This window comes from Halobacillus sp. ABA4_118 (assembly GCF_056160205.1).
In genome coordinates, this window is the sequence record NZ_JBSWWS010000001.1 from 3528534 (window position 1) to 3643876 (window position 115343).

At 46.0% G+C, this 115343-nt stretch carries 125 protein-coding genes and 3 pseudogenes (2 of these 128 cut by a window edge); 18 read left to right on the forward strand and 110 right to left on the reverse strand.

Features of this window, described 5'->3' with window-relative positions; all coding sequences use genetic code 11:
- The 14 genes from asnS to ACXAGL_RS18120 all read right to left on the reverse strand — a co-directional run.
- Positions 1-1085, reverse strand: partial view of an asparagine--tRNA ligase gene (asnS, locus tag ACXAGL_RS18055; RefSeq protein ID WP_474968668.1) — the 5' portion only. Its footprint begins 208 nt before the window's first position; 1085 of the gene's 1293 nt are visible here — the first part of the coding sequence; it begins with the start codon at positions 1083-1085; the stop codon falls past the left edge of the window.
- A gap of 21 nt (positions 1086-1106) precedes the next feature.
- A complete protein-coding gene (locus ACXAGL_RS18060) occupies positions 1107-2291 on the reverse strand; it encodes a pyridoxal phosphate-dependent aminotransferase (protein WP_474971389.1) in 1185 nt (394 codons plus the stop codon).
- A gap of 12 nt (positions 2292-2303) precedes the next feature.
- Entirely contained in the window at positions 2304-2831 is a 528-nt protein-coding gene (locus ACXAGL_RS18065) for a cell wall elongation regulator TseB-like domain-containing protein (RefSeq protein WP_474971388.1), read from the reverse strand.
- A complete protein-coding gene (locus ACXAGL_RS18070; protein WP_084163023.1) occupies positions 2794-2964 on the reverse strand; it encodes a YpmA family protein in 171 nt (56 codons plus the stop codon). Before ACXAGL_RS18070 ends, ACXAGL_RS18065 begins: the two co-directional genes overlap by 38 nt.
- A gap of 72 nt (positions 2965-3036) precedes the next feature.
- Positions 3037-5844 carry an ATP-dependent DNA helicase DinG gene (gene dinG, locus ACXAGL_RS18075; RefSeq protein ID WP_474992015.1) on the reverse strand — a complete coding sequence of 936 codons (2808 nt, stop codon included), beginning with the start codon at positions 5842-5844 and terminating at the stop codon, positions 3037-3039.
- Positions 5845-5924: 80 nt separating this feature from the next.
- Positions 5925-6317: an aspartate 1-decarboxylase gene (gene panD / locus ACXAGL_RS18080; protein WP_474968672.1), complete on the reverse strand. Its 393-nt coding sequence runs from the start codon at positions 6315-6317 to the stop codon at positions 5925-5927.
- A 19-nt stretch (positions 6318-6336) separates the two neighbouring features.
- Positions 6337-7203, reverse strand: a complete 867-nt coding sequence (gene panC / locus ACXAGL_RS18085; protein ID WP_474992399.1) for a pantoate--beta-alanine ligase — start codon at positions 7201-7203, stop codon at positions 6337-6339.
- A gap of 10 nt (positions 7204-7213) precedes the next feature.
- Positions 7214-8035, reverse strand: coding sequence for a 3-methyl-2-oxobutanoate hydroxymethyltransferase (gene panB, locus ACXAGL_RS18090; RefSeq protein ID WP_474992017.1), 822 nt, complete (start codon positions 8033-8035; stop codon positions 7214-7216).
- Positions 8028-9020, reverse strand: coding sequence for a biotin--[acetyl-CoA-carboxylase] ligase (locus tag ACXAGL_RS18095; RefSeq protein ID WP_474968675.1), 993 nt, complete (start codon positions 9018-9020; stop codon positions 8028-8030). The genes panB and ACXAGL_RS18095 overlap by 8 nt, the downstream gene beginning before the upstream one ends.
- Positions 8996-10195 carry a CCA tRNA nucleotidyltransferase gene (locus ACXAGL_RS18100; protein ID WP_474968676.1) on the reverse strand — a complete coding sequence of 400 codons (1200 nt, stop codon included), beginning with the start codon at positions 10193-10195 and terminating at the stop codon, positions 8996-8998. Before ACXAGL_RS18100 ends, ACXAGL_RS18095 begins: the two co-directional genes overlap by 25 nt.
- A complete protein-coding gene (bshA, locus tag ACXAGL_RS18105) occupies positions 10185-11315 on the reverse strand; it encodes an N-acetyl-alpha-D-glucosaminyl L-malate synthase BshA (RefSeq protein WP_474992019.1) in 1131 nt (376 codons plus the stop codon). Before bshA ends, ACXAGL_RS18100 begins: the two co-directional genes overlap by 11 nt.
- Before the next feature lie 7 nt (positions 11316-11322).
- The gene (gene mgsA, locus ACXAGL_RS18110; protein ID WP_474968678.1) at positions 11323-11736 is read right to left on the reverse strand and encodes a methylglyoxal synthase; all 414 of its coding nucleotides are present in this window, start codon (positions 11734-11736) and stop codon (positions 11323-11325) included.
- 15 nt (positions 11737-11751) lie between these two features.
- Positions 11752-12552, reverse strand: a complete 801-nt coding sequence (gene dapB / locus ACXAGL_RS18115) for a 4-hydroxy-tetrahydrodipicolinate reductase (protein ID WP_474968679.1) — start codon at positions 12550-12552, stop codon at positions 11752-11754.
- Positions 12552-12881, reverse strand: a complete 330-nt coding sequence (locus tag ACXAGL_RS18120) for a nucleotide pyrophosphohydrolase (RefSeq protein ID WP_035531332.1) — start codon at positions 12879-12881, stop codon at positions 12552-12554. Before ACXAGL_RS18120 ends, dapB begins: the two co-directional genes overlap by 1 nt.
- 164 nt (positions 12882-13045) lie before the next feature.
- On the opposite strand from ACXAGL_RS18120, the gene ACXAGL_RS18125 reads away from it, so the two are divergent.
- Positions 13046-13918, forward strand: a complete 873-nt coding sequence (locus ACXAGL_RS18125) for a YitT family protein (RefSeq protein WP_474968680.1) — start codon at positions 13046-13048, stop codon at positions 13916-13918.
- Between the two features lie 57 nt (positions 13919-13975).
- Here ACXAGL_RS18125 and ACXAGL_RS18130 read toward each other — a convergent pair whose 3' ends face one another.
- From ACXAGL_RS18130 to prsW, 39 genes and pseudogenes are all read right to left on the reverse strand, one after another.
- Positions 13976-14650, reverse strand: coding sequence for a zinc metallopeptidase (locus ACXAGL_RS18130; RefSeq protein ID WP_474968681.1), 675 nt, complete (start codon positions 14648-14650; stop codon positions 13976-13978).
- Positions 14651-14709: 59 nt separating this feature from the next.
- Complete coding sequence (locus ACXAGL_RS18135) at positions 14710-15393, reverse strand: hypothetical protein (protein WP_474992020.1); 684 nt, start codon at positions 15391-15393, stop codon at positions 14710-14712.
- 58 nt (positions 15394-15451) lie between these two features.
- A complete protein-coding gene (lhaT, locus tag ACXAGL_RS18140; protein ID WP_474972311.1) occupies positions 15452-16024 on the reverse strand; it encodes a lipoprotein heptaprenylglyceryl N-acetyltransferase LhaT in 573 nt (190 codons plus the stop codon).
- 326 nt (positions 16025-16350) lie between these two features.
- Positions 16351-17109 (reverse strand): annotated as a pseudogene (locus tag ACXAGL_RS18145) (c-type cytochrome); the annotation flags it as partial.
- A 25-nt stretch (positions 17110-17134) separates the two neighbouring features.
- Complete coding sequence (qcrB, locus tag ACXAGL_RS18150; RefSeq protein WP_027954406.1) at positions 17135-17809, reverse strand: menaquinol-cytochrome c reductase cytochrome b subunit; 675 nt, start codon at positions 17807-17809, stop codon at positions 17135-17137.
- A gap of 3 nt (positions 17810-17812) precedes the next feature.
- Complete coding sequence (locus ACXAGL_RS18155; protein WP_027954407.1) at positions 17813-18319, reverse strand: QcrA and Rieske domain-containing protein; 507 nt, start codon at positions 18317-18319, stop codon at positions 17813-17815.
- Positions 18320-18453: 134 nt separating this feature from the next.
- Positions 18454-18909 (reverse strand): DUF2487 family protein, encoded by a 456-nt coding sequence (locus ACXAGL_RS18160; RefSeq protein ID WP_474992022.1) that lies wholly within the window; start codon positions 18907-18909, stop codon positions 18454-18456.
- A gap of 101 nt (positions 18910-19010) precedes the next feature.
- Entirely contained in the window at positions 19011-19571 is a 561-nt protein-coding gene (locus tag ACXAGL_RS18165; RefSeq protein WP_027954409.1) for a ReoY family proteolytic degradation factor, read from the reverse strand.
- Positions 19572-19601: 30 nt separating this feature from the next.
- A complete protein-coding gene (locus ACXAGL_RS18170) occupies positions 19602-20855 on the reverse strand; it encodes a tetratricopeptide repeat protein (protein WP_474968684.1) in 1254 nt (417 codons plus the stop codon).
- A gap of 644 nt (positions 20856-21499) precedes the next feature.
- Positions 21500-22789, reverse strand: a complete 1290-nt coding sequence (gene aroA, locus ACXAGL_RS18175; protein WP_474992024.1) for a 3-phosphoshikimate 1-carboxyvinyltransferase — start codon at positions 22787-22789, stop codon at positions 21500-21502.
- Between the two features lie 17 nt (positions 22790-22806).
- Positions 22807-23907: a prephenate dehydrogenase gene (locus tag ACXAGL_RS18180; protein ID WP_474992025.1), complete on the reverse strand. Its 1101-nt coding sequence runs from the start codon at positions 23905-23907 to the stop codon at positions 22807-22809.
- Positions 23904-25001 carry a histidinol-phosphate transaminase gene (gene hisC / locus ACXAGL_RS18185; RefSeq protein ID WP_474992027.1) on the reverse strand — a complete coding sequence of 366 codons (1098 nt, stop codon included), beginning with the start codon at positions 24999-25001 and terminating at the stop codon, positions 23904-23906. Before hisC ends, ACXAGL_RS18180 begins: the two co-directional genes overlap by 4 nt.
- Before the next feature lie 13 nt (positions 25002-25014).
- Positions 25015-25377, reverse strand: a complete 363-nt coding sequence (aroH, locus tag ACXAGL_RS18190; protein WP_474992400.1) for a chorismate mutase — start codon at positions 25375-25377, stop codon at positions 25015-25017.
- The gene (gene aroB / locus ACXAGL_RS18195; protein ID WP_474992028.1) at positions 25377-26456 is read right to left on the reverse strand and encodes a 3-dehydroquinate synthase; all 1080 of its coding nucleotides are present in this window, start codon (positions 26454-26456) and stop codon (positions 25377-25379) included. Before aroB ends, aroH begins: the two co-directional genes overlap by 1 nt.
- On the reverse strand, positions 26456-27625 hold the full coding sequence (gene aroC, locus ACXAGL_RS18200; RefSeq protein WP_474992030.1) for a chorismate synthase: 1170 nt from the start codon (positions 27623-27625) through the stop codon (positions 26456-26458). The genes aroB and aroC overlap by 1 nt, the downstream gene beginning before the upstream one ends.
- A 119-nt stretch (positions 27626-27744) precedes the next feature.
- Positions 27745-28557 carry a CheR family methyltransferase gene (locus ACXAGL_RS18205; protein ID WP_474992031.1) on the reverse strand — a complete coding sequence of 271 codons (813 nt, stop codon included), beginning with the start codon at positions 28555-28557 and terminating at the stop codon, positions 27745-27747.
- Between the two features lie 109 nt (positions 28558-28666).
- Entirely contained in the window at positions 28667-29116 is a 450-nt protein-coding gene (gene ndk, locus ACXAGL_RS18210) for a nucleoside-diphosphate kinase (protein WP_474971379.1), read from the reverse strand.
- Between the two features lie 90 nt (positions 29117-29206).
- Positions 29207-30178 carry a heptaprenyl diphosphate synthase component II gene (gene hepT, locus ACXAGL_RS18215; RefSeq protein WP_474971378.1) on the reverse strand — a complete coding sequence of 324 codons (972 nt, stop codon included), beginning with the start codon at positions 30176-30178 and terminating at the stop codon, positions 29207-29209.
- 16 nt (positions 30179-30194) lie between these two features.
- Entirely contained in the window at positions 30195-30902 is a 708-nt protein-coding gene (locus ACXAGL_RS18220) for a demethylmenaquinone methyltransferase (protein ID WP_474968692.1), read from the reverse strand.
- Between the two features lie 3 nt (positions 30903-30905).
- Positions 30906-31703, reverse strand: coding sequence for a heptaprenyl diphosphate synthase component 1 (locus tag ACXAGL_RS18225; RefSeq protein WP_474992401.1), 798 nt, complete (start codon positions 31701-31703; stop codon positions 30906-30908).
- Between the two features lie 93 nt (positions 31704-31796).
- Positions 31797-32021 carry a trp RNA-binding attenuation protein MtrB gene (mtrB, locus tag ACXAGL_RS18230; protein WP_027954422.1) on the reverse strand — a complete coding sequence of 75 codons (225 nt, stop codon included), beginning with the start codon at positions 32019-32021 and terminating at the stop codon, positions 31797-31799.
- A gap of 184 nt (positions 32022-32205) precedes the next feature.
- A complete protein-coding gene (locus ACXAGL_RS18235; RefSeq protein ID WP_008638574.1) occupies positions 32206-32478 on the reverse strand; it encodes an HU family DNA-binding protein in 273 nt (90 codons plus the stop codon).
- Between the two features lie 552 nt (positions 32479-33030).
- Positions 33031-34509: a stage IV sporulation protein A gene (spoIVA, locus tag ACXAGL_RS18240; protein ID WP_474968693.1), complete on the reverse strand. Its 1479-nt coding sequence runs from the start codon at positions 34507-34509 to the stop codon at positions 33031-33033.
- 180 nt (positions 34510-34689) lie between these two features.
- Positions 34690-35418 (reverse strand): hypothetical protein, encoded by a 729-nt coding sequence (locus tag ACXAGL_RS18245; protein ID WP_474992034.1) that lies wholly within the window; start codon positions 35416-35418, stop codon positions 34690-34692.
- Positions 35419-35434: 16 nt separating this feature from the next.
- Positions 35435-35632, reverse strand: a complete 198-nt coding sequence (locus ACXAGL_RS18250; RefSeq protein ID WP_027954426.1) for a DUF2768 domain-containing protein — start codon at positions 35630-35632, stop codon at positions 35435-35437.
- A 199-nt stretch (positions 35633-35831) separates the two neighbouring features.
- Positions 35832-36089 (reverse strand): stage VI sporulation protein F, encoded by a 258-nt coding sequence (locus ACXAGL_RS18255; protein ID WP_027954427.1) that lies wholly within the window; start codon positions 36087-36089, stop codon positions 35832-35834.
- A 61-nt stretch (positions 36090-36150) separates the two neighbouring features.
- Positions 36151-37191 (reverse strand): NAD(P)H-dependent glycerol-3-phosphate dehydrogenase, encoded by a 1041-nt coding sequence (locus ACXAGL_RS18260; RefSeq protein WP_474992036.1) that lies wholly within the window; start codon positions 37189-37191, stop codon positions 36151-36153.
- A 23-nt stretch (positions 37192-37214) separates the two neighbouring features.
- Positions 37215-38525, reverse strand: coding sequence for a ribosome biogenesis GTPase Der (gene der / locus ACXAGL_RS18265; protein WP_474968696.1), 1311 nt, complete (start codon positions 38523-38525; stop codon positions 37215-37217).
- 183 nt (positions 38526-38708) lie between these two features.
- Positions 38709-38894: a capping complex subunit for YIEGIA gene (locus ACXAGL_RS18270; RefSeq protein ID WP_027954430.1), complete on the reverse strand. Its 186-nt coding sequence runs from the start codon at positions 38892-38894 to the stop codon at positions 38709-38711.
- Positions 38895-38900: 6 nt separating this feature from the next.
- Positions 38901-39773 (reverse strand): YIEGIA family protein, encoded by an 873-nt coding sequence (locus ACXAGL_RS18275; protein WP_474968697.1) that lies wholly within the window; start codon positions 39771-39773, stop codon positions 38901-38903.
- On the reverse strand, positions 39770-40354 hold the full coding sequence (locus tag ACXAGL_RS18280; RefSeq protein ID WP_474992038.1) for a YphA family membrane protein: 585 nt from the start codon (positions 40352-40354) through the stop codon (positions 39770-39772). The genes ACXAGL_RS18275 and ACXAGL_RS18280 overlap by 4 nt, the downstream gene beginning before the upstream one ends.
- Positions 40355-40644: 290 nt before the next feature.
- On the reverse strand, positions 40645-41679 hold the full coding sequence (fni, locus tag ACXAGL_RS18285; RefSeq protein WP_474992039.1) for a type 2 isopentenyl-diphosphate Delta-isomerase: 1035 nt from the start codon (positions 41677-41679) through the stop codon (positions 40645-40647).
- Positions 41680-41698: 19 nt separating this feature from the next.
- Complete coding sequence (gene rpsA, locus ACXAGL_RS18290) at positions 41699-42841, reverse strand: 30S ribosomal protein S1 (RefSeq protein WP_027954434.1); 1143 nt, start codon at positions 42839-42841, stop codon at positions 41699-41701.
- 103 nt (positions 42842-42944) lie between these two features.
- Complete coding sequence (locus ACXAGL_RS18295) at positions 42945-43526, reverse strand: lysophospholipid acyltransferase family protein (protein ID WP_474968700.1); 582 nt, start codon at positions 43524-43526, stop codon at positions 42945-42947.
- Between the two features lie 2 nt (positions 43527-43528).
- A complete protein-coding gene (gene cmk, locus ACXAGL_RS18300; RefSeq protein ID WP_474968701.1) occupies positions 43529-44212 on the reverse strand; it encodes a (d)CMP kinase in 684 nt (227 codons plus the stop codon).
- Between the two features lie 119 nt (positions 44213-44331).
- On the reverse strand, positions 44332-44997 hold the full coding sequence (locus tag ACXAGL_RS18305; RefSeq protein WP_474992041.1) for a flagellar brake protein: 666 nt from the start codon (positions 44995-44997) through the stop codon (positions 44332-44334).
- Between the two features lie 126 nt (positions 44998-45123).
- Positions 45124-46464: a germination protein YpeB gene (ypeB, locus tag ACXAGL_RS18310; protein ID WP_474968703.1), complete on the reverse strand. Its 1341-nt coding sequence runs from the start codon at positions 46462-46464 to the stop codon at positions 45124-45126.
- 11 nt (positions 46465-46475) lie between these two features.
- Entirely contained in the window at positions 46476-47336 is an 861-nt protein-coding gene (gene sleB, locus ACXAGL_RS18315) for a spore cortex-lytic enzyme (protein ID WP_474968704.1), read from the reverse strand.
- A 171-nt stretch (positions 47337-47507) separates the two neighbouring features.
- Positions 47508-48182, reverse strand: coding sequence for a glutamic-type intramembrane protease PrsW (prsW, locus tag ACXAGL_RS18320; RefSeq protein ID WP_474971371.1), 675 nt, complete (start codon positions 48180-48182; stop codon positions 47508-47510).
- A 96-nt stretch (positions 48183-48278) separates the two neighbouring features.
- Between prsW and ACXAGL_RS18325 the strand changes: the two genes are divergently transcribed.
- On the forward strand, positions 48279-49247 hold the full coding sequence (locus tag ACXAGL_RS18325; protein ID WP_474968706.1) for an asparaginase: 969 nt from the start codon (positions 48279-48281) through the stop codon (positions 49245-49247).
- Positions 49248-49282: 35 nt separating this feature from the next.
- Here the strand turns inward: ACXAGL_RS18325 and ACXAGL_RS18330 are convergent, their stop codons facing one another.
- From ACXAGL_RS18330 to ACXAGL_RS18360, 7 genes are all read right to left on the reverse strand, one after another.
- Complete coding sequence (locus ACXAGL_RS18330) at positions 49283-50221, reverse strand: YpdA family putative bacillithiol disulfide reductase (RefSeq protein ID WP_474992402.1); 939 nt, start codon at positions 50219-50221, stop codon at positions 49283-49285.
- Between the two features lie 146 nt (positions 50222-50367).
- The gene (locus tag ACXAGL_RS18335) at positions 50368-51648 is read right to left on the reverse strand and encodes a Glu/Leu/Phe/Val family dehydrogenase (protein WP_027954443.1); all 1281 of its coding nucleotides are present in this window, start codon (positions 51646-51648) and stop codon (positions 50368-50370) included.
- A 128-nt stretch (positions 51649-51776) separates the two neighbouring features.
- On the reverse strand, positions 51777-52721 hold the full coding sequence (locus tag ACXAGL_RS18340) for a D-alanine--D-alanine ligase (RefSeq protein ID WP_474968707.1): 945 nt from the start codon (positions 52719-52721) through the stop codon (positions 51777-51779).
- Between the two features lie 124 nt (positions 52722-52845).
- On the reverse strand, positions 52846-53430 hold the full coding sequence (locus ACXAGL_RS18345) for a genetic competence negative regulator (RefSeq protein ID WP_474968708.1): 585 nt from the start codon (positions 53428-53430) through the stop codon (positions 52846-52848).
- Between the two features lie 122 nt (positions 53431-53552).
- Positions 53553-54452 carry a MerR family transcriptional regulator gene (locus tag ACXAGL_RS18350; protein WP_474968709.1) on the reverse strand — a complete coding sequence of 300 codons (900 nt, stop codon included), beginning with the start codon at positions 54450-54452 and terminating at the stop codon, positions 53553-53555.
- Between the two features lie 74 nt (positions 54453-54526).
- On the reverse strand, positions 54527-55312 hold the full coding sequence (locus ACXAGL_RS18355) for a metallophosphoesterase (protein WP_474992403.1): 786 nt from the start codon (positions 55310-55312) through the stop codon (positions 54527-54529).
- 96 nt (positions 55313-55408) lie between these two features.
- Positions 55409-56047, reverse strand: a complete 639-nt coding sequence (locus ACXAGL_RS18360) for a CBS domain-containing protein (protein WP_474992043.1) — start codon at positions 56045-56047, stop codon at positions 55409-55411.
- A gap of 125 nt (positions 56048-56172) precedes the next feature.
- On the opposite strand from ACXAGL_RS18360, the gene ACXAGL_RS18365 reads away from it, so the two are divergent.
- Genes ACXAGL_RS18365 through ACXAGL_RS18375 form a run of 3 tightly spaced genes read left to right on the forward strand, consistent with a single transcriptional unit; the run spans position 56173 to position 57256 of the window.
- On the forward strand, positions 56173-56394 hold the full coding sequence (locus tag ACXAGL_RS18365; protein ID WP_027954449.1) for a spore coat associated protein CotJA: 222 nt from the start codon (positions 56173-56175) through the stop codon (positions 56392-56394).
- On the forward strand, positions 56391-56660 hold the full coding sequence (locus ACXAGL_RS18370; protein ID WP_474968711.1) for a spore coat protein CotJB: 270 nt from the start codon (positions 56391-56393) through the stop codon (positions 56658-56660). Before ACXAGL_RS18365 ends, ACXAGL_RS18370 begins: the two co-directional genes overlap by 4 nt.
- Before the next feature lie 26 nt (positions 56661-56686).
- Positions 56687-57256 carry a manganese catalase family protein gene (locus tag ACXAGL_RS18375; RefSeq protein WP_027954451.1) on the forward strand — a complete coding sequence of 190 codons (570 nt, stop codon included), beginning with the start codon at positions 56687-56689 and terminating at the stop codon, positions 57254-57256.
- Positions 57257-57260: 4 nt separating this feature from the next.
- Here ACXAGL_RS18375 and ACXAGL_RS18380 read toward each other — a convergent pair whose 3' ends face one another.
- Genes ACXAGL_RS18380 through ACXAGL_RS18395 form a run of 4 tightly spaced genes read right to left on the reverse strand, consistent with a single transcriptional unit; the run spans position 57261 to position 60687 of the window.
- A complete protein-coding gene (locus ACXAGL_RS18380; RefSeq protein ID WP_474992044.1) occupies positions 57261-57545 on the reverse strand; it encodes a hypothetical protein in 285 nt (94 codons plus the stop codon).
- Complete coding sequence (locus tag ACXAGL_RS18385) at positions 57529-58131, reverse strand: lysostaphin resistance A-like protein (RefSeq protein ID WP_474992046.1); 603 nt, start codon at positions 58129-58131, stop codon at positions 57529-57531. The genes ACXAGL_RS18380 and ACXAGL_RS18385 overlap by 17 nt, the downstream gene beginning before the upstream one ends.
- Complete coding sequence (locus ACXAGL_RS18390; RefSeq protein WP_474992048.1) at positions 58124-59638, reverse strand: RecQ family ATP-dependent DNA helicase; 1515 nt, start codon at positions 59636-59638, stop codon at positions 58124-58126. The genes ACXAGL_RS18385 and ACXAGL_RS18390 overlap by 8 nt, the downstream gene beginning before the upstream one ends.
- Entirely contained in the window at positions 59635-60687 is a 1053-nt protein-coding gene (locus tag ACXAGL_RS18395) for a YpbB family protein (protein ID WP_474992050.1), read from the reverse strand. The genes ACXAGL_RS18390 and ACXAGL_RS18395 overlap by 4 nt, the downstream gene beginning before the upstream one ends.
- 175 nt (positions 60688-60862) lie before the next feature.
- Between ACXAGL_RS18395 and ACXAGL_RS18400 the strand changes: the two genes are divergently transcribed.
- Positions 60863-61111: a ferredoxin gene (locus ACXAGL_RS18400; RefSeq protein ID WP_027954456.1), complete on the forward strand. Its 249-nt coding sequence runs from the start codon at positions 60863-60865 to the stop codon at positions 61109-61111.
- A 32-nt stretch (positions 61112-61143) separates the two neighbouring features.
- Here ACXAGL_RS18400 and ACXAGL_RS18405 read toward each other — a convergent pair whose 3' ends face one another.
- The 14 genes from ACXAGL_RS18405 to ACXAGL_RS18470 all read right to left on the reverse strand — a co-directional run bounded on the left by ACXAGL_RS18405 (position 61144) and on the right by ACXAGL_RS18470 (position 74007).
- A complete protein-coding gene (locus ACXAGL_RS18405) occupies positions 61144-61596 on the reverse strand; it encodes a helix-turn-helix transcriptional regulator (protein WP_474971365.1) in 453 nt (150 codons plus the stop codon).
- Positions 61597-61690: 94 nt separating this feature from the next.
- Positions 61691-62791, reverse strand: a complete 1101-nt coding sequence (locus ACXAGL_RS18410; protein ID WP_474992052.1) for a hypothetical protein — start codon at positions 62789-62791, stop codon at positions 61691-61693.
- Positions 62778-63320: an RNA polymerase sigma factor SigX gene (gene sigX, locus ACXAGL_RS18415; RefSeq protein ID WP_474968718.1), complete on the reverse strand. Its 543-nt coding sequence runs from the start codon at positions 63318-63320 to the stop codon at positions 62778-62780. Before sigX ends, ACXAGL_RS18410 begins: the two co-directional genes overlap by 14 nt.
- A gap of 148 nt (positions 63321-63468) precedes the next feature.
- A complete protein-coding gene (locus tag ACXAGL_RS18420) occupies positions 63469-65235 on the reverse strand; it encodes an ATP-binding protein (RefSeq protein ID WP_474992405.1) in 1767 nt (588 codons plus the stop codon).
- Positions 65235-65951, reverse strand: coding sequence for a response regulator transcription factor (locus ACXAGL_RS18425; protein WP_474968720.1), 717 nt, complete (start codon positions 65949-65951; stop codon positions 65235-65237). Before ACXAGL_RS18425 ends, ACXAGL_RS18420 begins: the two co-directional genes overlap by 1 nt.
- Before the next feature lie 79 nt (positions 65952-66030).
- Positions 66031-67218, reverse strand: a complete 1188-nt coding sequence (gene ccsB / locus ACXAGL_RS18430) for a c-type cytochrome biogenesis protein CcsB (RefSeq protein WP_474968721.1) — start codon at positions 67216-67218, stop codon at positions 66031-66033.
- Positions 67219-67234: 16 nt separating this feature from the next.
- A complete protein-coding gene (resB, locus tag ACXAGL_RS18435) occupies positions 67235-68869 on the reverse strand; it encodes a cytochrome c biogenesis protein ResB (RefSeq protein WP_474992054.1) in 1635 nt (544 codons plus the stop codon).
- Between the two features lie 29 nt (positions 68870-68898).
- Positions 68899-69450 (reverse strand): thiol-disulfide oxidoreductase ResA, encoded by a 552-nt coding sequence (gene resA / locus ACXAGL_RS18440; protein WP_474992056.1) that lies wholly within the window; start codon positions 69448-69450, stop codon positions 68899-68901.
- Positions 69451-69503: 53 nt separating this feature from the next.
- Entirely contained in the window at positions 69504-70241 is a 738-nt protein-coding gene (locus tag ACXAGL_RS18445; RefSeq protein ID WP_474992058.1) for a pseudouridine synthase, read from the reverse strand.
- 126 nt (positions 70242-70367) lie between these two features.
- Entirely contained in the window at positions 70368-70883 is a 516-nt protein-coding gene (locus ACXAGL_RS18450; protein ID WP_474968726.1) for a spore maturation protein, read from the reverse strand.
- A complete protein-coding gene (locus ACXAGL_RS18455) occupies positions 70880-71470 on the reverse strand; it encodes a nucleoside recognition domain-containing protein (RefSeq protein WP_027954467.1) in 591 nt (196 codons plus the stop codon). Before ACXAGL_RS18455 ends, ACXAGL_RS18450 begins: the two co-directional genes overlap by 4 nt.
- Positions 71458-72528: a D-alanyl-D-alanine carboxypeptidase family protein gene (locus ACXAGL_RS18460; protein ID WP_474992407.1), complete on the reverse strand. Its 1071-nt coding sequence runs from the start codon at positions 72526-72528 to the stop codon at positions 71458-71460. Before ACXAGL_RS18460 ends, ACXAGL_RS18455 begins: the two co-directional genes overlap by 13 nt.
- Positions 72529-72667: 139 nt before the next feature.
- Complete coding sequence (scpB, locus tag ACXAGL_RS18465) at positions 72668-73261, reverse strand: SMC-Scp complex subunit ScpB (protein ID WP_474992060.1); 594 nt, start codon at positions 73259-73261, stop codon at positions 72668-72670.
- A complete protein-coding gene (locus ACXAGL_RS18470; protein ID WP_474992062.1) occupies positions 73252-74007 on the reverse strand; it encodes a segregation/condensation protein A in 756 nt (251 codons plus the stop codon). The genes scpB and ACXAGL_RS18470 overlap by 10 nt, the downstream gene beginning before the upstream one ends.
- A gap of 187 nt (positions 74008-74194) precedes the next feature.
- On the opposite strand from ACXAGL_RS18470, the gene ACXAGL_RS18475 reads away from it, so the two are divergent.
- Entirely contained in the window at positions 74195-74659 is a 465-nt protein-coding gene (locus ACXAGL_RS18475; protein ID WP_474971362.1) for a DUF309 domain-containing protein, read from the forward strand.
- Positions 74660-74704: 45 nt separating this feature from the next.
- On the opposite strand, the gene ACXAGL_RS18480 is transcribed toward ACXAGL_RS18475, so the two are convergent.
- From ACXAGL_RS18480 to ACXAGL_RS18615, 28 genes and pseudogenes are all read right to left on the reverse strand, one after another.
- Positions 74705-75070, reverse strand: coding sequence for a GNAT family N-acetyltransferase (locus ACXAGL_RS18480; RefSeq protein WP_474968731.1), 366 nt, complete (start codon positions 75068-75070; stop codon positions 74705-74707).
- A 505-nt stretch (positions 75071-75575) separates the two neighbouring features.
- Positions 75576-76010 carry a peptidylprolyl isomerase gene (locus ACXAGL_RS18485; protein WP_027954473.1) on the reverse strand — a complete coding sequence of 145 codons (435 nt, stop codon included), beginning with the start codon at positions 76008-76010 and terminating at the stop codon, positions 75576-75578.
- On the reverse strand, positions 76007-77320 hold the full coding sequence (lysA, locus tag ACXAGL_RS18490; protein ID WP_474992063.1) for a diaminopimelate decarboxylase: 1314 nt from the start codon (positions 77318-77320) through the stop codon (positions 76007-76009). The genes ACXAGL_RS18485 and lysA overlap by 4 nt, the downstream gene beginning before the upstream one ends.
- 123 nt (positions 77321-77443) lie before the next feature.
- Complete coding sequence (locus ACXAGL_RS18495) at positions 77444-78910, reverse strand: spore germination protein (RefSeq protein WP_474992065.1); 1467 nt, start codon at positions 78908-78910, stop codon at positions 77444-77446.
- A gap of 23 nt (positions 78911-78933) precedes the next feature.
- Positions 78934-79284, reverse strand: coding sequence for a stage V sporulation protein AE (gene spoVAE / locus ACXAGL_RS18500; protein WP_027954476.1), 351 nt, complete (start codon positions 79282-79284; stop codon positions 78934-78936).
- Positions 79281-80297 carry a stage V sporulation protein AD gene (spoVAD, locus tag ACXAGL_RS18505; protein WP_474992067.1) on the reverse strand — a complete coding sequence of 339 codons (1017 nt, stop codon included), beginning with the start codon at positions 80295-80297 and terminating at the stop codon, positions 79281-79283. The genes spoVAE and spoVAD overlap by 4 nt, the downstream gene beginning before the upstream one ends.
- Positions 80298-80309: 12 nt before the next feature.
- Complete coding sequence (spoVAC, locus tag ACXAGL_RS18510; RefSeq protein WP_474968737.1) at positions 80310-80768, reverse strand: stage V sporulation protein AC; 459 nt, start codon at positions 80766-80768, stop codon at positions 80310-80312.
- Between the two features lie 22 nt (positions 80769-80790).
- Positions 80791-81201, reverse strand: coding sequence for a stage V sporulation protein AB (locus ACXAGL_RS18515; RefSeq protein WP_474992069.1), 411 nt, complete (start codon positions 81199-81201; stop codon positions 80791-80793).
- A complete protein-coding gene (locus ACXAGL_RS18520; protein WP_474992071.1) occupies positions 81188-81805 on the reverse strand; it encodes a stage V sporulation protein AA in 618 nt (205 codons plus the stop codon). Before ACXAGL_RS18520 ends, ACXAGL_RS18515 begins: the two co-directional genes overlap by 14 nt.
- 126 nt (positions 81806-81931) lie before the next feature.
- Entirely contained in the window at positions 81932-82678 is a 747-nt protein-coding gene (gene sigF, locus ACXAGL_RS18525) for an RNA polymerase sporulation sigma factor SigF (protein ID WP_474968739.1), read from the reverse strand.
- Positions 82679-82688: 10 nt separating this feature from the next.
- Complete coding sequence (gene spoIIAB / locus ACXAGL_RS18530; protein ID WP_474992073.1) at positions 82689-83129, reverse strand: anti-sigma F factor; 441 nt, start codon at positions 83127-83129, stop codon at positions 82689-82691.
- Entirely contained in the window at positions 83114-83479 is a 366-nt protein-coding gene (gene spoIIAA, locus ACXAGL_RS18535) for an anti-sigma F factor antagonist (protein WP_474968741.1), read from the reverse strand. Before spoIIAA ends, spoIIAB begins: the two co-directional genes overlap by 16 nt.
- A 92-nt stretch (positions 83480-83571) precedes the next feature.
- Complete coding sequence (locus tag ACXAGL_RS18540) at positions 83572-84744, reverse strand: D-alanyl-D-alanine carboxypeptidase family protein (RefSeq protein WP_474992074.1); 1173 nt, start codon at positions 84742-84744, stop codon at positions 83572-83574.
- Positions 84745-84881: 137 nt separating this feature from the next.
- Positions 84882-85928: pseudogene (locus ACXAGL_RS18545) on the reverse strand (thymidine phosphorylase); the annotation flags it as partial.
- 39 nt (positions 85929-85967) lie between these two features.
- Positions 85968-87842, reverse strand: coding sequence for a DUF3732 domain-containing protein (locus ACXAGL_RS18550; protein WP_474992076.1), 1875 nt, complete (start codon positions 87840-87842; stop codon positions 85968-85970).
- A complete protein-coding gene (locus ACXAGL_RS18555; protein WP_474992078.1) occupies positions 87839-88300 on the reverse strand; it encodes a three component ABC system middle component in 462 nt (153 codons plus the stop codon). Before ACXAGL_RS18555 ends, ACXAGL_RS18550 begins: the two co-directional genes overlap by 4 nt.
- A complete protein-coding gene (locus tag ACXAGL_RS18560; RefSeq protein WP_474992079.1) occupies positions 88297-89520 on the reverse strand; it encodes a hypothetical protein in 1224 nt (407 codons plus the stop codon). Before ACXAGL_RS18560 ends, ACXAGL_RS18555 begins: the two co-directional genes overlap by 4 nt.
- Before the next feature lie 154 nt (positions 89521-89674).
- Positions 89675-90976 (reverse strand): pyrimidine-nucleoside phosphorylase, encoded by a 1302-nt coding sequence (locus ACXAGL_RS18565; protein WP_474992081.1) that lies wholly within the window; start codon positions 90974-90976, stop codon positions 89675-89677.
- A 5-nt stretch (positions 90977-90981) separates the two neighbouring features.
- Positions 90982-91392: a hypothetical protein gene (locus ACXAGL_RS18570; protein ID WP_474992083.1), complete on the reverse strand. Its 411-nt coding sequence runs from the start codon at positions 91390-91392 to the stop codon at positions 90982-90984.
- 422 nt (positions 91393-91814) lie between these two features.
- A pseudogene (deoA, locus tag ACXAGL_RS18575) lies at positions 91815-92086 on the reverse strand (pyrimidine-nucleoside phosphorylase); the annotation flags it as partial.
- Between the two features lie 81 nt (positions 92087-92167).
- A complete protein-coding gene (locus ACXAGL_RS18580; protein WP_474992085.1) occupies positions 92168-92989 on the reverse strand; it encodes a purine-nucleoside phosphorylase in 822 nt (273 codons plus the stop codon).
- Positions 92990-93003: 14 nt separating this feature from the next.
- Positions 93004-94182, reverse strand: a complete 1179-nt coding sequence (gene deoB, locus ACXAGL_RS18585) for a phosphopentomutase (RefSeq protein ID WP_474968745.1) — start codon at positions 94180-94182, stop codon at positions 93004-93006.
- Between the two features lie 96 nt (positions 94183-94278).
- Positions 94279-95166 carry a site-specific tyrosine recombinase XerD gene (xerD, locus tag ACXAGL_RS18590; protein ID WP_474968746.1) on the reverse strand — a complete coding sequence of 296 codons (888 nt, stop codon included), beginning with the start codon at positions 95164-95166 and terminating at the stop codon, positions 94279-94281.
- A 7-nt stretch (positions 95167-95173) separates the two neighbouring features.
- Complete coding sequence (locus tag ACXAGL_RS18595; RefSeq protein ID WP_084163029.1) at positions 95174-95392, reverse strand: DUF4227 family protein; 219 nt, start codon at positions 95390-95392, stop codon at positions 95174-95176.
- 220 nt (positions 95393-95612) lie between these two features.
- Positions 95613-96089, reverse strand: a complete 477-nt coding sequence (gene fur, locus ACXAGL_RS18600) for a ferric iron uptake transcriptional regulator (protein ID WP_027954489.1) — start codon at positions 96087-96089, stop codon at positions 95613-95615.
- Positions 96090-96206: 117 nt separating this feature from the next.
- Entirely contained in the window at positions 96207-96845 is a 639-nt protein-coding gene (gene spoIIM, locus ACXAGL_RS18605; protein WP_474968747.1) for a stage II sporulation protein M, read from the reverse strand.
- Positions 96846-96918: 73 nt separating this feature from the next.
- A complete protein-coding gene (locus ACXAGL_RS18610; RefSeq protein ID WP_474992087.1) occupies positions 96919-98079 on the reverse strand; it encodes an endonuclease Q family protein in 1161 nt (386 codons plus the stop codon).
- Complete coding sequence (locus tag ACXAGL_RS18615; RefSeq protein WP_474992089.1) at positions 98076-98618, reverse strand: NUDIX hydrolase; 543 nt, start codon at positions 98616-98618, stop codon at positions 98076-98078. The genes ACXAGL_RS18610 and ACXAGL_RS18615 overlap by 4 nt, the downstream gene beginning before the upstream one ends.
- Before the next feature lie 95 nt (positions 98619-98713).
- Here ACXAGL_RS18615 and ACXAGL_RS18620 point away from each other — a divergent pair, with 95 nt between their 5' ends.
- On the forward strand, positions 98714-99634 hold the full coding sequence (locus ACXAGL_RS18620; protein WP_474992408.1) for an aldo/keto reductase: 921 nt from the start codon (positions 98714-98716) through the stop codon (positions 99632-99634).
- A 34-nt stretch (positions 99635-99668) separates the two neighbouring features.
- On the opposite strand, the gene ACXAGL_RS18625 is transcribed toward ACXAGL_RS18620, so the two are convergent.
- Together ACXAGL_RS18625 and ACXAGL_RS18630 are read right to left on the reverse strand one after the other, a co-directional pair.
- The gene (locus ACXAGL_RS18625) at positions 99669-100715 is read right to left on the reverse strand and encodes a dipeptidase (protein WP_474992090.1); all 1047 of its coding nucleotides are present in this window, start codon (positions 100713-100715) and stop codon (positions 99669-99671) included.
- Positions 100716-100730: 15 nt separating this feature from the next.
- Complete coding sequence (locus tag ACXAGL_RS18630) at positions 100731-101252, reverse strand: DinB family protein (RefSeq protein WP_474992409.1); 522 nt, start codon at positions 101250-101252, stop codon at positions 100731-100733.
- A 576-nt stretch (positions 101253-101828) separates the two neighbouring features.
- Here ACXAGL_RS18630 and ACXAGL_RS18635 point away from each other — a divergent pair.
- The 3 genes from ACXAGL_RS18635 (at position 101829) to ACXAGL_RS18645 (ending at position 105896) form a co-directional block, all read left to right on the forward strand.
- The gene (locus ACXAGL_RS18635) at positions 101829-102971 is read left to right on the forward strand and encodes a glycosyltransferase family 4 protein (RefSeq protein ID WP_474992092.1); all 1143 of its coding nucleotides are present in this window, start codon (positions 101829-101831) and stop codon (positions 102969-102971) included.
- 15 nt (positions 102972-102986) lie between these two features.
- Positions 102987-104288, forward strand: a complete 1302-nt coding sequence (locus ACXAGL_RS18640; protein ID WP_474992094.1) for a UDP-glucose dehydrogenase family protein — start codon at positions 102987-102989, stop codon at positions 104286-104288.
- A 153-nt stretch (positions 104289-104441) separates the two neighbouring features.
- A complete protein-coding gene (locus tag ACXAGL_RS18645; protein ID WP_474992096.1) occupies positions 104442-105896 on the forward strand; it encodes an MDR family MFS transporter in 1455 nt (484 codons plus the stop codon).
- A gap of 119 nt (positions 105897-106015) precedes the next feature.
- On the opposite strand, the gene ACXAGL_RS18650 is transcribed toward ACXAGL_RS18645, so the two are convergent.
- The gene (locus ACXAGL_RS18650) at positions 106016-107128 is read right to left on the reverse strand and encodes an NAD(P)/FAD-dependent oxidoreductase (RefSeq protein ID WP_474992098.1); all 1113 of its coding nucleotides are present in this window, start codon (positions 107126-107128) and stop codon (positions 106016-106018) included.
- A gap of 174 nt (positions 107129-107302) precedes the next feature.
- On the opposite strand from ACXAGL_RS18650, the gene ACXAGL_RS18655 reads away from it, so the two are divergent.
- Positions 107303-107524, forward strand: a complete 222-nt coding sequence (locus tag ACXAGL_RS18655; RefSeq protein ID WP_474992099.1) for a hypothetical protein — start codon at positions 107303-107305, stop codon at positions 107522-107524.
- Between the two features lie 41 nt (positions 107525-107565).
- On the opposite strand, the gene ACXAGL_RS18660 is transcribed toward ACXAGL_RS18655, so the two are convergent.
- Positions 107566-109038, reverse strand: a complete 1473-nt coding sequence (locus tag ACXAGL_RS18660) for a UDP-N-acetylmuramoyl-L-alanyl-D-glutamate--2,6-diaminopimelate ligase (protein ID WP_474992101.1) — start codon at positions 109036-109038, stop codon at positions 107566-107568.
- 226 nt (positions 109039-109264) lie between these two features.
- Here ACXAGL_RS18660 and sppA point away from each other — a divergent pair, with 226 nt between their 5' ends.
- From sppA to ACXAGL_RS18690, 6 genes are all read left to right on the forward strand, one after another.
- Positions 109265-110266, forward strand: coding sequence for a signal peptide peptidase SppA (sppA, locus tag ACXAGL_RS18665; protein ID WP_474968757.1), 1002 nt, complete (start codon positions 109265-109267; stop codon positions 110264-110266).
- 12 nt (positions 110267-110278) lie between these two features.
- Positions 110279-110815 (forward strand): RDD family protein, encoded by a 537-nt coding sequence (locus ACXAGL_RS18670; protein WP_474992103.1) that lies wholly within the window; start codon positions 110279-110281, stop codon positions 110813-110815.
- 291 nt (positions 110816-111106) lie between these two features.
- Complete coding sequence (locus ACXAGL_RS18675) at positions 111107-112477, forward strand: spore germination protein (protein ID WP_474992104.1); 1371 nt, start codon at positions 111107-111109, stop codon at positions 112475-112477.
- The gene (locus ACXAGL_RS18680; RefSeq protein ID WP_474992106.1) at positions 112470-113564 is read left to right on the forward strand and encodes a GerAB/ArcD/ProY family transporter; all 1095 of its coding nucleotides are present in this window, start codon (positions 112470-112472) and stop codon (positions 113562-113564) included. The genes ACXAGL_RS18675 and ACXAGL_RS18680 overlap by 8 nt, the downstream gene beginning before the upstream one ends.
- A complete protein-coding gene (locus tag ACXAGL_RS18685; protein ID WP_474992108.1) occupies positions 113554-114699 on the forward strand; it encodes a Ger(x)C family spore germination protein in 1146 nt (381 codons plus the stop codon). Before ACXAGL_RS18680 ends, ACXAGL_RS18685 begins: the two co-directional genes overlap by 11 nt.
- Before the next feature lie 66 nt (positions 114700-114765).
- A protein-coding gene (locus ACXAGL_RS18690) for a 3-ketoacyl-ACP reductase (protein WP_474992411.1) crosses the window boundary here: on the forward strand, positions 114766-115343 show its 5' portion. Its footprint extends 145 nt past the window's final position; the window shows 578 of its 723 coding nt (coding positions 1-578); the start codon lies at positions 114766-114768; the stop codon falls past the right edge of the window.

Consider the following 115343-nt stretch of genomic DNA (forward strand, 5'->3'; position numbering starts at 1 on the left):
TCAATACGCTGGGATCCACCGATGATTTCGCCATACCCTTCAGGAGCGATCATGTCTGCGCATAATACTACTTCCGGACGTTCCGGATCCGGCTTCATGTAAAATGCTTTGATTTCTGCCGGGTAATTGGTGATGAACACCGGTTTGTCATAAGCTTCGGCAATAGCCGTTTCATGCGGTGCACCGAAGTCTTCTCCCCACTCAATGTCATCAAATCCTTTTTCCTTCAACAGCGTCACGGCATCATCGTAGCTGATTCTAGGGAACGGTGCCTTGATTTTTTCCAGTTTTTCTGTGTCACGGCCGAGTGTATCGAGCTCGATTCTGCAGTTGTCCAATACTGACTGGACCACATGGCTGACATACTGTTCCTGAACTTCCAGGCTGTCCTCGTGATCCATAAAGGCCATCTCCGGCTCAATCATCCAAAACTCAATCAAGTGACGACGTGTTTTAGATTTTTCCGCACGGAACGTTGGTCCAAAACTGAAAACGCGTCCGAATGCCATCGCTGCCGCTTCCATATAAAGCTGTCCACTTTGAGAGAGATAGGCATCCTCTTCGAAATACTTCGTATGGAACAGTTCCGTGGAGCCTTCTGCTGAGGAGCCGGTCAGGATTGGTGGATCAATTTTTGCATAGCCGTTTGTATTGAAAAATTCATACGTTGCACGGATAATTTCGTTCCGCACTTTCATAACCGCATGCTGACGTTTGGAACGGAGCCACAGGTGGCGGTGATCCATAAGAAATTCTGTTCCGTGTTCCTTTGGCGTAATCGGGTAGTCGACGGCTTCCTGAATTACTTCAAACCCTGTCACCTGCATTTCATAGCCGAGGGGGGACCTTGTATCCTCTGCAATGACACCGGTCACATAAAGAGAGGTTTCCTGGGTAAGTCCTTTGGCCTCCTGGAACTTTTCTTCGCCGATGTCCGCTTTAACGACGATCCCCTGCATGAATCCTGTACCGTCACGGAGCTGCAGGAACGCGATCTTTCCGCTGGAACGCTTATTACTTAACCAGCCACCAATGGTGACTTCTTTTCCAATTTGTTTTGCTGCTTCTGAAATCGTTGTTTTCACACGAATACCTCCAACACTGCTTTATGATTGATGTTTCTCGACGAACCGCTTGATCCGTCCGGCTGCTTCCTCCAGCTGCTCCAGGGAGGTTGCATAAGAAAGCCTTACGTTCTCAGGACTTCCAAAACCGGATCCTGGAACCAGAGCGATTTTTTCTTCATCCAATAGTGCTTTCACCATGTCGTCAACAGATGAAAATCCGCATAGGGAAGCGGTCTCCTGAACGTTCGGGAACAAGTAGAAGGCACCGGAAGGTTTGGCACATTTCACTCCAGGAATCTCCAGAAGGAGCTCATGAAGAACGTCCAGCCTTTCCTTGAATGCTTTTTTCATTTCCACTACTTTTTCTTCTGAGCCTTTATAGGCGGCAAGTGCCGCATACTGGGCAATAGAAGTTGGATTTGATGTGGAATGGGAAGCCATATTGGTCATTCCTTTTATAATCTCTTTTGGACCCGCTGCGAATCCGATTCTCCATCCTGTCATAGAATGGGATTTGGATACCCCATTGATGATCACTGTCTGATTGTATAACTCATCAGATAGCTGCGCAATGGAAACATGCTTTTCTTCGGTATAAATCAATTTTTCATAAATTTCATCCGACACGATTAACAACCCGTGTTCAAGACAGATTTCTCCAAGAGCTTTCAGTTCCTCTTCAGAATACATCATACCTGTCGGATTGCTCGGTGAATTGATAATCACCGCTTTGGTTTGATCGGTAATGGACGCTCTCAACTGCTCTGGAGTCAATTTAAAGTGATTGGCTTCTTCAGCCGGCACAATGACCGGATTCCCCTGTGCCAGTTTGATTTGTTCCGGATAGCTCACCCAGTAAGGAGCAGGAACGATCACTTCGTCCCCTGGATTCAAAATAACCTGGAAGAGCGTAAACAGGGCGTGTTTGGCTCCTGTTGTTACAATGATTTGTTCGTTGGAATACGTCAGCGCCTGATCGCGCTTCAATTTATCGGTGATGCTTACTTTCAATTCAGGAATTCCACCCGCTGGTGTGTATTTGGTCAATCCATCATCCATGGCTTTTTTTGCAGCGTCCAGAATATAAGAAGGCGTATTGAAGTCCGGTTCTCCCGCTCCAAGTCCGATGACATCGTGTCCTTCTGCCTTCAACGCTTTCGCCTTGGCTGTAATCGCTAATGTAGTGGATGGTGTTAATGATTGTACACGTTCTGCTAACTTCATGAACCTCACTCCTTAATTGTTTTGTCGGAACGCAAACCTCTGATCAAAGGATTCTCCGCTTAATGTAAAATAATCAAGTACATATCTGCCCTGCTCATCAGTATAAACGAGCTCATAGACAGGCTGTTCCTCTTCGTATCCGTAGGAGACATCCTTGAAACGGCAGTCCGGACAATTCGAGGACCACCGGCTGATCAGTTGTTCTTCTGAGAGAACTTCAGCTTGATTCACATCGGTCAAAACCGTGTCGACTGCTTCATTGATGAAAACGAGCGAGGCTTCTCCGTCTGACGCTTCCCCTTTTACGACGAACACTTCTGTTTCCCCGTTGTACGTTTCAACCTGATCCACGGCCGTCATATTCGTTTTCTGCAAGGCAAAAGCTGCGGCCTGTTCATGCCCTGCGGTTCTGTCCTGATTAATTTGTGTATACATCCAGATGAAAAAAATAAGTAAAAGAAGAACAAGTCCAGCGAGAATTCCGCCGCCCCATTTGACCCACTTAGGTACGGTATATGGTGAAGACTGCGGTTTCAGCATCGTCATCATCCAGCGCCATTCCAAACATTAGGTTATCTTCTTTCAATGTGCGATTCAATGTGTCTACCACTTTATAGAGGTCATCTGTCTTTTTAATTTTAACTGTAGATAACGTTTCTATTTTGTTTTCCATCGTTTCTTCCTCCCTTTACCAGGCCTGTGCCCGATTGTAATTATAACAGCTCTTTCCGCACCAGGGTATCGGTTACAGCCAGTTTTCAATCCGGTCCATTAGTTTTTTTGTCGAATCATAAACGACCGGTATATCAGGAAGGGATGATAAGAAATACTTCCCATACTTCGATTCCATCAGACGCTGATCACACACGATGACAACGCCTCGGTCACTGCTGCTTCTAATCAGCCGCCCGAACCCCTGTTTAAATCGGATGATTGCCTGCGGAAGGGACTTTTCCATAAACGCGTTTTTCCCTTCCTGCTTCAGACGTTGATCGATCGACTTCTGCACAGGTTGATCCGGGGGTGCGAAAGGCAGCCGCACCATCATGAGACAAGACAAGTCATCCCCTGGAATATCCACACCTTCCCAGAAGGAACTCGTCCCGAGAAGGATGGCCTGATCGAATGCCTGGAAATTCTTTTTCAAACGGTCTCTGCTTCCGCTCGAAATCCCTTGTGCAAAAATCATAAATTCTTCAGGGTCTATGAATTCCTTTAAGAGACTGTATGTCCGGCGGAGCATATCATAAGAAGTGAAGAGCACCATCATCCGTCCGTTTGTGACATGTGCTGTTGAATAAATCGCTTCACTCAAAGCTTCAATAAATGTATCGGGATCGGTTTTAATATCAGGAAAGTCATCCGGTACCAACAGCTGCACCTGTTCGTGGAAAGGATATGGAGAAGGAATCGACGTCTCGATGACATCAGGTTCATCTCCAAGACCCAGCGATTCACGGATGTACTTGAAAGAATCTCCGGTTGTAAGCGTGGCACTGGTCAGTACGACGCTCTTCTTCTGATTGAACAACCGTTCCTTCAAAATGCCGGGAGTGTTCAATGGTTCGCTGTACAAGTAAATCGAATTGGCTGCCCCTTCCCCTTCAATTTCAATCCAGCGGACACTCTCTTCATCCTGACTATCAAAATAGTTGATCAACTGATGCCGGATATCCAGACAGACTTCCTTTTGCGTGTGGATTCTCGAAAGAAGGATAGGAATGCCATGGTCTTCTTTTAATGTAAGAAGAATCTGCAGTTCATTCTGCATGGACGTCAACTGCTCGGTTATGACAAACACCGCAGACAAAAAGCGGTTCGACATTTCCTTCGCACTCTGCATGAACGAAGCGGACCGTTCTTTTTCCAGAGTCATCTGTGTCCGCCCTACATCACTTCTGCCTCTGTTTGAATTTCTTTGCTTTTTCACATGCTGGTAAATGTACCTGGAAAACTGGCTGAGTTCTTCCTTAGCTTCATCCACGGCCTTTTGGAGTTTGTTCAGGTGACTGTAAAAGGACTGCGGGACAGGCCATCCCTTATACAGACTTTTCTGGGCAAGTTCCGTCGTCTGCGTTAAATACCTCTGGAGATCCCTGTAGTTCATCCGCAGGCCGAAATACCTTCCGGCTACGGCTTCCAGGTGATGGGCCTCATCCACAACGGCACGATCATAGGAAGGCAGGGATGTTTCTTCTTTGATGATATCCAGACAGAACAGAGCATGGTTTGTAATGATGATATCAGCCTCTTCCGCTCTTCTCAACGCCCACTGGAAAAAGGAATCATCCGTATACCCGAGCTGTTCCGTTTTAGAGGACTGCTCGGCTGAAACCTTATGCCAGAATTGACGGCCGTTCGAAGGAAGCTGAACTTCATCAATATCACCGGTTCGTGTTTTAGTGAGCCAGACGAGAAGCATAGCTTTCGTCAGAGCTGTATCATAATTATCCTGATAGCTGCGCTCAAGCTCATATTGAAAGTGAATCAAACTGATGTAATGACCTTTACCTTTGTATAAAACGGCACGGATTGGTCTTGGAAACATACGTTCAATTTTCGGAATTTCTTCTTCCAGAAGCTGTTTCTGCAGGCTGTTGGTATGTGTCGTTATTAAAATACGCTCATCATTTTTCACCGCATGATAGACCGCAGGAAGAAGGTAGGCGGCGGACTTCCCGGTACCGGCCCCTGCTTCGATCACAGCGTGACGGTTCTCTTCCAGAGCCTTGTGGACATGGGAGGTCATTTCCTGCTGTCCCTTCCGGATTTCATATTCCGGAACCATTGATTTCAGACCGTTCTCCCCTTCATATACCTCTTTGTTCCACTGCTCAAAAGGTGGAAAGATTGAGGAAGAAGCGGAACGCACCTCATCCGGGCGGCGGCTCCGGACAGCTATACCGTACAAAATTTCGATATCGGTGTCTTTTTGATTCCGATACCTCGCTTCCTCTACCGCAGACTCGAAAAAGGACCTCAGGTCACTTTTCAGTTTTGCCTCGATTTTCAGTAGCTGGGATAGTGTCCTTTCCGGAAGGGCCTGCATCTGTTTCAGCAGATACTGCAGCAAATCAGCAGTCACCTGGGCATCTGAGAGCGCTCTATGCGGGCGGTCATGGCCCATGTCCAGCTTTTCAGCCAGATGTCCGAGTTTAAAAGCAGAGGAAGTCGGAAGCATGATCCTGGCCAGTTCTACTGTATCAATGATGGGATTATGTAAGCGTGGAAATCCGCATCTCTGCAGTTCATCATTTAGGAAACCAAGATCAAATTCAATGTTATGCGCCACGATATAAGCATCTTTGAATAATGGATGAATGTCCCCAGCTATTTCTGAAAACAATGGCGCATCCATGACATCCTCTTCATCAATCCCGGTCAGAGACGTAATAAAAGGTGGAATGTCTCTTTCCGGATAGATCAAAGAAGAGAATTCACGAATCACAGAACCTGCTTCATTCATTAGAACGATTCCGATTTCAATGATCCGGTCTCCTTTAGGTGATGCGTTTCCTGTTGTTTCTAAATCTACGATTGCAAATGTTGTCATGTTACCCCTACTTTCACCACAAAAAGGAAGGACCCTGCCTTCACGGACAGGCACAGATCCTCTTCTCATGCTTTAAGCTTTCAATAAAGTGGAAGCGTTGATAAAGGCGGCTCTTCCTCTATCATTTCCACCACCTGATTCTGTTCATTCATGAGAGCAATTTTTGGACGGAATTCCCCAAGCTCTTCCTCACTGAGCATGGCATAGGCTACGATGATTACGATATCACCCGGCTGCACGAGACGGGCGGCTGCTCCGTTCAGGCAGACGACGCCACTGCCTCTTTCTCCGGCTATCACATAGGTCTCCAGCCGGGCACCATTATTATTGTTGACGACCTGGACTTTTTCGTGGGGAAGAATCCCCGCCTGATCCAGAATATCCTGATCTATCGTAATGCTTCCCACATAGTTTAAATTCGCTTCCGTAACACGGGCGCGATGAATTTTTGATTTCATCATCGTTCGAAACATCTTGTTTCCTCCCTGTGCCTCACCCTGTTGTTATCTTTCCATTCCGGTCAAAAACCACATTATCAATCAGCCGGGCCTTTTCATAGAAAACGGCAGCGGCCAGAATAACAGGCCTGTCTATGACGTCCACAGATGTCAATTCAGGATAAGATAGTAATTCAATATAGTCTATTCTACCACGAGTTCTGCTTTCGAGAAACTTTGTAACCGATTCTATGATTCGGGCGGGGCTCCTCTCCCCATCCTCCACCATCCGCCTTCCTGCCTGCAGCGATTCCTGAATCGCCGGGGCCTCATCTCTTTCCCCTGCTGTGAGGTGAACGTTACGACTGCTCTTGGCAAGGCCGTCTTCCTCACGCACTGTAGCTACAGGGACGAGTTGGATATCATAATTGAAGTCGTTGATCAGCGCATCAACGACAGCCACCTGCTGAGCATCCTTCATCCCGAAATACGCTTGATCGGGCATCACGATGTTGAATAATTTAGTCAAAACCGCGGCCACCCCGTCAAAGTGTCCGGGCCGGCTTTTTCCACACAGCACATCCGTCCTTTTCTTGACAGACAGCTGAATCGACATAGGCTCCGGATACATCATGGCTGTGGTTGGGAAAAATAAAACATCCACGCCGTGTTCTTCCGCTAGGTTTCTGTCCCGTTCTTCATCGCGGGGATATGTATCCAGATCTTCTCCAGCTCCAAACTGCAGGGGATTGACGAAAATGCTGAGGATAACTATGTCATTTTCGCTCCGGGCGGTCTCGATCAACTTCAGATGTCCTTCATGAAGGTAACCCATCGTTGGAACAAACCCCACGGTCCGGCCTTCCTTTTTCACCTGTTTTACATGCTGCTGTACATCTCTAATGTTACCAAATACTTTCATTCCCAATCACTTACTCCTTTGGAAGACCCGACATATTCATTGTAAACGTATGTTTTTCCTCAGGAAATGCCCCGCTTTTAACCTCTTGGACATAGCGGGTAATCCCGTCCCCAAAAGCTTGATTTCCATCGGTGTAGGACTTCACAAATTTAGGAAGACGCCCCACTCCATAGTTGAGAAGATCATGGTAGACCAGAACCTGCCCGTCACAGTCGGCTCCCGCTCCAATCCCGATGGTAGGGATGGCCAGCTTTTCGGTTATGAAAGAGGCCAGTTGACGAGGAACACATTCAAGAACGAGCATCATCGCCCCGGCCCTTTCGATTTCCAATGCCTCATCCAGTAAACGCGCAGCGGTTTCCTTGTCTTTTCCCTGCACTTTGTATCCACCGAGCACATTGACCGACTGCGGCGTCAGTCCGATGTGTCCGACAACCGGAATGCCGGCTTTGACAAGCTTAGCTATGGTTTCAGAGACTTCTCCGCTTCCTTCCAGTTTCAAAGCCTGTGCGTCTGTTTCCTGGTACAGCTTTTTCGCGTTGCTGAGTGTATCAGCTGTGGAAATGTGATAAGACATGAACGGCATATCTACAACTTTGAACGTTTGGCCTGCCCCGCGGCTGACCGCTTTTCCGTGATGGATCATATCCTCGACGGTCACAGGAATCGTGGATTCATAACCGAGGACGGTCATACCAAGACTGTCGCCGACTAAAATCATATCAGCTCCCGCTGCTTCCACTAGTTTCGCAGAAGGATAATCGTAGCTTGTCACCATCGTTATTTTTTCTTGATCGTGTTTCATTTGAAGGAACTGCTGTTTGTTAAGCAAGGTATCCACCTTCTCCCCAATGAATTTCCGCTGAATACAATTTCTCTTCTTCCCCTGTCTTTCTCCTGGCGCGCAGAGCTCCATCCGGTTCGATTCCGAGAAGAGTCGCTTCCCACGTCTCTTTCATCGTCGAAATCGTGACGTCCTCCCCGATCTTATATCCGTACTTCTCCCAGTCTTCTTTGACCGATTGGAAGCCATCACGGATGAACTGGTCGTAGGAGGATTCAAACAATGTAAGAAAATGCTGGATCGTTTTTTGTATGTTCCAATCAACACCGGACTCGGTTTTAAAGGAAGAGGCTTTATAACGGATATCAGAAGGGATGTCTTCCTCCTCCTGATTGACGTTCATGCCGATGCCGAGCACGATGTACTGGATCGTATCCTGTTCTGCCTGCATTTCTGTAAGAATTCCCGACACTTTTTTGTGATGGATCAACACATCGTTCGGCCACTTGATCTGTGGCTCAAGCTCGGAGCGCTCATCAATCATTTTAGCAATAACCGTAGCTGCAAGAAGGGTCAACTGCGGCGCTTCCACGGGTGGCAGATCCGGCTTCAGCAGAAAGCTCATCCATATCCCTTTGCCTTTCGGTGAGTCCCAGCTACGGGCCATGCGTCCTTTTCCTCCGACTTGTTCATCGGCGACCACAACGGTTCCATGTGGTTTCCCCTGCTTGGCCATCTGATGGACGATTTCCTGTGTGGAATCCACCTGATCATAATGATACAGCTGGTGTCCCATCCACCGGGTTTCAAGACCCCACTGTAATGTGTTTTCGCTGATCTTGTCCGGGAACCCTTGGATTTTATACCCTTTCCGTTGAACCGCTTCGATTTCATAGCCGTCTTTTTTCAATTCATTCATATGCTTCCATACAGCGGTCCTTGATATATTCAGCTGTTCAGATAACTGCTGTCCGGAAATATGACCTTCCTGCTTCGTCAATAATTCAATCAGATGTTTCCGGGTGGATTCCATGTGATGACCCACTCCTTTATTTTTTCATAATCGTTCTCCAGCACCCCTTCGACTACATTTCGCTCCACGGCCTTCATCGTTTCTGATATCCAGGGGCCTTTCGTTTTTTCCGGGTGCAGGGCAATCAAGTCCATCGACTCAAACTGAAGGTCTTTTCTATGGCCGATAGGCAGGTGATGCTTCTGATCCAACAGGCGTTCTTTTATGCCACGATCCATTCCTGCCGCTTCCGTGACACGGTCAAATGAACTGTACAATGATTCGGGAAGACAGTAGGCCAGCCATGCGGTCACATCTTCTGCGTCCGTATAAAGGGTCATGGCTTCCATCAGTTGATCCGTTTCTCTTTTTTCCTGATTCGATCGTTTCCATGTTTTAAGAAAAGCAGATGCAGGAAAAGAAGAATCCTGAAGACAGAGAAAGTTTGCTATCTCCGGCCACGATTTCAAAGGGCTGAGCGGAGGATTTTTAAAAAGCCCCGTTTCTTTAAGAAAAGGAAGCTGATGTAACAGACCGGTTTCCTCAAGAAGCCCCAGCGCATTCTTTATGCCTTGACCAGCGAAGGTTTTTCGTGTCTCTTCCGCCACTCGTTCCATCGATATGTTCGCGAGTAGTGGAGCCTGCTTTATCAGCGCCTCTTTTGTGGCCCCTGTCACTTCAAAACAAAGCTGGCTCGAAAAACGGACCGCCCTCATCATTCGTAAAGGGTCTTCCTGAAATCGGTCGCAGGGATTACCGACAGCCATTATCTGTTTATGTTTTATTGCCTTTCTCCCATCAAAAGGATCAATGATCCTGCCCTGTCTGTCCATGGCCATAGCATTCATCGTAAAATCCCGCCGGGCAAGATCTGTTCGAATATCAGAGACGAAGGTCACCTCATCGGGATGCCTGTAGTCCTCATATCCGGATTCTGTTCGGAAGGTCGTCACCTCATAGGAGATGGATCGGTGTCTGACGATGACCGTGCCGTGCTCGATACCAACAGGAATGACCTTTTCAAAGATTTCCTGGATTTTCGAAGGAGGCAGGGATGAAGCGATATCGATATCACCAACCGCTCTACCACTTACATGATCCCTTACAGCACCACCGGCTATATACGCTTCGCCACCGGCTTCCTCAATTCTCTGCATCACCTCAAAGGCTTGTTCAAAAAGAGGGTCATGCTTCATCAGCAAGCACCTGCCGATACAATTCTTCATATTCATTCAAAATGGTGGCTGTGGCAAATTTATCCTGCACGACTGTTTTCGCCCGTTTAGACATTTGGTGATGATGGTCCGTGTCAGCAAGGATTTTATTGGCAAAATATGCCGTCTGTTCAATATTCCCCAGTTCAGCTATATAACCCGTTTCACCGTGATCAATAACTTCAGGTATCCCTCCGATATTCGTGCCGATGGACGGAACACCGCAGGCCATCGCCTCAAGGAGAACCAGACCGAAGCTCTCTTTTTCGGACAAGAGAAGCTTAAGGTCAGCAATGGAAAGCAGATCACTGACATTCTCCTGCTTCCCAAGGAATAATACATCACCATCCAATCCGAGGTCCTGAACAAGCTGATAACAGGCGGAATACTCCGGACCGTCACCGACGAGAAGGAGCTTTGCAGGTCTTTCCGATCGGACTTTGGCAAAGGTCTGGATCACATCAGGCACCCGCTTAACCTTCCTGAAATTGGAAATGTGAATCAAGACAGCATCCTCATCTTTGATGCCGTAATGGTCCTTCAAGTGCTGGTTCGACTTCCGGTAATATTCACGTTCATCAACGAAGTTGTAAATCACATCAATGGAACGATCTGTATGTAGCATTTCCTGTGTCTGGTCCACAAGACTATGAGAGACAGCGGTCACACGGTCAGACTGTTCAATACCGAATTTGATCATTTCCTGAAGGCTCGTATCGATCCCCAGTACAGTAATATCCGTCCCATGAAGGGTCGTTATAATTTTCACATCACGGTTACACATCTGCTTGGCTAAAATAGCACAGACCGCATGCGGCATCGCATAGTGCACATGAAGAATATCCAGTTCTTCACGATTGATGACATCCGCCATCTTTGCTGCTAATGCCAAATCATAGGGTGGATGCTGAAAGACAGGATAGCTGCTGACCTCCACCTCGTGGTAATAAATATTCGGATACACCCGGTTCAGCCGGAAAGGTACCTGTGAGGCCACAAAATGTATTTCATGCCCATTTTCAGCGAGCAGCTTACCCAGTTCTGTTGCGATGACACCTGATCCCCCGACAGTCGGGTAGCAGGTGATTCCTATTTTAGCCATACTACGTTCACTCCTGTTTTCTGTTCTCTTCTATGATGCTGTTCCATTCAATATCGTCATGATCGAGAGCTCTTACCATAATCTCTGCGCCTGCCAGGTTCGTTGCAACTGGAATCTGGTGGACATCACAAAGGCGTAGAAGAGCGCTGATGTCCGGCTCATGAGGCTGGGCAGTGAGCGGGTCTCTGAAGAAAATGACCATCTGCATTTGTTCGTCTGCAATTCTCGCTCCGATCTGCTGATCCCCGCCGAGCGGGCCGGATTGGAAACGAGTCACGTTCAATCCAGTTTCATCCGCAATCCGCATACCTGTCGTTCCCGTTGCGAAAAGTTCATGCTTCGAAAAAACAGCGGCATGCTTTTTTGTAAACTGAATGATATCTTCTTTCTTTTTATCGTGGGCAATTAAAGCAATGTTCATGGTCAAACTCCCCTTTTAATCGAGTAGATGTTCCAATCCATAAACCAGCGTATCCAGTTCAACAGCTTTTTCAACAGCAAGCTTCACTCCACTCATGAAAGACTCCCTGTGAATGGAATCGTGCTTGATTGTGAGGGTTTCTCCAAGTCCACCGAAGACGACTTCCTGGTGAGCGACGAGCCCCGGAAGACGCATACTATGAATTCTCATTCCCTCTTCATCAGCACCACGGGCGCCCTGCAGGGTTTCTTTTTCATCCTTGTGGCCCTGATGATGAGGATTGCGGACTTCCTTAATCAACTCCGCCGTCTTCACCGCTGTACCTGATGGGGCATCAAGCTTCTGGTCATGATGTTTTTCAATGATTTCAACATCAGGAAAATGCTTGGCGGCCCATTTGGAAAACTGCATCATTAAAACGGCGCCGATAGCGAAGTTCGGTGCAATCACGGTACCCAGCTGTTTTTCTTCGGCAAGGCTGGTCAATTCCTGAAGCTGCTCCTGCGTAAACCCCGTTGTGCCGACCACCGGACGCACGCCATTGTTCAATGCAAGCTTCGTATGGATATACCCGTTATCCGGCGTCGTAAGATCAATCAGTACGTCCGCCTCCACCTCATTCAGGCAGACTTCGGCATCCGTGTAGATCAAAGCGTCCAAGTCAGGGAGTCCCTGGATATCCCTTATATTCATGCCGTCATTTTCCCTGTCAATACATGCGGCCAGGCTCAAGTGCTGCTCCCGTTGTATCATATTCAAGGCTTCACTGCCCATTTTACCACGAGGTCCTGCTACAATCACCTTAATCGTTTCCATTACTCTTCCTCCTTTTTAGTCCAACGGTCTTTATCCCGAGTTTCTATTTTGCTCATGGACTGCTCAAATGCCTCAGACAGGTCGATATCAAGAGAGTTTGCGAAACAAGTCAGCACAAAGATGACATCGCCAAGCTCCTCTTCCAATGCTTTATCCTTTTCGGTCTTTTTCTTAGGTTTCTCCCCATATCTGTGATTGACTTCCCTTGCCATTTCTCCAACTTCTTCTGTAAGCCTTGCCTGAAGGCTGAGAGGTGAGAAATACCCCTCTTTAAATTGTGATATGTAGTTATCGACACGTTTTTGGATGTCCTGTGTTGTATATTCCATTATAAGTCCCTCTTTTCCTTCACGGATTCTCTCTAAATGTTAGCCAAAAGGAGCTCATTTGACAAATTTTCCGTTTATTCCACCTTCTCCTGCCTGTTCATATTGCCGCTCATTCGACAAACAACTATAATGATAATCGTGCAGATGACCTTGGAGGTGGACATATGAAAATTTTCGGACTGCGTGTGAAAAATATAACCCTGATTATACTGGGGTCCGCTGTGTTTTCGTTCGGGATCGTTCATTTCAATATTCAGAATGAACTCGGTGAAGGCGGCTTCACAGGGATCACCCTTTTACTGCTGTATTTATTCAACTGGGATCCTGCTGTGATGAACATTGTTTTGAACATTCCCGTCCTTTTTATCGGATGGCGGATTTTGGGACGTACGACATTTTTGTACTCCTTGATTGGAATTGTCGCGGTTTCCGTATTTATAGCTCTGTCCCAGCGGTATATGATTACCATCGATCTTTCGGATGATCTTACACTGGCTTCGCTGTTTGCGGGGGTGTTTATCGGCGTCGGTTTAGGAATCATATTCCGATATGGCGGAACAACCGGTGGTGTGGACATCATCGCCAGACTCATCAACAAATACCTTGGCTGGAGTATGGGCCGGGCGATGTTCGTTTTTGATGCTCTCGTGATTTTCATTTCTGCCATTACTTATTTAGAACATGTCCGAGGAATGTATACGCTTGTCGCGGTTTTTGTCGGTGCGAAAGTGATTGATTTCATCCAGGAAGGTGCCTACGCTGCCCGTGGAACGACCATCATATCGGAAAAGAGCGAAGAGATCTCACAAAAAGTTATGCAGGAGATGGATCGAGGTGTGACCGTACTTGACGGCCGCGGATCGTTTTCCGGTTCTAAACGGGATGTTTTATATTGTGTTATAGCGAAAAACGAAATTGTGCGGCTAAAGACCATCATTGAACAGATTGATCCCCATGCGTTTGTAGCCGTCAGCCACGTCCATGATGTGATGGGTGAGGGGTTTACTTTGGATGAAAACAAAAACCCCATTGACTAGGACCATCCTGGAAAACAAAAAAAGACCTCCGCTGCCGGAGGTCTTTTTTCCTGTCCTTTACTCTTCGTTCATCCCAATGAACATGAATACAAAGCGGAGAAGTTCGGCAAGGGCAACGAGTGCACCCGCCACATATGTCATTGCCGCAGCATTGAGGACCTTCTTCGTTTTCCGTTCTTCATCATTCCGGATGACGCCGGTCGACACCAGCTGTGCCATGGCACGGTTGGAAGCATCGAATTCCACAGGCAGTGTAATCAGCTGGAACAGCACGGCTGCTGCGAAGAAGACAATCCCGACAAAGACAAGACCTGTCATCTGAAGCAGCATACCACCAATCAATAGGAAGATAGAGATATTGGAACCAAAGCTTGCTACCGGGACGAGGGCGCTTCGGAAACGAAGGAAAGCATAATCCTCCGCATCCTGTATGGCGTGCCCCACTTCGTGTGCTGCCACTGCTGCACCGGCTGTGGAGCGTCCGTGATAAATGTCTGAAGAAAGACGAATCACTTTGGAGCGCGGATCGTAATGGTCTGTCAAATGGCCGCGGACTTCTTCCACAGCTACATTAAAGAGGCCGTTGTCATTAAGAATTTTTCGTGCTACTTCAGCACCTGACATGGACGATGAAGTAGGGACTTGTGAATATTTTTTGTACGTAGACTTCACTTTAGACTGAGCCCACAAAGGGATAATAAAAATCAAAGCAAAGTAAATGATAAAACTCATTTGTCATTCCTCCATAAGAATGGTTCTTAGGTCAATTTTAGTCAAATCCCTCTGGAAAATCAACTATTATGTTCTTTTATTGTGTGTCTAATTTTTGAACGGGAAGGGTGCTTCATCACCCCTACATAAAAAAGAACCGCAAGGATAAATCCTCCCACCCCGGCAGCCGTTCCCTGCAAAGACACTCCTTCACCACTGCTGCCCTGAACCAGCGCATCGACCATTGCAGAGGCATAGGCAGCCGTTTCGGCCGTCGGTTGAAGATGATGCTGTTCAAGTGCCTGCCGGAGCTGTCTGGTATCTACAGTGTCATACACGTGCATCACGACCGGCTCAAGGTTCTCCCAGTCCAGAAGAACCTGCTCCGCCGGAGTACTATACAATGCCTCATGGAAAGCTGCTAATTTTTGTTCCACTGCTGTTTCTCTGTCTGGTGCAGTAAGCACTTCAAAGAATAGGAGAGCCGCTTCCGACGGCCGGTCTCCATTTTCGGACATGTTCAAGTTCTCCCAGACGGTTCGGTCCTCTTCAGACACCCCGCGCATATAGGTTTCCATATCCGTCCACCTGCTATGCAGGAGCCTCTCTGCTGCCTCAATTTTTCCGTCATGAAGAAGTGACCTGTACTGGCTGTAAAATCGTTCCCACTGCTCCGGGGCTCCCTCACCCCACCCATCATGCAGGCTCAGCGGCATGAGTGTGAAAATCAGGGATATGAACACAACTTTACACACCTGTCCCATTTCACTTCTCCCCTCTCATTATCCCGATTAGTTACATGTTATGAAAGGGGATCCACATTTAGACGTTCTGTATCTTTTTCATAAGGGAATAGGCTGCACCTATACAGATCAGACTCAGCCAGAAGGTGAAATAGCCAATTTCCTTCATATGCTCCATAATAGCCGGATAGACAGGCATCTGTTCAAAGACATAGTCAATGACATCATTATGAAGCGTCCATACAGCAGCAAAAAGAATATGCCTGATCCGCATTGCATAAAAGGGCGCATACAGAACCCCCTGAACAGCCATGGCACTATGAGAAAGTATAAGCATGTAACCGGTCCACGGCAGAGCGCCATACTCCATAAAGGTAAGACCGTTCATCACCACCGCCCATACCCCATATTTAAGCAGTGTAATGAGCGCGAGCGCTTCTATATATGGGACATTCCTTCCGAATAGATAAAAACCAAGAAAGATTGTAAAAAACAAACTGGCTGTGGGGCTGTCAGGAACAAACAGGAGGAAGATCGGTTCTGTTACCTCCAGCTGCGGTTCATACCATAGATACCCGTAAATCGTTCCTCCGAGATTAACAAAAAATAATACGATTAAAAAAAGCCGGTGCGTCAAAATATATGTCAACATCTGTTTCATGCGAACCTTCCTCCTGTAACAAAAGAAACCGCGCATGTCTCAGCGCGGCATCCATCGATCTATTTCGTTCATTCTTCAGAAGAACCGTTCTCTTCCTCGGAATTTTCTTCTTCAGAGCTTTCTCCCTCAGTAGATCCTTCTTCTCCAGAAGAACCTTCATCTTCGGAAGATCCCTCTTCTTCAGATGAACCTTCACCCTCAGAAGATCCTTCTTCTTCAGATGAGCCTTCACCCTCGGAAGATCCTTCTTCTTCAGAAGAACCTTCTCCTTCAGAAGAACCTTCTCCTTCAGATGAGCCTCCTTCACCACTGCCTGCCCCGACAACAAACTCAGCAAGCTGCTGGAGTTCCTCATCCGTTCCGTTAAAGATTCCAGCCGGCATGGCGCCTTTACCATTCACTGCAATGTCCTTCACTTGGTCAACCGTCAGCTCTGCATCAATTAATGATGGGTAGCTTCCCTGACCTTGAAGGGCATCGCCGTGACAGCTCAGACAGTTGGCTTCATACACGGCATAACCCGGAGCTGATTTATCAATTGTGGATTCAACCGCTTCCACGTTCACACCATATTTCTCCGCACGCATTTCGTAATCTGCATGTGTGACGGATTCATAGGTAAGCCAAAAGGTGGCTGCGAAACCAAGAAGCATCAGGCCTACAGCAATTGGACGCTTGTGAGGACGTCGTTCCGGTCCACGGTCCAGGAACGGTGCCAGCAGAAGTGCACCGAAGGCAAGACCCGGCATAACAATCGCTCCGAGAACAATGTAATCCCCGCCGGCAAATTGATATTTAAGGAATTGATACAAGAACAGGAAGTACCAGTCCGGTAGCGGAATGTAACTCGCGTTGTTTGGATCCGCCTGCTGCTCCAGCGGTGACGGATGGGCAGCGGTAAGTATTAAAAACCCGATCAGAAAGACCGATCCTACCAGCCACTCTTTCAACAGGAAGTTGGGCCAGAACGCTTCCGTGCGGCCTGGATATTCTGAATAGTCTTTTGGTAAATTGGCTTTTTGTTCGGCAGTGACCCTTGAATCACCGACGAACTTCATCCCTTTTCCCCTATGCACAGCTTTCCCTCCTTCTTTTGCTATTTTATAGTGGTCCGGAAATACCTTGTTTACGGATTAGGACAAAGTGGAAGGCCATTAATCCGAACAATGCTGCCGGAAGGAAAAATACGTGGATAGCAAAGAAACGTGTAAGCGTTTGAGCACCAACAATCGATGGGTCACCGGCAAGCAGTGTACGGATTTGATCTCCGATAAACGGTGTTGCCGCTGCAATCTCAAGACCTACCTGAGTAGCGAAATAAGCTTTGTTATCCCATGGAAGCAGATACCCTGTAAAACCAAGACCAAGCATGACAAAGAACAATAGGACCCCAATCACCCAGTTCAATTCACGCGGCTTTTTATAAGCGCCCTGGAAGAATACCCGCAGTGTATGTAAGAATAACATCACAATGACGAGACTGGCGCCCCAGTGGTGCATCCCACGTACGATTTGACCGTAAGCAACCTCTCGCTGTAAGTAATAAACCGATTTCCATGCGTTCTCAATATCTGGTACATAGTACATGGTCAGGAACATTCCGGACAGAATCTGAATGACTGTTACGAAGAATGTAAGACCACCAAAACAGTAAACAAATGCTGAAAAGTGATGTGCCGGGTTGACGTGCTCAGGAACTTCGTGATCCGCTATATCACGCCATAACGGGGTTACATCGACACGCTCGTCCACCCAGTCGTAAATTCTCTGAAGCATGTGTTATGCCCCCCCTCTGTCTTTTGCTTCACCTAAATAAAGCATACCTTCTTTGGTTTCGTGCTCAAAAACAGGTAATGGTGCGGTCGGCGGTGTGCCCGGAACGTTATCGCCGTCTTTTGTATAACGGCCCCCGTGACACGGACAGTAGAACTCATTCGGGTACTCATCATTGGAACCCCAGTCCACTGTACAGCCTAAATGGGTGCAGATCGGTGACAGGGCAACGATTTCATCATTGTCATCCTTGTATACCCAGGCTGTTTTCTGTACTTCAGATTCGTACCAGCCGTCCACCTGGTCGATGGTCCACTCGAAGCGCTGCGGCTCTTTTGTGATCTCATCGACAGAAGCAACCGATTTCAAATCGCCGCCTTCTTTGGACTTCAAAACGGGATCGATTGCGAACCGAACCATCGGAGCAAGCATACCGGCAGCCATGAAACCGCCTACACCAGTGAGCGTGTAGTTCAGAAACTGACGTCGGGACACCCTCTTTTTATCGCTCATACTTTTCCCCCCTCTATGCTGTAATCCATGCAGCATGGATCGATCACACATGGTTTAACTAGGACATTACCATGATAGCGCAATCTTATAGCCTGGTCAATAAAATATCAAACCTTGTCGGAAGTTTTATCCAGTCACCAATAGGCCTGGATCAGTTCACTGATGCCGCGGGCCTGTTCCTTCACAAATGCCTGTGTTTCTGTCGATTTCATGCTGCCGCTCGACATCCCCGGCACCCAGATTAAACGGCCGGCCAAATCATCCTCATGTTTCTTCCAGCCGCTGTCGAACGTAAATAGGAAAACGTGTTCAAACGGCTGTTCCCTGAAACGCTGAATCCACTCATTTAATCTTTCTTTCTCCTTTTCGTATCCACCCTTTAAATAGGCATAGTCAGGGGAAAGAAAGATCCTGCCTCTGTATTCTTTTTCAATCAGGTTCATAAACACCTGATTCAGCTCCCGTTGGAAAGCCTGCCCGACCATCTGCTGGTCCCCGGCGGGGTCAAAGGGTATCAGTGGAATCATTAGCGTGTCCACGTATTGTTTTTCCGGTAAGTACTGGGTCGTATCTGCTTTCGTCCATTTCATAAGTATCCCCTGCCTTTGTTATGTACGTTTTTCTATATTTTACTACATAAAAATAAAAAATAAAGTCAGCGAACATCATAGGATGCTCCTGACTTTATTTTTTAATAAAACGCACTCAGTTCCTCTTTCACTTTTTCGAGCCGGCCGCACAACTCGGTAAAAACCGTCCGTTCCCCATTGATCAGGGATTCATCAATCTGTTCTTCAATCTGCTTTCTCCGATGTTGGAGAAGGCTGATTTTCAACAGGCGGTCTGCTTCATTCTTATCACGGTCATTCAAATAATAATCTTTGGGGAGATATGGATTCTCTTCAAGAACAAGCGCATATTTGGAACACTGCTGGGCATTCTCGAAGTTCATCTGAATATAAACCGGCTCCCCCTGATTCATACGAAGATCATGAAAGGATTTTTCCGCATCGTTGGTCATGACCTGACCTTTATAAAACCGGAAAGGGGGATCAGAGACTCCCTGCGCACTAATTTCCATACCACGGGGACAAAACTTCACTTCCTGGACGAAATGAACACTGGATAAAAGAGATTCATGATTCATTAAATAGTTAAGAATCCAGACACTTTCCCTCTTTTTCAACTGAAAGTGATTCAAAAACCAGCGGACAAAATCTTTTTTCTCATCCACAGAAATTGGTGTCTGCATATGCGCCCCTCCTGCGCTTTAGTTTTCCATTTATTCCTCATTCAGACGCTTAACGAAATCCTCGATCTCAGTATCAGCAGGGTCGATGGCAAGGTATTCCTTGAAGACACGGACACCTTCTTCCATACGGCCGTCCTCAACGAGGAAGTATCCGTAGGATTTGAGGAAGTCGGTGTCTTCCTTAAGGGAAAGATAAGCCTGGCTGTATTGTTCATAGGCTTCCTTGAAACGCTCTTCCTCTTCCAGGGCATGGGCAAGCTCCCATAGATAATGGGGGTCTTCCTCACCTAAGGAAATCAGTTCTTGAATTAAGTCGATGATCTGATCATAGTCCTCATCGGATTTAAAGTTTTCAATCAGAAACAGAACAGCTTCTTTATAGCCGGGGTCCAGGGCGACCGCTTCCCGCATGAGACGGTATCCTTCTTCCTTATTCCCCTGACGGTGGGAAAGACTGCCGGCAAGGTGATAAAGTTCTTTGTTGAATTCGTCTTTAGCAAGGCCTTTTCGAGCCATATCAAGGGCTGCCTGAGGCATCCCTTCGGACTCATAAGCCTGAGCCAGGTGTGGATAAACCGATTGGAAGTAAGGATCTTTCTCAATCAGTTCCTCCCAGACGTGAATCGCGATATCATTACGGTTGGCCTGGAAAGCCACAAATCCATAACGGAAGAGAACATCCGGATTGTCCTCTTCCACCTTCTGGAAGAATTCCAACGCCTGCTCAAATTCCCCATTGGCCGCATAGGCTTCAGCCAGTCGTGTGGCCACTTCTATATCACCAATCACCGGCTGATGGTGCATGGCATTTTCATAATACGGGATACTCTTGGAGTACTCCCCATTTGAAAACGCGAGTTCACCAAGAGCAAAATCAATAATGGCTGAGTTTGGTTCCACGTTTTTAGCAGCTAGAAGTTTTTGTTCGGCTACTTCATACAGCCCCTGGGCCTGATACAAATCAGCAAGCTGTACCAGCGCCTGAAGATAGTCTTCGTCTTCAGGTCCGAATTGGTTCAGCAGTTCGATTGCTTCATCATCCTCATCAAGATCGATGTGAATTTCTGCCATCATCACTTTCAATTCCTGTTCTTTCGGATAGCGTTGAATCAGTTCGTGAAGCACCATTTTCGCTTCTTCCAGCATTCCCCACTGCATGTACAGTTCTGCAATGGTAAAACGCTCCTCTTCATCCGCCTCTGGCAGATATGTTGTCAGTGTTTTTATTGCATCTTCCGTCTTATGGGCCTCCATTTGACGAATGGCTTTTTGTATTTCCTCCATGATGACATCCTTTCCACGTTAAGCACATGCATGTGATTCTTCACTTTATTTAGATCGGATGGAGTTTTCCATCCGTCCGCTCGTATTTTTGTTTATTGGAACAGCACTATGATATCTGAAAACATCCTTCTCTTCAAACGTTCCGGCTCTCCATCGGAAAACCACGTCTTTCAGATTAATCATACCATAATGTCCATACAGTGAAGACCACATTTCTGATTAGTCGTTCGACGATATTCCATTCCGCTGACGAATTTTGTCCAAGGTTTCCATTCAGGAGCGGGTAAGATGAAAAGAAGAATAGATGTCAGGGTGCGGATGTCTGTTTATGTACAACAGACCTCTTCATGATGTGGTCATATTCCAGATATCTGCTGCGTAAGCTATTCACTAGGTGTTCAAACCGAAGAAGCAGGTCTCTCTTTTCAGTCATAAGCCGCCGTCACATAATCCCACCAGGCCGAATGCGCTTCCATTACCATAAAAATCTGTACGCCCCATCCCTTTCCTCGTGGTGACCCTCTCTGGTGGACATCCCTGAATCATCTTCTCTTTTCTTTTACGCAAAGAAGCTCTCTACGATTACCTCCACCAGGCAGGCTTTTTATATCGTATGAGAGCTTCAATGAAACTATGAAGTTATTTTAACGGAGGACTCCATTTAAATGCTCAAAAAAGGAAGGATAGGAAATATTGATGCAGTCCTTGTCCTGAATCGTGACCGGCTCAGCACTGATAAGAGAAGCGACAGCCCCCATCATCCCTATTCTGTGATCACCATAAGAGTGGACGCTGCCTCCTGTTAAAGAAGCTCCTCCATGGATGACCATACCGTCCTCAGTGGCCTCTGCTTCAGCTCCGAGCTTCGTAAGAGTAGTCACGACCGCTTCAATACGATCGGTTTCTTTGAATTTCAGTTCTTCAGCATCCTTAATGACGGTTGTTCCTTCGGCTTGTGTCGCAGCAAGGGCAATAATCGGGATTTCGTCAATAAGATTCGGGATCAGCTCACCATCCAGCTGCAGAGCCTTGAGACGGGAGCTTCTGACCCGGACGTCTCCGACCGGCTCGCGCCCGATATAGGTATGGATATCCGTTTCAATATCCGCCCCCATTCTTTTCATCGCGTGAATAATGCCGTCTCTGGTAGAATTCAACCCCACATCTTTAATCAGGAGATCACTGCCTGGAACGATGGCAGCAGCGACAATGAAAAATGCGGCTGATGAAATGTCTCCGGGAACTTTTATATCTGATGCCTGTGGCTGCTGACCACCCTCGATGGTAATGGCAGCTCCCTCTATGTTAAGATCCACGCCGAATTCAGGAAGAAGCATTTCTGTATGATTTCTTGTCTGTCCGAGTTCGATCACTTTGGTCTCCCCTTCGGCCAGCATGCCTGCAAGAAGGAGGGCTGATTTCACCTGCGCGCTTCTAACGGTAAGCTCATGTATAGTCCCTTTCAACTTACGGCCCCTGAATGCGAGAGGAAGCAGACGATTCTTATCCCTGCCGGAGATATCCGCTTCCATCTGCTTTAATGGGACGACGACACGATCCATCGGCCGCTTGGATAAGGATGCATCCCCAAAGGCCGTCGTAAATAAAGGCAGCCCTGCCAAAACCCCGCTCATCAATCTTGCGGTTGTTCCGGAGTTGCCGAAATTCAATGGAGAAGACGGCTCCTTGAGGCCTTGAATTCCTCTTCCATATACCGTCAGACGGTCATCCTGCTGATCAATTCTGACACCCATCTCACGAAAAGCTTCGACAGTCCGAAGGCAGTCCTCTCCCGTTAGGAAATTGGTAATATGTGATGTTCCCTCTGCCAATCCCGAAAATATAACAGACCGGTGGGATATTGATTTATCGCCAGGGACAGACATAGTCCCCTGCAGCTGTTTCTGTGTCGGCTGCAATTGTATCTCTGTCATTCTTCTGCCTCCCTTGATTACTGCTGCACCATAACTTCATATTTTTTCTCCTGCAGGACTTTATGACTCAGCTTCTGCTCTTCGCTTGTAGCAAAGCTTACACGCAAAACTCCTGTAATCCCTTCACGGATTTCGAGGATTTGAATGTTTTTTATGCTGATTCCATCCGCTGCCAAAAGACCAATCACATCATGGATAGCCCCCGGCTGGTCATGAATATCTACATAAATGTCATAAAAAGCGGGAATGGCTCCCCTTTCCTTCACAGGAAGACCGTCACGGTAAAGCTTGGCTTCTTTCAAGTATTCATATGTTTCCTCTTCCGCCTCCTCCTTCAGGAAGGTGCGGACTTTATCCATTTCGTTGATCCAATCCTCAAGCATTGCAATAAGGAGGTCCCTGTTTTGAAAGAAAATATCCTGCCAGAGCTTCGGGTTGCTGGAAGCGATCCGGGTGATATCCTTAAAACCGCCGGCAGCCAGATGTTCAATGTATGGGTGGGTTTCCTGCCAAACCTTCGCCTGATGCACGAGGGAGGAAGCAATTAAATGTGGAAAGTGGGAAATGACCGCAGTCATTTCATCATGTTCACTTGTCGAAAACGTCAGGAAACGAGCGTTTGTTTCGGATAGTAAATCCTTAAGCCTTTCCGCTTCCTTCTTTGTGCCATTAAGGGCGGGCGTGAGAACGTATATCGCATTTTCAAACAGATGAGGTTTCGCCGCTGTATAGCCCTGCTTGTGTGAGCCGGCCATTGGATGGCCGCCCACAAAGGAAAGCAGAGGGTGTGTCAGGCGGTCCGCTGCTTTTAAAACCTGATTTTTCACAGATGACACATCCGTAACAAGCAGCGGTTTAGTCAGCTCCACGTTTTCCAGCTGATGGAGAAAATCGATGGTGACTGAAATAGGCGTAGCCAGAATACATACATCCGCCTCCACCACTGCTTTAGAAAAGTTAAAAGTTGCCTGGTCAATGACGCCCTGCTTCAGCGCCATATTCAAAGCTGCTTCGTCTCCGTCCATACCGATGACAAAAACATCTTCTTTCTTAGATACATTCATTGCAATCGATCCGCCGATTAATCCTAAACCGACGATGAGGACCGTCTGTTTCATGACTGCTTAACCATTTCCAGCTTCTTTTTCATGGCCTGTTGAATCTGGAGCATGTCGTCTTCTCTGCCGATAGTCAATCGTATGGAATTCGGCAGTCCAAGCGCTTCGCCGGAGCGAACGATAAACCCTTGAGTAAGGAGGTATTCAAACATCTCATCCCCGCTGATAGGGAGCTGGATCATAAGGAAGTTCGCCTGGGTGTCATAATAGCCCAGACCGTTTTCATCACAGAAACGCATCAAGGCTCTTTTATTTTTATGGGTGGCTTCCACTGTTGTCGTAATAAATTCCTGATCGTCCAGAGCGAGTATCGCAGCAGCCTGGGCAACTGTAGATGTATTGAACGGTTCTCTTGCTGGTTCAAGTACCTGAATGACCTCCGCTGCGGCCAAGCCGAATCCGATACGCAGGCCGGCAAGACCATAAGCTTTTGAAAAGGTACGAAGAACCATTACGTTCGGGTATTGATTTAATGCAGAGACCGCATCAAAAGAATCTTCCGCTTCCAGGTATTCGTAGTAGGCTTCATCAAGCACGACCAGCACATGTTCAGGGACTCTGGCCAGCACGTCTTGTATCGTTTCTTCGTTGATGTGAACACCTGTTGGGTTATTCGGTGTACAGATCCATAAAACACGCGTGTTTTCATCAATTTGACGAATCATTTCCTCGAGGTCATGATGACCTTCCTTCAACGGAACTTCCCTCACTTCCGCCCCTTCTATCAAGGCATTGTGACGGTACTGGGGAAACGTCGGAGAAGCCATGACCGTATTGGCACCAGGCTCAAGGAATGTGCGGCAGATGATTTGGACAACTTCATCCGATCCATTTCCAAAAATGATCTGGTCTTCATCCACCCCAAGAAAACTGGAAACCTTCGTCCTCACACCCGCTGCATAGCCGTCCGGATAAATTTCCAGTTTGGAAACGAGCTTTGGAAGCTCTTCCTTCACCACAGGAGAAAAGCCGTATGGATTTTCGTTGGAAGCCAGTTTGACAATACGGTCAAGCCCGTACTCTTTTTTCACCTCTTCAATGCCTTTGCCGGGTTTATAAGGTTTCATCGTCTTAAGAATATCTTTTGCTTTCATGAAAAAACTCCTCTCAACTCTTTAAATCAGGGCGAAGTCGAACGGCCTGATGATGATATACATGCTGAATCTTTGCCTGCTCAATATCAGTCCGGGCCGTCACCATCACGCGGATGCATTTTTCAAGGCTGCCAGGTACGGGAATCTCCCTCATGCACATGACAGGCACATACGTCCATCCATCTATCTGCCTCAAGCTTTTCGCTGGAAAGGTATCCGTTAAATCTTCGGTAACGGTAAAGTAAACGGAAACGACATCATCCGCATCCAGCTGGTTAGCCGTGATGATCGCCTGCATCATTTCTAATGAACGGTTGACGATTTCATCCTGTTCATTGTTTTCGACGGTCGTAGCTCCTCTGATTCCTCTGATCATCATCCGTTCCCCACCTCTTCTATGACACATTTTAATTCATTTAACAGGAGACTGTCATCCATGGCCTGGACATAAGGATGTCCTATTCCATCCAGCAGAACAAAGTTAATCTGCCTGCCGATCGTTTTCTTATCCCACTTCATACGATCCACCAGTTTTTCAGCATCAAGGCCTCTCAATAGATCAAGCGGGTATTCATTTTTTCTTAACCAGTTTACATAATCATTTACTCGTAAATCTTTTCCGCTTGTTATGCTGCTCAATTTCAATGCATATAAAAGCCCGAGGGCTACAGCTTCTCCATGTGTCACTCTGCCATAACCGAGCTCGGATTCAACCGCGTGGGCAAGCGTGTGCCCAAGATTCAAGTACTGGCGGATATCCGCTTCCTTCTCGTCTTTTTCCACGATAGAGGCCTTCACTTGAATGCCTCTATATAAATCTTCCTCCAGCTGCCTGCTTGTCAAGGTATCCAGCGACACATCAAGAAGGCTGTCAAGCCAGTTTACATCACTTAGGAACGCGTGTTTAATGACTTCTCCGTAACCGGAGCGGATTTCCTTCCGGGAAAGTGTAGCGATGGTTTCAAGGTCATAAACGACTTTCTGAGGGTTGAAAAAGCTCCCGATAAGGTTTTTTCCTCTGTGATGATTGATGGCTACTTTCCCGCCGACACTGCTGTCATGAGCCAGAATTGTAGTCGGCACTTGGATATAATCGATACCTCTTAAGTACGTTGAAGCGGTAAAGCCCGCGAGGTCGCCAATCATACCGCCGCCAAGGGCGATGATCAATGAGCGGCGGTCCAGCTGATGAGTCGTGCAGGCATCGAGGAGCTGCTCATAACATTCCATACTTTTCGATGCTTCCCCACTTGGGACCACAGCAGTATAGACGTACCGGTCACTGGTAAACGACTGCTTTACATCTTCGAGGTAATAATCCGATACCTGATCATCGGTGATGATCAGGATGGACTGATAGTCTTTTTCCAACATGTCAGGAATCCTATGACGAATCCCTTCTCCAAGGACAACCTCATATTCATGTGTACTTGCCGTGATCTGTAATGTCTTCATCAAAAATCCCTGATTTCTTTTCTGTAATCATCAACCGCCCGCTTAAGACGTGGGAAATAGTCGGATGGAAATTCTTCTGTTATCACCTTGGCCAGTTCAAAAGCAACGATATGTTCCATTACAACAGACGCTGCCGGTACTGCACAGGAATCTGAACGCTCGATACTTGCATTAAATGGCTCTTTCGATTCGATATCCACACTCTGCAGAGGCTTGTATAACGTCGGAATCGGCTTCATAACGCCTTTGACCACAATCGGCATCCCTGTAGTCATCCCGCCTTCAAACCCGCCAAGACGGTTCGTCCTGCGTGTGTAACCTTCCTCTTCACTCCAAAGGATCTCATCATGGACCTGGCTTCCAGGTTTTCTTGCTGCTTCAAAACCAATTCCAAATTCCACCCCTTTGTAGGCGTTGATGCTCATCACGGCCTGGGCAATTTTAGCATCAAGCTTCCGGTCGTACTGGACATAAGAGCCAAGCCCTGCAGGCATCCCTTCTACGTAAACCTCTGTGACCCCTCCGATGGAATCTCCATCCTTCTTCGCATCATCAATGGCTTTCATCATTTTTTCAGCCGCCTGTTCGTCAAATGTACGGACAGGAGAAGCCTCGGAAATTTCACGGCGTTCGCTCAGGGTAAGATTTTCATCTACATCACTGACGATGCCCGCGATTTCTCTTACATAACCGGCAACTTCAATGCCAAGTTCTTTAAGGAGAACTTTCGCGACCGCTCCTGCACCTACCCTTGCAGCTGTTTCCCTTGCTGATGAACGTTCCAGCACATTCCGCATATCACGATGACCATATTTCATTCCGCCATTTAGATCGGCGTGACCCGGGCGGGGCTTCGTTACAGTCCGTCGAATTTTATCTGTACCTTCGGGAAGGGGATCTTCTCCCATAATATCTGTCCAATGCTTAAAGTCATCATTATGTACAACAAGCGTAATGGGTGACCCTAACGTATATCCATGTCTTACACCACTTGTAATTTCTACGAGATCTTTTTCGATCTGCATCCGTTTTCCACGACCATAGCCACCCTGGCGGCGTATGAGTGATTCATTGATCTGTTCCCTCAACAGTGGAAGATGAGAGGGGATGCCTTCCAGTATTGTTGTCAGTTGTTTTCCGTGTGATTCACCAGCGGTTAAGTAGCGCATGAATATTGTACCTCCTGTATAGGTACCCCCGGATATAACGGGGGATAAATTTTAGATACTACTATATCATAAGGAATCCCGTTTGTAACATCGAAAAATTCAATTTTTTTATTAATCTTTCATGAAAACGCTTTTACACCCGAGGCCGCCGATGCTCTATTTACTTTCTGGTAAAAAAAGGTATCAAAAACCTTGAAATGATAGTGTTCCGGTGAAAAAATCTGCTCCGTACTGCCTACAAAGAAAATGCCGTCCGCCTTCAGAGACTGGTTGAATTTAACATACAGTTCCTTTTTGGCCTCTTCCGTAAAGTAAATCATGACATTGCGGCAGACGATCAGGTCGCACTTGGAAGGGAAAGCATCGGCCAGCAGATTGTGTTCCTTAAACACGACGCGGCTCCTGATATCTTCGTGAACACGGTAAAATGGACCTTCTTTAGTAAAGTGCGCCTGCTTTATATCATCAGGAACTTCTTTGAGTGACCGCTCGTGATACACGCCTTCTTTCGCACGCGCCAGAGCTAGAGGATCGATGTCTGTAGCGATAATTTCCAACTGTTCCCGAGGGAAAAAACGCGAAAGGATCATCGCCAGGGTATAAGGCTCCTCCCCCGTAGAACATGCGGCACTCCATATGCGCAGACGCTGATTCTTTTTCGATAAATGAGGAATCACTTTCTCTTCCAGAACATCAAAACGCTGCCGGTTTCGATAAAATTCTGAAACGTTGATCGTGACTTTATTCATCAACTCTTCCAATAGTCCATGGTCCCCCTCCAAAGCTTGAAAGTAGCTTATAAAACTGGGGTACCCTCTTTTGTCACGCAGTGAGGTAAGTCGCCGTTTCATCTGCGTCTCTTTATAGAGAGAAAGGTCAATGCCTGTCTTTGCATAAATATTTTCCGTAAAGCTTAGGTAATCATTTGTCATCCCCGCGCCCCCTGCTTCTATAATCTACCCTTAAGATTACGCTACCGCCTGCTTATTGTAAATATAGAGAGGTAGAAACAAAAAAACCGCCCGCAGGCGGTTTTATCGTTCATTCATAGACCCAGGCAAGGCTGTCTTTTTGATAATCAACCAGTTCTCCTTCGTTGAAGAACAGGGAAATTTCTCTTTCTGCACTTTCTATTGAATCGGAGCCATGGATGACATTCTTCCCAACGATCATGCCAAAGTCCCCGCGGATCGTCCCAGGAGCTGCGTCTGAAGGCTTTGTAGCCCCCATCATCTGTCGTGCGGCCGCTATGACGTCCTCCCCTTCCCATACCATTGCAAATACAGGACCGGAAGTGATGAATTCGACCAATTCACCGAAGAAAGGCTTCTCTTTATGCTCGCCGTAATGTTCTTGTGCCAGTTCCTCTGGAATAGACATCAGCTTGGCACCGGCCAATTTGAAACCTTTCCGCTCGAATCTTCCTGTGATTTCTCCAATCAAATTACGCTGTACACCGTCGGGTTTTACCATTAAAAAAGTCTTTTCCATGACAAACACCTCATCTTATGTATAGTCTGAAAGCGCTTTTAATAAGTGCCATAAAAAGTCTATCAAACAATGAAAGGAAAGGCAATAGAATCATGCCCTTCTTTTTCCAATATACTTGGCGATTCCTTTCAAAGTCTGCTTGGCACGCCCTGCTGGAAGTCCATTGAGTGACTGATAGGCTTTCTGCAGATAAAGATCGCTGATTTCAAGAGATCGTTCAATCGAACCATTTGTCTGGATGGTCCGGATTAGAGGCTTCAGTTTTTCTGTCGTTTCCGCTTCTGTGCCTGTAAAAGCTTCCTGAAGCTGCTTCTTGAAAAGCGGGTCTTCCATAGAAAGAAGCACCGGCAGCGTCACATTTCCCTGCAGAAGGTCACTGCCCGCCGGTTTACCAAGCTCCTCTTCAGAAGCTGTAAAGTCCAGCACATCATCGATGATCTGATAGGACATCCCTACATTGTAGCCATATCGGTAAAGCGCTTTTTCCCTCTCCTCGGCAACATTCGCAGCAATGGCTCCCAGGCGGCAGCTGGCCGCGATAAGCAGAGCTGTTTTCCTTTTGATCCGTCGTAAGTAGGTGCGGAAATTCTGGTGGACATTGTATTTGTCCTTAATCTGTTCAATTTCACCAAGACACAATTCCACCATCGTTCCAGCAAGAATCTGATGGGCCTTCGGGTTTTCAAGAACCGACAGCGTTTCCAGAGAGCGTGCAAATATGTAATCCCCTGTATACATCGCAATGCGGTTATCCCACCTTGCTTTAATGGTTGGTTCCCCTCTTCTCAGCTCCGCTTCATCTATGACATCATCATGGACGAGAGAGGCTGTATGGATCAGCTCTAAAGAAACAGCAACGGCTTTCATCCGCTCAATATCATAATCGCCGAATTTGCCCCCGAGAAGAACGAAGACAGGGCGGATCCTCTTGCCGCCTGCCTGGAGAAGCTGACTGGACGCATCTCTTAAAACCGTATTGTTGGACTGAATGGTATCATTGACTGCATCTTCAATCACAGCCAGGTCATTTTTTAGAAAAGAGTAGATCATAGCTAATTTCATTCTAGTTCATCCTCGGTTAAAGCTTTTCACCCATATGCATAGCTGCTACGCCGCCTGTATAGGATTTGACAATGACGTTGGAAAGGCCGGCATCCTCAAACATCATTTTTAATTCTTTCTTGCCGGGAAAGTCCTTGGCTGATTCATGAAGCCAGCTGTACTCCTGATAACTCTTTGCAAACACCCTGCCGAAAAGCGGCATGATATTTCCAAAATAGAAGTAATACATCCGTTTAAAAAACGGATTTGTCGGCTGGGAGGTTTCCAAACAGACGACTTTACCGCCGGGCTTGACGACCCGGTACATTTCCCGAAGCACCTGCTGGTAATCAGGCACGTTCCTTAAACCAAATCCAATGGTTACAAAATCGAATTGATCATCCTCAAATGGAAGTGCCATCGCATTTCCATGCTGAAACTCAACCTGACGCACTCGACCGGCCAGCTTTTTCTTGATACCGACAGAGAGCATGTTCTCACTGAAATCCAGGCCGGTGACTTTTCCATTGCTGCTGACGGCTTCTGCCAAAGCCATTGTCCAGTCCCCCGTCCCACAACAGACGTCAAGGGCCGTATCGCCCGGCTGGACATTCATGCGCTTCATGACGTCCCTGCGCCAAAGCCTGTGCTGTTGGAAGGAAATAATGGAATTCATACTATCATAACGTCCGTATATTTTCTCAAACACATGGTGTACCCGTTCTTCTTTCGTCTGTGGATCCATAACTTACCCTTCTTCCGCGATCTGTCTATGATTAAATTGATGATGAATAGCTGCATGAACGTAGGATTTCAGCCAGTTGAAATGAATGGGCAGCTGGGCCACGGCTGCCTCAAGATGGTTTACATGACTCTGCAGCATCTGTTCAAGGCTTCCGATCACCTGTCCGTGATTCCCGAAAAGGCCGGGCCTTTTCACAAGGGCTTCAATCAACGGCGATACGTTCCCCTCCTGATAACTGCGTTTTTCCTCCATCAATTTCTTAGCCAGCAGCCATTCCCCTGCCATGTCATTGATGGCTGTTTTTTGAACATAAGCACCTACTCTTTGTATGAGCAGCGATTCAATTTTCTTCACACCATCCAGAAATTCCTGAAAAGACTCCACATCCTTATAGTAGAGTTCCATTTTGAGCTCATTGATTTCCTTTATGGCTCCCGCAAGGGTATGAATCATGGGAATATCATTCAACTGGGATAATAAATAATAGTAGAGTCCGCTGAAATAATCACCAGCCAGAACCGTGAGCTGGCGGCGCCTTACTGTTTCTTTATCATCTTCGTCATCAGTCAAGGTAACCAGATCATGGGTGTCCAGAGCAATTTGTACGAGCATAGTCGTAATAATATACTGCTCTTTCTTCTCCACCGGCAGTGTTGTATGGTTCATAATGGAAGATAAGATAACAAGTTTGTCGTCATCGATGTGCGGCTCAGGTATAAAACGAACCAAATAAGGATGGCGGACCTTGGCTGCGATTTTACTTTTGAGCTGCTTAATATCGTTATCTGAAGAATTCAACATGATCACCCGGTCCCTTCCTGAACACTAATAAACATTCCTAATTATAGCATATTTCGCCATTCCCTGTATGTATCGGACACCAGAGGATATCCATCACTCTGTGTCGTTGGTCATTTCCCCGTGGCTCGTCTGAATAACCGCTTTTCCGCGTACCTTCACAGCAGATGTATGCTCTGTAAACTGAGCAATCATCACTTCATTACGGTCCAGCTTTTCGGAATGGTGGAATCTTGTGTCCGTTCCTCTTGTAAGACCAATGACATTCACACCATCTTCCAGTGCTTTAATTACAAAAAAATCGTTGTTGGATGCAGACATCGCAGGAGCCCTCCTTCTTTATCTTAACTATGTCTTAATGAGCCGCCTTTGTCAAAATATCCACCCTGTTGAATGGGCCTGAGATCGCGATTCAACTACAGTATGGACGCATAACCGGCTTTTTACTATGAAAAAAAGGAAAAGGGTGCAGTGTGCACCCTTTTCCCAAGCCCTATGTAGCTGATTATTTAACCGCATCTTTAAGGGCTTTACCAGGTTTGAACGCTGGTACTTTGCTTGCAGAGATTTCAATCTCTTCACCAGTTTGTGGGTTACGGCCTTTACGTGCCGCACGCTCACGAACTTCAAAGTTACCGAATCCGATCAGCTGGACTTTGTCACCATCTTTAAGTGAATCCATGATAGATTCGAATACAGAATCTACAGCTTGAGTCGCATCTTTTTTAGAAAGATCTGCTTTTTCAGATACCGCATTGATTAGATCTGTTTTGTTCATGACATTCACCTCCTCCCGAGAAGGTTAAACTCATTCAAGCGGTGTTCACCGCTATAAATGTTTATTTAACGGTCATCATTTGATGACAAGCCTTATAATAAACGAGTTTTTCATGAAATTCAATAGACAATCCTTTAAAAATCGCGTTACAATGCGATTTCAACGCTGAATTGTGGTTCACTTTCCATTCAGACGCGGAAATGTCCAACAATTACAAAAATAACTGCAAAGCCTGTCATGACAACGTTTCTACCAGTATGAACATCTTCTCACAGGTTAATACGACGTTGTTGTAAAAAAATCCTTCATTTCAAAGTTTTTCAGTAAAAAAATTTTCAAATCCTTCGTCCAGAAAGCCTGAAAAGACGCGGTTTTCACATTTCACCCCATTTGAAAGCGCCTCCCGGATTGCAAGGAGCAATCCGGAATACCATCCTTATGTATGCCTTTTGATCAGGTACCAACGTTCTTCCAGCTGCTTTTTCTGATAAAAACCCAAGGATGCAGATCAAAAGCCATAATAAAAATAAAAACGGCTCTTAATAAGAGCCGTTACAGAATGATTGCGATCATACCGCCTGAACCTTCATTGATAATCCGTTCCAGTGTTTCCTGAAGCTTGTAGCGGGCATTTTCAGGCATTAATGCCAGTTTCGCCTGGATACCTTCTCTGACAATAGAACTCAGGGAACGCCCGAAAATGTCAGAATTCCAAATGGAAAGCGGGTCATCTTCAAAGTCCTGCATTAAATATCGGACGAGCTCTTCACTCTGTTTCTCTGTTCCGATAATCGGCGAAAATTCAGACTGCACATCCACTTTAACCATATGAATGGAAGGGGCAACCGCCTTGAGACGCACACCAAACCTCGATCCTTGTCTGATAATTTCCGGCTCATCCAGCTTCATATCTTCAAGAGAAGGAGCTGCAATCCCATAACCGGTCTGCTTTACCATTTGCAGGGCATCAGCCACTTGATCATATTCGCGTTTTGCATAGGAGAAATCCTGCATGATTTCCAACAGGTGATCCCTGCCCCGGATTTCTTCACCTACAATTTCCTTCAGGACATGATCATATAAGTGCTCCGGTGCCTGCAGGTCAATTTCAGCGATCCCTTCACCAAGATCCATGCCCGAAATATGAGCCCCTGTTATATACTCATACTGATCGAAGCTGCCTACGACATCGTCGACATCCCGGAGACGCTTGATGTCTTTGACAGTATCTTCGATCGCCGCCTGCAGGTTCGCTCTCAACCAGTGCCTGGAGTCAAGCACCATCACCCAGCTCGGCAGGTTCACATTCACCTCAAGGACCGGAAATTCAAACAGCGCTTCCCGAAGGACACTCTGAACATCCTGTTCTCTCATACTCTCTACAGAAAGAGCCAGGCACGGGATATCATATTTCTCCGCAAGGGACTCCCGGAGATGTTCGGTGTTCGGATGATGAGGCTGGGCGGAATTGATGATCATAATAAAAGGTTTTCCAACCTCTCTCAGTTCTTCAACAATTTTCTCCTCGGCCTCCACATAATCCTGCCTTGGTATTTCGCCTATCGTCCCGTCTGTCGTGACTACAATTCCAATCGTGGAGTGCTCCTGGATCACTTTCTGTGTCCCTATTTCAGCTGCTTCATGAAACGGGATGGCCTCCTCATACCACGGCGTGTGAATCATCCTCGGCCCGTGTTCATCTTCATAGCCGACAGCCCCGTTAACAGCATAACCCACACAGTCCACCATTCGGACTCTGATATCCAGATGGTCATCTATTGTAATATTAGCCGCTTGGTTAGGGACGAATTTAGGCTCGGTGGTCATAATCGTTTTTCCAGCTGCACTCTGTGGCAGTTCATCCAAAGCACGTTCCCTGTCAGATTCCTCATCCATGTTGGGCAGTACAACAAGCTCCATAAATTTCTTTATAAATGTTGACTTACCCGTGCGTACAGCACCGACAACACCTAAATAAATATCTCCATTTGTCCGTTTGGAAATATCACTGAAGATATCAACCTTTTCCAAAGGATCCCCTCCCAAATGTAATTTCACCACCATACAAGCCTAGACACTCTGATTCTATGACGTTGTCCCAGGTGAATATGCCAGAAATCTATAATCAAGCGGCACAAGCACCTCAGCCTGGGAAAGGAACGTGAAAGAGAAAGACATAAAAAAACCGCTCCCACAGGGGGAACGGTTCAATCAGGAAGATGACGGGGCGGTTAAAAATACCGGCTCTCCCTCTTCCACCGTATAGGCCGTTGAATAGGCAGGCACGATCGGGGTATAATCCGTCAGAAGAAAACGAATGTCCTCTCCTGCCTCATACGCATGGTCCTCTGATTGAAGATACGCATAGAGGTCTTTCCGGTAATCGATATAGACCTGTCCCTGCTCATCCAGGTAAACCGGAAGACGTTGATCAGAATATGGACTGTCCACCATTGGCGGCTCATCCATTCCGATCTTCTCATAATCCAGCTCGTACACCCCTTGGGACACGAAATCTCCTAAAGGAGGATAGCGGTTGTTATCCGTATAGAATTTGACTTTCACCTGGAGTGACCTGACTTCTTCTGTCGTCCGCAGGTCCAGCACTTTCACCGTCGGATCCGTTTCCGGATGAATAATGACATACTGGTAATGGCCCCCGTTCTCAAAAGATGTCCCCGGGAGTTCTCCAAGAATGTTCATTTCCTTCAGCTTGCTGAACTCAATAGGATATTTTTGAAAAAGCGGTGTATCCTGATCTTTCGTCTTAATAGGAAGAAGCCCGTCTGTTCTTTCCTGATAAGTATCGACAGCGTCCTGTACCATGTTCAGCTGCTGATCGTTGGGAACCTGGTTTTTCTGAAGTCTTTCTTGAGGATATAAGCACCCGGTTAACAGGAAAAGAAGAATGAGCAGCCCTGAGTAGTGAAAAATCTTCATGCTGTTTCCTCCTTCGTTAAGCGGTTGGGCCGCTGAGTACAATGTAAAAAATAATCAAGCCGCCCACGATCATAAACAGGTAGGCAAACACGGCGGTAACGGCTGAAAAAATGCCCTTTAACTTAAATCTGCTTAAGTAGATGAGACCAATAGCAAGGAATAAGGAGATGATTCCAGCAAAGGATATGTACATATTCAGCATGGATTCAGACATAAATGGCCCTCCTTTGGTGTACATTCGACTTTTGACATTATACCATATCCTGTTCGTAAACGGATACATAAAAAAACCGGGGTGCTCCCACCCCGGGTGACTAAACAATTCCCTGACCAGCTCATGTGTAATGATTGCTGCGTGATATCTTATGCATACGATGGAAAGACCGCCTCCTCAGGCGCCCACCAGTTCGCAATTATTTCAAGAATTTACCTAACGTATTCATATCCAGAGGCATATTCTGACTAATAACGGCTTCGACGATTTTGTCTTCCTTCTGCTTGGATATGTTTTTGCCGGCGACCGCTGACAACTGCCGGACCAGCCCCCGCACCGTTTTTTCGTCCGAAAAGTCTGCGTGCTGGACCTTATCAGCGACCTTGAATACATCCTGAGCATCGATGTTTGCTTTTTTCTTCAGGTGATCAAAAATACTCTTTTGAAAATCACTCATGAACAATTGACCTCCTCGTGCATTAGGTTCTGTGTAGTATATGCACAGAGGTCATGATGTGTCAGTCTTTCAACTGCTGGTCAAGGATATTTGTCAAATCCTCCATTTCATGCCTGCGGATCCGTGTCATTAATTGATCCACGACATCACGCGGACCCTTGTCCTCAAACAAAATCTGGTAGATTCCTGTGGTGATGGGCATGTCGACATTCTGATCGGAGGCGAGTTGATAGGCCGCCTTGGCTGTGCGAACCCCTTCCACAACCATCCCCATATCTTCAAGCACCTGTTCAAGTCCGCTGCCCTGACCAAGCTTATACCCGGCACGCCAGTTTCTACTGTGTGAACTTGTACATGTAACAATCAGGTCACCGATTCCAGTCAAGCCTGAAAACGTCAGGGGATTCGCTCCCATGGATGTACCCAGACGTGCGATTTCAGCAAGGCCTCTCGTGATAAGCGCCGCCTTGGCATTATCTCCATAACCCAGACCATCGGAAATCCCCGCTCCTAAGGCAATGATGTTCTTCAAGGCTCCACCAAGCTCCACCCCGACAAGATCCGGGGAGGTATATACACGGAAATTATGGTTGATAAAGATATCCTGCACTTTTTCGGCCACGGTTAGATCGGCAGCCGATACCGTTACCGTCGTCGGCTGCCGGCGGCTGACTTCCTCCGCATGACTCGGCCCTGACAATACAACAATATCTTCATAACTTTCTTTTGGAATTTCTTCAGCTATGATTTCAGATACCCGTTTGTAAGTTCCGGGTTCAATCCCTTTCGCTGCGTGAGTGAGGATGACTTTATCCTGTAGAAGATCCTTCAGCTGGGTGCAGACCTCCCTTATGGCTTTCGTCGGAACAGCCAATAGGATATGGCCGGCCCCTCGAACGGCTTCAGCCATTTCATGTGTGGCCTGGAGCTGTTCAGGAAGTGCTACACCTTCCAGGTATTTTTCGTTTGTATGTGTGCGGCTGATCTCTTCAGCCAGACTTTTCCGATGTGCCCACAAATGGACATCATGGCCATTATCAGCGAGAACGAGAGCCAGGGCCGTCCCCCAGCTTCCCGCACCTAAAACCGCTATCTTTTCCACAGTATCGACTCCCTTCCTACAGCTTAACTCCGTTTTCTTGCAAAGATTTTAATAGGAGTTCCTTCAAATCCAAATGCTTCCCGGATCCGATTTTCCAGGAATCGTTCGTACGTGAAGTGCATAAGTTCAGGTTCATTCACAAAAACCACAAAGCTTGGTGGTTTCACGGATACCTGGGCAGCATAGAAGATTTTCAGCTTCTGTCCTTTAATGGAAGGAGAAGGATTCATAGCCAGAGCATCCATGATGACTTCATTCAACACGTTGGTCTGCACCCGTTTGGCATGATTTTCGCTGACTTCCAGCACTCTTGGAAGCAGGGTATGAATGCGTTTTTTCGTCTTGGCAGACAGATAGACAATCGGTGCATAATCAAGGAATCGGAAGTTATCCCGGACTTTATCTTCGAATTCCTTCATCGTTTTTTCATCAGTATCCAGCGTGTCCCATTTATTCACGACAATAACGACCGCCTTACCGGCTTCATGGGCATATCCGGCAATTTTCTTATCCTGTTCCTGGATCCCGGTATCTGCATCAATCAACGTTAAAACAACGTCGGAACGCTCAATCGCTTTCAATGCACGGAGAATGCTGTATTTCTCTGTAGATTCATACACTTTTCCTCGCTTACGCATTCCCGCGGTATCGATGATGACATAGTCACGACCGTCTTTCGTAAATGGTGAATCAACCGCATCCCTTGTCGTTCCGGCTATATCGCTGACAATCACACGCTCTTGACCGAGCAGGCTGTTTACAAGCGAAGATTTTCCGACATTCGGTCGTCCAATCAAGCTGAACCGGATGGTATCATCATCGATTTCCTCCTCGATCCGTTCAGGGAAGTGTTTAACCACTTCATCAAGCAGATCCCCAAGGCCCAGGCCATGTGTGCCGGAAATCGGGAAAGGTTCACCGAATCCCAGGGAATAAAACTCGTAGATATTCTCCCTCATCTGCGGGTTATCCACTTTATTTACAGCCAGTACGACAGGCTTATTGGATTTGAAGAGCAGTTTTGCCACCTCTTCATCGGCTCCGGTAATGCCGTCACGGCCATTGACCATGAAAACGATGACATCCGCTTCATCTATAGCCACCTGTGCCTGAGCACGCATCTGCACAAGAAGAGGCTCGTCCCCGATTTCAATGCCACCTGTATCAATGACATTAAAGGTGGAGGTGAGCCATTCGGCTTCTGCATAAATCCGGTCTCTGGTTACCCCCGGCGTGTCTTCTACAATAGATATTCTTTCTCCAACCAGCCGGTTGAATATTGTTGATTTACCGACATTCGGTCGTCCTACGATTGCAATTACTGATTTTCTCATGAAAGGATCATCCTTTCTTCATTCTATTTTCATTATTTCATGTTTCAACAGCAGTGAAAAGCAAAAAAAGACTGCTCCCCTACGGCTTGATGGTTTCCGCCCATCACCCGAAGAACAGCAGCAAGCCATTAACTTTTTTATCTTAGCAGACTTTAGGAAAAGAAACAATTCTTTCTTCAACGTTCAGTGCTTGACAATAATATAGAGCTGGTCACTCAACCGGTGGGCGATTCCATCTAAGATGGCTTCCAAATTAGCGGCCACCGCCTCCATCTCCTCTTTTGTTTCACACTTGAAAACAGCCGCACTTCCCTGGACTTTATTATCCAGTGTCGTAATGGAGGCGAGGATCGCTTTTTCCATTTTCATTTGCTATCACCCACTCCGTTTCCCTGGTTTTTGTATCGCATTTTCCAGCACCGGTACATTGGCTATGACTTCTCTGGCACGGGCGGGATCCTTCTCCTGGGGGAGGATGAATACACCGATCCGTCCATCATTCAAGTCACGCTTAATGAGTGGCACAAGAGCCGGAGTCCCGGAATCACGGAAGACCCCGAGCGTTACAGACACATCATGAAGAATTGCCTGCCGCTGGCCGAGGTTGGCAATCGTAGAACGGATATTAAAAGATTTAGGCGTCAGGATAAACCCCATCCCATACCTCAGAATTTCATCCTGCCGTTCAGGGAGACCAATATTCATAATATAAATGTTATCTACGTAAAGACCAGCCCCATCGAACGTGAGCTCCCTCTGTTCAATCGTTACGATATCGCCCAGTTTAGAGCCACTCATTAAGATAGAGGACAATACAAAACAGGCCGCTGCCGCCCCGAGAGCGGCCCACATATTCACTGCAAGGTAGCAGAGCGTTACGATGAAAGATGTAAAGATCACCAGATAATTCCGGCTTTCAAAGGCTACAGCAATCCCTTCGATATACGTGTTCCCACGAGGTACGAGTTCATAGCTGTCCATTTCAGCCAGTGTATTTCTCTCCATGTTCCGCACCTCTCTGAACTGGGACGCAGCCAGCGTCAGAAAAGTAACAGCTGTGAATTCCTTTTCCATAATAGATGGAATGGCAATGGTCCCGAGAGCAGCGGCAATAAACCCCAAAGACAAATGGATGATCTTTCCATGCAGATAGGTCGGATACTGACGGTAATCCGTCCGCATCATAAACACCCTCAAAACGGTTCCTGCGATAATCCCAAACAAAATGGGATATGTATATTCATTCATGCATATGCGTCTCCCTTATGTTTACTTTTTCCTGCTCCTGCATTATTTTTCTTCAATGCACGTAAACCATGCACAAAAAGAAGAAATAACAACCCTTTCAGAACAAAAACAAGCATCGGCTGGGCCGTTACCACCCCTTCCTTCCCATAGAAACGAAGGACAACATTGGTGAGGGTCATACCTGAGCCGTTGATCAACAACCAGAGACCAGTCATTCCTCTCAAATCAGTCACAATCATCCTCAAAAGCAGGACCACGACAAACCCTATCGAAAATCCAGGCAGGTGCATCCAAACCGGATGAATGATGATAAAAAGGCTGGCGGACGCATAACCAATGCTTAAGAAAAACAACCATAAATAAACCACCAGCGGCCTTTTGTGAAAAGATATGAGATATAGACCAAATAGGATAAGAAGGGCGAGGTGGGCATAAAGGTAGGCGGATGGGGAAATGATACTCCAACTGTATGTACACATAAGGATGAAAAGAAAGAACAGCAAGGCTGTTCTTGTTCGGGTGTGTTTCATAAAAAACCAGGCACAGATGACAAGCACCCAGGCATACCAGTAAACCGCCATACTTTCCAACTCCTTCACTGTCATTATGGAAGGTTTTGGACAGCTTTAAACATGGAGCACATAAAAAAAGACCTATGACTTCACTGTCATAGGTCTTTCCCGCGGGTAAGCCCGCGGTCATCTGCTTTTTTCAAGGATGGAACAGGTTTAAGATATACGGACAAACTTCTGATACAGAAAGTATACCTTATAAAAAGCTTCTTTCAAGATAAGTCTTCGTTTCCATCACCTCTAACAAAAGAGGATTGATAAAAACACGGCTGCCGTCATATTTCCGGCAGCCCGAGAGATTACCAGCGGCCATTCGTTATCCTCTGCTCCTGCCACGCTTTTGTTTCTCCTGTCAGAACAAAAGGCTTATCTGGAAGTTCTTCAGGGCTGGAGGCGTTTAAAAGCATCATAGCCATCTTCAATTCCTGGTGGATATGATGGATTTCATCGATTAAAGCTTCCCTGCCTTCCTCTAGAAGAACTTTTAACAAAGAACCAGCCATCCCGAATCCGCAGGCTCCAAGAACCATAGCTTTCGCCCCATCCAGTCCGTGCCTGATGCCTCCTGAAGCGAATATGTGCATGTTTTGGCTGCTCCGCGCTTCAAGAATAGAGGCTGGTGTAGGTATCCCCCAGTTATTAAAGGAAGAAAAAGGCTTTTCCCTCCGGAGGTTTTCCACTCGTGAGAAGTTGGTTCCCCCCCGACCGCCGACATCTATATAACGCACGCCGATATCGTATAGCGTTTGTGCCGTTTCCATCGACATGCCGTATCCGACTTCCTTGACGACCACAGGGAGATCCATCCCGTGTGCGATTTTCTGGATGTTCGTCATCCGGGCAGTAAAGTCCCTGTCCCCTTCCGGCATGATTAATTCCTGCAGGGTATTGATGTGGATCTGCAGCGCATTCGCGTCAATCATACTGGCAGCTTCTTCCGCCTGCTGCAATGATGCCTCACTGCCCACATTGGCGAATACCACCCCATCCGGGTTCATTTCTCTTACGACTTCATAGGTTGATCGTTCTTCCGGTCTTTTGATTGCAGACATCTGGGAGCCGACAGCCATCCCTATACCGGTTTCCCTTGCTGCAATAGCAAGATCGCGATTGATTTCTCTTGTCTTTTCTCCGCCTCCACCAGTCATGGCATTAACAAAAAGAGGGGAACTTAATTTAAGTTCCCCCGCTTCTGCCGTTAACGTGATTTGATTGAAATCCAAACGGGCCAGGCTTTGATGAACGATTTTCATATCATCAAAATGGTTATAAGGCGCCCGTTCATGACCTAAAGCATGGCGGATATGATCAATTTTTCTTTTTGATCTACTCATATCCATCACCACGTACGATTTATTTTTTGTATTTATCCAGCTTGTCACCAATCATATCGCTTAGAGAAAAGCCGGAATTGTCTTCTTCTCTTTCATATTGTTCAATATCCGCACGCGTTTCATCACGCTCCAGTTCTTTCATGCTTAGAGACAGGCGTTTCGCCCCTTCATCCACATCCAGAACTTTCACTTGAACAGTCTGGCCTTCTTCGAGCACCTCATCCGGCGTCCCGATATGGCGGTTGGAAATTTGAGAGATATGCACAAGACCTTCGACTCCAGGGAAAACTTCCACAAAAGCACCGAAGCTTACAAGGCGGCGTACCGTACCTTCAAGAGTTTCTCCGGAGTTCACCTTATTCTGGATATCGTGCCAAGGTCCCGGCTGTGTAGCTTTGAGGGAAAGAGAAATTCTTTCATTGTCGCGGTCAACAGAAAGCACTTTAACCTTCACGGACTGGCCTTCTTCAACCACATCTGCCGCTTTCTCCACATGCTGGTGGGAAAGCTGGGAGATATGTACAAGACCGTCAATACCTCCGAGGTTTACAAACGCGCCAAAGTCAGTCAGGCGCTGTACTGTACCTTCGATGACCTGTCCTTCCTCAAGGGATTGAAGAACTTCCTGCTTCTTGGCTGATTCCTCTTCTTCCACGACCGCACGGTGAGAAAGAATGACACGGTTCTGCTCCCGATCAAGCTCAACCACTTTAAGAGAAAGTGTTTTCCCTTTGTAGTCTTCAAAATCTTCCACATAATACGTTTCAACGAGAGAAGCTGGAATAAATCCACGAAGACCGATATCTACAACAAGACCGCCTTTTACAACGTCCTTGACTTCTGCTTCGAAGATTTCTCCACTTTCGAATTTAGCCTCAAGATCCTGCCACGCCTTATCGGCGTCTACAGCGCGCTTGGAAAGTACGATTTCATCGTCTTCCACCTTTTTCACCTGCAGGGTCAGTTCGTCCCCTTCATTAACTGCGTCTGATGCTTTTTCAACATGAAGGCTGGATAATTCACTGATGGGTACAATCCCCTCGACTTTATATCCAACATCTACAAGGACTTGTTTTTCTTCGATTTTCACGACCTTACCAGTCACGATGTCCCCTGCAGAGAATTCTTTCATTCCTGATACTTCCTGATTCATTTCATCCATACCAAGCTACCTCCTTCAATTTCCGACACAACCTAATAATACAGAAATGCCCTTTTGTCTAACTTCTAATATTTAGAGCATTTTGTCAAGTGATTACGCCATATCATTCATGAATTTTATGCAATTGTCTGATTTCTTCCATGATCCGGTCTGTTACGACCTGGGCCGACGCTTTCTGTTCACGGTATTCCGACATGTCTATCGGTTCTCCATAAACGACCTTCAGACGCTTAAACTTTTGATAAGGTCCGATGATAGCACACGGAACGATCGCAGCTTCAGATCGAAGGGCGAAGAACCCGGCACCGGCAAGTCCCTGACCGATTTCCCCGCTCTTCTGTCTTGTCCCTTCAGGGAACAGCCCAAGGGCGTGACCTTCTTTAAGAATATCCAGACCCTTGCGGAGAGCATTTCTGTCTCTCATCCCGCGTTTAATTGGGAACGCGTGGACTTTTTTCAATATTCCCCCAATCAAAGGGTTTTTAAACAACTCTTCTTTGGCGAGGAAGTAAATATTCCGGCTGCTGGTAATTCCAACCACAGGCGGGTCTACATTCGAAATATGATTGGAACAGATAATAACCGGTCCATCTGCCGGAATATTTTCCTTCCCTACAACCTTAATCCGGTACAGGGGATAGAAAATGACACTGCAGAGCAGCTTACCAATTTTATAGAGGCTCATCGTTATTCCCCCTTTGGACTTTTCTGTTTCACGATTTCCAGGATACGGCCGACGACTTCTTCAATGTTCATCGATGTGGTATCCACTTCAACGGCGTCATCCGCTTTGAGGAGCGGGGATACAGCACGGTTGGAATCCAGCTCATCACGGCGGCGGATTTCTTCTTTTAATTCCTCAAGGTTTGAGGGATATCCTTTTTCCACATTTTCCTTATGGCGGCGCTCCGCTCTTTCGTCGACAGATGCGATCATGAAGATTTTCACTTCCGCATCCGGCAGCACATGGGTTCCGATATCACGACCGTCCATCACAACACCTTTGTCCTTAACCAATTCCTGCTGACGGCGTACCATTTCCTCCCGCACTTTCCTGTGTTTTGCTGTAATAGATACCTGGTTGGTCACTTCTGCCGTGCGGATGCGCTCAGATACATCACTCTTATCCACGAGGACACGCTGGCCCTCATCCGACTGGACAAGATTCAAATCCGTTCTGTTTAAAAGGGAAAAAAGAGCGTCCTCATCCTCAAGCGAGACATTTTCCTCGATGGCTTTCCATGTCAGAGCACGGTACATAGCTCCGGTATCCACGTAGATAAATGAAAGTTTTTCTGCGACTTTTTTTGCTACTGTACTCTTTCCGGCAGCCGCTGGACCGTCAATTGCAATCGTGATTGTGTTCATCATACGTTCTATTTCCTCCATCTGTCCTGACTACAGGGTGGAAACCGATCCTACCCTTGTAATGACTACTTTTACCATTGTTCAGAATAACACAATCCCAGGGAGAAAATCTATTTAAAAAGCTAATTCAGCGCTTTAGCCCGCCACTTCATCTGTTGTTCAAAGCAGTAGCGGATGATCTGCTGGCGGTCTCTTTCCTCTATATCCGTAAACTCTACCGATATACGGGCCGTTTGACTGGAAGTAGCCGGGACCACCCGGACAACCGAACCTGCTGCCAAGAGATAAAAATAATCTCCGGCATTCATAGGAAGCACAATGGTGAAGTCCATCCCATCCCCTTGTTGAATGTCATGATGCGGAGGCTTCGTAAACATCATCCCCCCACCACTGATGTCACTGGTTACGGTCGTGAAGGAATAATCAGAAGAGCGCGCGGCTACATCCACGGCTGCATCCACCCGCACGTAACGGCGCCGTTGAATACGCACAAGACCATTCACCCCCGGAAAAGAAAGGACAATGACTGGTATGTTTTTGATTTTCCGTGTCAACACTTCTGTTTTAAACCAGTACACGCAATCATCTTCTCCCACAAAACTCGCATGAAACAGCGTCCCTTCATAAAAGAAACCTGTTTTTCCTGTTTCCGTATGGATGGGATAATCAATGTATATCCGCTCCTGTTCAATATCCACGAGTCTGCACCTGTACTTATCGGGCACATCTTTTGAATGTCCGCCCGGAACCTCCAAGATGACGGATGTTCCTATAGGAAAAATCTCCATTTAAAACCCTCCCTTGACATGAATCAGTTAAGGGAATTATCTCATTATAAAGAAGAAAAAGGAAGAATATAGGCACAAAGTTTTAAGAAAAAAGACACCATCCTGTTGGAAAGTGTCTTTTTCCTATTAAATTTCCTGATTGAATTTCATTTCTGCTTTCTTCAACGTTTCGACCTTTTCTTCTTCTCCTGTGGATGCATTTATGAATATACGGTAGGTTGTATTTTCCATCGTAGTTAGAAATTCATAACACAGCACCTGTTCCTTCAAATCATTTTCAATCACAGACAAATGATGTTCCTGGACATCCACGTTCGGATTCACTTTGGAGCGTGCTTCTTCCAGTGTAATTTCCGGCTCATTCAAATCCTGGTCCTTATGATAATCGTAATAATCTCTGGCCGACAGCCCCAGGACCTCGCCATTATCCAAGGCAACTTTAACAACGACGGCATCCGGGAAAAAGCGGACATCGTTTTTCGTATAAAGGAAGCGGAATACACCCATTTTGTCATACTGGTTGCTTTCTACAAGTTCAAGATTGTCAATATCCAATCCGCTGACAAACTCCTTGGCCTTCTCAGAAGCCTCATACAGACTTATTTCAGGATCATTGACGTCCCGGCTGATCATCATAGTCAACGGGTGTCCACCTTTTTCAGTAAGGTCGATATACCCGTTTTTATCTCCTTCCTGGAAGGAGGCTGTATAAGTAGGAACATCTGCTCCTTTTCCTGATTTCGTCAGCGTAAGCTTCTCGGTATCCACTTTTTCAAGCCATTGGGAAGCTGTTTTCTTCGCTTCTTCCTTGGTCAGGTTTTCTCCTTGAAGATTGCGGTAATTTTTCTCAGGCCCGGAACTTCCAAACCCGACCTCTGTAACAGAGCTTTCAAAGCTGTCCATCGATTTTTCAACTGTTTTAAAACCATTGACAATCGTATTATCACCGGCTTCATCATTCGTGGCCAGCGCCAGCTCCACATCCATCCAGCGAAGGTTGTCACTCAACACTACATTCTGCACTTTCCTCAGTTCGCTTTCAATCTCCCCTGACTTTTCGTGCAGTTCTTCCAGCAGTTTAACCTCTTCATCACTCAGCGGTTTTTTCTCCAAGTCCCTCACCGCTGTGCGGTAGGCAAAATCACCAACGTCGTAGAGAAATTCTTCTGTCTTGCTAAACGGAAGCAGCGTCAGGGGCAGCTGCCCGACATCCGAATTAGCTTCAGAAGAAATTTTCCATATGTCCGCGAGCTGCGGGGAAAGACTCTGCTTGGAATTCATAGCCAGGCTGGAGCCGATCTTGTCATGAAGGAGATCGATGTTAAACGTAAGGTCATGAAAAGCGCGTTGATAACTGTTTTCCGCTTGAATAAGAACCGCATTTTTATCCTGATTCTCCTGATACCCCCATACGCCCAGACCGACAGCGGCAATACTTAAGACAACAATAAAAGACCACCTGATCATACTCGCACCTCCTATTTACAAAAGATATGTTTTCCAATCTGCTTGATTTGAGGTCTTGTCCAAATCCAGTCTGAAGTGGCGGTATTTGGATTAAAGTAGTACAACGCCTGTCCGGATGGATCCCATCCATTGATGGCATCCATGACCGCCTCCTTGGCCTGATCGTTCGGCTCGAGCCAGATCTGACCGTCTGCCACGGCTGTGAATGCCCGAGGTTCAAATATGACCCCCGATGCTGTATTCGGGAACGAAGCACTCTGAACTCTGTTCAATATGACAGCCGCAACAGCCACCTGACCTACATAAGGTTCCCCCCTAGCCTCGCCATAGACGGCATTCGCCATAAGCTGAATATCATTTTGTGAATATCCGCTCGGAACGTTGACAGCTGTCGGCTCATCCGGCTGTCCCCCGCCCTGGTCCCCTCCCTGGCTTTCCGGCTGTTTTGAAGATGGAGGAGATTGACCGGAAGGCTGCTTCGTCTGCTGGCTTTTTGGAACGCCGCCATAATGGGTGAAGTCTTTGCCTTCCTGGATCTGTTTTTTCACATATCCTTCATCGTAATTACTGGCTTTGACAAGCTTATCCTTCACTTCCTGACCGGCCAGGCCATCGATGTCCAATCCAAATTCATACTGGAAATTCCGAAGCCCCCAATAAGTCCCCCAGCCGAACACACCATCAATATCGCCATTATAAAAGCCGAGATACTGAAGCCTTGCCTGCAGTTCAATGACATCATCGCCTGTTGCCCCCTGCTGGATGACCTGACTGGAAAATCCATGAACCGGTTTGCTCCATGTGCCATCTGCTATTGGGAATATCAGCAGGACCAGACCTGCAGTAACGACCATTGTTTTCTTCCATAACATCCACCATACACCCCTGACGCAATAATTTAGTTATGGAAGTAGTTTTTTACTTACGCCCGACTTTATACATTCCCGTCATCTGTACTCGTTGAAATGGATTTTTGTAAAAACGCCTTCAGGTAATTTTTTGATTGGAAAACAGGTGAATAGCAGTAAAAAAAAACACCCTCATCAGGGTGTCTCTTGATTTCTATGATAGATGGATTCATGATGATCGTTGGCGAGTCTGATTTTTCGAATTCCGACTATCCATAAACCGACCATGAACGGGGTGATCCAATACGCCCACGTATCCGTCTGAATCGTGATGATGTAATCATAAATCGTATGTAATACAACAGGGATGATAAGCGCACAGGCCAGAGACTTTCGGATATGGACCGTTGTAAACTTCGCCTTACCCATATAATACCCCATGATGATGCCGAACAGGGCATGGGAAGAAACAGGAAAGACCGCCCGGAGCATCGCAATTTCAATCCCTTTATTAAAAAGGAAAAGAACATTTTCGATCGTCGCGAACCCGAGACTGACCGCTCCACCGTAAATGATGCCATCATAGTGGTGATCGAAATGAGAATGTCTGTAGGCGACAAATAATAGAAAAAACCATTTGAAAAATTCCTCCAGGAGACCTGCAAGGAAGAAGGATACAAATAACTGGTTTGTAATGACCTGTTCCGTCTCAAAGGCATACTGGATAAACATGATGGGAAAAACCATAATGACGCCGATAACAAACATCCGTATAATAAGAGGGAGAGGCTCAAGTTCTATACGCTTGCTTAAGTATATGAATGTCATGATGGCCACAGCAGGTGATATGGCAGCGGTCAATATGGCCAAGGTAATCAACCCTCTCTCTTTCTTTCAACTAAGATTCATCGTATCATGAAGAATAAAGAAAAGGAACTATCGATATAGAAAGTTGGTGGATGATTCATGAAGCGCATTTTAATCATACATACAGGTGGAACCATCTCAATGAAAGAAGATAAGGAAACCGGTGAAGTCAATACCTCCTCCCGCCATCCGCTGGAGGAAATCACAACAGTTCTTCAAGGACAGGTGGAAATTGAGGATGATATTCTATTCTATCTTCCTTCCCCGCACATCCGTCCCGACCATATGTTGAAACTCGGCCGCTATATCCATGAAAAAATGGCCAGACGAAATTATGATGGCGTCGTAATCACTCACGGAACAGACACATTGGAGGAGACAGCCTACTTCCTGGATTTGTTCTTACAAACAAGAAAACCCGTCGTCGTAACAGGAGCGATGCGTTCAAGTAATGAAATAGGAGCGGACGGGCTCTACAACCTGCTAAGTGCCATAAAGGTGGCGAGCTGTGATGAAGCCCAGGACAAAGGTGTGCTCGTCGTTATGAATGACGAAATCCACACAGCCAAAAATGTAACGAAGACGAGCACAAGCAATGTTGCGACTTTCCAGAGCCCTCAATACGGGCCTATCGGAATTACGACAAAATCGGATGTCTTTTTCCACCATAAGATGACCCGGCATGACTCCTATCCGATCCAAAACATAGGCAAACGTGTGTCTTTGATTAAAGCATACGCAGGGATGGACGGCGATTTAATCGATGCGGTACGCGAAAGCCGTGTGGACGGGCTGATCATTGAAGCACTCGGACAGGGCAACCTCCCTCCTGAAACGATGGAAGCACTGGAAAGGACAATTAAGGAAGGCATTCCCGTTGTCCTTGTTTCCCGCTGCTATCAGGGAATCGTCCAGGACACTTACGGCTATCCTGGAGGCGGACGACAGCTTAGAAATATGGGCATCATCTTCGCAAACGGCCTGACAGGTCCAAAAGCCCGCATCAAGTTAATGGTGGCTCTGGAGATGACGGCGAATATGACAGAACTCGAGCATATGTTCAGCTGAAAAAAAAACGTTCAGGCGGGTGCCTGAACGTTTTTTTACGCTTTTGATTCCGCTGCGATGGAAGCAGCGATTTTCCCGCCGTGGTGGCGTCCGTTTTCAATAAAGATTTCATTGTTGTTATATCCGGCAGCGATGACACCGGCAATATAAATGCCTGGAACATTCGTTTCCATTGTGTCCTCATTAAAGGATGGACGCCCGGTTTCCTCGTTTATCTCCACGCCCATTTTCGTCAGGAAGCTGTGGTCAGGTTGATAGCCCGTCATTGCAAAGACAAAGTCGTTCGCCACACTTTTTTCTTCCCCATTGCATTCATATCGGACGGCATCCTGAGTAATCTCTTTTACGTCGGCACAAAATTCCATGGTAACGATTCCTTTTCTCACAAGGGCTTCAAACTGAGGGAGAATCCATGGCTTGATACTTTTCGAATAATCTTCACCACGATACAGAACGGTTACCCGAGCACCTGATTTTTCCAGTTCCAAAGCAGCATCCGCTGCCGAGTTTTTTCCACCGATGATGACGACATTCTTGTTGTAATAGGGATGCCCCTCTTTGAAGTAGTGCATCACTTTAGGAAGCTCCTCCCCCTGGACACCCATGAAGTTCGGCTGATCATAATAGCCTGTCGCAACGATTACCTGGTTCGCTGCATACGATGATTGTTCACCCGATGATTTTTCTGTATGGATGATGAACCCGCTAGTTTCTCTTTCAACCTTTTGAACCTTTTCGTACGTATGCACCCGCAGGTTCTCTCTCTCCGCCACCGCACGGTAATAAGCAAGCGCCTCATTACGCACCGGTTTCTGCCTTTCAGAAATAAAAGGAATTTCACCAATTTCCAGTTTTTCACTGGAGCTGAAGAAAGTTTGATGGGTCGGGTAATGATAAATAGAATTTACAATATTCCCTTTTTCAATGATTAACGGTTCAATACCAGCCTTCTGAAGTTCAATAGCTGCACTCATCCCACAGGGACCGCCGCCGATGATGATGGCTTTTTCTTGTTGATGCACGTATAACACTCCTCTTTCCAACAACGTTCTTCCGTTCATTTCAAAAAAATGAATCTCCTACCATCATCATGATAGGAGATTCCATTTATAGAATCAAGTTATATCCATCCACGGAAACGGGATGCTTCTGCCATTTTTCTGACCCCGACCATATAGGCGGCCAGTCTCATATCCACGCGCCTTGTTTCTGATGTACGGTAGACATTGTCAAAACCTTTGACGATGACTTTATGAAGCTTCTCTTCCACTTCTTCTTCTGTCCAGTAATATCCCTGGTTGTTCTGTACCCACTCAAAGTAGGAAACGGTTACGCCCCCGGAAGAAGCCAGTACATCCGGCACAAGAAGGATGCCGCGCTCAGAAAGAATTCTCGTTGCTTCCAGTGTCGTTGGCCCGTTCGCTGCCTCTACGACAATGTTCGCTTTCACGTTATAGGCGTTATCTTCTGTAATCTGGTTTTCAATAGCTGCGGGAACAAGAATATCACAGTCAAGCTCCAGCAGTTCTTCATTCGTAATCGTATTGTTGAACAGGTTGGTCACTGTGCCGAAGCTGTCACGACGGTCCAGAAGATAGTCAATGTCAAGACCATCCGGATCGTGAAGCCCTCCGTAGGCATCCGATATTCCGACCACTTTAGCACCTTTATCATGCATGAATTTCGCAAGGAAGCTTCCGGCATTACCAAAGCCTTGAACGACGACTCTTGCGCCTTCGACATTGATGCCTTTTTTCTTGGCGGCTTCTTCAATGCAGATGGTTACGCCCTTCGCTGTCGCGGTTTCCCTTCCGTGGGAACCACCGAGCACCAGCGGTTTACCTGTAATGAAACCCGGGTTGTTAAATTCATCAATGCGGCTGTATTCATCCATCATCCACGCCATAATCTGTGAATTGGTAAATACATCGGGAGCGGGAATATCTTTCGTCGGGCCTACGATCTGGCTGATCGCCCGGACGTATCCGCGGCTGACTCCTTCCAGTTCACGGAAGGACATTTCCCTCGGATCACATACGATACCGCCCTTTCCTCCGCCGTACGGAAGATCGACAATACCGGCTTTTAAACTCATCCAGATGGAGAGCGCTTTGACTTCTTTTTCAGACACATTTGGATGAAAACGGACGCCGCCTTTGGTTGGACCTACAGCATCATTATGCTGGGACCTGTACCCTGTAAAGATTTTAATCTGATCGTTGTCCATTCTTACAGGAATTCTTACGGTCATCATGCGGACAGGCTCTTTCATTAATTCATATACTTCATTAGGGTATCCTAATTTATCAAGTGCTTTTTTAACCACGGTCTGCGTGGATTTCAACACGTCAAGTTTGTCATTTTTTTCGTTTGCATTGTCTGCAGGCTTATCGGCTACCATCCATTTACCTCCTATATCATCCATTCGATTAGGGCTCTTCTTTCAGTGAATAGTATACACGTTCCTCTGCCTGTTGGAAAGGTCGAAACCAGCTTTTTCATCCGTTTTCACAAAGAAGTTGTAAGCGATTACACCTTTTTCTCATATGCAGGCTGGGACAGATCTACGAACGATTGGATTAAATCATCATAACTTAAGCCGATCTCTTGAGCGGCATCAGGAAACAGACTCGTCGGCGTCATTCCCGGCAGGGTATTGACTTCAAGAATAACCGGTTCATTTTTATCATTAATAATGAAATCCACGCGTGAATAAACGTCACATCCCAGCAGCTGATGAGCACGAACGGCATCTTCCTGAAGCTTCGCCGTCATATCAGCCGGCAGTTCAGCTGGTACGATATGTTCACTTCCACCTGGTTGATATTTTGAATCAAAATCGTAATAATCATTCTTCGGAATAATTTCAATGACCGGAAGAGCCTTCTCTTCCCCTCGGCGCCCCATGACGGGTACAGTTACTTCTCTTCCTTTTACATAGTCCTCTACTAGAATCATAGAATCCGACTGTGCTGCTGTTTTAACCGCCAGGCCGGCATCTGCCTCATCCTTTACGATGGTCAGTCCCAGTGTGGACCCTTCCTGGTTCGGTTTAATGACATAGGGAACCTGAAACTGCTGCTTGATCGTATGTTCAATCGAAGACCATTGACTCTCATCTGTAACATCAAAAGCAGCGCTCTCCGCTGTGTTCAAGCCGTTCAGGGAAAAGATCTGCTTGGATTTAGCCTTATCCATCGCCAGAGCAGAAGCCAGCACCCCTGAACCAACATACGGGAGCCCCTTCATATCAAGAAGACCTTGAATCCTTCCGTCTTCGCCAAAGCGCCCGTGCAGCCCGATGAATACAAGGTCCACATCAAGCGCTGTGACCTGGTCCAGATGATCCGGGGAAAAATCGACGGCCGTAACCTCATGGCCTTTATTTTTCAATGCTTGTATAATTCCCTTCCCTGTAGACAAGGAAACTTCCCGTTCCCCTGAGGTTCCTCCATATAACACCGCAATCTTCATTTCCTACACTCCATTTCCTACCACGATATAGATTTGCCAACCTTTATAGTAACACGTTTGACAATAGGCCTTCTATCCATAAATAAAAAGAACGAGCTTTTCTTCAAGACTCGTTCCTTCATCATTAAGAGAAATGTTTAGTTATTGATTCACAGGCATCTTTGTCCATAATCGATTTCCCATATTCCATCAGCCGGTATGAGGTTACGGCTGTGGCTGAAGCGTATTCAGAAAGCAGGGCAATGACCTGATCCTGGTCCAGGTGATCTATTTCTTTATCTTCCAAAAGCATATAATAGGAATCCTCATAATGATAAATACTTCCCCCTGTCACACCAAGCTGATGCAGGTGGATCCCCGCCTGGATGACGTGTTCGAAATCAGAAAAGGAAAACATCATTTCCTTGCTCTCATCAAGGGTTACCTTCATTTCAAGGTAGTCTTCGTCATCTTCCTCAATATCAGCAGGCTCTGTTCTTGTCACAACGACAAGCATGCCTTGTGCCTGAAGCAGATAAACCTGCACGAGCAGAACTCCTGTAAGCTCTACTCCGAGCTCTATGCCTGCGTCATACATCATATCGCTGAATATCCGGTGTACGCGAGGTAGATCATTCCAGAGTTCCTCGCGGGAGAGGCCCCGGTCCATTAAATCGTCAAAAGTAAGGAAAATCTTGAATTTTTCACTCGTCATTCTCTCTACTCGCATATGATCGCCCCCCTGGTCACGATGTGTTATCTATATAGTATGATGACCGGCGCCAATATGGCACCTTTTTTCAAATTATATCCGACATTTGAAGCCGGGGGCAAATATAATTTCCCAGTCCATCAGTTCATTTGCAGCCACTGTTCCCATGCACGCTTGGAATTTCCAACGATAAATGGCTGTATCCGTTTCTTGTCCAATTCAGAAAGCCGGTCATAGGCATATCCGCCGAGACCTATCTTAAGAGAAGGAAATTCACGCTGAAGCGCCTCGGCCAGACGAATCGTGATCGGTATATTTTTCTTTAGTGTACAGGACATAAACATATAAGCGGGGTCAATTTCATTGATCACAATATCGATATCTCCTCCTGCGATGCTCTGGCCGAGATAGATGACATCATAACCTTTCCGCTTCAAAAAGAGGGCAAAAATAAGCAGGCCCAGTTCATGCCGTTCATTCGGGCCGCATACGAGCAGAGCTTTAGGAAGCATACTGTCCGAAGGAATGGAAAGAAGCATCATGCCTATACGGGAGCGGATAAACTGACTGGCAAAGTGCTCGTGGGCGCTTGTGATTTTGTTTTCCTCCCACAAATCCCCGATTTTCACGAGAATCGGACCGATAATATCAATCGCCACCGTTTCAGGCGTGAACAGACTGAATGCATGATCAAGATGCCGCTGAGCGTCATTCTCATTAAACGAAAGAAGGCTGTCCAGCAGCTGATCACCAATTTTATCAAGCTGTGTGCGGTTTTCTGAGTGCTCATTATGGGTGACGGCGTCTTCATTGCTTTCCAGGAGTGAAACCGCCTGTGATATCGTAAAACCTTTATCCACTTTTTCCATCAACCATTTTAATATCCTGATATGCTCATCTGTATAAAGCCGATGACCTGCTTCATTGCGGGAAGGACGGATCATTCTGTACCGACGTTCCCAGGCTCGGAGTGTTCCAGGCTGGATGCCCAGCATCTGTGACACCGCTTTAATATTATATTTTGCTTTAGTCGTAGCCATAAGCCTGCCTCCAAGTAAGTCTTTTACTTTAATTATATAGGAATCAAACGGATTGTGTAAAATTTGTATATTCTTTATGCAAGGTTTTTAGAAGAATCCTTTACATATCCGCTGATGTCAATGACGTGACACTCTGCTCTTGTCCCAAGTCTTAACGGCAGAAGGGATGTTCCGTACCCTTCACTCACCAGGTGAGGAACAGAAGCCCTTCTGCTCCATCCTCCGCGCTGATAGGGACCTATGCCGAACAGCCTGATCTGTCCCCCGTGAGTATGACCACTCAATACGAGATCATACTTGTTTTTTTCCTGGAGATTCATCTGACTGTATACATAGGGATCGTGTACGCATAAGATCCGGAAACAGGAAGAATCAGCCAGTTTCAGCGACCGCCTCGGCTTCAGGAAATAAGGGTCAAGACCCGTTACTATGAACGGTGTGCCTCCTATTCCTTCTCCTTCCAAATCTTCATTGGACAACGTTACAACCCGATGTCTGTCCAATACGGCCGTCAGTGGTTCTTCGATCAGTTCATGATCATTGTTGCCTGGTATAAAGTAAACCGGTACTTCCCAGTGTTTCAAACGTTTCAGGTTCGTCTCAAGTTTAGAAATGGATGTCCGTTTATCCACCAGGTCTCCACCGATAATGACGGCATCCACCTTCCCGGCTTTCTTTAATGTTTGTTCTTTAATGATGCGGTTATGTATATCAGAGATAAAGAAAATACGCAGGTGGTCTCCGTCTTTTCCAAAGGCGTTCTGCACCTTTTCCTCTCTGACATGATCTTTACCAGCCAGGTACCTCATATACAACAGCACACTGAGCCCTGCCACAGCCAATACAAGTATCCATATCACCAATTCCAGCCCACCTCCTTGTTTTCCGCAGCGAAAATATCATGATAGCATATCCAAAAAAACACCGCTATGCCTGGATAGGCACAGCGGCAGTGGTTATACATGTTTGACGCTTAAGATTCGAAAACCTGACTTTTCAAGTTTTTTCGTAAAGGCTTCTATATTATCATTTTCCTCGATTTTCAAAACGATTCTCCTTGCCAGCTTATCTGTCTCGTCAAAGGTAGCAAGAGAAATCACGTTTTCGTGATAGTTTTTGATGATGTCCCCCAGCCGTTCAATCCGGCCCTCAGACTCTTCTGACGTAAAGGCGATCCGAATGCCTTGTTTCTTTACACCAAAGGCACTCTCAAATTGTTCAATCACATCATACCGTGTCACAAGCCCTTGAAAAACACGATGGTCATCCACCACCGCGAGTACGGCAAAGCCCTTGAACATTGGTAGTGTGCGTTCAAACACTTCTTCATTGGTAATACAGAAATCTTCATATCCGGCCGCTTCCCCAGCAGGTGTTTCTTGCAGGAAAGTTCCCGTGTCTTGCAGACCGTCCTTTTTATAGCAGGATTCATAAATCATTTCCTTCGAAATCATACCTTTGAAAAGGTTCCCCTCCAGTACAGGCACAGCTTCGATGTCTTTCTGCTCCAACAATTCCAGCACGTCTTTCAAACTGGTGTTTACATCTGCTGTAAATGACTGATGAACTGGTTTCATGATCCCTTTTACAAACATACCTGTCACCTCTTTCTTTTATGGTCAGTACCTTATTCGCCTGAAGCCGGCGGTTCTCCTGCCTTAATCAGAATAGGACAACATTTGGACACATATATTTTTGGAGACAAAGGGAGTGTTGAAATATGTATACACCAGTGAAGTGCTACCACCCTTATTACGGGCCTTTTGATCCGTGTCCACCCATCAGGACCAAGTGTTACCAGACACCACCTAATTTATACCTCGGATTCCAGCCAATGAACCTGCAGCAGTATCCTCTGCAGGAAGCTTTGTACAAAGGAACCTTATGGCCCTGTCTTTATGACCCCTACCCGACGCCCGTACCTAAAGGAGGAAAAGGATGAAGCAGGGTCAATCCCACGATCAGGAGCGCTATTCCTTGATGGAAAAAATTCAAATGGTCGATTTCGCTCTGGTTGATTTAACGCTTTATTTGGACACACATCCCGAAGATACGCAGGCGGTTCAGCAGTTTAATCAGCTTGCAGTGGAAAGCCGGGATTTGAAAACCGTCTTTGAACAGAAATACGGCCCCCTCCGGCAGTATGGAGGCAGTTTTTCCGGGTATCCATGGAACTGGTCCGATGCCCCTTGGCCATGGCAGGTGTAAATCTTTGAACTTTAAGGAGGTAGAACATGTGGTTTTATGAAAAGAAACTGCAGTATCCGGTTAAAGTAACGGAATGCAACCCCAGACTGGCCAAATATCTCATCGAACAATACGGCGGAGCGGACGGGGAACTGTCGGCCGCTCTCCGTTATTTGAATCAGAGATATACCATCCCTGATAAAGTCATCGGTTTATTAACAGATATAGGAACAGAAGAATTCGCCCATCTTGAAATGATTGCAACCATGATTTATAAATTAACGAAGGATGCTACACCTGAACAAATGAAAGAGGCAGGGCTTGGTGCGCATTACGCCAACCACGATCACGCTTTGTATTATCAAAACGCAGCAGGTAGTCCTTGGACAGCTACATATATAGCAGCCAAAGGAGATCCCATTGCTGATTTGTATGAGGATATAGCTGCCGAGGAAAAAGCACGGGCCACTTATCAATGGATCATTAATATGTCCGATGATCCGTGCCTCAATGACAGCCTCAAATTTCTCAGGGAGCGGGAAGTCATCCACTCCCAGCGCTTCCGTGAAGCTGTGGAGATTTTAAAATTCGAAAAGGACCGGAAACAATTCTTTTGAACGTTCAGCGCTCCACCGTGATTTCTTCATGGTAGGGCGCTTTTTCATTCAGATTCAGCGGCTGAAAAGATATCCCCTTGAGCCATTCGCCCCATAAAGGATAAGAGAAGATAAAGCAGATGAGAACTATGAATACGATAAACCAAAAACTGATCCAGGCGGTGCTGACTTTCCACCTGATTCTTCCCGTTCTGCTCGTATGGACCTCCTGCCGCCGCGGCAGCCCCAGCACATCGAGGTCTTCCTGTTCTTTTTCTTCATGGATTTCACGTTTATCCGTCTGATGCATGCTTCTCCCCCCATTTCCCGAGTCTGATCCAGACACCGAGAACAACATCAATGATGAAATGAGCTGTCATGGTAACAGGAAGACTTCCTGTTACTTCATACATGTACCCGATAAAGAAACTGACAAATAAAACCGATAACAGCAGCACCACCCGTGTTAAGTAACGGATATGCAGAATGGCAAACAGTACACTTGCCGTTATATAACCGAATTCATGATGGAGGACGCCTCTGAACAGCATTTCCTCGCTTACGGCAACGAGCAGAGTGATGAAGATAATTCCAGGAAAAGACCGGCTCGCAAAAACCTTTTTATTGACTCCTCCATCATCATAAGCCCTCACAGGTAAAACATACAGGAGAAACAAATCAATGAGAAGGACAATAAGTCCTGGAATGACACCGTAAAGCCACCAGTGCCTCCAGTTTATGTGAAATTGCTCCTGCCATTCCGCAAGAAACGGGTCAAAAAGAAAGGCACTTGCTACGACAGCGGCAGACATAATGAGCACCTGCGTCAAAAGGAGGTGAAAGGTGATTTGTTTGTCTGACATTTCCTGGATCATTTCCTGCTGGGCCTCACGCATGGGGCGGCCCCTGATGAAAAATCATCTGCAGGCGCTCTCTCCAAGATTCTGCTGCCGGAGTTTCCAGTGACTCATGAAAGGTCAGATGATTTACAGAAAAACCACAGGCATCACAGCATGGAACATAAGGCGGCCGGATATGGTCCTGAAAAGATTGGTATAACGCTTCCCTGCGGCATCCTGTATGATGGATCCATGTCAGCATTTCCGTAAGTTTCCCCTGTTTATAGGTCCACCGTTCCCGCAGCAGCGCATGCAGCCGGCTCTCGAAATCCATCGGAAACGGCTGAACCTTTCCATGATCCAGCACGCCCCGCTCTTCTGCCTGGTATTTGATGAAATTCCACTGCGATTCAGAAAGTTGAAGCTGCTCCATGATCGATGCGTCCTCCAAAAGTCCGCGTCCTTCCTGACGTTTCAAATAACCAAGGACCACATCCAGCTGCTCCCGCTCAGGCAGCTCACTCTGGATAAGCATTTGAGGAAGGTAGTGATCTTTTTTTGTAAACAAAACGAGACTGGCAGAAGGTTTTCCGTCCCTTCCCGCACGACCGATTTCCTGAATAAACGACTCGGTCTGGGCCGGGAGGTGAAAATGAATAACCAGACGGATGTCTTTTTTATCCACGCCCATACCAAAGGCACTTGTACAGCAGATCACATCCAGCTGCCCATTCATAAACTGCTGTTGAACGAGCATACGGTCCGTCTGTTCCATGCCTCCGTGATAGAAGGCGGTCCGGTGGCTGAGCTTCTCTCTCAGCACAAAGCTTACCTTCTCCGCCCACTGGCGGCTGGAGAAATAGATCATCGTCGGTGCGTGTATATGGGAGAGGATGTTTACGATTCTTTCTGTTTTCTCATCAGGGCTTTGGACTTCCTCCACTGACAGGCTGATGTTCTGTTTATCCATAGGATAGATATGGCGGACCATCCCCGGGCGGTTTAGTTTCTCCATGATATCCCCCTGGACTTCAGGTGTAGCGGTGGCGCTCAGAGCAAGCACAGGAGGGCTCCCTATCGAATCAATGATCCGGTGCAGTTTCAGATAATCTGTACGGAATTCGTGCCCCCACTGGGAGATGCAGTGAGCTTCGTCAATGACAAAAAGTGGAACGGTCATACGTTTAAAGTCCTCCTGGAGCCGTTCATTTTGAAGCATTTCCGGTGAAATATAGACAAGATCATACTGATCAAGGTTCTGAATCACTTGTTTTTTTTCCTTTATGTCCATAAAGCTGTTCAATGCTGTGACCGATTTATATCCGGCTGCCTTCAACTGCTTCACCTGATCGACCATCAAGGATATAAGCGGGGAGACAACGATGGTTGTTCCTTGGAGAAGCCGTGCGGGCAGTTGATAGCATAAGGATTTACCCGTGCCTGTTGGAAGAATCCCCAGAACATCGTTTCCGTCCATCACATCCTGAATGACATCTTCCTGCCCTTCCCGGAACTGGTCAAAGCCGAAATATTTTTTTAATGCTGCTGCTAGCTGTGTACTCAAGATAATGGCTTCCTTTCTATGTGCGTGCTCCGCCCATGAGCCAGAGCCAGGCGGATTTCAAAGTAATCATAGACGCCTCCAAGATCCTGATGAATGTGCTTCAGCCGCTGGGTATTCAAATCAACCGCTTTTTGATTGATCTCCACGACCTGCTCCGCCGTCAAAAAGGGAGAGACGTCAAAGTCAGGAGTTACAAGGGCGGCTTCCACAATATGATCCTGTATCGTGCTTTTCTTCAAACGCCGGATAGTCACAATCTCTTCAAGGGAAAGCCCCTGGGCAATAAGCTGATAGGTTTTCCCCGCGGACGCTGTAACGAGATGGGAGGCTTGAAGACCGCGGGTGCATAAATGGAGGACAGGATAGGCATCCTGGTCCATTTTTGCCTGCTGAAATAGATAATAGTACGTATGTCTCAGCCCCAGCAGGACATCCTCCTTGGACATCCTGAATTTTTCTTTAAGCTGATCCATAGTCAGACCTATCCACCCTCCACCCGTAAGGCGGTGAGTAAACAGCTCCGCCTGGATTGGATCATGAGCAGAAAGAAGTCTGTCCAGCTCTTCATACAAGGATTGGTTGAGGCGGGCCAGCTTATTCTGGAAAGTGGCGAACACCTTTTTCACCCATAGCTGGGCTTCTGGATTGTCAACGATGGCTACATAGGACTGAATCCCCGCTTCTTTATTCGAAGACGCCTGTACGAGAAGGTTTAAACGGGAAATGAAGGCCGGGACCACTTCATGCCAGGTCATCCCCTGAAAATACGGGAACGTGTGCGGAGACGGCTGCCGGCTGTTTTCTGTTATGTGTGGGAAACTCTGCTCATTCAGAACGATTTCTCCACGATGAGACATCTGGTCGATCACGGTATCCAGTCGTCTGCGGTCCAGCTCTGGAAAAATACCGAACAGATGATCAAGCTGATATGCTTTGGCATCCTGCATGGTCTGGGAGGATCTTTTCCCTGTCAGCATATTAAAAATACCAGATACCGTCCGTTCCCCTTTAAAACGCTGGATGCAGTGAAGGACAATAGATTCAAACATCCACCCACCACCTTTCTCGTTTGATTTTTTCATCGTTCGTACAACACGCCCTGAAAAACAGCTCCATGTCAACCATTTGAAAAATACAGGGGGGAGATTTACAATAGGACGTGGACCACTTTCATAGACAATGCCTGTCAATATAGAATGGTTAGAAAAAGGAGGGGAAAACCCTTTGGCGAAATACACGATGGTCGATAAAGAAACCTGTATTGCCTGCGGGGCCTGCGGGGCTGCTGCTCCGGACATCTATGATTATGATGACGAAGGACTTGCCTTTGCAGTGATGGATGATAATGAGGGGACGGAAGCTGTACCCGATTTATATGAGGAAGATATGGAAGATGCCTTTGACGGCTGTCCAACCGATTCTATTAAAATTGCGGAAGCTCCTTTTCATGGAGATCCGTTGAAATTCGAATAATATACACCGGCCCCTTCTAAAAGGGGCCTTTCTTATATGTCACGTGCTATCTTCTCCAAATGGAGTTCTGCCTCCACACGATTCCATGTTGAAAAAAGCCTCGTTCCCGCTCTACTGATGCGGAAATGTCCGCTCCTTTCATTTCGTTCGAGCTTAAAACTGCTTTTTTCAGTGATGACCGTCCACGTCACCGGCAGGGTGGATGGGACTTCCTCCCCGGCGTTTATATGAAGATGGGCAGCCGTTTCCAATATTTCCAGAGGCGCATCGCCCAAGACTCTCCTGATGATCTCACTTTCTCTGAAGAGCGCACAGACCGCTGTGACCGTCGTCCACCCAGCCGTCGTTCGCTGCTTTTCGATTTGAACAAGGGTCTTTTTGGACAGACCGATGATTTCAGCCATCCGGTTCTGTGTGTATCCATATTCTACCCGGATAAGCTTCATTTTTCGAGAAATTAATTGCTGTATCTCCATTTGATCCATCTGCATGTCTCCTTTTTCAGACGGTTCTATTTTAACATGCATCAGCCGGAACGTCCCAAAAAAACTCCCCTGAACATGGGGAGTTTGGTAAGGATCATGATTCTACATTAAAGGGACCGGGCAGATCGACAGGTTTTGTTAAATCATACCCTCCTACTTCCTCCACTCCCATTCCACCAAAGGTGACCCGGGACATCCCGAAATGGCGGGCCGTAGCTGAAACAGCCTCAATCATCAGAATGAGTTCCTGTTCGCTCTTCCACTCCTGATGAGTAATGTCCAGCTGTACATGCCCTTCTTCAACCTTATCGACGGCAAATTCCACATGGTCTGGTACAGAGGGTCTGATATACGTTCCTCCACCTTTCTCCTTCATCAAGTTCAACACGTCTTCCAGCGATGATGTCCCTTCCGTAGGAACCGGAGCCAGATAAGAGGGGGACTGGGCGTTATACTGGTACAGCTTAAACATATACTCCCCTTCCGAAATCGGGTCCAGGCTGTTCAGTTCCCCGTAATTCCCCATCGGGACCGAATCATAGGAAGGACGATTCAACGCAATGGTGCGCACTCCTTTTCCTTCCAGCTCCCAGCGGATACTTTCCATGAGCATTTGCACATACGCAGTTCCTGCCGGCTCAAATTCATCCGGAAAAGTAACCTCCGCCTTTTTCGTCTCTTCATCAATATCAATCTCGACGTTCTGTAGAAGCCTGTCTGACAGCCCTTTCTCCTCCGCTTTTTCCTTTGTATAAGGAAGAGCATCGTGAGTGGAAACCGGAATAACAACTTCCGCATTCCTTCCCGGATAAGCGAATGTAAACCACTCATCCTCCTTGATAGAGAACGATCCATCGGGCGCCTCAGAAGACTCCCCCTCTTCCTTCGCAGCGGATCCTGCAGAACTTTCTTTTTCAGGGCTCTCCAGAGACGGGGAAGCTTCATCACTGGTCTGTGTGGAAGGCTGGGTATTCAATTGTTGATTCTGTGCCATAAAGACAGGGATAAAGACGGCGAGCAGTACGAGCACGGCACAGACGGCAAATCCAGGCCCCAGCCACGAAGGGATACGTTTTTCCTTCCGGTGTAACTTTTGGTTGACTGCCTTGTAGAGAACATCTCTGGATTGATGATCTTTTATGGAAGGAAGCCTGGATAACTGCTTTTCCACGTTCTGTCTATTAGATTTTTTCATATTCTCCTCCCCCTCCTTCCACTGAATCTGTATATTCTTTCACGGTTTTCAGCGCTCGATGCTGTGTCGTTTTCACTTTACTTTCTGTCCAGCCCGTAACCTCGGAAGTTTCCTTAATCGAAAGCCCCTGGATATAACGGAGGATCAAAACGGTCCGCTGATCGACAGAGCAATGGTTCATCGCCAGGTAGACATGCCGCACATCCTCACTCTGGATAATGATTTCTTCAGGGAGTGGAGCGCGGTCAGGAAGCTGGGCGCCCTTATCGCCCCAGTCAAAAAATTCAGCCACACGATCCCGCGTCCTTTTCTGACGGCGGAAGTGATCGATGGTTACGTGACGAGCAATGGAAAACAACCACGTTTTTTCCGAGCTTTTCCCATGAAAAGATTGATAGGATTTCAACACTTTCACGTAAACGTCCTGGACAAGATCCTCCGCCAGGTTACGGTCTTTTACCATATAAAAAATGAACTGAAACAGGTCCTGGTGGTAATGATCATAAAGTTCATCAAAGAACGCTCTCAATGGCTGTACCTCCTGCGATACTTATTTAGACGCTCCTATGTATCAAACGTTACACTTTCATCTTAAAGTCTTCGTTTAGAAAAGAAAACCAGATCTTTCAAACGTCCAAAAAAAACGTAGAAGCAGCCTGCAGCAGGCAGCTTCTACGTTACGGATGGTAAGGGATCTTGAAGGTGAAGGTTGTCCCTTCTTTCAGCCGGCTGTGAACACTGATTGAACCTTCATGAGCCTCTACAATGTTCTTCGTGATGGCAAGACCAAGGCCGGTCCCTTTCTTGTAATTCTTATTTTCACGCTTTCTTGATTTATCTGCTTTATAAAAACGCTCGAATACAAACGGCAGATCCTCTTCAGGAATGCCGAGGCCGGAGTCACTGACCGCCCCCACCCATGCCCCGGTTCCGGCTTCCACACGAATCATGACTTCGCCGCCTGTTTCTGTATGACGGATGGCATTATCAATCAGGTTGGTAAACACCTGCTCGATCCGGTCGGGATCAAAAGAGGCCGTTTCCACTTGAGGATCTATAGCTGAATGAAGGATCACGCCCTTTTCATTCGCAACCCCCTGGAACTTCCTGATGATCTTATGCATGTAGGATTCCATATCCAACGTATCCATGGACAACTGGATATGCCCCGCCTCCATACGGGCCAGATCGAGCAGTTCATTGACGAGCCTGCCGATCCGAAGCGATTCATCATGGATAATCTGAGCCAGTTCATTCTTTTCCTCTTTGCTTTCCGCGATGTCGTCCACAATAGCTTCACTGTAGCCCTGGAGCATCGAAATAGGCGTGCGAAGCTCATGGGATACATTGGCAATGAAATCTTTCCTTAGTTTATCCAGACGCCTCTCATCTGTCATATCCCTTAGAACAGCCACCGCACCACGGATTTTCTGACGATCGTATAGAGGCGTCATTAAAATCACCCATGAACGCCCCTGCAGAGTTGCTTCTGTCATCAGCTCCTGTTCTTCGATAATGACGCGCTGCAGCAGTTCCTGTAATGGTTCAGGAAGATCTACGTGTCCATCTGCCCCTTGATTTTCAAACTCATATGCCTCCAAGTACTGTTCAGCAGGCGGATTGGATACAAGAACATCCCCTTGACGGTTCACGGTAATAACCCCATCCGCCATGGACCGAAGAATCCCGGACAGCTGTTCTTTCTCATGATTCAGGGCATTAATATGAAATTTCAGCTCCCGACCCATCCGATTAAAAGCCATAGCAAGCTCGCCGATTTCATCATGAGTACGGATCGGGATTTTCGTATTGAAGCGGCCTTTAGCAAGTTCAAGGGCGCTTTCCCTCATTTTTATCAAAGGCGAAGTAATTCTCGTCGACAAGAAGAAAGCAAAGATGGTAGTTAAAACAATGGCAATCCCTGCACCAAGGAAGATGATTTTAGTCGTTTGTTCAGAAGTCTCTTCAATCGTATCCAGCGACTGATAGACAAACACCGCCCCCTGACCCTCGGTGAGGGGTGTACCTACAACCATAATGCCGGTTTCTCCGGCACTCAGATCAGCTACCTTTTTCACGTCCATGCCTTCTTCCATAACCGTGGATAAATCAGGGTCGCTTCTAAACCAATCATAATTGATGACAGGAAGATTCTCAGAGGAGCTTTCCGCCGCAATCTGACGGTCCGGGCCCCACGTAATGACAGCCCGGCTCGCAGGATCTTTGACGAGTTCTGTCGTAGACAAAAGAAGATCCTCATCCGACTCATACCTCTCCACCACTTCCGATATTTTATCAGCGGTCTGGAGAAGATGCCGTTCCGCCTCAAGAATGTGGTAATTCTGAAAAAACTCCAATAAAAGGATGGTTAAAATAAACAGAACAAAACATACGAGAAAGAGGATGGTAAACCACAATTTACCTACGACACTACGCCAGAACATCAATCGCCGGAGACCTCAAATTTATAGCCGATGCCCCATACCGTTACAATCATTCCGGCAGCTTCTGCGGACACTTTACTGAGTTTTTCACGCAGTCGTTTCACATGGGTATCGACCGTTCTCAAATCCCCGAAAAATTCGTACTGCCATACCTCTTTCAAAAGCCTTTCCCTATCAAAAACCTTATCCGGGGCCTGCGCCATAAAATGCAGCAGTTCATACTCTTTCGGTGTCAAAGATACTTCATTCCCATCAGCGGTTACACGGTGGGCATCATTATCAATCGTCATATGAGGAAAAACAAGGACGTTGCGGGCAGAGGTTTCCGTTTCCAAAAACTTCGTCGAGGAAGACCTGCGCAGCAGGGCCTTCACCCGCAGAACCACTTCCCTCGGACTGAAAGGCTTCACAATATAATCGTCAGCCCCTGCTTCAAAGCCCTGGACACGATTCGCTTCTTCTCCTTTGGCCGTCAGCATAATCACCGGTGTCGCTTTCTTCTCACGCAGTTCACGGCAGACGTCAATGCCGTCTTTCCCCGGAAGCATCAAATCCAACAAGATCACATCATAATCTTCCTGGACCGCTTTTTGGAAGGCTTCTTCGCCATCCTCTGCCTCCTCAATCACGTAATCTTCTCTTTCAAGATACATACGGATCAACCGGCGGATACGTTCCTCATCGTCCACGACCAGTATTTTAGCTTCTCGTTCCATAATATCTTCCTCCATTACCATTTAAATCGATTGAATGTACAGCAAGGGCAGCACGATTCAAAACCGTCTGCCCTTGATCTTATGCATAAGAATGCAAACCTGAAATGATTAAGTTAACGGCGATCAAATTAAACATAATGATACCGAAACCACCAACAGCCAGCCAGGCAGACTTCATCCCCTGCCATCCGCGGGAAAGGCGGAGGTGCAGATAAGCGGCATAAAAGAAGAAGGTGATCAAAGCCCAGACCTCTTTCGGGTCCCAGCCCCAGAACCTGTCCCATGCCTGCTGGGCCCAAATCATAGCGAAGATCAGTGCCCCGAGCGTAAAGACCGGAAACCCGATGGCTACCGCCCGGTAAGACACTTCATCAACAAGCTCAGGATTAACCTTTTTCAACAGCGGCTGAATGACAGCCGCAATACGTCTGCGGAAAACGAGGCGTAAGCCCCAGTAAAGAACAAGTCCGCCAGCGACAGCCCAGAGGAATGTATTGAATTTCTTCGCTGCATCTTCGCCACGCATCCATTCAGGAGCATCAAACAAAGGAGATACCGCATCTTCAGTCAGTAATTCCCCTCCAGCAGGGCCTGCAATGGCGGGCATCTCATAGGTGATGGTCATCGGCTGTCCTTCGACTGGTGCTTCAAAATCCGCCTGGTAATTAAGAGCACTGAAGGTTGAGGAAAGTACGATAAACGCAACTGTAGCGGCAATGATATAGATGACAAACTCAAGCCACATCGTATGCTTGGATCGTTTCGTCTGATCCACCTGCCGGATAAGAAAGATTAAACCGGCGACAAAGCTTACGGACAGGATTCCTTGACCGAGAGAAGCTGTCGTTACATGAATATAAAGCCAGTGCGACTGCAGGGACGGGACGAGAGGTGAAATCTCTGTCGGAAACATGCTCGCAAATGCAATGAGAAGCAGAGCAATCGGCAGGGCAAACAGACCCAGCAGATCCACACGGTAAATAAAGTAAAGGACAATAAAAGCAAAAACGAGCATCATCCCAAAGAATGTCGTGTATTCAAACAAATTACTGACTGGGGCATGACCACTTGCTCCCCACCTTGTAAAGAAATATCCAAGCTGCGTAAGAAATCCTATGATGGTAATCGTAATACCGATATTTCCAGCCACTCTGCTGCTGCCTTTCTTCTTATCTCTTATTGTTCCCCCGAAGAAAAAGGTAGCCGTCAAGTAGATGAAAAATGCCGCATAAAGCAGGTTACTGCTTATGGTCGTTAAATCTCCCATGTTCATCCTCCTGACTCTATGATTTCATTTCGTGCTGATCGACGGGAGCTTCTATTCCTGTTCCCTCAATCGCTTTATCAATCTCCATCCTTAATGCATACCAGTTTTTATTCGTATGCCCTGCAATCCAGACACCATCACTTCTAGGCTGAAGCCAGATTCTGCGGTGGTTCCAGTACATGCCCTGGGCAACACCGATCATAAAGACAGCGCCTCCAAAAGCAATCAGCCAGAGCGTTTCATCCTTTTTCACGGTCAGACCGGTCACATCCCTGACATCAAATTCAGTCAGACCGAGCTTGTACTCATTTTCACCACCAGCATCAACATTGGCTCCTATACCGAGAAAACTGGTTTCAGGTTCAGACTCCCCTGGAGGAAATAATTGAAAAACAAAGGCCGGGTTCCTTGGATACTTCGACACGGAAACCGGTTCCCCATCTTCCAGTTCATAATCAGGAAAATAGTTGGCGATTTCCACCCTGTAGCCTCCGTCCAGTTCATATGTAGATTGAGGATCTGTCAGATCGACGGTGAATTCTCCATAGTTGGTCGATTCGTCATCCTTGTCATGAATCTTAAAGGACATTTCTTTGAATTCATTCAGCTGATAACTGGCTTGATAAAGGGCATAATCACCGAATTTCAAAGGATTGTTCATCGTGGATGCCCCTTCTTTGACCTGCTCCAGCTCCGGTTCAGCTCCCGGGACATCCGAATTGGTGCGCTCATAGATCACAGCATCCGTCCGGAAGGTTTTAGGAATGGCTCCATTCTGATTTTCAATCGCTTCTTTAAACCGGGCATCATCAGGATTATCCTTGTCATACGTTTCCAGTGTAAAAGCTTTATTTTCAATATAATACTGCCCATCCGTTCCGGAAATTAAAATGGTTTCCCCTTCCCGGACCCAGATGAATTCATCGACATAAAAAGCCGGGACGAATCGGAGAAGAGCCCCGATCAGAAAAATGATCAGGCCGATGTGGTTGACATACGGTCCCCACCGGGCAAACCGGTTTTTCTCCGCCAGCAGATGACCATCCTGTTCAAACACACGAAAACGCCGTTTCTTCAGGTTGGTTTTGAAACGCTCCACATCCACTTTCTGAGTTTCTGTCGTTCCGAACACCCGCTGTTTCTTCATAAACAACTCATGCCGTTTCGGCTTCTGGTTTTTCAAGGTTTTGTATAGAGGAAAAAATCGGTCGATGCTGGCAATAACGATGGAAATACCGATCATGGCAATCAGCAGCATATACCACCAGGAACTGAATAAATCATGAAAACCAAGCTGATAATAAATCTGACCTGCGATTCCGTATTGATCCCGGTAGTGGGTGGCCGGATCAGCATTCCCAGGTATAAACACTTCCTGTGGAAAAATCGTTCCTACTGCTGAAGCTATGACAGTAATAAAAATGAGCCAAACGCCCACTTTAACAGAGGAAAAGAAATTCCATATTTTATCAACCATCGTCCGGTTATACGTCTGGGACCTGCGGGCACTGCCATCATAGCGCATGTTCAGCAATTCCTTCTGATCATTGCCGTCAATATGCTGATTCCCCTCGATCGGTTTTCCGCAGGACTCACATAAAACGGTACCTTCGGGGTTTACGTGTCCACACTCACAGGTAATCTCATTCATAATAAAACCTCACAATATATAAGTAGACTCTATTCCTCTGGTGAAATCTCCTGCAGGTACCCCTCCAGTTTTTCCAATGTCAGCGGGCCGATCACCTGCTCTTCAATATCACCTTCCGGATTGATGAATAAGGTCGAAGGGATCGGACCGATGTTATACAGATCCATCACCTGTCCTTTTTTATCCTGAAGAATCGGGAAGGAGAGGTTATATTCATTCACAAAGTTTTCTACAACCAATTCTGTTGAATCCAGGTTGACGGCAAGGATCTCCACACCTTTTTCCTTATACTCGGCGTATAACTCTTCCATATAAGGCATCTCATCCTTGCACGGACCACAATAGGTGGCCCAGAAGTTCAGCATGACTCCCTGCCCTTCCAAATCACTCAATTGAACCGTTTCTTCCGTACCGAATTTCTTCAATTGAAAATCAGGCGCCTCTTCCCCTTTGGCAACAGCCACCTGATCTTCTTTTCCATTTGCCACGAGAGCAAAAACGACAAGGCCAATCATAACCGTCAGCATGGCAGCCCGGAAGATCAGCCTTTTTTTCTTTTTCCGGATGGTTTTCTCTTTCATAGCCGTCACTCCCAGATCATTATATCATCGATTGGAAAGTCAAAATATGAACGTTATTCAACATTTTCTTCAGCGAGCTGGCGCAGCTGTTTCACTTCAAAAGGCTTCAGAGGACGATAATCTCCGGCATTCAGCCCTTTAAGGTCCAGCGTTCCGTATCGTTCACGTTTCAGTTTATCTACCGGGAAACCGAGGGTATCGAACATACGGCGCACCTGACGGTTTTTCCCTTCATGCAGAATAACCTGAACGATTGCTGTATTTTTTCTGGAATCCGTAGAGTTGATTTTTGCATGGACAGCTTTTAAATACTCCCCGTCCACCGTGATCCCTTTTTTCAACTGCTTCAACTGTTCAGGCGTCGGAATCCCTTTCGTTTTTGCGATATATACTTTGTTGACTTCATGGCTGGGATGCATAAGCATATTAGCGAAGTCCCCGTCATTAGTGAGCAGGATCAAGCCGGATGTATCATAATCCAGGCGTCCGATCGGGAAAATCCTCTCTTTCACTTCAGGAAGAAAGTCCGTTACGACTTTCCGGCCTTTGTCATCGCTTACACTGGAAATCACACCTCTTGGTTTATAGAGCATGAAATAGACAGGTTCCTCTTTATCGATCGGGACACCCTCCACTTCAACATCGTCGTTTTTTCCAACCTTTGTTCCAAGTTCCGTGGTAATTTCACCATTCACTCTCACTTTTCCATCCAAAATCATCTGTTCTGCTTTTCTTCGTGATGCAACACCGGCATGGGCGATCACCTTTTGTAGTCGTTCCTTCTCTGCCATACGACCGTCACCAACTTTCTTCTGTTTCTAAAATCTCTCATGTCCCCTGCAGCTTTCCTTAAGCAAGTGAACATACCATTTACATTATACACATTCTATATAGGTTTGAACAAAAAAATCATCCTATCATTGGAATAGGATGATCACAATTATGATTGATGCCAGTATACCAACTAAATCTGCAAGGAGTCCAACCTTCAATGCATCGCCCATCCGCTTGATTCCTACAGCACCGAAATAGACGGTGATGATGTAAAGCGTAGTATCTGTGCTTCCCTGCATGACGGATGCCAGATAGCCGATGAAAGAATCAGGGCCGAACGTGCGGATCAGTTCTGTTGTCATACTCAATGCGGCCGTTCCCGAGATGGGCCGGATAAAAGCCAGCGGCAGAATTTCCTCCGGTGCGCCGAAAGCATTCATAACGGGTTCGAACAATACGAGCACCGCTCCCATAGCTCCTGAGGCCTGAAAGACGGCGATGGATACCATCATGCCTAGAAGGAAGGGCAGCAGGGACACAGCAATCTGCAGCCCTTCCTTACTCCCTTCTACGAAAACCTCATAAGAGGGAATCTTTTTTATGGTAGCCGTGACCAGTACGAGGCAGATGATTCCCGGAATCAGCCATATACTGATCATAATCCAAGCCTCCGCTTTCTCCTGTAATAAAAATAGCGGTCGATGCAGAGGGCGGCGCAGGTGGAAATGATTGTGGCCAGTATGGTAGCCCCGATGATCGATGTAGGGTCAGAGGATCCATATTTCATCCTGACCGCTATAACGGTTGTAGGAATCAACGTTAACGAGGATGTGTTGAGGGCAAGCAGGGTAATCATGGAACGGCTGGCATGGTCCGAACCGGATAGATCCTTCAATTCCTTCATCGCCTTCAGCCCCATCGGCGTCGCTGCATTCCCCAGCCCGAACATATTGGCCGTCATGTTCGATAAAATGTATCCAAGTGCAGGATGGTTGTCCGGGATATCTGGAAAGATCCGGCGGACTACAGGTTTAAATAACACAGCAAGTCCTCTTAACAATCCAGCTTCTTCCGCGATCTTCATCAGCCCAAGCCAGAACACCAGCACCCCCGCGAGACTGATCGTAATCATAACAGCCTCATCCAGCGTCTGAAATATCGCCTGGTTGACCTCTTTCATTGTGCCGTTGAATGCCGCATAAACAATACCGATGATTGCAAGAAGCGCCCAGATCAGGTTGACCATGGCGCCACCCCCATCATCCGGTGAAGAAAATCACCGACTTCCCGCAGAAAAGACTGCGACGGCCGTTCTTTCCAAACGGCTGCTTCTACGATTGGGACGCGGCCCGACTTGTAATAAGTAACCCCTGCCATGATTTCCGCCCCTTCTTCTACAGGGTAAAACACGGCCTCCAACTGCTCTTTTTCAGATGGAAGTAATGGATAAGCTAAATCTCTCGGTACATAATAGGTTTCTCCCCCCACGTTCACCGTGCCTTTCTTCTGCAGAAGGACGGTTTCAAAATGGGCGAATCCCCACTCGAACATGTTTCTATGATCATTCCAATCGTCCGGTGCATTCAAAGTGACCGCAATCAATTCCATTCCCTCTTTAGCAGCAGAGGTGACCAGCGTCCGTCCTGCTGCCTTGGTGAAACCTGTCTTTCCACCATTTGTCGGATCATAATACTGAGTGAGCATTTTGTTCTTGTTCATCCACGCATAGTCCCTGTTTTCTGAAAGGTAGGACTCGCTTCCCGTAATTTCACGAAACGTTTCATCTTTCATTGCATAAGCCATCAGCAGGCCTAAGTCGTAGGCGCTCGAAAGATGGGATTCCCCGTCCAGGCCGTGGGGGTTTTCAAACCGGCTGTCATTCATACCGAGCCATGCGGCCTTATCATTCATCATCTGGACAAAGCCTTCAACACTTCCTCCCACATGTTCAGCTATAGCAACCGCCGCATCATTCCCACTCCGGAGCATGAGACCATAAACAAGATCCTTTAAGCGGATACTTTCTTTTTCTGTTAGATAAATGGAAGATCCCTCTGTATACACGGCTCTCTTACTTACGGAAACCTTCTCATCCATTTTGCCTGATTCAACGGCAATCAACGCCGTCATGATTTTGGTTGTACTGGCAATCAAAGCTGGTTCGTAGGCATCTTTTTCATACAGGACCCGTCCGGATGCTGCATCCATCAAAACCGCATGCTCGGCTGATACAGACAGCGCTCCTTCAGCTTGAACCGGGTGTAAACTAAACCATTGGAAAGCGAGCAGGGCGGTCAAAATCATATATAAACACCTTTTCAAGAGGAGCTCCTCCCATTCTAGTCGTTTGCTACACCTTATGCCTGAATGTACAGGCATATGAATCATGAAGTTCCCGCCCAGTCGTAAAAAAATGCTGCCCCTGGATCAGGAGCAGCAAGTGTCAGTCTTCATCATTTAATGGATCTTTCTCAAATGTTTCAAAGAAAAGATCGGCATCTCCTGCCATATCCTCAGGGTGTTGCAGGTCCTCAAGAGGTGGAAGGTCGTCGATCGATGTCAAACCAAAGTAAATCAAAAAGTCCTTCGTCGTTCCGTAAAGAATTGGACGACCAATAGCGTCCTTGCGTCCTTTTTCTTCAATCAGACCTCTATTGACAAGGGTTTGTATAGAGCGGTCACTTTTCACCCCGCGCAGATCGTCCACTTCAATTCTCGTTATCGGCTGCTGATATGCGATGATCGCCAGCGCTTCCAGAGACGCCTGCGAAAGTCTGGTTGCGCTCGGGGAATCCAACAGACGTTTGTAGTAGGACGCATGCTCGGGTTTCGTTGTGAGATGCAGGGTCCCCTGGGACTCCATAATCATCAGCCCCCGGGATGGATGCATATAAGCTTCCTGCATACTCTCAATCAAATCATCTACAGAAGATTTGTCCATTCCCAACAAATCCATCAACTTCTTTTTCGGCACTCCTTCTTCACCGGAGGCAAACAGCACCCCTTCTATGATTGCTCTGTATTCCTCTAATTCCATGGGGCATCCTCCATCTTAAACACAATTAACTCTTCAAAATGCTTCTGCTGCACGCAGGTAATATCATTGCTTTTCATTAACTCAAGAAGGGCAATGAACGTAACGACAATATGGGGCCTCGTCCGTTTTTCGAACAACTGGTAAAACGGAGTCCCTTCTGGCGAACGCTGCATTTGATGTAATATTTCGTCCATACGCATCTGGATGGGAATTTCATCGCGCCGGACCCTGGCTTCATCGGGCTGCTTTTCTTTACTACGTTTCATCAGCCTGCCCATGGCCTGGATCATATCATAAACCGATGCTTCTCCCGGACGGACTTCCACCTTTTCCTCTTCCTGGTCCTCTACACTTAAAGGTGGACGCGTATAGATCCGATTGGCATCCAGCTCTTTCTGCTTCAATTCATCCGCGGCCTGCTTGTATTTACGGTATTCGATCAAGCGCCGCATCAATTCTTCCCGTGGGTCTTCTTCGAGTTCCATATCTTCCATATCTTCTTCCATTTGAGGCTGAGGAAGCAGCATCTGTGACTTTATAGCCAGCAGTGTTGCAGCCATCACCAAATATTCACTGGCAAGATCAAGTTCTAATTCCTGCATCGTGTGAATGTAATGCATGTATTGATCCGTTATCTGTGAAACAGGAATATCATAGATATCAATTTCGTATCGATTGATAAGATGTAAAAGAAGATCCAGAGGCCCTTCGAAGCCTTCCACTTTCACTTGGTAGCTTTTTGTCATGTTATTCTTCCTTTACCACTGATTCTTCTCTTTTATCATATCAGAAATGTTCTTATGCCAACAGGTGGTCTAAACGGTGCCCCTTGTAGATGAATGGGTGTATCCTATAAACTATAGAAAGCGGGCACGCCGGTTTCGAAAAAATGACGCGGACCAACAGGCTTCCGCTTGAAATGGAGTAATTGCAATGTACCCATCTCTTTACTTGGAATTTCTGGCCCATTTTCATGGGACAAGGGATTACTTTGAATGCCACGAAGTGCTCGAGGAGCACTGGAAAAATACAGACCCCGGCAACCGGCAGTCTGTATGGGTTCTGCTTATACAAACAGCTGTGGCTATGTACCATGACCGGCGGGGCAACCAAAACGGCGCTGTCACTCTTTTAAAAAGGTGCGTCCATCATATGCCTGCACAGCGGGAATCCCTTGTACATCTGGGGATTGATCCAGTCCACATGGAACAAAAGCTTTCCTCAGAACTCTGTCGTGTACGCAGCGGTGAACCTTATGTAAGCTGGAACTTTTCCATTACGGACCCACAGCTTTTACAGGATGTTGATGAAATCTGTCAAAGTTGGGGAGTGGCATTCGGGTCACCCAGCAGGATGGAAGATGAAAGACTGATTCATAAGCATAAGCGCAGAAGATAAATTTTCCCATGAGAAAAGAGGTGCCGCAGAGGCACCTCTTTCATCTTACAACTGGGAAGAAGCACTTTCCTCATCACATTTTTCAATGAACGTTTCTGTAGCTGTGTCAGCACAGATTTCACATTGATCTTTAAAGTGAAGACGGATGCTTTGAATCATCCTGCGTCCAATCCCCTGATTACGGTGGGATGGATTAACGGAGACGTGCTGTACGACGGCTCTGCCGTCCTCCAGACGGACGCCCACCGCCCCCAGAATATCTTCTTCTTTCCATAAAAACAGATACCAGTCAGGATCTGCATCATACCGCCGGATGACATCCTGCAGATTGCGGACGTCTGTAACTTCCGGCATAAAGGAAAGCAGACCCATAGCTATCTTTTCAAAAGATTTTTTATATCGAATCAGCATATTAACCCCTCAATTATGAAATAACTAATCGTATTGGTTATCCACATACATTTAAGTCATATCATTCTATTCAAGTAATTGTCCACTTGTCTGTCAGGCCGGACACCACGATTTTACATAACAATGCCAAACCAGTAAAACAGGCCCCAGCCAATGCTGAATAAAGCGAGAATGGTAAACAGTGTCCAGTTTTTCCATTTCATCTTGTATCCCCCGGTCGAACGAATTTCTTATCCCCGTTCAATAAGAATATAGCAACAGGATGAAATATTCAACCCTCTCTCCACAAGCGCAACAGACTACTTACGAGTAATGATACGCATGGCGCCTGTGACGGGAATCAGGCGGACACCCGGTCACCTCACGTCTCCCTCTCTCAATGAATGACTCACCGTTCATTTCATAAGCAGATGTAACCGCTCTTTTCCTCCCCGCCGGACAGAAAAAGAGGAGCCGCTGATCCAACAATGGGTCATTGTCTTTTCAAGCCGGCTCATCCAATACCTTATTTATCTTCTACTCTTACCTTCTGCATAACGTCACCGACACGTACACGGTCAACGATATCCACACCTTCAATGACTTTTCCAAATACCGTATGACGGCCATCAAGGTGAGGCTGCGGAGAATGACAGACAAAGAACTGACTTCCTCCTGTGTCCTTGCCGGCATGGGCCATAGACAAGGATCCGCGCTCGTGCTTATGCGGGTTTCCTTCTGTTTCACATTTAATTGTATATCCAGGACCACCAGTACCTGTTCCGTTCGGGCAGCCTCCCTGAATGACAAAGTCAGGAATAACACGGTGGAAAGTCAGGCCGTCATAAAACTCATCGTTGGCCAGTTTCTCGAAATTGGCTACCGTATTCGGCGCAGCTTCCTCATAAAGCTCAGCCACCATTTTCTCACCGTTTTCAAATTGAATCGTTGCTTGTTTCATTTCTCTTTCCCCTTTCCATTCTCGTATGACAAATCCAGTCTGGTCATATCCTGATAACTTTCTCTTTGGACGACCAGCTGATGTTCCCCGTTTTCCACAAACACAACTGCCGGTTTTTGAAAGCGGTTATAATTACTTGCCATAGCATAACCATACGCTCCTGTACTGAAAACTGCAAGTGTATCTCCATGCTCAACAGCAGGAAGCGCCACATCCCATATTAGCATATCTCCGGATTCACAGCACTTCCCGGCAATTGAATAGGTATTTTCTTTAGGCTCATTCATTTTTTCCGTAAGGGCGGCTTCATATTTTGCATTATATAAAGCAGGCCGGATGTTATCCGTCATTCCCCCATCAACTGATAGATAAGTCCGCACGTCCGGAATGTTTTTCACAGAACCTACTGTATAAAGGGTCGTACCCGCTTCTCCCACAATCGCCCGACCGGGTTCAATCCAGATCTCAGGCATCGGGTAGTCGAACTGACGGGATAAGGCTTTCACCTCTTTAATAAGAGCGTGTGCGTACTGATCCAGTTCAAGCGGCTGATCCTCTTCCGTATACTGAATCCCGAATCCTCCACCAAGATTGACGACAGAAGCTTCATAGTGATAGGTGTCCTTCCACTCGTGAAGGGTGCGGAATAGGCGCTGGGCAGCCATTTGAAAACCATCCGTTTCAAATATCTGGGAACCGATGTGGCAGTGAAGTCCCTTCATGTGTATATTCGGGTCCTCCTGGACTTTCTGAAACGCCTCCTCGGCCTGGCCGCTGCTCAAGTCAAACCCGAACTTGGAATCTTCCTGACCTGTGAGAATATAGTCATGGGTATGCGCTTCTATCCCTGGTGTAACACGAAGAAGCACATCCATCGTTTTATTTTGTTTTTTCAATACAGCGCTCAGCAGTTCAATTTCGAAGAAGTTATCGACAACAATGCATCCAATGCCGCAGCGCACAGCCATCTCAATTTCCTGGATGTTCTTATTGTTTCCATGCATATGGATTTTTTCTACTGGAAAACCTGCTTCGAGAGCAGTGTGAAGCTCTCCCTGGGAAACGACGTCAAGGCTAAGCCCTTCCTGATGGGCGACTTGAAGGATCGCTGTGGAAGAAAAAGCTTTACTGGCATAAGCGACCTGGGCAGGAACGTTATATTCTTCGAATGTACGTACAAACGCCTGCGCATTCGCACGGATTCGGTCGACATCATAGACAAATAACGGCGTGCCGTAGTGGTGGGCGAGCTCATTTGCCGGCACTCCGGCAATCATAAGCTGCCCTTGTTCATTTACTTCGTGATTCATACCATCCCGCCTTTTTTGTTCAAACGTATGTACTTGGAATAAAAAGAAAATGCCCTTTATTGGTAAAGGACATTTTTTTAATTGTCTATAATTTATCACATTGCTGAAAGACCGGCAATATGATTATTTCTGCCGCTGGTTATTTTGAGGGTGGACCACACTCGGCCGCACCTTGAGTGACGGCATACTGAGCCGCAGTATAATCTGCAGCGCTGCTTTGGCATTGAAAGGCAGGAAAGGCCAGAGATAAGGCGTGTTCAGCGATTTTGTATGAGCCAGTAGTAGAACGAAGCCAAGGAAACCGATCATTAAACCTTTGATACCAAAAGCGGCTACTAAAATGACAAACAGCACACGGGCCATCTTATTGGCCACGGACAATTCATAACTGGGAGTGGAATAGGACCCGATTGCGGCAACGGCTACATAGAGGATAACCTCCGGGACAAACATCCCCACGTCAATAGCAATCTGCCCGATCAGCACGGCCGCAATCAGACCCATAGCTGTCGATAACGGTGTCGGGGTATGAATGGCGGCAATCCTGAGCATTTCGAGACCAAGATCCGCAAGTAGAATTTGAATAATGATCGGTATGGCCGTCTCTTCATTCGGGCCGATAAAGGCCAGCGCCTGAGGGAGCAGATCCGGCTGCATTACGAAAAGCATCCAGAGCGGCAGTACAAATATGGATGAAAAGATTCCAAAAAAGCGCACCCAGCGGACAAATGTACCTACGGCCGGTGCCTGCCTGAATTCCTCCGCATGTTGAACATGATGGAAGTAGGTCGTCGGCGTAATAATCACACTCGGGGAGGTGTCCACCATAATGACGACGTGCCCTTCAAACAAGTGGGACGATGCCACATCCGGTCTCTCCGTATAGCGGACAAGCGGAAACGGGTTCCTCCCCTGCTTGACGAGGAATTCTTCAACCGTCTTATCTGCCATGGAAAGTCCATCGATATCGATGTTTTTAATTTCACTCTTAATCAAATCGACAAGCCCGGGATCTGCGACATCCTTGATATAAGAAATGCAGATATCGGTCTTTGACCTTTCTCCTACTTGGAGAATTTCATGACGAAGACGTTCATCACGAATTCTCCGCCTTGTTAAAGCAGTATTTTCAATAATATTCTCGGTAAATCCATCTCTGGAGCCGCGGATCACTTTTTCTGTATCCGGCTCTTCCGGTGTACGGCCCGGGTAGGTACGGACATCCACGATGAACGCTTCTGTCTCCCCTTCTACAAAAATGACGATCAGCCCGGATAACAACTGGGTAATGCACTGGTTCATATCTGAAGAGGATTCCACCTGCTGGTGTGGAATATCGTTCTTGATCCGCGAGCGGATGGAATCCTCTTTTTCCGAACCTTCATTCAATTCGAACAACTGTCTCATAATTTCTACTATGATGGGCGTTTCTACAAGACCTGTCACATAATACACATTGACTTCTGTTCCAAGAATATGAACGGTGCGGAATCCAAGATCAAAGGATTGTTCAACCCCTATCCTCTCGTTCATTGCTTTTCTATTCTGTTCCAGTTTCATAACGATGGGTGCTTCTTTTTGATCCTGCATTCCTTTCACTCCTTGAGGCATCATTATCCTTTCGGTTTAAAAAACACAGCAACGATAAAGCCAAACAAAATGGCAGAGGCAATTCCTGCAGACGTTAGTTCGAAAATGCCGACAGCTATTCCGATGAACCCATGCTTTTCCGACTGTTCCATCGCTCCGTGCAGAAGGGAATGTCCAAAGCTGGTAATCGGCACCGTAGCCCCCGCCCCTGCAAACTCAATGAGTTTATCATATATGTCGAAAGCATCGAGAACCGCCCCCGCCACAACAAAGGAGGACATCACGTGGGCAGGTGTCAGTTTGAATACATCAAGCAGGATCTGGCCGATGACACAGATTCCTCCCCCTACGATAAAAGCCCATAAAAAGGTCATGAGGCTCCCTCCCCACGCTTTAATACAACCGCATGCGCTATACCTGGAATCGATTCCTTCTGCTGAATCATCATCGGACTCATCAAAGCTCCGGTGGCTGCAACGAGCACCTTGTTATATTTTCCGTTTATCAAATCCTGTATCAGTTTTCCATACGTAACCACAGCGGAACAAGCACAGCCGCTCCCCCCGGCAAATACAGGCTGATCGCTGTGATAGACAAGCATGCCGCAGTCTTTATGGACTTCACTAAGGTCATACCCATCCTGCTTCATCATATCTCTGAAAATCGGCGAACCTACAGATGATAAATCCCCCGTAGCTATCACATCATAATCCGAAGGCATCCTCCCCATATCCTCCAGGTGGGTTTTAATCGTATCCCATGCCGCCGGAGCCATAGCGGATCCCATATCGAAAGGATCCTTGATGTTATAATCCACCACCCTTCCGATTGTTGCCGCTTCAACTTGAACAGGGGAAGGAGTCCTGGAAAGAAGAGCTGCACCGCTTCCGGTTACCGTATACGTCGCTGTTTTCGGCTTCTGTCCTCCATATTCCGTCGGGTAACGAAATTGGCGTTCGGCTGTACAATTATGGGAACTGACCGCTACTAAAGCCTGATCTGCAAACCCGCTGTCGACAAGAGCCGCGCCTGACGCCAGGGTCTCCATGCTTGTCGAGCAGGCACCGAACATGCCGAGAACGGGAATACCAAGCTGGCGGGCCACGTAATTTCCAGTCACGTTTTGATTGAGAAGATCACCCGCAAGGAACAAATCGATGGCGGACTGATCGACTCCTGCTTTTTGGAGACACGCGTATACCGCATCGAACATCAGCTTCCTTTCCGCCAGTTCCCAGTTGGATTCTCCACAATGGAGTTCCTCATGGATCACATCGTACGTCGACCCGAGAGGTCCTTCCCCTTCCATCGGTCCGACAGCTGTACCTGAAGCCTGTATATAAACTTGATTGGAAAATGTCCATGTGTGCTTTCCAGCTTTACCCATTCCTGTTTCCTCCTAGAATATAAGTGACCAAAGGTATCGGAAAATCCCTAAAACATAAGCAGCCACGACACCGAAGACAATGACCGAACCCGCAAGTTTAAACAGGTTGGTCGCCACCCCGAGAACAAGGCCTTCCGATTTATGTTCAAGGGCTGCACTCGTAATCGAGTTGGCGAAACCAGTCACCGGTACAGCCGATCCAGCCCCCGCAAACTGCCCCAGCTTGTCGTAAACACCAAAACCTGTCGCGAGCGCTGCTAAGAGAATAAGGGTGGCCACGGTAGGATTCATTGCATTTTCTTCATTATAGTCAAACCAATGTATATACATTTGTGATAACAATTCTCCAAACACACAGATGAGGCCGCCTACAATGAATGCTTTTATGCAGTTCATTACATAAGGCGGCTTCGGTTGATAGGATTTGACGGCATGTTCAAAATTCTGCTCATTCAAAGGCTGCTTATCCATACATATCCCTCCAATTTGCGGATTATCTGACAAAAATGATCCATTGAAACAGCGAACCTGCGATTTTCCCAAGCACCAGCGCCATTAATAACGTAAAAAGATAACCATCGACTCCTATCCTTTTAAAAAGCAGCGGAAAAACGTTCAACACTTCTGTGAGAGCCGCTGCAAGCATACCGATGAAGATCCCATGAAACAGCCCCCACACGCCGAGCCCCCACCATGTCATCTGAAGAGGAAAGCTGCCAAATGATAAATAAATCCCGAAAAACACACCGCTGATGACCGCCCATTCGTAATGCCTCAATTTTGATTCCGAATGGCTCAACTGCATGAGACGCGGTACAATACCGAGGACAGTCAGGAATGCTACAAATCCTGTGCCGACGGCAATCCCTGAAGCCAGTCCGATTAAGATTTCAACGATCCACATCCTTTTTTTCCACCTTATTTTCTTTAATGGCTACATAATGATCCAGATCCTCCTGGTAGTTAAAGATCTCCACTTCCATGGGACTCGGTTCTTCATTGAACCTTTTCTGGAACCAATGGTTAAAAAATAAGATCATACCGATTCCCAGTCCGATCGAATAAGGAATTTGTATCCATAATGGATATTCGGCTTCCCGTCCTGTCAGCATCAAGTGCAGCTTCTGCTGCACGGACTGCATGCTGACATCGAAATGGAAATTCATAATGGCCATGGCGGCTCCGATAAATAATAAGATCCAAATAGCACTGATCAACATGGGATTTGGTTCCTTCCCGTGTTTCTCTACATGCACGACGCAGCAGGATGGGCCGATCAATTGGACTTCTGTACCAGGCTGTTGATGAAGGATCTGCTCCACAATCATGAACGCATCAATGACGACAATGTTCTGGTCCTCGGGTGTCACGGCATGCAGAACGATTTCCTTCAAAGGGGCGATCTGCTGTTCAGCCCCTGTGATTCCAGCCGTATCCTTAAGACGAATTTCTGCCTGAGGATGAACGTAAATGGACTGCTTCAGACGAATATAGACAGGTGCTGCCATCTTTTCCGCCCCCTGTAATGGTTAGATACGTTTATTATGCGTGGTGCAGCGAAAATCATACGCCACCCTCTCCTCGCTGCAGCAGGTGTCCAATAAAAAAACTGCACCTTCAGCAGGCGCAGTCCTTTAACTCGTATCATTCATGGTAGCTTTCATATCCGCCAGAATCTTTTTCTCCAGCCGGGACACCTGGACCTGAGATATGCCAAGCCTCTCAGCAACTTCTGTTTGTGTTTGGTCTTTATAATACCTGAGATAAATGATGAGACGCTCCCGTTTATCCAGCCGGCTCATGACATCCTGCAGTGTAAGCTGATCAAACCAGCTGTCATCCTCCTCAGCGATTTGGTCGACAAGGGTAATGGGGTCTCCTTCATTTTCATAAACGGTTTCATAAATGGACTGAGGTGCCCGGCCGACATCCTCTGCCTGGACAATTTCCTCCTTGGACATACCGAGAGCTCCGGCCAGTTCATTGACGGTTGGCGACCGGCCATATTCCTTTAAAAGCTCTTCTTTTTTTGCCCGGACTTTATGATTCAGTTCCTTCAGGCTGCGGCTCACCTTGACACTGCCGTCATCCCTGATAAACCGTTGAATTTCACCAATAATCATGGGAACGGCGTACGTAGAAAAACGCACATCATAACTAAGATCAAATTTATCAATGGACTTTAAAAGACCGATGCAGCCGATTTGATAAAGATCATCCTGATCATACCCCCGGCGCAGATAACGCTGCACCACCGACCAAACAAGCCTGGTATTCTTTTCAACAAGAAAATCCCTGGCCTCTTGATCTCCTGCCTGACTTTTCTTAATCAATGCCTTTACATCTTTATCCGACAGACGTTCTTTAGTGGCATCTCCCATAGGCGCAGCCTCAATTACAGAGCGCACGGGTGGACGTCAGCTGCTTGGTCATACGGATGGTCGTCCCGACCCCGGGCTCAGATGTGATATCCACTTGATCCATAAAGTTCTCCATAATTGTAAATCCCATACCGGAACGCTCCCATTCCGGTTTGGAGGTATATAAGGGTTCCTTGGCAAGATCGATATTATCAATACCGCTCCCATGGTCCTTGATAATCAATTCAATTTCTTCTCCATCCATGGCACAGGTAAGAACAATTTTTTCGTCATTCTTTTCTTCATAGCCATGAATAATCGCATTGGTAACCGCTTCGGATACAACGGTTTTAATATCTGTCAGCTCCTCCATCGTCGGGTTGAGCTGACTGATGAAGGAAGCGACGGAAACCCTGGCCAGAGATTCATTGGCGCTGATACTTAGAAACTCAAGCGTCATTTCATTCCGCATGATGCCACCCCCAGACTTTCCAGTGCAGCGGCTTCATTATCCATCAGCTGTATTATTTTGAATAGACCGGACATATCAAACAAGCGTGTAACTTCAGGGGATACAGAACAAACGACCATGACATTCCCTTTAGCCTGTACTTCTTTATAACGACCAAGCATCACACCAAGGCCGGAACTGTCCATAAAGGATAGTTTTTCCAAATTGACGATCACATGTTCTACCGCTTCATTTTCCAGATGTTTCTGCCAGGCTTCCCTCAAGTATCCTGTTTCATGATGATCGAGCTCTCCATTTAAACGAACGATTAAAACATTTTCCCTGACAGCGAATTGACTTTGAAGACTCAAGTGAATTCCTCCTCTGACATTTAAGAGTCCCTAAGTCTTTTCGTCCTTTTCTGAGTCATTTCCTGCTCTGGTACAATACTAGTGGGAAAGTGCTAAAACCTCTGAAAGCTCGTCAAATTCCTCCAGGACCGTTCCCATAACTGGAAAAATCCTGCTTCTTCCACTGATTCTGAAGTTTCCAGACGTACTTTGGCGACTTCCTCACCACCATTTTTTACAACAACCCATCCCATGTGCGCCCCTTTTTCATAGGGAAGACTTCGACTGTCGTCTACCTTCAACTCTGTTTCATAATCTGTCTTTTTGTCATTTTTCTTCTTCAGAACAACAACATCTTTCTCCGGTTTCAACACCGCTTGACGAGGCTCTCCCCTTGTCAGGTTCAGCGTTGTCATCGCATCATCCTTGGAATAAAGCTTAACACCTTCAAACTGGGAAAACCCATAGTCCAGCAGACTCGAAACATCAGCATTGCGCTCTTTCGGGGTGGCCGCCCCCATAACGACTGCAATCATATGCATATCATTCCGCTGGGCGGATGCAGTCAGGCAGTATTTCGCTTCGGAGGTGTAGCCTGTTTTCAAACCATCCATTCCGGGATAGGTTTTGATGAGCTTGTTCGTATTCACCAGCCAAAATTCATTATCCTGTCCTTTACGCAGATAATCATCATAAATCTTTGTATAGGTGGTTACTTCATCGTGGAGAAGTAATTCACGGGCCATAACAGCCATATCACGGGCGGTACTCAGGTGGTTTTCAGCCGGTAGTCCCGTCGGATTTTCAAAATGGGTGTTTTTTAAACCGAGCGCCTCTGCTTTTTTGTTCATCATCGCTACAAATTCTTTTTCACTACCGGCAATTCGTTCAGCCATTGCTACGCTGGCATCATTACCGGAAGCTACGGCGATTCCTTTGAGAAGGTCTTCCACTGTCATCTCCTCCCCAGCTTCAAGGAAAATCTGCGACCCTCCCATGGATGCGGCATGTTCACTGACGCGGACCATTTCCTCCAGAGTGATTCCGCCCTTTTCCAGTTCCTCCATGATCAATAAAAGCGTCATGACCTTTGTCATGCTTGCTGGAGGCAGCTTCTTATCTGCATCCTTATCAAAAAGTGTCCGCCCGCTGTTTTTTTCCATCAGCACAGCCGATTTGGCTGAGTTCACAATATCCAATGACGCCTTTTCCTCCGCTGATATGCCCGCCGGAAGGACAGCGGCGGATAAACACATAGTCAGGATGACACCTATTAATTTTCTCATTCCCTAAACCTCCCATATAGCTGTAAGTGCCCCTAGCTTTCCCTTTCCATGATCTTCTATACAAACCTCTTTGCCGCATGTTTTTTATGATCATCCCCATAAAAAAAGACGGAGCCACTGGGACTCCGTCTTCCGGTTTATTTAATGATGTTGTGGATCAACGTAGGTTTTTCCACCTGTTCGTTCGAAATCGTATACGCCTGCTGGACCTTTTGGATCGAGTCTTCCGGCTGTTCATCATCACTTAGAAGAACGACGAGAGGTTCTCCCGCTTTTACCGAATCACCAATCTTTTTCTTCATCGTAATTCCGACGCCATGGTTGATTTCATCATCCTTTGTCGCACGACCTGCACCGAGGTACATAGCGGCAACACCAATGGATTCCGCGTCAATAGCTGAAACGAATCCATCTTTGTCGGCTTTTACTTCTACTTGATACTTCGCCTGCGGAAGTTTGGAGAGATCGTCGATCATGGATACATCTCCCCCTTGTGCTTCAATAAGGTTGCGCAGGGATAGAAATGCCTTGCCGTTTTCAATATTGGCTTCCAGCGCTTCATATGCATCCTCGTAACTAGGGAACTTATCAGCCAGTACAGCCATATGGGAAGCGATTTCCAAGGATAGTGTACGAAGGTCTTCCACAGGGCTTCCCTGTAGTATTTCCGCCGCTTCCTTAATCTCGTTCGCATTTCCAACTTCATAACCGAGCGGCTGGTTCATGTCACTGATCACTGCTACGGTTTTTCTTCCCAGGTTATTACCAATATTAACCATTTCACGCGCAAGAGCTTCGGAATCCTCCAGTGTCTTCATGAAGGCACCCGTTCCTGTTTTTACATCCAAAACGATGCTGTCTGCCCCGGATGCAATCTTCTTACTCATGATTGAACCGGCGATGAGAGGCAGGGAGTTGACTGTTCCAGTTACGTCCCTCAGTGCATAAAGCTTCTTATCAGCTGGTGCCAGATTGCCTGTCTGTCCTGCAACCGCGAGCTTGAATTTGTTGACATTCTCGATGAACTTCTCTTTGCTCATCTCAATTTCAAGGCCTTTGACAGATTCCAGCTTGTCCAGTGTCCCGCCTGTATGACCGAGGCCGCGCCCGGACATTTTCGCAACGGGAATACCAATGGATACAACAAGAGGCCCTACAATAAAGGTCACTTTGTCGCCTACACCTATATCCTAACTAAAAACAGTCATTGTGTTTATTTATACTTAATGCGACTTATTTACGTCTCTAATTAATTTATTTCCGCCTCTAAATTCCTCTACTAGATGAACATTTTCTAAGCCTTGGTCTTCCCAAATTTCCTTAGGTATATGTTCTACAATAATCATTTGGAATTTATCCCCTCTTGCTTTCACTTTTTTCATAAAGAAGTTTAATACATCGAATGCGATTGATATTTTTTGTTTATCTGTTCCTTGTAAAGGTTCATTTAATTCTGGCTTGCTGTCATAGTAGGGTCTACTAGGTTGATCAAAGAACAAGAATTGTGGAACAAAGGGTGATTTTTTTAGTAATAACAAGTCATGAATCCCTAAGAAAAGTGCTATGTGAAGAAATAAATCATTAGAGCTACTTCCTACTGTATTAATAATATTTGTAGTGTTAGGTTCTCTTAATTTTAACGCTTTTCTTTTATAGTCGAATACAGCTTTATACCCTGAATAGTTATCTAAAGCTAACTTACTTCTGTCAAGATATTCTTGAATCAATTCTTGTAGTAAAGAAAGAATTGTCTGCTTAACTTCATCTCTTGAGTTAATTTGGAGGTTTAATAATTTGAGTTCTTCTTCTATATCATCCATCTTACCATCGTAATCATCAACTAACTCAGGAGTATCATACAATGACAATTTAGTTTTTATTTCACCCAACACCATATACCTGTTAACGTAATCATCATGCTGTTCAGTTCTCTCGTTATTAAACATATCAATTTGAGTTTGGATTTTTTCCAATTCTTCTCTATACTCTTTAATCTTATTATCAGTTTGTATAGTTATTGGAGACTTCTCCTTAATCATAATTTTTATATCCTTTAATTGTCGCTCTAATTGGTTTATGAAATCTTCAGAGTTGCTATTTTGAATTAATTCAGTTTCGTTATTCTTAATGTATTCAATAGGTAGAAGACTTTCGTAATTCTTGTTTAGAATTGACTTATATTCTTTATACTCACTAATGAACTTATTCAAGCTTCTAATCTTCCGCTTAAAGAGCCCTTGTTTGTATAATAAAGACTCTAATTCAGTATTGTCATTAGTCATCTTATCGTTTAATTTCGATCTATCATCTACAATTTCTCTTAACTTATCTAGGGCTTCATTATAATCAACTATATTCTCATCAATTAGAGTATGTTTTTTTGCTTTTCTAATTAACTCTGATAGTTCTTGATAAAACACTTCTTGTTGCTTTTCGAAAGCAACTTTTTTTCTTTCTAGTTTGGTTAATTCTTTATGTAATTCGTTAACTTTTTCCCTAATTAAAGTTCCTTCAATAGTATCAATTGTTAAAGCCAAATCAAAAATTCTTTCTAATGCTTCGGAGTACTTAGTATTACTTTGTTTATCAAAAAAAACATTGTCATCAATAATTACATTTTGGGTCTGTGTATTAAACAGCAGAAAGTACCTAAAAGAAACCTTGCTACCCTTTCTAATAGCCTTACCTCCGTAAGGTACTCTAACATCGTTATTTATAGAAAATTCAGTCTCTAAAATTCTCCTTATATTTTGCTCTTTAATATTATCAATTGGGACTTCTGGAATCTTTCCTTCCCCTGAAAAATAATATACTGAGGCAGGCTTTTGTTCTGCTAGGAAAGAATTTCTTGCAATAGTGTAAATTTGATTGTTGAGCTTTACTCTAATACCATACCAAATAACATTTTCGCCAATTGTCTTTTCAGGAATGTTAATTTTGTCTGAATTTAACAAACAATAATCTATTATTGACCAAATAGCTGTTTTGCCCGTCCCACTCTCTCCAGTAATTACATTAATTTTATCTTCTTCGAATTTAAGCTTTCTAAGAGTACCATTTTCACACCACAATAAAATATTTAATATAGAAAAATTCATAGTTCCACCCTTAATTGAAGATATAGAAATTCTGTTTCGGCTTCTAAGACATTTCTTACATTCATTGCTGATTTAACTACATTATTACCTCTTTTTCCAAGTTTAGCTTCCTCAAAATTAATTTCTTTTTGGAGGGTTATAACACCGTTATTTATTACCAATACACCCATATCTTCTAATAGAAATAGAGAGTTAAGTCCAATAGGCAATAAACTCTTATATCTCTTATTGAAATTGGCTAATAAATGGTACTTATCAGCAATTAGTTGCTCTAAACTCTTTAAGTTGACATTCTTTAATTTTAAGTAATTCATTGTTGGTTCATGCAACACTAGCGGGAGTATTAACATTGACTTGGATATTGTAATACTTTTCATATGTTGTAAAACTGAACATATGGCAACCATACCTATAGCTTCGTTATTTATTGTATAAACATTGTTGTCGCTCTTCATCATCCGTATTTATCCTTCCAGTCATAGATCCAACCTATCATCCCACTATTTGATAAGTAATAAAATTGACCATTACTTAATTGAATATCTAGTTTTGTCCCATCAAGTTCCAAGTCTATTCCCCTTACTTCATCAAGACAGTTCAAGGCTGCATCTATCTTTTGTTCTTCCGATAAGTTACCAGGAGACCTTTTTAACAACCTTGTAATTTCCCTATGGTTCCTCTTATGAGAGTTAGACCAGTGTGTGTAACTATTATCAATAAAGTCTTTTTTATCTATCTCCGTTAACTCTCCTTCAGCAATCCAATTTTCCATATTATTTGTAAGCTTTAACATGTGAGTGTTGTATTCAGCCATTTGAGTAAAGTCATCCTCCTCAACATCCTCAATATCTATTAATTGTTTGATAAAAGGTAATTGAGTTAAATCTTCTACACTTTCAATAGATGTATCTACATATCTTTTAGGTAATATTCTCCTCCGACTATCCTCGAAACATTTATTTAACCTTGTAAATGCATCATCATAGCTTACTATTATCTTCTGAAACTTTTTTACTTGATCATACTTCCAAATCCTTGTATTGCCTTCAATACAATAAAGAACCTGCTCAATTCTTTCTTCAGAAATAAAATTATTTTTTATTTCATCCTTAATCAATTGAATAATGTCCTCAATAGAATATTCAAAGTTTATGTTGAAAAAAAATAAGGATAGCACATTTTCTTCTTCCTTTAAGATATTCCTGATATATCCTTTAATGTCGCTGTTTTTTGTTTTTCCCATTAATTCTTCTATATAAATATAGAGTTCCTCAAAAGTGATTTTCTTATTTTGATATTTTTTAAGCTTAGATAAAAATTCATTTCTATTACTTTCATTTTTATTTGTAGCTAAAATGAATTTTGTATTTTCAGTAAACCTTTGCGCATTATCTTTCTCTTCAATCTGACTTATCCAATTACTCAAAGTCTTCCATAAATCCCCATCTAACTCTGTCAGATTTGCAATAGTTCCATCTTTATTTTCTTTGAGAGTATGTTTTACTTGAATTAAATCAAGACCCTCTTTACTTTCAATGTGGACATCGTCTCTTACCTCGTATCCTAAACTTTCTCCTTCTCTAAGTTTCAATAATTGGTAAATAAAATAATAATGTTGATACTCAAAACCTAGAGAAGTTTTATCAGCTGAGGTGCTTTCTTCGAAATTTTTTGCCATACAACATCATTCCTTACCAATATTTTCTTACATCAATGATACTATTAGAGGTAATATTCATCAATAACTATAGTTTAAAGAAGTTCTAGAGAAATCAACTCCAAAAATTCTTGAAATAAAAAAATCAAGCCAAGGAATGGCTTGATTTTTACTCTTACTTAATGACTTTGTGAATTAAAGTTAGTTCTTTAGGCTGTGAGTCGCTTATTTCGTACGCGCTTAATACTTTATCCACCGAATCAGTTGGGTGCTCATCATCAGCATTAAGTACAACTAATACTTCCCCTTCTGAAACTTCATCGCCAATTTTCTTTTTCAACGAGATTCCTACTCCGTGATTGATTTGGTCATCTTTTGTTGCTCTACCTGCTCCTAGGTACATAGCCGCCACACCGATCGACTCTGCATCAATTGCTGAAACATACCCACTCTTAGTTGCTTTTACTTCAACCTGATATTTAGCGGATGGTAGCTTGCTCAAGTCATCAATCATCTCTACGTTTCCACCTTGAGCTTCAATGAATTTGCGGAATGCTTTAAATGCTTTACCATTCTCGATGTTCTCTTCTAACTTGGCATATGCTTCTTCATAGGAATCAAACACTTCAGCAAGTACCGTCATATGTGAAGCAAGTTCGAGTGAAAGTCTTCTCAAATCATCTACACGTTTACCTTGTAGAACCTCAACCGCTTCTTTAATTTCATTGGCGTTTCCAACTTCATAACCTAGAGGTTGGTTCATATCACTTATTACAGCTACAGTATTTCTTCCCAAATTATTGCCGATGTTAACCATCTCACGAGCAAGCGCTTCAGAATCTTCAAGCGTCTTCATAAATGCTCCTGAACCTGTTTTTACGTCGAGTACAATACTATCCGCTCCAGAAGCAAGTTTTTTACTCATAATGGAACCAGCAATTAGAGGAATTGAATCAACGGTAGCGGTTACATCTCTAAGTGCATAAAGCTTCTTGTCGGCAGGGGCAAGGTTTCCTGTTTGTCCTGCTACAGCAAGTTTATTTTTATTTACATTTTCAATAAACTGCTCTTTAGTAATTTCTACGTTAAAACCACTGAGTGATTCCAACTTATCTAAAGTACCGCCAGTATGACCAAGACCTCTTCCGCTCATTTTTGCTACTGGAACCCCTACAGAAGCTACAATCGGTCCAGTTAAGAAGCTAATCTTATCTCCAACTCCGCCAGTTGAGTGTTTATCTACTTTATGACCTTGGATGGAGGATAAATCAATCGTCTCCCCAGAATCAACCATTGCTTGTGTTAAAGTAGCTGTTTCTTTGTCATTCATACCTTGAAAGTAAACTGCCATCATTAATGCTGAAGCTTGATAATCAGGTATGCTTCCTTCTGTGTATCCTTCAACGAAGAACTTAATTTCCTCTTCAGTTAGTTCTTCACCATTTCTTTTCTTCTGTATCACATCAACCATTCTCATAATAATCACCTCTCCAATAATTTTGGTTTAAGACCGCTATTAAGCAGACTGAAAAAGTTGTTGACACTCATGTTTAAACGGAGCATTGCTATAACACCTTCTATAGGATAATTAAGAGCATCAAAAACTCGAAGCATGTATTTCTTTCTAGGAATACAATTACCATTTAGATATCTCCTACAGGTATGTTTTGTAATACCTGTAACTTTACTCAAGTTTGAAGCAGTGGGTTCAAGCCCCATCGATACAAGGTTTACAGTTATACATTCAGGGAAAGCTTTTTTCACTTTCTGATGAAATTCTTCAATCCAATGCTGGTAATCATACGTCTCGCTCTTGGACAATGAAGGCATGCTCAATTTGAATCTATATCTTGGTTCTGGTTTAACTCTTAAGTAATCATTGATATCGAACATAAATTATACTCCATATACTTATTTCACACATTTATTGAATTGGGTTTAAAATTCTTCGACCACCTATTAGTTTGTACTAGGATGTCATTAAAGACACGAGTGTTGACGAAGGAAAAACCTAAATAATCAATAAAATCCTCAATGGTCTTCCCAAATGAGGCTACCAATTTTTCAATTGTGGCAGGATTCGGTAAACATTGTCTGTGATTTAAATAAGACCTACAACTGTAATAACTCATACCAGCATGTTTATGTAGGCGATAAGGGGTGAGCTTATTGCCTATTAGTAAAGGGTTAGATACTTGGATGAGAAAAGATTTGAAATGAGAACGAGTTTTATTGTAAATGTGATTTTGCCATTCAAAGTAATTGAGCTTCAATCCCTTTGAAAGGTTGAGATGGAATTTTATTGTCTTTGTCGGTGTAGCATCACCGACACCGCCTGTCGAGTGCTTATCCACTTTCTTCCCATCAATTTCCGAAAGGTCGATCGTTTCACCAGAGTCGACCATCGCTTTCGTCAACGTTGCCGTTTCCTCCTGTGTCATCCCCTGGAAATAGATGGCCATCGTAAGGGCGGACGCCTGGTAATCAGGAATGTCTCCTTTTGTATACCCTTCCACAAAAAACTGTATTTCTTCTTTGGTGAGTTCCCCCCGTCACGTTTTTTAACAATTACATCATACATTCTCATGTCCTATCACCCTTTGCTTTTACTAAGAATTTCAGGCGGTGACTGAAGAGCCACCACCTTAGCTGCTTCATTTCAAACACGTCAAACAGAAAGTGTACGGAGCAGTTCCTTAACAAACCCGAGAAAATCTTCACGAACCTGTGCTGTTGTTTCAATCACTTCATCATGGGTGAGCGGCTGGTCAAGAATACCAGCAGCCATATTGGAGATACAGGAAATACCAAGAACTTTCATCCCTGCGTGGTTGGCCACCATGACCTCAGGTACCGTGGACATACCTACAGCGTCTCCACCAAGCGTACGGAGCATGCGGATCTCCGCTCCCGTTTCATAGGCAGGACCCGTGTTGCCCACATACACACCTTTTTGGATGCCAAGGTTTAACTTCTCCGCCGCCTTTTCTGCATGAACAACCAATTCACGGTCATAAGCTTCAGACATGTCCGGGAAACGGGCTCCCAGTTCATCATCATTTGGTCCGATCAACGGGCTGTCCCCCATGTTATTGATATGATCGGTAATCACCATCAAGTTCCCAGGCTCAAAGGAAGTATTGATGCCGCCGGCAGCGTTTGTGACAAATAGAGTGTCAACCCCGAGCTCTTTCATCACGCGTACCGGGAAGGTAACCTGCTTCATCGTATAGCCTTCGTAATAGTGGAAGCGGCCCTGCATAGCAATGACGTGCTGTCCTTCAAGCTCTCCGATGACGAGCTGCCCTTTATGACCCGAAACCGTTGATTCCGGAAAATGAGGAATTTCAGAATAAGGGATGGCTGTAGGGTTTTGGATTTCTTCCGCTAAAACCCCCAGGCCGGAACCTAAAATCAAGCCTACCCCCGGCTGTCCGGTGAGCTGCTGTTTAATAAATTGAGATGCTTCTTTTACTTGCGTTTGATTCATGATCATACCCCTCCCTATTGGATATCCTTTAAGAAACTCTGCCCATGCTCAGGCATTTGAATGTCAAAGTTATCGGAAATGGTGGCCCCGATATCTGCGAACGTCCGGCGCTGCTCCAGTTCTTTCCCTACATCAATTCCTTTATGGTAAACGACAAGGGGAACAAGTTCACGCGTGTGATCTGTACCATGGTGGACCGGGTCATTGCCGTGATCAGCCGTAATGATTAACAAATCATCGTCTTCCATCTTTTCCAATACTTCGGGAAGGCGCTCATCATAAGCTTCCAAAGCTTCCCCATATCCTTGAGGATCACGGCGGTGGCCGTACTTGGCATCAAAATCAACCAGGTTCAAAAAGCTCATGCCACGGAAGTCTTTATCCATGGATTTCACTAACTGGTCCATTCCGTCCATATTGTCCTTCGTTCGAACCGCTTCTGTCACACCTTCTCCATCATAGATGTCGGAAATTTTACCAAGAGCTACAACATCAAGACCTGCATCTGCCATTTCGTTCATGACTGTGCGACCAAATGGTTTCAAAGCATAATCATGACGGTTGGATGTACGTTCAAATGCGCCGGGCTCGCCAACAAACGGCCGGGCAATGACGCGGCCGACCATATATTTCTCATCCTTGGTAATCTCCCTGCAGAATTCACAGATCTCAAACAGTTCTTCGGGTGGAACGACATCTTCATGGGCAGCAATCTGAAGAACAGAATCAGCCGAAGTATAAATAATTAAATCGCCGGTTTCCATATGGTGTCCGCCAAGCTCTTTAATGATTTCTGTTCCTGAGGCCGGCTTATTTCCTACGATGCCTCTACCTGTCTTTGCCTTGATTTGATCCAGCAGTTCGTCAGGAAAACCATCGGGGAAGGTGCGGAACGGCTGGTCGATGTAAAGCCCCATAATCTCCCAGTGACCGGTCATCGTATCCTTCCCATTGGAAGCCTCCACCATAGTCGTATAATGCGCCTTAGGTGCAGAAGCTTGTTCAATTCCCTGAATCCTTCTGATGTTGCTCAATCCAAGCTCTCCCATATGCGGCATATTCAAGCCGTTCATGTGGGCGGCGATATGTCCGAGTGTATCTGCTCCTTGATCACCAAACTTTCCTGCATCCGGGGCTTCCCCGATCCCTACGGAGTCCATCACAACCAAAAATACGCGTTTAAATGAATTCATCAACGATCCCTCCTGTTTTTTAATTTCCCAAATTCGTCTGAAACTACCCTTTTTCCATAGATGTAGGATGTCAGACATCTGTAAAGCAAAAAAAGTTTACGCTCGCGGATGATACGAGCGGTAAACATCTTTCAACCTTGTTTTTGAGACGTGTGTGTAAATCTGTGTCGTGGAAATATCTGCATGTCCCAGCATTTCCTGTACTGCTCTTAAATCCGCTCCGTTCTCAAGCAGATGAGTGGCAAACGAATGGCGGAGCGTATGTGGAGTCAGTTCTTTCTCCACCCCCATCTCTCGAGCAACCGCTTTCAGAATCTTCCAAAATCCTTGCCTGGACAGCTTATTCCCATGATGATTCACAAATAATTCTTCCGTGTTTTTCTGTTTGACCAGCGCACCACGGCCTGTATCCAAATAATTTTCCACGGCTTCTTTCGCCATATCCCCTAGAGGAATGATCCGTTCTTTGGATCCTTTGCCAAGGCAGCGGACAAATCCCATCGTCAAATGGAGATCACTGACCTTCAGAGACACCAGTTCCGTTACACGGAGCCCTGTGGCATAAAGCATTTCAAACATGGCTTTATTCCTTGAGGAAAGAGGATCCCTGGCATGGATGTTCAAGAGTTTATCCACGTCATCCGAAGAAAGAACTTTAGGAAGCCGGCGTTCCTTTTTCGGTGTTTCTATATGTAGGCTCGGGTCATGCTCTGTCTTTTTCTCCCTGATCAAAAACTGATGAAAAAGACGGATGGAAGACAGAAAACGTGCCGTCGTAGCCGGAGATCTCCCTTGATCATTCAAGTGGTGGAGGTATTTCATAATATGGGCCCTCGTCACCACATCCCACGATTTAATCTGTTCTTTTTCCTGCATAAACGCCGTGTACTGCGTAAGATCCCTTTTATAGGATTGTATTGTGTTGGGTGAAAGTCCGCGCTCCACCGTTAAATAGTGATAAAAATCTTCAAGAGCATACTGCATCTTCCACCTACTCTCCTAATCGAAAAAATATCGATAGACGATCGGCCCAATCAGAATCTTGAGAACTGGACACCTTTACGGCTGATCCCCCTGGAGGATCATATCGATGCTGCCTTTCGTATTCTCCATGAACCATTCTCAATGCCATGTAAAAGACGAACGTGCAGACAGTAAAAACTAAGAGGACTTTGACTAAATCTCTTAAACTATGCCGAAGCCGGCCCACTCCATCACCCCCACCGCTGTCCTTTATTCAAGGATATGCCGGAAACAGCTCAAAATATACGCAGCGGAGGTGAAAGCATCCGTATCTAGAACACAAGTCCATCTAGCATTAACGTACACGATTTTTCTTCATTTGTAAATAAAAACGAGCAGATGCTTAACATCTGCCCGGTCCCTCTATAAAAAAAGCCACTATGATTCTGCATAGCGGCCTCCGGCGTTCATTTTTTATTTTCTTCCGCAGATGAAGCAGCGACCGCCTGCTTTTGACAGACCCGGCAGATGCCGTGAAAGGTCAAACGGTGATCCTTCACTTCAAACCCCCACTGACTTTCAACTATTTTTTCAACATCAAGTAGAAGGTCTTCCTCGATTTCCTCCACGGATCCACATTCGATGCAGACGAGATGGTGGTGGAAATGTTCGGCCCCTTCTTTTCTAAGATCATAACGGGAAACGCCGTCTCCAAAATTGATTTTGTCGACAACTTTCAATTCTGATAAAAGTTCAAGTGTACGATATACGGTAGCAAGACCAATTTCAGGTGCTTTCTCTTTTACGAGGAGGTAAACATCTTCCGCACTTAAATGATCTTCTTCGTTTTCCAGTAAAACCCGTACAGTTGCTTCCCGCTGTGGTGTAAGCTTATAACTTTGGGAATGCAGCTGCTTCTTTATCTTTTCTATACGATGTTCCATATCGTTCGTCCCTCCCTCGTCTTACCATTCTCATTATAATCAGAGACAGAACGAGTGTCAAATTATAATCATTTTAATCTGTTAATGATAATCGTTATTATCTGGCGGCGGATTTATTCATTCGTAAAGCCACTTTAAAACCAGTTCCAAAATAGAATTTGAAATAAAAACCTCAATCACGGAAGATACCATCAGCACAGCCATCAATGCGCCGAACAATCCACTGTACCGGACGAACCCCTTCATAAGAGGCTGGTGCACCCTTCTTATAAAAAGCTGCTTACAGAGGGTAAGTGAGAATATCAAGGCAAGAGAGCCGGCGATCAGGTAAACGGGAATGATAATCAAATTCTGGGGTGCTATGGAAACGGTGGAAATCAGCAGACCGTACCATCCCATCTGGTTGACAAGAAAGCCGACGGAAAAGCCGAGCACCAGTCCTTTAATGAATAGCAGCACAGTAATGACAGGCATACCGATGACGGAAATGCCCAGCAGAAACAACAGCAGCATATACTTTACATGGTAAAGCACACTGTCCTTCCATAAAACAGCTTTTCCCGTTCCAGGAGACGAAGCCTGCTGCTCAAAAAACTGCTTCAAATAGAAAAAGAGATCTTGTTTTTGTACAAAGTTCATACTGTTTACGATGACAGCCCCGAAAATGATTCCCATAAGAAACAACACAAAAATGAATACGAAAATATTCATATGCGACTGTACATCATTTTTAACCATCCGCATGCCCTGGTGCATTATCCCTCATCCTTTCTCCTACCTGGTCTATGACCAATCTATGAGAAAAAATGAAAAAGTAGACCTGAAAAAGCTAGCGGATCCTCCCGTACTTCCCTCCCCCGCCTTTGGAGATAGAAAGCCGCCCCTGCCTCATATCGATCATTTTTTCAATGGTCGGTTCGGGCAGGATACCGGCCAGGTCCTGTTCGGCTGTGTGATGAATGATATTCATCTCATTTTGAAACGCTTCTATCAGCTTTTGATAGGTTTTCGGGCCGATTCCTGGAAGGGTATGGAGAGGCACCTGTGGAATATATGGCGGCCTTTCCCGCTCCTGACGCTTGTCTGACAACTCACGGATTCGATCGGACACCCCTTTGATCCATTTTCCTTTCCCGCAGGAAGGACAGCGTCTTTCCTGATTGTCAGACTGTTGCTGCAGACAGGCGGCACATACCGTCTGAAAGTATTTGCCCATTCTCGGATTCATACCATAGTTGACCTTCACTTTCCTTCCTCTAAGATTGTGCAGAGCCAGACGCAGCTCTTCAAATGAAGGGGTTTCCATCTGAATGGTTTGGTATTCCCTGGCCATGTTGGCCGTAGAATGGGCGTCTGAATTGGTTACATACGTATAAGGCTGAAGTTCAAAGATATGCGAAGCCATCTCCGTATCCGCACTCAACCCAAGTTCAACAGCATCAATGGCGGTACTGTCCAATACTTCTATTAATGACGTCCGCACTCCCCTGCCATAAAGGCTTTTGAAAGGGGTGAAAATATGGGCCGGGATAAAGAGTCCTCCGTGCTCCCTGACATACGACTGGAGCTCCCGGGCTGTACCATAGAAACGCTGGGAGCTCAGGGAGATGTTTTTCATTTTGTTGGAAAGCCAGCTTGAAAAACGAACCATATCCCTCAAATACGGAAAATAACAGAGCAGATGCACAGGACCTGAACAGGAAGCATCATATACTTCAATCTCTGCTCCAAGAATCAAAACCGTATGCTTGTATTGAATACCGCCATCCTGAAGCTCCTTTGCCTGACCGTTCGTTATATGGGATTGAATTTCATCCTGGACAGCAGGAGACTGGGTATCAATAACCCCTACCACATCCAGTCCTTTGGAATGGGAAGCTTCTTCAACCACGTTCGTAAGGGTCAGCTTCTTGGATCCGGTAATTTTCACAGGACCACCGTTCCAGTCGCGCCCGATATGGATATGTAAATCTGCGAAGTAATCCTTCATTTCTGCTTCAACTGCAGATATAGGAGGGCGTAGGCTGTTTTCGCATCATGAATTCGCTGGTCTTTCTCCAGCTGGACCGCTTCGTCCAGAGTCAGTTCCATCACTTCTACAAATTCGTCTTCATCCCCGTCCGGCTGGATATCCATCGGCTTGATATGATCTGTGAAATAAACATAGACGAGCTCATCTGCAAAACCCGGGGATGTGTAGAAAGATGTGACCAGTTCCAAATCTTCGGTTGTATAACCGGTTTCCTCCTCAAGCTCTCTCATGGCGCATGCTTTCGGTTCCTCTCCCGATTCCAGCTTGCCCGCAGGAATTTCAACGATGCTTTTCTCCATCGCTTTTCGATACTGTTCCACAAGGACGAGTTTCCCTTCCTGGGTCGTCGCGATAACCGCCACCGCTCCCGGATGTCTGATGAGCTCCCGTTTAGATGTATGCCCATCGGGTAAAGTAACACTGTCTACGTCAAGCTGGACAATTTTACCTGTATATATGGTTTCGGTCTGGTAGGTTTTCTCTTCAAATTTTTTCATCGATTTCATCCTCTCTGATTATCTACCGCCATTCTATCACAGGAGTAGCGTCTACAATGAATATTACGATAAACTATACAGGAAAGGATGATTCTATGAAGAAACGACGCCTTGGAAATTCAGATTTATACGTATCAGAAATCGGGCTGGGGTGCATGTCCCTGGGAACCGACTACGCTAAAGCAGAAGACATCGTCCACGAGGCTCTGGACTCCGGCATTAATTATCTGGACACCGCTGACTTGTACGACTATGGACAAAATGAAGAAATCGTAGGTCAGGCCGTTAAAGGACGCCGAGATGACGTGATCATTGGTTCAAAGGTCGGTAATAAATTCACCCCCGGGGAAGAAGGCTGGACCTGGGACCCTTCTAAAAAACACATCAAAGAAGGGGTGAAGAGCAGTCTGAAACGGCTCGATGTGGATTATATCGATTTATATCAACTTCACGGGGGCACGATTGAGGACCCTGTAGATGAAAGTATCCAGGCTTTTGATGAACTCGTGGACGAAGGATTGGTGCGCGCCTACGGAATATCATCCATCCGCCCGAATGTGATTAAACAATACGTGGAAAAATCGAACATCGTAAGCATAATGATGCAGTACAATGCCTTGGACAGGCGCCCGGAGGAGCTTCTCGACTATCTTTCTGACCATGACATCAGTGTATTGGCCCGCGGTCCATTAGCCAAAGGAATGCTTTCAAGCCAGGGGCCTGAAAAAGCAGCGTCGAAAGCAGAAGACGGGTATCTGGAATACAGCAGGGATGAAGTGCTGGCCATCGCTGAAGAGTGGCCGTCCTTAACAGATTCAGATAAAAACGCAGAAGCGCTCGCCCTTCAGTATGTCCTCCACCACCCTGCAGTGGCCTCCGCCGTTTTTGGCGCGCGGACGACGGACCAATTGGCTGACAGCCTGACATACAGGACCGCTCCTGCTCTAACAGATGAAACGTACAGGAAGATCCAGTCGTTAACAAAACCTCTTACTTATCAAAAACATCGTTCTTAAATAAAAGCCTCCGGGATCTGCCCGGAGGCTCTTTTTATTCTTTCCAGGTCTGCTCCAGCACCCTGACCCAGTTTTTATTCGTCAGCTGCTCCAGTTCGTTCTTTTTCCACCCTCTTCGCTCAAGCACACTTAAAAGCATGGGAACCCCTGTGACATCCTTCATAGCATCCGGCACCATCGTACCGTCAAAATCTGACCCTAAGGCAACATGGTCTACACCAATCCGGTTTCTGACATAATCGATATGATCAGCAATATCCTCCAGGGAAGCCTCAGGATCCCCTTCAGCACGGGGGGTTACCATATTCGGATCAATGCTGTACGTCACCCCTATCAGACCACCGGACTGCCCTATCTTATCGATTTGAGGATCTGTTAGGTTCCTTGATACCGGGCAGATCCTGTGAACGTTGGCATGTGTAGCCACTAAGGGTTTATCGGAAATCGCTGCCACATCCCAGAATCCCTGCTCATTTAAATGAGAAAGATCAACCATGATACCCAGTTCACAGCACTTTCGAACGAGTTCTTTCCCTTCAGGTGTCAGCCCCGGGCCGGTATCAGGAGAAGAGGGATACCCGTAAGGGACGCCCTCCCCAAATGGATTCGACCTGCTCCAGACAGGCCCGATGGACCGAAGCCCTGCTTTGTAAAACACATATAGCAAATCAAGATCTTTATCGATGGCCTCTGCGCCTTCCATGTGGAGAATCCCTCCCATCCATTCCCCGTCTACGGCTCTCTTCAAATCTGTTATCGTCCGTATCGTTTTGAAGGTTCCCTTTGACAATTCTTCCAATTGGAAAAAACGGGTCATTGACCTGGCAGCAGCAGCGAGTGCATATTCCCTTGAAAGTCTTGGAGGCAGAGATTTCATATAACCTGCCTGTGTATGGACAATGCCGGGATCAGGATCTGATTTTGGATTGGGAGCAAAAACCGCAAAGAACCCGGCCGCAAAACCTGCTTTTCTTCCACGGGTAAAGTCCAGATGAGCAGATGGGAGTCCCGTAAAGAAAGCGTCAGATCCATCATTCAGTTCCAACAGCGTATCGTGATGTCCGTCAATAAATCGAAGCATATGTATTTCCCTTTCCTAATTAATGGATTTGTTTTTTCTTACCAGCGCGCGGATTTGACCTCTGTGATTGATTTCATCTTCCATCACATGAAACCAGAGACAGCAGGGATTATGGACGACACCGTTCGGCCATGTCCTTGGTTCATAAAGCCACTCATCCTCTTTCTCTTTGAGCCTTTCCATTGTCCTGCGGCGGACGTCTTTCAATTGTTTAATATAAAAGGAAACGGGGGCCGAATGGATGGACTCCGCCGCTCCTCTTCCGAGCATCAGGGCATCTCCCCACCGCTGTTCCTCCTCTTCATTCAGGTCTCGCTGTTCAAAACTGATCACCTGATGGACATATTCTACAGCAGCCGTATGAAGGAGGAGAGCTCCAATAGAATTTCCCCCTTCCTCCCTTTGATCCAATTCGTCCACGGTCAAATGACGGATCTCTTCCACCGTGACCGACCGGACGTGATTCATCATCCAGACCAGCTCTCCAATTTTTGTGCTGAACCCTTCCTCAGACTGAAATTCATAAATAATCAAGATCAGACCTCATTTCTTTTTTACAAAATGTTCATGAATCAGCTAGAATAACAGAACTTTTCTTTTCCTCTGCCTGTTTATTCGACAAAACTATGTGTTTACCTCTCTATTACAGAAACATCCATCGAATTATGTAGATATTTTTGTGGTTTAAAACCGTTGAAATGACGGTATATGCTAAGTACTAACAAATCGGTTCTCTCCGTTCGCCACTTGTCACCAAATCCATTCAAACCCCTGAGGAGGAAAACCAATGAAAATCAAAGTTGGTATTTGGACGCGTTTGACAAACAAGGACAAAATGATTCTCTTAAAAGCAGTAAGCCAGCAGTCCATCTCTAAAAAATCCGCATAAATCTTTCTACTTTACCCATGCCCCGGAAAAGAAGCGGAAACCGACAACCATCCTCCTATACGTATGTTCAAACCTGCCCAGGCAGGTTTTTTGCTGTTTCCAAATGTACATTATGAACGCTGTGTAAAGTTCACCTGGATATCCGCCTCCTCCGCATAATCGTTTTTTCAGGCGAATAAATAAATACCAGTAGACATGCGTGAAAAACATGGAGGGGGAAAATCATGAAAGTCGCCATTTTCACCGATACCTACGCACCTCAAATCAATGGGGTTGCCAAAACGCTGAAGAAATGGACAGATTTCCTGGAAACCAAGCAGACGTCCTACCGCCTATTCGCCCCGAATCCCCTTGAAACCTGTGATTATAATGAGAACATCCACCGCTTTAAGAGTCTTCCTTTCTGGTTATACCCGGAATGCCGGCTGGCCCTCCCCCGTCTATCCCATATTCGAACGGAACTGGAACAGTTCAAACCAGACATCATTCACGTTGCGACACCGTTCAATATGGGGTTGACAGGGCATCATTATGCCCGGAAATTGAACATCCCTTTGGTCGGGTCGTACCATACACATTTTCACAAGTACCTGGACTTTTACAAAATGTCCTGTTTAACCCCGCTGATCTGGAAGTATATGCGGTGGTTTCACAAGCCTTTCAAACGGATTTTCGTCCCGTCCATAGAGACGAGGGACGAGCTGCTTAAGAAAGGATTGTCCAATGTGTGCATCTGGTCAAGAGGCGTCGACAGTGATCATTTCCACCCACAGCCACAGTCTACTTACCTGCGAGACACATTCGGGGTCACTGAACCATTCATCTTAACGTATGTCGGCCGGCTGGCTCCCGAGAAGGGACTGGACATTCTCATGAAAACAGCTGCCGCCCTCCCGTCAGAATGGCATCCGTATATTCATTGGATGATAGTCGGTGAAGGGCCTTTATATCAAACACTTCAACAGGAAGCACCGGCCAACATGACCTTTACCGGTTACAAAAGTGGCATGGATTTGAGCCGGATCTATGCAGAATCCGCTCTGCTCGTCTTCCCCTCTGCGACGGAGACATTCGGAAATGTCGTGCTGGAGGCCCTGGCATCTGGAACGCCGGCCGTTGTAGCAGATTCCGGGGGCGTCAAGGAAATCGTCCAGCACGGGAAAACAGGATGGACCTGTACACCAGATGACCCTTCCAGTTTCGTTTCAGCAGTCACATACCTGCTGCAGGATCCGCTTTTACTGAAGGCCATGAGCGAAAAAGCCAGAGCCTATGCCTTAACCCGTTCTTGGGATGCTGTGTTCTATGGATTGCTGCAGGAGTATCAAACCATCGTGGAAGAAGTACCGGTGCTGTCTCATGCGTAAAAAGGAGATGATGATGTGAATAAGCTGGCTGTCATTGGAACAGGGTATGTGGGACTGGTTACAGGAATCTGCCTGGCTTCCCGCGGACACCATGTCACTTGTATGGATGTTGATGAATCTAAAATTGACCAGATCAGCCGGGGACACCTCCCTCTTTTCGAGCCGGGATTACAGGAGCTTCACGAAACATGTACAGCCGCCGGCAGCCTTTCTTATACGACAAGTCCGGAAGAAGCTGTCCAGCATGCAGAAGCGGTTTTCATTGCTGTCGGGACACCTTCGCGCGCAGACGGGGGTGCCGATTTATCGTACATGCATACCGCTGTCCGCGATATAGCTCCATTTCTTCAAAGCCATACGGTCCTCATCATCAAAAGTACAGTTCCTGCCGGTACTCATGCAGATATTAAAGTTCGGCTGGACCGAACGACCGGCCGATCCGTCCAAGTGGTTTCCAACCCCGAATTTTTAAGAGAGGGCTCCGCCGTCAACGATTTCTTTTACAGTGATCGTATTGTTATCGGTTCAACCGATCCTTATGCCGCTGCCTTCGTTGAGCATATTTACGAGAGTCTCCCTGCCCCGGTGCTTCATACAGATCCACAGACAGCAGAAATGATCAAATATTCATCCAATGCCTTTCTGGCAGCCAAAATCAGCTTTATCAATGAGATGGCGTCCTTATGTGAAGCTGAAGGAGCCGACATCACGATGGTGGCTGCAGGAATGGGGATGGATAAACGGATCGGTGAAAGTTTCCTAAGGGCCGGTATCGGTTACGGCGGCTCTTGTTTTCCTAAGGATACAGCCGCTCTGCTTTATTCAGCCGAGCAGAAAAAACTGCCCGTCCCCCTGCTTTCCTCTATCAATGAAGTCAATCGAAAACAGCCGGGGACTTTCTTACAAAAGATCCTTGACCGGTTTGGCTCTATAGAAGGAAAAAAAGCCGCTGTGCTTGGTTTAACGTTCAAGCCCAATACAGATGACCTGCGTCTTTCTCCCGCCCGGGAGGTCATTAATCTTCTTACCTCGGAAGGAGCAATGGTCATTGGATATGATCCTCTTATCAGTAAAAGCAGGAAACGGATATGGCAGATTCCTCTGGCAGAATCGATGGAAGAAGCATTGACAGGTGCTGATTTGGCCGTCATCTGTACAGAATGGAAAGAAATCGTAGACTTCCCTCCAGCCCGTTATCCTTCTCTGATGAAGGAAGCCAATATTTTTGATGGAAGAAATTGTTACGAAATTAAACAAGCTTTACATCTGCCTCTTTATTACTCCTCTGTCGGCCGGCCTGTGTATAAAGGAATATAACAAGGAAGCCTTCAGCAAAGAACTGAGGGCTTTTTTCATACCCCTTTTGTTTACATAATAATATATCTGTCACCTATGAGAGCAGAATGTTTTTCCCGGTGAAGAACACGGCGTATAATGGACGTTTAGTAAGTTCAAAAAGGAGGAAGGAATGTGTCTGAACAGACCCCCAACCGAATCCTGATGGCAGCTTTACTGCTTGCAGGATCGTTTATAACCATATTAAATCAGACGCTGATGATCACAGCCATCCCACCGATTATGGATGAAATGAACGTGTCGGCCAACTCGGCCCAGTGGCTGACAACCGTATTCATGCTTGTCAACGGCGTCATGATACCAGTGACCGCCTTTTTAATTGAGCGTTTTTCCACCAGGCAGCTATTTTTAAGTGCCATGGGAATTTTCACAGTAGGGACCATCCTCGGAGGGATTGCCCCAAACTTTCCTATGCTCTTATTCGGCCGGGTGGTCCAGTCCATGGGAGCAGGTGTGATGCTGCCATTGATGCAGACTGTTTTCTTAATGATCTTCCCTGTCGAACGGCGCGGCACGGCCATGGGTTACATTGGACTGGTCATTTCTTTTGCACCGGCCATCGGCCCCGCCTTGTCAGGGTGGATCACTTCTGAATTCAGCTGGAGATTTTTATTCTGGCTTATTCTCCCGCTGCCCATTCTTATCATCATTGTTGCGTATTTCATATTGAAAAATGTAACAAAACTGACCTATCCAACGGTCGATCCCTTATCCATCATCCTGTCTTCAGCAGGATTTGGAGGACTTTTGTATGGCTTTACACTGGCAGGAAACGCCGGATGGTCTTCGCCATTCACACTAGCCGTGCTCGCCGGAAGCTCAGCTGCCCTCGCTTTATTCATAACAAGGCAGTTGAAAATGGAGCATCCGATGCTGGAATTCCGTGTGTTCCGCTATCCTGTTTTTTCAATAACGACCGGAATTGCCATGATTGCCTTTTTAGGCTTAATCGGATCGGAAACCTTGATCCCTCTTTACATGCAGGACATGCGTGAATTTACAGCCTTCGAATCCGGACTGGCCCTGCTTCCGGGTGCCGTTATTACAGCATTCATGTCTCCGATAACAGGAAGGATTTTTGACAAAATCGGTGCCCGGCTGCTGGCGGTCTGTGGACTGATCATCCTCACCGGTGCCACAGCTGCCTTTTCGTTCCTGGATATCCAGACAACATTCACGACCATTACAGTCCTGTATGCCATTCGGATGTTCGGTCTCTCCATGGTTATGATGCCTGTGACAACGGCAGGATTGAACCAGCTGCCTAACCGGTTGATTCCGCACGGGACTGCGATGAGCAATACTATGCGGATGGTGGCTGCATCTGTTGGCACAGCCGTCCTTGTAACGATTATGACATCAACAACCCAATCAGCTGGAGCTGATCCCGCCATTGATCATCCTGCGATTTTTGGAGTGAACACGGCCTTCATGGTCATTACAGCCTTATCTATTGTGGGAATTGTGCTTGCATTTTTTGTAAAAAAGACCCACCCGCCTGATGAAGCAGAAGCAGCTTCTCCTGCACCGGAAACGGACAAAGAAGAAGCTTCCCTTCACACGTCATAGGGACATCCCAAATAAAAAAAGCGTGTAGAGAAACTTCATGTTTCTCTACACGCTTTTTTCATAGAAAGTATCCGGACATGGTTCTGAATCGATGTTCAAATAGACTAAATCACAGGCTCTTACTTAAATAAACGATCTGTAGTATAAGGACTGACGTCCATGGACGTATCCTCCCCTGCTGCAAGTGCAGCCAGCTGGGCGCCGACATAGGGTCCACTCGTCAGCCCCGATGCCCCCAAACCGTTGGCAGCAAGGATATGCGGCTGATTAGGCAGCCGCCCGAAGACAGGGAGCGATCCAGGGGTGAAAGGTCTGAACCCTACCTTCGTTTCTACATAGGCAGCTTCCTTCAACCCCGGCGCTGTGCGAAGAGCTTTTTCCAGCAGTTGATGAATGCCACCAGCTGTAACCCGTGAATCATGCTCTTGAATCTTTTCTTTCGTCGCTCCAACAACAAGTTTCCCTTCTTCAAAACCAAGCATATAGTGGCTGAAAGGCGGCAGGAGGACCGGCCAGTGCTCCGTTGCATACCCGGTCAGATGAAGGTGGATGATCTGCGCTTTCTCGAAGGTCACCCGAGGGCTCAGGGCAGAAGGCGCAAACAATTCCCGCATCCAGGATCCATTCGTAAGGATCATTTGATCGGAATGCTGCGGCACACCATCAATGTCGACACCTTGGATTTCCCCTTTATATGTACGCAAAGAGGCGTTCCCATAGATAACTTCTGCTCCTTTCCGCTCGGCCGCTTTCAAAAGAGATTCGGTGACACGGCTGCCATTTACTCTCCCCGCCCCCGAGAGGTGAAGAGAGCGGTAATGTTCCGCAAGAGGTGGAAACATCTCCCTTGTTTCTTTTGGAGACAGCTTCGATATCTCCCCCATTTCCGGCGTTTCCATTTTCCGCATTTCTGCATATGCGGCTTTCCGGTCAAGCTTTTCTTCGGTATCGAATATATTGAGTGCGCCCACCCTTTTATAACCCGGATCAGAAATACCAGCTTCCTTAAGCTGCTCCACCAGTTCAGGGTAATATCCAGCGCCGTTGACAGCGAGCTGGTACCAGTCCTTACTCGTCCGGTTTGTCAGCCATGGACAGATGATCCCAGCCGCATTCCGTGTAGCCTGTCCACCTTCCCCACGGTCTACAATCGCCACTTTTTCTCCTTTGGAAGCTAAATGGTAAGCTGTGGAAGCTCCCAGTATCCCAGCTCCTACAATGATATAATTCATTCTATACACCTACATTTTCATTCATTTTCTTATGATAGTTTAAAGCAAATATGTCTGGAAAGATAGGGAGCGCCACTATTTTCAATGCACCTCCCACTGCAGAGACTCGTTCTTTGACGCCCGTCAAAATATGATAGGATGGATGAGTAGTTCCAAAAAGGAGTGAATCCGCTCATGAATGAACAATTAAAAACAGGAATTGCCTTGATTGCAAGTTTTTTCCTGACTTTTGCGGGAGCAAGCCGGGTGTTAACAAGCCAGCTGGAAGATATGGCGGTATGGACGGCATGGTTGTTTATCATTACCGGTGTGATCGGAATCATCGCCAATGGATTGAAATGGAAAAAAATCAACCGTACCCCCGGGACATCCAGCCCTAAGAGAAATCATAAGTAAAAAAACGTCCAGCAGCTGCTGGACGTTTCCGGGATAATCCTTTATTGATACTGATGAACATCGGTCTTCATTTCGTTACGCAGGTTCAGTACTGTCTCACGGTCCGAAGTAAACGGACGTTGATAGGACTGCTTGTATGTTTCATGACCTTTGCCGGTGATTACAATGACGTCTCCTTCCCTGCCACCCTCGACGGCCGTTTTTATGGCTGAGGTTCTATCAGGAATGATCCGCCCGTGAGACCGGCCTTCTTCTTCATGTAGTTTATAGAGGGTGGCCGTCATTTCTTCATAAGCCACCGCGTTCAAATCGTCAAGGGTCAGGATATAGCCGTCACTCCACTCTGCCGAAGCTTGCAGCATAGACGGCCGCTTGGACTCATCCCGATTCCCTCTGAATCCGAACACATGAGTTATATTCCCGTCAAACTGCCGGGCAGCGGTTTGGAGGATGTGACGAATACTGTCTGCTGTATGAGCATAGTCGATGATCACATGCACACCATTCGGCATGGAATACTGCTCAAAGCGACCAGGAATACCTGGGAACGATTCTAAAGCATCGACCATTTTCCCTTTTGAAACTCCTAAACAAGCAGCAGCTGTACAAGCCTGAATCGTGTTATAGCTGTTGTAGATACCTGTAATGGGGGTTGGATAATAAAAAGAGTTTCCATCTTCAAAGACGCGGACTCCTTCGTCATTGACCTCATCGATCCGGATATCACAAGCGGCATTTTCACCTATAGAGGTAACCGCAAGTCCTTCGTCTTTAAGCAGGCTTGAGAGTCTGTCCCCCCATGGGTCATCCACATGAATGATGGCCTGTCCCCTTTCCTTCATCATAAAGAAGAGTTTGGACTTCGCCTTAAAATAATCTTCCATTGATGGATGGTAATCCAAGTGATCCTGCTGAAGATTGGTAAATAGTGTGATATCAAAGGACACCCCCTCCAGGCGATGCTGGTCCAGCCCATGGGAGGAGACCTCCATCACGACCACATCGTCCCTGCTTTCATACAACCATTTATGAAGGTCCACCACGCCGGGGGTCGTCTGGAACCCTTCCACGGATTTCCCATTCATATAATTCCCTACCGTTCCAAAGCGTCCGCAGGAAAAACCGCTGGACTCCAGAAGATGATGAAGCAGATGTGTAATGGTCGTCTTTCCATTGGTCCCCGTCACTCCTATTATCGTTTTGCTTCGTGCGGGATATTGATAAAAAGCCGCTGCCAGTATCCCCAGCGCTCTTCTCGGTTGTTCGACATACAAAAAAGGTACGGGGATATTTCCCGGCTTTTTGCTTCCTACAATGATTGCGGCTCCATTACGGCAGGCTTCGTATATATAATCATGGCCATCTGCCTCATGACCTTCTACCGCTGTAAATCTTTGACCAGGGCTCACCTGTCTTGAATCATCTGTAATTCCTGTTATGTCTTTTTCCAGCCCAAGTGCTGTAAAGGGCTGGGGGTCTATGTTTAACAGTTCGAATACCTTCTTGATTTTCACGAGGACGTCTCCTTTACTGCGACATTCATGTACAGCCCTTATTTTAAAACAATTCAGGCTTTCACGTACAAATATTTTCATGATGTTATTGAATTTTAATGTCATCCCCTAAATCCTGGTTCATCAGGAAAATTTGAAACCAACCCCTTCCCCGATCCGTATAGTAATTGTCGATAGAAATTCGATGAACATGTATACTATGGAAGAGATTGAAAGGAGAGTACATATGACAAAAAGAATTACCGCGGCAGTCATTGCCGGTGCCCTGCTGATCGTAGCGATTGCCGTCCAGGCGGCTGGAGCATTTTTATCACAGGAAGATGAGGAAAAGAACGGCACGATGTCCCTTTTCTCCTCCAGTGAAAAGTTGGAAGAAAAAGTGGTGGAGAAAGGGTCTGGATCCAACCGCATCGTAGAAATCAACCTTGAGGGAGCGATTATGGACAGTCCAGGTTCCAACACCAATCCGTTCAGCGGTGGAGGCTATCAGCATGACCGTTTCATGAAAAAACTCGAGCAGATCAAAAATGATCCAACCATCAAAGGTGTGCACTTATATGTGAACTCGCCGGGCGGCGGTGTTTATGAGAGTGCAGAAATCCATGATAAACTGATTGAGATTAAAGAAGAAGACAAAATGATCTATGTATCCATGGGGAACACGGCTGCTTCCGGCGGGTATTACGTTTCTGCGCCCGCTGATCAAATTTATGCTTCCAACGACACGTTCACCGGCTCCCTTGGTGTCATTATGCAGAGTGTGAATTATCAGGAGCTCGCTAATGAGTACGGCGTCAAATTCAACACGATCAAAAGTGGCGAGTTCAAGGATATTATGAGTCCCACAAAAGAAATGACGGAGGCTGACAGGGAAATTCTCCAGACCTTGGTCGATGAATCCTATCAACAGTTCGTTGACGTTATTTCTGAAGGAAGAGATATGTCTGAAAGCCGTGTGAAGGAACTGGCTGATGGAAGAATTTATTCCGGTAAGCAGGCAGCTGAAAACGGACTTGTTGACCAGATCGGCTTCCGCGAAGATACCCTTGCTGCTTTAAAAGAAGAAATCGGTGGAGACCCACAGGTGTTTGAATACAAGAATACAATCACATCTTTGTTTGATTTCCCAATGGCGCAGAGCTTGATGCCAGACAGTGAGATCCGTTATATTGAACAGCTGATCAGTGAGCGTCAAGGTCCGACATTGATGTACATGTACACGGAATAAGGAGGAGTAAAGATGGAAACTACAGAATTTGAACAACCCAGTCACCCATTATCCACTTTAGTCCTTCAGCAGAAGGATGATATACAGAGAGTCATTTTTGCGGGATTTATCCCCCGCTTTTTTGCCTATCTCATCGACCTTCTCGTCATCTGGAGTGTGAATTCCATCGTAACAAAACCATTGCTGCGCCTCGTTAACCTGGAGGATGCGCAAATGTGGATCCCTTTGTTCAGTGCAGAAAATATCATGACGTCCTTGATTTTCTTCCTGTACTTCATTCTGATGACCAAGTTTTTCCAGGCATCACTCGGGAAGATGGTGTTCGGTCTATCCGTTGTGTCTCTGACCCGCAGCAGGATGAGTAATGGTCAGATTATCTTCCGGGAGTGCATCGGACGTTATATCAGCATGGCCCTCGGAGGACTTCCCTATCTTGTCGTGGCCTTCACAAAACGCCACCAGGGCATCCATGATTTATTTGCTGATACTTCTGTCATTAAAAACCGATTTACAAAATTGAACGATCAAATCGAAGAAAACAACCGGTAATGAAAAGCCTGCTCCCCAAAAGGGAGCAGGCTTTTTTCAGCGGTATGGATCTTGTTTTCCTGTACCATTCTTTTCCCCTTTTTCTCTTCGAAGTGCATTTAAATCCTTCTTGCTTTTATTTTTCGCTTTTTTTCCCATGTTCCACCCTCCTTTCCTTCTTATCCTTTGTTATTTTTCTGCAGCTAATGAAGCAGTTTCTTCCATTTCGAAGGCTGTTCCGCTTTTCAGGGTAATCCCTCATGATTGGCTCATACTAATAAAAATTCCAAGAATCTTATGGAGGGCTTTCCGTTGAATGTCAAGGAGTACCTGTCCCAGAAGAAAAACGATGACTGCGTTACGATCAAAACCATCCCATTTGATTCCCACAACATTTATGTTTTATATATGCCTTCTATTACAGATATGACCAAGATCCAGGATTCCATTCTTGCCCCGCTTCTTGAGTGGAACAACCCGGAGGACAAAACCGTAGAGCATGCATTTTCAGCAGAACCTTTGACGATCCTTTCTCAAGCAAAGGATATGGACAGTCATCTTCTCAATGGATATACACTAATGCTCGAGAGAGAAACTGTATATGCTGTTGAAACGTGCGGATTCCATTACCGTGCTGTATCAGAGCCTGTATCTGAAATGACTCTCCGGGGAGCCCGGGATGGGTTTATTGAATCACTGGAAGCAAACATCAAGCTCCTCCGTGTTCACTTGAGATCTACACATTTAAAGTTCGAACACCTTTCTCTCGGTTTGAAAGCTTTCACCCATGTAACCATTGCCTACGTGGAAGAGGAAGCCAACGAAAAATTATTGGAAGAAGTAAGAAAGCGTATAAAGGCCGTTAAAGAAGACTACCTCCCGGATGGAGGGGTGGTTGAACAAAGCCTGGAGAAAAATACGTTCTCTTTATTTCCTGAGCTCCAGGAAACCGAACGACCGGCTAAAGTCGCCAACGCCCTGGCTGAGGGGAAGGTGGCCATCTTCGTGGAAGGCTCCCCTTCTGTACTGTTAGCACCTGTAACCTTGAATTCCCTTTTTCAGACATCAGATGATTATAACTTCAAATGGATTCCTGCGTCTCTCATTCGTCTCATGCGGTTTGCTGCTGCATTTCTTGCTGTTATGCTGCCATCTATCTATATCTCTTTGATTTCCTTTCATCATGGATTAATTCCAACAGATCTGGCCATCTCCATATCCAAGACAAGAGAAGGTGTGCCTTTCCCTTCATTCATGGAAGCATTTGTTATGCAGATGACGATTGAAATCCTCCGGGAAGCCGGCATTCGTCTGCCTAAGCCTATTGGACCGGCTGTCAGCATTGTAGGAGCCATAGTAATAGGTGAGGCAGCTGTAACAGCCGGAATCGTCAGTCCATTAATGATCATCGTCGTCTCCTTTGCAGCTATCTGCTCCTTTACCATTGTCGACTACAGCCTCAGCCTTGCGTTAAGAACGGTAAGTTTCGTCATGTTGTTTGTCGCTGCTATGCTCGGGATTTACGGCATAATCCTCGCCGTCTTTATTCTGAGTATCCATTTGATTCGGTTGAACAGCTTTACAGTCCCTTACCTGGAACCCTTTGCTCCTTATTACCCAAACAGATGGAAAGACACATTGATCCGGTTACGATTTGATAAAGAAGGTGGTTTGGATGAGTGATTTAAGACAATTGACTTCCCTTCAGCTGATCGTCATCTTTATATCAGCGATGATCGGCGTAGGGATCATTTTGATGCCGCGCGACCTGGCCAATGCTGTGAACTCCCCGGACTTATGGGTCAGTATCATCATCGGCGCTTTTCTTATGTGCCTGATCGCCACTTTGTATGTTTTATTAGTGACCCGTTATCCAGGTCTCACTTTCTTTGATATGTCAAAAAAGATCACAGGCAGATGGATCGGAACGCTGATCAACCTCTTTTTCATTTTTCACTGTCTCATTGTAGCCTCCTATATTTTAAGAGTGACGACAGCGATTATAAAAAATTACCTGTTGGATACCACTCCCTTATATATCATCATTGGATCATTTCTGCTGGTCAGCCTTTATTTAATCAGCAACGGACCTGGAGATGTCGTCCGTTTTTTCCAGCTGTACTTTCCTGTCATGATGTTCATGTTTCTCATTCTTGCTCTTCTGAGTTTCAAAGATGTGGATGTTCAAAACTTAAGGCCTGTCCTGAAAAGCAATCTTATGACAACGGTCACCCAATCGAAGATTTCTTTCTTTTCATTTATCGGCATTGAATTCCTGATGATTTTCTCTCCCCTCATAAAAACGGAAAAAATAAAAAAACTGGCTTTATCTGTATGGACCAGTATTATTGTGACAGCTGTGATCTATGTGATTTTTCACATTTTAACCATCGGTGTTTTAGGCATAGCGGAACTAAAGGAAATCACGTTTCCCACAATCGAGATGGCCAAAAGCATTGAATTTCAAGGTTTCTTCTTTGAACGTTTTGAATTGATTTTCATTTTCGGCTGGCTGATCACTGTATTCACTTCATTCGTGACTTACACTTATGGAATGATTCTCGGCATTGGGAAAGTAACGAAGCCGGGCTGGTGGTGTATGGCTGCCGCAGGCCTTTTGATTTTCACTATCACCCTTTATCCGGAAGGTCTTACAGAAGTGTTGGATTACTCCTCTCACATTCAATGGATCAGTGCGGCTGCGGTCATCGGATTTCCTGGACTGTTACTGCTCGTATCATTGATGAGGAGGCAGACGCATGACACTTAAACCTATTTTCTGTCTGGTTTGTTCGGCTTTCCTGTTAACTGGGTGCTGGGATATTAAGGAAATTGAAGATGTCGGTATTGTTACCGGACTTGCTTTAGACGTTGCCGAAGAGGACCGCATGTTAATGATTAATCAATATGTAAAGCCTGGACAGATTCCTACACAACAGGACAGTTCCCAGCAGGACAGCCCGTATCAAAATCTCGAATCAACCGGAACAACGCTGTTTGAGATGATTCGTGAGAACTCACTCGAGAGTAACCGTCCGCCAAACTATACTCATTTAAAATCGATTTTATTTTCAACCAAACTGCTCGAAAAAGAACAACTCAGTCAATTGATTGACCTTTATATCCGCGACCACGAATTCCGCCGGACTGTTCCAGTATTCATTACAATGGATCCTGTTCAGAACATATTCAACGCCCAGCCGGAAAAAGAGCTGTTTCCATCCATCCAAATTAAAGAATTAAGTGAAAACTACCATAAGAATAATACCAACCCTAAAAACTTAACGATCGGAGATATGTCCCAGTATATTTCAGAAAAAAGAAGCTTTATTATACCTGGAATGGCTATGATTAATGGAAATATCAAATCCTACGGAGCCGGCGTCATTTCAGGAAAAACGTCCCAATATATCGGCTGGATTCCACTTGAAAAGATGGAAGGCATCCGTTATCTTCATAACAATGTGGAAGGCGGGTACCTTTATTTAAGCGAAAAAATTATAGCGGACGGACCGGTGGTACTGGAAATTAAGGGGGCCGATTCCAAATTTGACGTTTCTTTCTCAAACGGGGAACTCTCCATGAGTGTTGATGTAAAGGTGACCACATCCCTTGGTGAGGACTGGGGCGTCGACCGCAACGTTTTCAAAACGGGCTGGGAAGAAGGAATAAAGGAAGCCGCGGACAAAAATATCGAGGATAAGATCAATGCCATTCTTCAGATTGGCCAGAAAGAATTAAAAACGGATTTTGTCCACCTTTCCCAGTGGGTCCGCATCCATCAGCCGGACTACTGGAAAGAACATAAAGACGAATGGGATGAAATCTTCCCCCAGATAGATATTGATGTGAAAGCAGAAGTTCGTATTAAGGACTTTGGCACACAGAACTTCAACATGGAGTAACATTTTTTGATTCCTCTTCTTCTTCGGTTTACACTTTAGGAGAGAATGTTGGAGAGGATGATTAAAATGGGACAGGAAATCAAGGGAAAAACCGCCTACATTACAGGAGCCGGACGCGGGATCGGAAAAGCCACCGCTCTCAAACTTGCCTCTGAGGGCGTGCACGTCGGGTTAATGGCCCGCACAGAAGAAGAGTTAAACAAAACAGCAGATGAAGCAAGGGCTTATGGAGTACAAGCCGCTGCAGTCTCTGTGGATATTGCCCGGCAGTCAGACGTAGAACAGGCGGTTGAACAATTAAAAGAGCGTATCGGCTCTGCCGATATCCTCATTAACAATGCCGGCATGGGGCTTTACGGGGATTTCCTGAATATCGATCCTGAAGATTGGAAACGTACCTTTGAAGTCAATGTATTCGGTACCTACCATGTGACCAGGGCGGTCCTCCCCGATATGATGGAGAAAAATCATGGGGATATCATCAACGTTTCTTCAAGCAATGGTATAAAGGGAACTGCAGGATCCACTTCCTACAGCGCCTCGAAATTCGCCGTACAGGGAATGACGGAAGCGCTGATGCAGGAAGTGCGCAGAAACAACATCCGTGTCTTCACCCTGAACCCGAGTCTTGTGGCTACAGAGCT

Coding starts and splice junctions, on each gene's coding strand:
- ACXAGL_RS18065 (WP_474971388.1), bottom strand. CDS start 2,831: ATGCTGAAACCGCAGTCTTCACCATATACCGTACCTAAGTGGGTCAAA.
- aroA (WP_474992024.1), bottom strand. CDS start 22,789: ATGACAGAGATACAATTGCAGCCGACACAGAAACAGCTGCAGGGGACT.
- ACXAGL_RS18560 (WP_474992079.1), bottom strand. CDS start 89,520: ATGGCAAAAAATTTCGAAGAAAGCACCTCAGCTGATAAAACTTCTCTA.
- ACXAGL_RS18650 (WP_474992098.1), bottom strand. CDS start 107,128: ATGAATTATATCATTGTAGGAGCTGGGATACTGGGAGCTTCCACAGCT.
- hisC (WP_474992027.1), bottom strand. CDS start 25,001: ATGAAAGCAAAAGATATTCTTAAGACGATGAAACCTTATAAACCCGGC.
- ACXAGL_RS18420 (WP_474992405.1), bottom strand. CDS start 65,235: ATGTTCTGGCGTAGTGTCGTAGGTAAATTGTGGTTTACCATCCTCTTT.
- ACXAGL_RS18125 (WP_474968680.1), top strand. CDS start 13,046: ATGAAAATTTTCGGACTGCGTGTGAAAAATATAACCCTGATTATACTG.
- ACXAGL_RS18520 (WP_474992071.1), bottom strand. CDS start 81,805: ATGGCAGCACCTGTCTATATTCGTCTGAAGCAGTCCATTTACGTTCAT.
- ACXAGL_RS18485 (WP_027954473.1), bottom strand. CDS start 76,010: ATGAAACAAGCAACGATTCAATTTGAAAACGGTGAGAAAATGGTGGCT.
- spoVAD (WP_474992067.1), bottom strand. CDS start 80,297: ATGGGTAAAGCTGGAAAGCACACATGGACATTTTCCAATCAAGTTTAT.
- ACXAGL_RS18495 (WP_474992065.1), bottom strand. CDS start 78,910: ATGCAGGATCAAAAAGAAGCACCCATCGTTATGAAACTGGAACAGAAT.
- ACXAGL_RS18220 (WP_474968692.1), bottom strand. CDS start 30,902: ATGGATCCACAGACGAAAGAAGAACGGGTACACCATGTGTTTGAGAAA.
- ACXAGL_RS18305 (WP_474992041.1), bottom strand. CDS start 44,997: ATGGAGATTTTTCCTATAGGAACATCCGTCATCTTGGAGGTTCCGGGC.
- ACXAGL_RS18165 (WP_027954409.1), bottom strand. CDS start 19,571: ATGCAGACACCAATTTCTGTGGATGAGAAAAAAGATTTTGTCCGCTGG.
- ACXAGL_RS18130 (WP_474968681.1), bottom strand. CDS start 14,650: ATGAGTTTTATCATTTACTTTGCTTTGATTTTTATTATCCCTTTGTGG.
- ACXAGL_RS18450 (WP_474968726.1), bottom strand. CDS start 70,883: ATGATCAGTATATGGCTGATTCCGGGAATCATCTGCCTCGTACTGGTC.
- ACXAGL_RS18555 (WP_474992078.1), bottom strand. CDS start 88,300: ATGATGAAGAGCGACAACAATGTTTATACAATAAATAACGAAGCTATA.
- ACXAGL_RS18095 (WP_474968675.1), bottom strand. CDS start 9,020: ATGGAATCCACCCGGAAACATCTGATTGAATTATTGACGAAGCAGGAA.
- panD (WP_474968672.1), bottom strand. CDS start 6,317: ATGTTTCGAACGATGATGAAATCAAAAATTCATCGCGCCCGTGTTACG.
- ACXAGL_RS18680 (WP_474992106.1), top strand. CDS start 112,470: ATGAGTGATTTAAGACAATTGACTTCCCTTCAGCTGATCGTCATCTTT.
- ACXAGL_RS18255 (WP_027954427.1), bottom strand. CDS start 36,089: ATGAGTGATTTTCAAAAGAGTATTTTTGATCACCTGAAGAAAAAAGCA.
- spoVAC (WP_474968737.1), bottom strand. CDS start 80,768: ATGGATAAGCAGCCTTTGAATGAGCAGAATTTTGAACATGCCGTCAAA.
- ACXAGL_RS18375 (WP_027954451.1), top strand. CDS start 56,687: ATGTGGTTTTATGAAAAGAAACTGCAGTATCCGGTTAAAGTAACGGAA.
- ACXAGL_RS18550 (WP_474992076.1), bottom strand. CDS start 87,842: ATGAATTTTTCTATATTAAATATTTTATTGTGGTGTGAAAATGGTACT.
- ACXAGL_RS18340 (WP_474968707.1), bottom strand. CDS start 52,721: ATGAAGATTGCGGTGTTATATGGAGGAACCTCAGGGGAACGGGAAGTT.
- sppA (WP_474968757.1), top strand. CDS start 109,265: ATGACAAAAAGAATTACCGCGGCAGTCATTGCCGGTGCCCTGCTGATC.
- aroH (WP_474992400.1), bottom strand. CDS start 25,377: ATGATCAGAGGAATCAGAGGAGCTACGACCGTCGAAAACAATGAACAG.
- ACXAGL_RS18330 (WP_474992402.1), bottom strand. CDS start 50,221: ATGAGTGCAGCTATTGAACTTCAGAAGGCTGGTATTGAACCGTTAATC.
- ACXAGL_RS18245 (WP_474992034.1), bottom strand. CDS start 35,418: ATGAAGATTTTTCACTACTCAGGGCTGCTCATTCTTCTTTTCCTGTTA.
- panC (WP_474992399.1), bottom strand. CDS start 7,203: ATGAAAGTATTTGGTAACATTAGAGATGTACAGCAGCATGTAAAACAG.
- ACXAGL_RS18120 (WP_035531332.1), bottom strand. CDS start 12,881: ATGGAATATACAACACAGGACATCCAAAAACGTGTCGATAACTACATA.
- spoIIM (WP_474968747.1), bottom strand. CDS start 96,845: ATGCACCAGGGCATGCGGATGGTTAAAAATGATGTACAGTCGCATATG.
- spoVAE (WP_027954476.1), bottom strand. CDS start 79,284: ATGACCTTTTTATGGGCTTTTATCGTAGGGGGAGGAATCTGTGTCATC.
- bshA (WP_474992019.1), bottom strand. CDS start 11,315: ATGGCTAAAATAGGAATCACCTGCTACCCGACTGTCGGGGGATCAGGT.
- ACXAGL_RS18280 (WP_474992038.1), bottom strand. CDS start 40,354: ATGGCGGTTTACTGGTATGCCTGGGTGCTTGTCATCTGTGCCTGGTTT.
- ACXAGL_RS18350 (WP_474968709.1), bottom strand. CDS start 54,452: ATGGCTACGACTAAAGCAAAATATAATATTAAAGCGGTGTCACAGATG.
- ACXAGL_RS18460 (WP_474992407.1), bottom strand. CDS start 72,528: ATGATTTTGACCGCCCTGCTCGCTTTCCAATGGTTTAGTTTACACCCG.
- ACXAGL_RS18405 (WP_474971365.1), bottom strand. CDS start 61,596: ATGGATCAAATGGAGATACAGCAATTAATTTCTCGAAAAATGAAGCTT.
- ACXAGL_RS18625 (WP_474992090.1), bottom strand. CDS start 100,715: ATGCTTCGATTTATTGACGGACATCACGATACGCTGTTGGAACTGAAT.
- fur (WP_027954489.1), bottom strand. CDS start 96,089: ATGGAACATCGTATAGAAAAGATAAAGAAGCAGCTGCATTCCCAAAGT.
- ACXAGL_RS18060 (WP_474971389.1), bottom strand. CDS start 2,291: ATGAAGTTAGCAGAACGTGTACAATCATTAACACCATCCACTACATTA.
- der (WP_474968696.1), bottom strand. CDS start 38,525: ATGAGAAAATCAGTAATTGCAATCGTAGGACGACCGAATGTCGGTAAA.
- ACXAGL_RS18445 (WP_474992058.1), bottom strand. CDS start 70,241: ATGGCAGAGAAGGAACGACTACAAAAGGTGATCGCCCATGCCGGTGTT.
- ACXAGL_RS18235 (WP_008638574.1), bottom strand. CDS start 32,478: ATGAACAAAACAGATCTAATCAATGCGGTATCTGAAAAAGCAGATCTT.
- ACXAGL_RS18275 (WP_474968697.1), bottom strand. CDS start 39,773: ATGAATGAATATACATATCCCATTTTGTTTGGGATTATCGCAGGAACC.
- ACXAGL_RS18655 (WP_474992099.1), top strand. CDS start 107,303: ATGAATGAACAATTAAAAACAGGAATTGCCTTGATTGCAAGTTTTTTC.
- mgsA (WP_474968678.1), bottom strand. CDS start 11,736: ATGAACATTGCTTTAATTGCCCACGATAAAAAGAAAGAAGATATCATT.
- ACXAGL_RS18180 (WP_474992025.1), bottom strand. CDS start 23,907: ATGAAACAGACGGTCCTCATCGTCGGTTTAGGATTAATCGGCGGATCG.
- fni (WP_474992039.1), bottom strand. CDS start 41,679: ATGAGTAGATCAAAAAGAAAAATTGATCATATCCGCCATGCTTTAGGT.
- spoIIAB (WP_474992073.1), bottom strand. CDS start 83,129: ATGCGGAATGAAATGACGCTTGAGTTTCTAAGTATCAGCGCCAATGAA.
- deoB (WP_474968745.1), bottom strand. CDS start 94,182: ATGAATTCATTTAAACGCGTATTTTTGGTTGTGATGGACTCCGTAGGG.
- ACXAGL_RS18295 (WP_474968700.1), bottom strand. CDS start 43,526: ATGAGCCTCTATAAAATTGGTAAGCTGCTCTGCAGTGTCATTTTCTAT.
- ccsB (WP_474968721.1), bottom strand. CDS start 67,218: ATGGGAGATTTAACGACCATAAGCAGTAACCTGCTTTATGCGGCATTT.
- ACXAGL_RS18410 (WP_474992052.1), bottom strand. CDS start 62,791: ATGAAAAAATCTAATAGACAGAACGTGGAAAAGCAGTTATCCAGGCTT.
- ACXAGL_RS18360 (WP_474992043.1), bottom strand. CDS start 56,047: ATGTTTGTAAAAGGGATCATGAAACCAGTTCATCAGTCATTTACAGCA.
- ACXAGL_RS18670 (WP_474992103.1), top strand. CDS start 110,279: ATGGAAACTACAGAATTTGAACAACCCAGTCACCCATTATCCACTTTA.
- ACXAGL_RS18395 (WP_474992050.1), bottom strand. CDS start 60,687: ATGTTTGAATCTATTGTCCTTCACTGCATCCAGCGTTTTAAAGGGGAA.
- ACXAGL_RS18470 (WP_474992062.1), bottom strand. CDS start 74,007: ATGACAAAAAGCTACCAAGTGAAAGTGGAAGGCTTCGAAGGGCCTCTG.
- ACXAGL_RS18540 (WP_474992074.1), bottom strand. CDS start 84,744: ATGAGAAAATTAATAGGTGTCATCCTGACTATGTGTTTATCCGCCGCT.
- ACXAGL_RS18270 (WP_027954430.1), bottom strand. CDS start 38,894: ATGAAAATGGAAAAAGCGATCCTCGCCTCCATTACGACACTGGATAAT.
- ACXAGL_RS18325 (WP_474968706.1), top strand. CDS start 48,279: ATGAAGCGCATTTTAATCATACATACAGGTGGAACCATCTCAATGAAA.
- sigF (WP_474968739.1), bottom strand. CDS start 82,678: ATGGGAGATGCCACTAAAGAACGTCTGTCGGATAAAGATGTAAAGGCA.
- mtrB (WP_027954422.1), bottom strand. CDS start 32,021: ATGTCTGCATCCAACAACGATTTTTTTGTAATTAAAGCACTGGAAGAT.
- ACXAGL_RS18455 (WP_027954467.1), bottom strand. CDS start 71,470: ATGGTCAACCTGATCTGGGCGCTTCTTGCAATCATCGGTATTGTTTAT.
- qcrB (WP_027954406.1), bottom strand. CDS start 17,809: ATGCTTCAGAGAATTTACGACTGGGTGGACGAGCGTGTCGATGTAACC.
- ACXAGL_RS18205 (WP_474992031.1), bottom strand. CDS start 28,557: ATGACAAATGATTACCTAAGCTTTACGGAAAATATTTATGCAAAGACA.
- xerD (WP_474968746.1), bottom strand. CDS start 95,166: ATGCAGTATGCTCTTGAAGATTTTTATCACTATTTAACGGTGGAGCGC.
- ACXAGL_RS18170 (WP_474968684.1), bottom strand. CDS start 20,855: ATGGAGGAAATACAAAAAGCCATTCGTCAAATGGAGGCCCATAAGACG.
- resA (WP_474992056.1), bottom strand. CDS start 69,450: ATGAAAGAGAAAACCATCCGGAAAAAGAAAAAAAGGCTGATCTTCCGG.
- ACXAGL_RS18160 (WP_474992022.1), bottom strand. CDS start 18,909: ATGAAATGGACGAAAGCAGATACGACCCAGTACTTACCGGAAAAACAA.
- ACXAGL_RS18100 (WP_474968676.1), bottom strand. CDS start 10,195: ATGAAGCATGACCCTCTTTTTGAACAAGCCTTTGAGGTGATGCAGAGA.
- scpB (WP_474992060.1), bottom strand. CDS start 73,261: ATGGAATTAGAGGAATACAGAGCAATCATAGAAGGGGTGCTGTTTGCC.
- ACXAGL_RS18385 (WP_474992046.1), bottom strand. CDS start 58,131: ATGCGTGAGGCCCAGCAGGAAATGATCCAGGAAATGTCAGACAAACAA.
- ACXAGL_RS18345 (WP_474968708.1), bottom strand. CDS start 53,430: ATGCGAGTAGAGAGAATGACGAGTGAAAAATTCAAGATTTTCCTTACT.
- ACXAGL_RS18335 (WP_027954443.1), bottom strand. CDS start 51,648: ATGGTAGCCGATAAGCCTGCAGACAATGCAAACGAAAAAAATGACAAA.
- ACXAGL_RS18155 (WP_027954407.1), bottom strand. CDS start 18,319: ATGAGCGATAAAAAGAGGGTGTCCCGACGTCAGTTTCTGAACTACACG.
- cmk (WP_474968701.1), bottom strand. CDS start 44,212: ATGATGAACACAATCACGATTGCAATTGACGGTCCAGCGGCTGCCGGA.
- ACXAGL_RS18380 (WP_474992044.1), bottom strand. CDS start 57,545: ATGCATCAGACGGATAAACGTGAAATCCATGAAGAAAAAGAACAGGAA.
- ACXAGL_RS18475 (WP_474971362.1), top strand. CDS start 74,195: ATGTACCCATCTCTTTACTTGGAATTTCTGGCCCATTTTCATGGGACA.
- rpsA (WP_027954434.1), bottom strand. CDS start 42,841: ATGGATGAAATGAATCAGGAAGTATCAGGAATGAAAGAATTCTCTGCA.
- ndk (WP_474971379.1), bottom strand. CDS start 29,116: ATGGAAAAGACTTTTTTAATGGTAAAACCCGACGGTGTACAGCGTAAT.
- ACXAGL_RS18580 (WP_474992085.1), bottom strand. CDS start 92,989: ATGAATCAAACGCAAGTAAAAGAAGCATCTCAATTTATTAAACAGCAG.
- ACXAGL_RS18070 (WP_084163023.1), bottom strand. CDS start 2,964: ATGGAAAACAAAATAGAAACGTTATCTACAGTTAAAATTAAAAAGACA.
- ACXAGL_RS18635 (WP_474992092.1), top strand. CDS start 101,829: ATGAAAGTCGCCATTTTCACCGATACCTACGCACCTCAAATCAATGGG.
- ACXAGL_RS18370 (WP_474968711.1), top strand. CDS start 56,391: ATGAAGCAGGGTCAATCCCACGATCAGGAGCGCTATTCCTTGATGGAA.
- lhaT (WP_474972311.1), bottom strand. CDS start 16,024: ATGTTGACATATATTTTGACGCACCGGCTTTTTTTAATCGTATTATTT.
- aroB (WP_474992028.1), bottom strand. CDS start 26,456: ATGAAGACATTACAGATCACGGCAAGTACACATGAATATGAGGTTGTC.
- ACXAGL_RS18135 (WP_474992020.1), bottom strand. CDS start 15,393: ATGGGACAGGTGTGTAAAGTTGTGTTCATATCCCTGATTTTCACACTC.
- aroC (WP_474992030.1), bottom strand. CDS start 27,625: ATGCGCTACTTAACCGCTGGTGAATCACACGGAAAACAACTGACAACA.
- sleB (WP_474968704.1), bottom strand. CDS start 47,336: ATGTTATGGAAGAAAACAATGGTCGTTACTGCAGGTCTGGTCCTGCTG.
- ACXAGL_RS18615 (WP_474992089.1), bottom strand. CDS start 98,618: ATGAAAAAATTTGAAGAGAAAACCTACCAGACCGAAACCATATATACA.
- dinG (WP_474992015.1), bottom strand. CDS start 5,844: ATGACAACATTTGCAATCGTAGATTTAGAAACAACAGGAAACGCATCA.
- dapB (WP_474968679.1), bottom strand. CDS start 12,552: ATGGAAACGATTAAGGTGATTGTAGCAGGACCTCGTGGTAAAATGGGC.
- ACXAGL_RS18225 (WP_474992401.1), bottom strand. CDS start 31,703: ATGTTGAATTCTTCAGATAACGATATTAAGCAGCTCAAAAGTAAAATC.
- ACXAGL_RS18565 (WP_474992081.1), bottom strand. CDS start 90,976: ATGAGAATGGTTGATGTGATACAGAAGAAAAGAAATGGTGAAGAACTA.
- ACXAGL_RS18570 (WP_474992083.1), bottom strand. CDS start 91,392: ATGTTCGATATCAATGATTACTTAAGAGTTAAACCAGAACCAAGATAT.
- ACXAGL_RS18365 (WP_027954449.1), top strand. CDS start 56,173: ATGTATACACCAGTGAAGTGCTACCACCCTTATTACGGGCCTTTTGAT.
- ACXAGL_RS18425 (WP_474968720.1), bottom strand. CDS start 65,951: ATGGAACGAGAAGCTAAAATACTGGTCGTGGACGATGAGGAACGTATC.
- ACXAGL_RS18480 (WP_474968731.1), bottom strand. CDS start 75,070: ATGCTGATTCGATATAAAAAATCTTTTGAAAAGATAGCTATGGGTCTG.
- hepT (WP_474971378.1), bottom strand. CDS start 30,178: ATGAAATTAGCTATGATCTACTCTTTTCTAAAAAATGACCTGGCTGTG.
- ACXAGL_RS18610 (WP_474992087.1), bottom strand. CDS start 98,079: ATGAAGGATTACTTCGCAGATTTACATATCCATATCGGGCGCGACTGG.
- ACXAGL_RS18515 (WP_474992069.1), bottom strand. CDS start 81,201: ATGTGGATCGTTGAAATCTTAATCGGACTGGCTTCAGGGATTGCCGTC.
- resB (WP_474992054.1), bottom strand. CDS start 68,869: ATGAATGAGATTACCTGTGAGTGTGGACACGTAAACCCCGAAGGTACC.
- ypeB (WP_474968703.1), bottom strand. CDS start 46,464: ATGATCAGGTGGTCTTTTATTGTTGTCTTAAGTATTGCCGCTGTCGGT.
- lysA (WP_474992063.1), bottom strand. CDS start 77,320: ATGAATCACGAAGTAAATGAACAAGGGCAGCTTATGATTGCCGGAGTG.
- ACXAGL_RS18685 (WP_474992108.1), top strand. CDS start 113,554: ATGACACTTAAACCTATTTTCTGTCTGGTTTGTTCGGCTTTCCTGTTA.
- ACXAGL_RS18620 (WP_474992408.1), top strand. CDS start 98,714: ATGAAGAAACGACGCCTTGGAAATTCAGATTTATACGTATCAGAAATC.
- ACXAGL_RS18250 (WP_027954426.1), bottom strand. CDS start 35,632: ATGTCTGAATCCATGCTGAATATGTACATATCCTTTGCTGGAATCATC.